The sequence below is a fragment of the Saccharopolyspora kobensis genome, from assembly GCF_900108315.1.
Classification (GTDB): Bacteria; Actinomycetota; Actinomycetes; order Mycobacteriales; family Pseudonocardiaceae; genus Saccharopolyspora; species Saccharopolyspora kobensis.
Genome location: NZ_FNVB01000002.1, coordinates 1,193,106 through 1,306,133, shown reverse-complemented (window position 1 = coordinate 1,306,133; position 113,028 = coordinate 1,193,106). Strand labels below are relative to the sequence as shown.

Sequence of the window (113,028 nt, the reverse complement as noted above, 5' to 3'; positions counted from 1 at the left end):
CGGAGAACGCCAGCACGACCGACCGGGCCAGGCTCCTGGTCGTCTTCGTCTCCAACACCGGCGACGCCCTCAAGGTCGACGACCCCCACCCGTGACCGGGCGGCCAGGGGGGAGCCGGAGGAGGAATCCGCACCCACACTGCGAAGCGCGCCCGCGTGCTGGGCGTCGGGGAACGGCTCGGCCTGTCCGCATGAGGCGAGAACGCCGCCGCACCAACGGATTCAGGTCTGCGTCGAGTCATCTCCGCCCCGGCCGGCGCTGCGGAGGCCTGACAGCGAGGAGGCGATCTCGCGGAACAGCTCCGCGGTGTCGCGGCTGCTCGCGGTCGGCGGGAGGGCATCAGCGAGGGTGAGGGTGGCGAATCCGTGGGCCAGCGACCAGGCGGCCAGGGCGAGGCGCTCGGCAGCGGCCTCGTCCTGGCCGCCCGGCAGTCCGGCGCGCAGTGCTCGTGCCGTGCCGGCTCTGGCCGCGAGCAGGTCCGGATCGTCGGGGTGGCACAGCTCCCGGCGCTGCATCACTTCGAAGTGCACGGGGTGGCGCACCGCGAAACCGACGTAGCGCACGCCCATCTCGCGCAGGTCGGGGGCAGCGGCCAGCAGCTGTTCGGTGAGCAGCCGCTGGCCTTCGGCGGCCAGGGCGGTGAACAGGCCCGCCTTGTCGCCGAAGTGGTGCCGCGGTGCGGCGTGGGAGACCTCGGCGCGGCGCGCCAGGTCGCGCAGGCTCAGCTGCGCCGCGCCGCGTTCGCCGATCATCTCCACGGCGGTGGACAGCAGCACCGCGCGCAGGTCGCCGTGGTGGTAGGGGCGGTTCACGAACCCAATCTTGCCATTGACAAGTCCACACGCCGACCTCAATCTTGTCAGTGACAAGATTGGGGGTGTGCGATGACCGGGGAGATCGCTGTCGCACGGCGGATGTGGTGGCTGCTGGAACCGATCCACGCGGTGCTCTACTACGCGCCCGCGGCCTTCGAGCACGCCGGAGGGCTCGGCTACGCAGTCCGGGAGCGGTGGCCGAGCTACTTCGCCTGGCGCGCCGCACCACTGGGTGCCGTTGATGCCGAGACGGTGGCAGAGGCCTTCTACAGCTTCAGCCCGCGCATGGTCGCCGAGCACGTCCCGGCCGCCTGGCAGATCGCGGCACCGCAGCAGGTCCTGTCCGCGCGGCTGGCCGCGATCGAGGACTTCTACCGGTCGATGCCCGGTGTCGCGGCGCTGGCCGAGGCCGCTGGTCTCGCGCGCCGGGCCGCGGAGTCCGCCCGGACGCGCGGTCGGGCGCTTGCGGCGGCCAACGCCGCGCAGCCCTGGCCCGATGAGCCGGTGCTCGTGCTGTGGCAGGCCGCGACGATCCTGCGGGAGCACCGCGGCGACGGCCACCTCACGGCGTTGCGCGAGCACGGCCTGGATCCGGTGGAGTCCCTGGTGTCCTTCGCCTCCGTGCAGGCCGCACCGCCCGAGGTCTTCGCGAGCCGGGGCTGGAGCGAGCAGCAGTGGGCCGCCGCGCGCGAACGCTTGCTCACCCGCGGTCTGCTGGAGGAATCGGGACGGGCCACCGGGCGGGGCCGCGAGGTCCGCGACGCCGTCGAGCGCCGCACCGACGAACTCGCCGCCGAGCCCTGGCGCGCGCTGGGGGAAGGAACCGGCGCGCTCGCACAGCTGGCCCGGCCGGCTCTGGAGTGGGCGGTGGGCTCCGGGGTGCTGCCGGTCCGCAGCACCCTCGGCATCGGGATGCGCTTCAGCGCGGCGTGATCAGCCCCAGGTGAGGAAGCGGTAGTGCAGTCCGGTGGAGGACTGCTGCCAGGGCCCGACCGAGTCCGGTTCGCGGTCGACCTCCGGGGCGTAGGTGTCGCCTTCGAAGCGCTCGCGGATCTCGGTGACCACGATGCGGTCGGCGATGGGCAGGGCCGCCCGGTAGACCGCCGCACCGCCCATCACCCACACGTCGCCGCTGGCCGCCGCCAGCGCCCGGGAGAGGTCGGTGAAGGTCTCCGCGCCGTCCTGCGGGGTGCGGGAGAGCACGAGGTTGCGCCTGCCCGGCAGCGGCCGGAACCGCGGCGGCAGCGATTCCCACGTGCGGCGGCCCATGAGCACCGTCGCCCCGGAGGTCACCGACCGGAAGTGCTTGAGGTCTTCGGGCAGGTGCCAGGGCATCGTGCCGTCGCGGCCGATGACCCCGTCGGCCGACTGCGCCCAGACGAGGCCGATCACACCGCCACCGGTGCCTTGATGCCGGGGTGCGGGTCGTAGCCCTCGATGGTGATGTGCTCGTAGGTGTAGTCGAACAGGCTCGGCGCCCGCTCGAGGCTCAGCACCGGGAACGGCCGCGCCTCGCGCGCCAGCTGGGTGCGGACCTGCTGCTCGTGGTTGTCGTAGATGTGGCAGTCGCCGCCGGTCCAGATGAAGTCGCCGACGCCCAGGCCCACCTGCTCGGCGATCATGTGCGTCAGCAGCGCGTAGCTGGCGATGTTGAACGGCACGCCGAGGAACAGATCGGCGCTGCGCTGGTAGAGCTGGCAGGACAGCTCGCCGTTTGCGACGTAGAACTGGAAGAACGCGTGGCACGGCGGCAGCGCCATGCGCGGGATGTCGGCGACGTTCCAGGCCGAGACGATGATCCGCCGGGAGTCGGGGTTCTCGCGCAGCGTGCGCAGCACCTGCTCGATCTGGTCGACGTGCCCGCCGTCAGGAGTCGGCCAGGAGCGCCACTGCGCGCCGTAGACCGGGCCCAGGTCACCGTCGGGCGCGGCCCACTCGTCCCAGATCGTCACCCCGTTGTCCTGCAGCCACTTGACGTTGGAGTCACCGCGCAGGAACCACAGCAGCTCGTAGGCCACCGAGCGGAAGTGGACCTTCTTGGTGGTGATCAGCGGGAAGCCGTCGGCCAGCCGGTAACGCAGCTGGTGGCCGAAGATCGACCGGGTGCCGGTGCCGGTGCGGTCGTCCTTGCGGGTTCCCGTGTCGAGCACGTGGCGGAGGAGGTCTTCGTACTGCGTGTCCGGCATGCCCACGAGCCTAGACGAGCGCGCCTGACCGCCCGGAGGGCCGTGGGTGGCCGGGGTTGTGCTGGTCACGCGGTTGCTCCGACCGACTCAACCATTCATGAATCATCTTCACATTCTGTGGTGGTTCCATTACCGTCGCCGTCCATGACCCTCCGGCGCTTGACCACCGCCCTGGCCGCGCTCGCCCTCACCCTGACCGCGACCACCACCGCCCACGCCGCCGACAACCCCCCTCCGCTGACCGACCTCGACGGAAATCCCCTCATCCCCCACGGCTTCAACAACGGGCACAGCTCCAAGGACTCCCCCGACGCGATGCCCTGGACCACCCCCGCCGACATCGCCGCCGAAGCCGACAAGATCGGCTCCAACTCGGTGCGCCTGCTCATCTACTGGTCCAAAGTGGAACCCGAACCCGGCCGCTACGACGAGGCCTACCTCGACCAGGTCACCGAACTCGTCGGCGCCTACGACCGCGCCGACATGCACGTCGTGCTCGACATGCACCAGGACATCTGGGGACCGGCGGTCACCGGCACCGGCCGCAACGGCGGCGCCCCCGCCTGGGCCTCCCACTTCGACGGCCTGCCCGCCAGCCTCCAGGACCCCTGGCCGCTGACCTACCTGCAGCCCGGCGTCATGCGCGCCTTCGACCACTTCTGGGGCACCACCGGAAAGCACCCCGAGCTCGCCGAGCACTTCACCGCCGCCTGGGCCCACGTCGCCCAGCGCTTCGCCGACGACGACCGTGTGCTGGGCTACGACCTGTTCAACGAACCGTGGGGCGGCAGCGTCCCGTGGCCGTTCTTCGAGAAGGACCTCCTCGGCCCGCTCTACCAGCGCACCATCGACGCCATCCGCGAGGTCGACCCGGACCACTGGATCTTCGTCGAACCCCAGGCCTTCGGCGTCAACCAGGCGCTCATCGCCTCCTCGCTGCCCGAGCTCACCGACCCGCGCCCCGGACGACCCCGCCTGGCCTACGCCCCGCACCTGTACCCGCTGCTGCTGGACTCCGGCCAGGCCTACACCGGCGTGACCCGGGCCATCACCCAGGAGACCATGCGCAAGTGGTTCGCCGACAACACCGCCACCGCACGCCGGCTGGGCATGCCGATGGTCATCGGCGAATTCGGCCTCGACGCCACCCGCGAAGGCTCGCTGGACTACGTCGACGACGTGCTCGCCATGGCCGAACAGGCCGGAGTCGGCTGGTGGTACTGGTCCAACGACCCCGGCGGCTGGGGCCCCTACAACCCCGACGGCAGCTGGGCGCCGCTGGCCGACCACCTGGCCGCGGGAACCCGCTGCGCGCTCAGCTGCGCGCCTCGCTGACCGCCTCGGCGGCGCTGTCGCGGCAGATGAACCGCTCCTGCAGACCGGTGATCACCAGCAACCGCAGCACCACCTCACCGGTGACCACCAGCAGTCCCACGCCGCGGTGCTCGGCACGCCGCTGCACGTGCAGCAGCAGCTCCACCGCGGCGCTGCTGGCGAAGGTCACCGCCGAGAGGTCCAGCACCACCGTCTGCAGCGCCGCCGCGGTCAACCGCTGCCGGAGCAGCTCCGCCAACCTGGGCACCGTGGCCACGTCGACCTCGCCACCGATGCGCACCACCACGATGCCCGGCGCGGGCCACTCCACCGCCAGCCGCAGCGCCGCCGCGCAACCGTGCCCGAGCGGCGGATCGCTGGGCGCCCGCGGCGCGACGATCGCGGGACCGCCGGTCCAGGCGACCTGACGCATACCGGATCTGGAGACGATCACGCTACCTCCCCCTGAATTCGCGTATCGACGGTCCGACTTCGGCCACGGGCCCAGAACTCGTCGCTGCGCTTCACGCAAGAGGTGCGCCGTGGCGGCTGCTCAACCGCAACCCCCACCGTAAGAGCCACCGGCCAGCCCAACAAGGCTCACCACGTTCGTGTGACAACGGGGGTCGGAGTCACCACCACCAGCGACGCACAACCCCCACTCAAGGACACTCACACCCCGGACGCGGCACCGCCGCCGACTGCGCAGCGTGACCGGCTCAGCCCAGCACGCTGTGCCGCTGAACGGGCTCGGAGACCACCTCGACCGGCTCGCTCGGCGCGGCGTGCCGCCCGCCCGAGACCGGCTCCCACAGCGTGGAGACCGTCAACGACAGCTCCCCGTCGACCACGTCCACCGACACCTGATCGCCCGCCGACACCGAAGCGCCCAGCACCATCGACGCCAGCCGGTTGTCCAGCTCGCGCGCGATCACCCGCCGCAGCGGCCGCGCCCCGAACTCCGGCTGGTACCCGCGCTCCACCAGCCAGTCCAGCCCGGCGTCGGAGACCACCAGCCGCACCCCCTTGGCCGCGAGCTGCTCGGCGGTGCGCTCCAGCAGCAGCGAGGCGATGCGCCGCAGCTGCGCGCTGCCCAGCGCCCGGAACACCACCACGTCGTCGATGCGGTTGATGAACTCCGGGCGGAAGAACGTCCGCAGCTCCTCCAGCACCACAAGCGCCGACTCCGAGGCATCCGCCCCGGCGTCGATGATCCGGTCCGCGCCGATGTTGGAGGTCATGATCACCACGACGTTGCGGAAGTCCACCAGGCGGCCCTGCGAATCGGTCAGCCGGCCAGCGTCGAGCACCTGCAGCAGCGTGTTGAACACATCGGGGTGCGCCTTCTCCACCTCGTCGAGCAGCACCACCGAGTAGGGCTGGCGCCGCACCCGGTCGGTCAGCTGCCCGGCCTCGCCGTAACCGACGTATCCCGGCGGCGCGCCCACCAGCCGCGAAACCGTGTGCTTCTCCTGGAACTCCCCCATGTCCAGCCGCAGCAACCGCTGCACGTCGCCGAACAGCGCCTGCGCCAGCGCCCGCGCCAGCTCCGTCTTGCCCACGCCGGTGGGCCCCAGGAACAGGAAGCTGCCGATCGGCCGGTCCGGGTCGGCCAGCCCGGCCCGCGCCCGGCGCACCGCCTCGGCCACCGAGGCCACCGCCGCGTCCTGGCCGACCACCCGCGAGCGCAGCTGCTCCTCCAGCCCCAGCAGCCGTTCCACGTCGGCGGCGCTGACGTCGGACACCGGGATGCCGGTGCGCGAGGCCACCACGTCGGCCACGTCGTCGGCCACCACCGTCGGCTCGAACACCGCCGACTCCCGCACCTCGCCGCCGCGCCGCAACCGCACCCGCGAGCACGCCTGGTCCAGCAGGTCCACCGCCTTGTCCGGCAGGAACCGGTCGGCGATGTAGCGCTGCGAGAGCTCCGCGGCCGCCGACAGCGCCGAGGCGTCGATGCGCACCCGGTGGTGCCGCTGGTAGCGCTCCCGCAGCCCTTCCAGCACCACGATCGTGTCGGCCACCGACGGCTCGTCGACCATGATCGGCGCGAACCGGCGCTCCAGCGCCGGGTCCTTCTCCACGTGCTTGCGGTACTCCTCGACGGTGGTGGCCCCGATCAGCCGCAGCTCACCGCGCGCCAGCGCCGGTTTGAGCATGGTGCCGGCGTCCATCGAGCCCTCACCGGCACCGGCGCCGACGATGCTGTGCAGCTCGTCGATGAACACCAGCACGCTGTCGCGGTTGGCGCGGATCTCGGCCATCACGTCCCGGAACCGCTGCTCGAACTCACCGCGGTACTTCGCCCCGGCCACCATCCCGGCCAGATCCAGCGAGATCACCCGCACGTCGGCCAGCGACCACGGCACCGCTCCCTCGACGATCCGCCGGGCCAGGCCCTCCACGATCGCCGTCTTGCCCACCCCCGGATCACCCACGAACACCGGGTTGTTCTTCGACCGGCGACCCAGCACCTCGATCGCCTGCTCGATCTCGGTGTCGCGGCCCACCACCGGATCCAGCCGGCCGGCCCGGGCCAGCTCGGTGAGGTCCAACCCGAACTCGTCCAGCCGCGGCGTCACGCTCAGCACCGACCCAGCCCCACCCCGATCACCCAACTCGATCGCCCGCGCCAACGCCCGGCCCGCCACCGAATCCGCGTCCGCGGCCAGCCCCAGCACCACGTGCCGCGCCCCGACCACATCAGCGCCCTCGCCCAGCGCCTGCTGGTATGCGCCCAGCAGCGCACGCCGCGCCGCCGGCGACAGCACCGGCCGACCGGCGCCCGACAACTCCTGCCCGCCCACCGCCGAGCGCACCGCGGCGGCCAGGTCCTCCACCCGGACTCCGGAGGACACCAGCAGCTCAGCGGTCGCCGGGACCTGCGTCACCGCCCACAGCAGGTGCGCGCTGTCCAGCTCGCGGCTGCCCCAGTCCACAGTGGCCCGGACCGCCTTCGACACCACCTCGTGCGCCTGCTCGTCGAGCAACGAGCCCAACGTGAACGAGCCCTCCGCGGCCGTCGCCCCGGCCGACCCGGCGAACACCTCGCTGAACAGCGAATCGAAGGCGGCAGAGGAATCTCCGACACTGCCGCGAACCACAGGGGCCACCTCCACACCCACACGCACCAGCCCCGCCCGCGCACCCCCGGCACCGGAGGGCGGCGGACCAGCACAACCCGATCACCGCAGCCGCGATGCAAGCACCAACATACTGAGCAGCCCGGCCACGCCGAGCACGACCACCCCGCTGCGCCGCGCCGGCGCGGGAGGGCTCAGCTCGCCCGCTTCTGCGCCTGCTCGATCGCCTCGGCCAACCGGGTCAGCTCCTTGCCGATGTGCGAGAGCCGTTCGGCCATCACGCTCGCGTGCCCCGAGAGCGGGCCGACGTGCCCGGCCGCCCGCAACCACTCGGTCACCCCGCCCACCCCGGCGGACATGCCTTCCACGGTCAGCGAGAACCCGCGCATGACCTTCTCGATCTCCGGCACGTTGTGCGGTACCGAGGGATCCCGCAGCCGCTCGCCCAGCGCCACCGTCGCCTCGCCCACCTGCCAGGCGACCTCGGCCGAGTAACCCTGCTCGCCGGATTCCTCACCCCGTCTCGTACCCGACCGCCGAGGTGGTGTGTGCCTGCCCGCCTGCGATGGCGTGCTCTCGGAATGTCCAGCGGAAGTCATAGCGACCCAATCAACCCGAAACCGATGCCCAACTCCACCCCGACGCGCCCGAAGCCCCCCGACCGGTGGCCGCTGACCACCCGATCCCCAAGGCCTCCGCGACGCAGGAGCAGGTGCAGCTGAGGTTATCGCGTCCGGGCCGGGGTTGGTGCGACCTGATCCGCAGGATTTGTTTCATTCCGCACTGAAGCTTGAGAAGTAATCAAATCCAGTGTTCTTCGCTGCGCACCAACCGTGCGCCGACCAGCGCAAGATCGTTCCGGGCCCTCCCGGGCCCGCTCGCGGCGCTGCCTCGGGGGCGTTCCTCCCGGGCGTCCTCCGGCGAGTCGGGCGTCGCGGCGACAGCGGTCGACCACGGCATCGGGCCCCTCCCCTGCGCTGGTCGCGGCGAGGCCTCGCGGAGTAAGTGATTTCACCCCGCACTGAACCAATAGATGAAAGTGATTCAAGTTGGCGGGGCTTCGCGACGACCGGCGCGGGAATCAGCCGAACTCGGCGAGGATGTCGTGGATCTCCTGGTCGGTGGTGGCCCGGAAATCGCGGTACCACTGCCCCACCGCGGCGAAGCCGACCGGCTGCAGCACGCACAGCACCACGTCGGCCTCCTCGCGCAGCACGGCCACCGCATCCGGCGAGCCCACCGGCACCGCGAGCACGATGCTGCGCGGCCCGGACTCGCGCAGCATCCGCACCGCGGCCCGCGCGGTGGCACCGGTGGCCAGGCCGTCGTCGACGAGCACCACGTCGCGGCCCGCCAGCGACAGCCGCTCACCGCGCTGGAACAGCTGCTCGCGGCGCCGGGCTTCGGCGCGTTCGCGCTCGCAGGCGTCCTGCAGCGTGCGTTCGTCGAGGTGGAAGGAGCGCACCAGGTGCCGGTCGTAGCTTGCCGGGCCCTCGGCGGTGACCGCCCCGACGGCCAGTTCCGGCTGGCTCGGCGCGCCGATCTTGCGGGCCACGCACACCCGCAGCGGCGCCTCCAGCGCCCGCGCGACCTCGGCGGCCACCGGCACTCCCCCGCGGGCCAGGCCGAGCACGACGGGGTCGTTGAGGTCCAGTCCGCTCATCCGCCGGGCCAGCACCCGGCCTGCGTGCCTGCGGTCGGTGTAACCGGTGGTGGTCCGGTTCGGGACAGCCATTCCAGGCGCCTCCCGTCCGCCCGCGCCCGGGGCGCGGCAGCAATCGGGCGAAATCCGCTCACCTCGATGATGCGCGCCGGGGAGGCCGGGCAAAACCCCGCCACGGCGGCGATCGCTTGTAGCAACCAATCGATTGCGATACTGTGGCAACTGACTGGTTGCTACTTAGTGGAGTTCCCATGGGTTTCCCCGACCGCATCGAACGGACCGTGCAGCTCGACCGGGCACCGGAGGAGGTGTGGGCGGCGCTGACCACCGCCGAAGGACTCAGCTCCTGGTTCGGCGACGAAGCCGACATCGAGCTGCGGCCGGGCGGCCGGGGACGCCTGATCTGGCACGGCAAGCCCGCCACCCACCTGCGCGTGGAGCGGGTCGAGGAACCCTCGGTGTTCGGGTTCACCTGGCACATCCCCGAGCTGCCCAGGGATGACCCGCGCCGCACCTACGTCGAGTTCACCCTCGAACCGGTCGGCGCCGGAACCCGGCTGACCGTGGTCGAGACCGGCTTCGCGCAGCTGCCCGAGGAGCACTACCGCGAGATCTACGACAGCCACACCGAGGGCTGGGCGCGCGAACTCGGCGAGCTGACCGAGCACCTCGATGCGGCCTGACGCCGAGGCGATCGCCGAACAGGTCTTCACCGCCCTGGCCGACCCCAGCAGGCGCGCCATCCTCGCCGAGCTGGCCTCGTCGGGACCGGCCACCGCGACGGACCTGGCCGGCCGGCTGCCGATCACCCGGCAGGCGATCGCCAAGCACCTCGCCCTGCTCGCCGAGGCCGGGCTGGTGGCCGCCGAGCACGGAGAGCGGCGCCGGGTCCGCTACCGGCTGCAGTCCGGCCCGATGCAGATCGCCCAGCAGTTCCTCGCCGCACTCGCCCGCGACTGGGACCGCTCGCTCAACGCGTTGAAGCACCACCTGGAACGGAGCCGAGGAGACGAAGATGAACGCTGAGCCCACCACCCCCGCGATGCCCGCCGTGGTCGACCGCGCCACCTGGCTGGCCGAAGTGGAGGCACTGCGGGTCCGGGAGAAGGCGCACACCCGCGCCGGCGACGCCATCGCCGCGGCCCGCCGCCGGCTGCCGATGGTCGAGGTCGACGCGGCCACCCCGCTGACCGGACCGGACGGGCCCACCACGCTGCTGGCCGCGTTCGAGGGCCGCGGGCAGCTGATCGCCTACTTCCACATGTGGCACGACGGGCGCAGCACCGCCGAGCAGTGCGAGGGCTGCACCTACTTCAACAGCCAGGTCCGGGAGCTGTCCTACTTCCACGCCCGCGACGTCACCTACGCGACGCTGTGCCAGGGCCCGTACGAGGACAGCGCCGCCTACCGCGATTTCATGGGCTGGGAGGTGCCCTGGTACTCGGCGCGGGAGTCCGTGGACGTGCTGCGCGCCGGGCGCACCGCCCCGTTCCTGCTGGTCTGCTACCTGCGCCGCGAGCAGCGGGTGTTCGAGACCTACTGGACCACCGGGCGAGGAGTGGAGATCATGGCGCCCTCCTACGGGTTGCTGGACATCACCGCGTACGGCAGGCAGGAGGCCTGGGAGGACTCGCCGCCGGGCTGGCCCGTCGACGACCGGGCGATGCGCACCGATGGCAGGCCCAGCGCCCAGTGGTCGCGGCTGCGCGCGGGCCAGTGCACCGGGTGCTGATCAGCTCCGGAACCCGGAGATCCGCAGGGCGCGCAGCCGGTTGAGGGCCGCCGCCAGGTCCAGCGGCCTCGGCACCGCGAAGTCGCCGACGTGGCGGTCGTCGACCGCGGCGATCCCGCGCTCGGCGACGTCGGCGGCGAAGGCCTCGAGCACTTCGGCCACCGTCCGGCTGCCGTCGAGGACACCGCGGCGCGCGCAGCTGACCAGCGCCAGGCCGATGCCGGTGACCTGCGCGGGATCGACCAGCTGCTCCACCCCGCGCAACTCCACAGTGGACTCCCCCAGGGTGAGGGCGTCCACGCCGCGGGCGCGCACCTTGGGCCGGTCGGTGGGGATGGAGCGCGGGTCGACCACGCGGTGGCGCACCGGCGGGAAGGTGTCGGCCTCGGAGCGGCGGCCGGTGGGCTGGGCGGCCAGTTGCCGGGCTCGGGCGGTGACGTCGCGGGCGTGGTAGTCCTCGAGCATCACCACCTGGTCGGCGACGTCCATGTAGTCCCCGGAACCGCCCATCACCAGCACCGTGGACACCGCGTGCGCGGCGCGCAGCGGGCGGATGAGGTCCACGAACGGCGTCAGCGGTTCGGCGTCCTTGGCCACCAGCGCCTGCATCCGGGCGTCCCGGATCATCAGGTTGGTGGCCGCGGTGTCCTCGTCGACCAGCAGCGCCTTGGCACCTGCCTCCACCGCTTCCACGATCGCCGCGGCCTGCGAGGTCGAACCGGAGGCGTTGTCGGTGGAGAAGTCGGCGGTGTCGGCGCCGGTGGGCAGGTGGCTGACGAACGGGCTGACGTCGACCCGGTGCACCCGCCTGCCGTCCTCGGCGCGGATCTTGACCGTCTCGGCGCGGCAGACCACCAGCTCCCGGCCGTCGCCGGGCACGTGGTCGTAGACGCCGAACTCCAGCGCGCGCAGCAGCGTCGACTTGCCGTGGAACCCGCCGCCGACGATCAGCGTGATGCCCTCGGGCACCCCCATCCCGCTCACCCGGCCGCGGTTGGGCAGCTCGACGCTCACCCGCATCGACTCCGGTGCGGAGAAGGGCACGCCGCCGGGCAGCGGGCGCTCGTCGACGCCGCTGCGCCGCGGCAGCATCGCACCGTCGGCGACGAAGGCGATGAGCCCGAGCCCGGGCAGCTGGCGACGCAGCGCGTCGGTGTCCTCCACCGATGCCACGAACTCCCGCACCCGTTCCTGGTCGGCCGTGGCCCAGCGCAGCGCGGTCTCGACGACCTCCGGCAGCTCGTCGCACAGCGCCCGCTCGGCCTGGCGCCCGTCGATGGTGCGGCCGCGGCCCGGCAGGTCGATGCCCAGCCGCAGCACCACCTCGCCGCGCTGGACCTGGCAGGCCGAGCGGTCCAGGACCTGCTGGCCGCCGGCGTCGACGCGCAACCTGCTGTCCCCGAGGTGGCGGTGCGCGACCCGCACGAGGTAACCGGCCAGAGCTCGGGCCCGCACCGGTGAGCACCACAGTTGCTCGGGGAAGCCGGCCACCTCGTCGGTGACGCGGACCTCGCAACGACTGGCTGGGGCGAAGGGGTCCGGTTGCACGCGCTGGACCTGCAGGGTGAACCCGGGGAAGTGCCACTGGCCGCGCAGCGACTTGTAGCGGCCGTAGCTGGCGCCGTGCATGGCGCGCAGTTCCTGCCGCAGCGCCTGCTCGTCGCCGCGCGGGCCGCCGGTGGGCTCGCGATCGTCCGGTCGCCGCCGGTATCCGTGCCGCCCTGCGCGGTCACCCGCTCGTTGTGCCATGCCCGAGACCTACCCGATGGAGCCGGGATTCTCCAATCGCGGAGATCTGCGTCACCGGCCCACCACTGTGGACTGGCGGTATCGGGCGTACCGGGCGAATCGGCGCGTCGGTGCCCGGCGGCGCCCGGGGTGCCGGGTTATTCTCCGATCGCCAGAAGATCCTCATTCCCCGCCGGGCAGTTGCCCCGGCTCCGCTCGGCGACGGATTCCGCGTCGGTGAGGAGGCGAGCTCAGTGCGACGTTCGTTCAACGACAACCACCGGCGCTCCCGGTCCGGTCGCCGTCCACGTAGGACGGCCGGGCTGCTGGCCGCGCTGGTCGCGGCGGCCACTGTGGTCACCGGTGCCGCCCATGCCGAGACCACCAGTCCCCGCAGCGCACCGCTGCTGGATCCCCAGGACCCCCACGGGGCCTGGGCCGGCTACAGCCTGCCGACCAACCGCAGCGGCCAGCCCCCGCAGGTGCCCGCCGGTGTGGTGTCCGGAATGGACGTCAGCGGCCACCAGGGCGATGTGGACTGGGCGCGGGCCTGGGCCGACGGGGCGCGCTTCGCCTACGTCAAGGCCACCGAGGGATCGGGGTTCCGCAACACCAGCTTCGCCCAGCAGTACGACGGGTCGCACGCGGTGGGCATGGTCCGCGGCGCCTACCACTTCGGGCTGCCCGACCGCTCCAGCGGCGCTCAGCAGGCGCACTTCTTCGTCGACAGCGGTGGCGGCTGGCACCGGGACGGCCGGACGCTGCCGGGGGCGCTGGACATCGAGTACAACCCCTACGGCGATGGCTGCTACGGGCTGGACCCGGCCGCGATGTCGCGGTGGATCGCCGATTTCTCCAACACCTACCACGCCCGCACCGGTCGCTTCCCGGCCATCTACACCACCACCGACTGGTGGAACCGCTGCACCGGCGCCAATCCCGACTTCGCGGCGAACAACCCGCTGTGGATCGCCCGCTACGCGCCGCAGATCGGTGAGCTGCCCGCGGGCTGGGATTACCAGAGCATCTGGCAGCACGGCGATCAGGGGCCGCTGCCGGGTGGGCAGGACAGCTTCAACGGCAACGCCAAGCAGTTGCGGCGCTTCGCGTCCTGATCGTCCCTCCCGACGGCGATGTGGGCCGCTCCCGGTGCTCTCCGGGGGCGGCCCACATCGTGTCCGGGTCACTTCTCCAGCAGGTCCGGCGGGATCGGCCGGTCGTTGGCGATCGCGTCGAACATCCGGGAGGCGCCGTCGGAGTCCCAGACGATGACCGAGCCGCCGTTGGCGTCGCGGCCGAAGCGGCCGAAGGGCACGCTGGTGGTCACCCCGTTGCCGCCGCTGATGTCGCCCAGCGCCAGCGCCAGCGACGCCAGGTGCCACAGGTGGTCGCTGTCGTCGACCAGGAAGGTCTTGCTCGCGCCCGAGGCCAGCGGGAACAGCCGGAACGGGTTGAACAGGGTGGTCGGGCTGGTGGCCTGCTTGACCAGGGCGCCCAGCAGCTTGCGCTGGTTCTCGGCGCGTTCGAGGTCACCGCCGGCCAGGGAGTAGCGGGCCCGGACGAAGCCCAGCGCGTTGGGCCCGTCCAGCGTCTGGCAGCCCTGCGGCAGGTCGACGTTGGCCATCTCGTCCTTCATCGGCTTGTCCAGGCACATCTCGACCCCGCCGACGGCGTCGACGAGGTCGGCGAACCCGCCGAAGCCGATCTCGGCGTAGTGGTCGATGTGCACGCCGGTGGCCTGCTCGACGGTCTGGGCCAGCAGCTGGGGGCCGCCGAAGGAGAAGGCCGAGTTGAGCTTGGTCTTGCCGTGCCCGGGGATGGGGACGTAGGAGTCGCGGGGCAGGCTGATCATGGCCGGCTGCCCGCCGCCGCTGGGGATGTGCACCAGCATCATGCTGTCGGTGCGGCGCCCGCCGGCGTCACCGGCGGAGAGCTCCTCGCGGCGGGCGTCGTCGAGGCCTTCGCGGCTGTCGGAACCGACCAGCAGCCAGTTGGTGCCCGAGGAGTCCGGGGCCGGGCCTTCGAAGTCCAGGGCCGCGGTGCGCTGCAGGGTGCTGTCGAAGTAGATCACCAGGCCGCCCAGCAGCACCAGCAGCACCAGCGCGGTGATGCCGATGCGCCGCCCCCAGCGCTTCTTGCGGCGCGGCCTGCGGGGCGGCGGCTGGTGGTCGTCCACCGGTGGGCGGTGGCCGCCCCGCGGCGGCGGGGGCGGCGGCGGGCGACGCCCGGGCGGGGGTGGCGGGCCGTCCGGGCCGCGGGCGCCGCGGTAGTAGTCGTAGCCGCCGCCTTGGGGCCTGCGGCCTCTCGGCTGTCGACCAGCCGACCAGTCGTCGCTCATGCTCACACCTGCGTGGGTTCGAATGCGGGTGCGTCCCGCACGCGTCGATCGTTGGCGTGCAGCATTCCAGACGACCGGCCCGGTGACAGCTCCTGCTATCGAACGGTGACCGGGTGCGTTCGTTTCGGCTGGTGGTGGGTGCGAGGCCCAGATCACACCCACCACCGGTGCCGCTGGTCAGCCGGTGACGGCCGCCCCGACGGCCTCGTCCCACAACCGGAGCGCTTCGTCGATCTGGTCGCCGGTGACGATCAGCGGCGGGATCATGCGCACCACGTTGCCGTGCGGGCCGCAGGTCAGCAGCAGCAGGCCGCGCTCGGCGGCGGCGGCGTGCGCGCGGGCCGCGGTCGCCGCATCCGGTGTGCCGTCGGCGGCGGTGAACTCGTTGGCCACCATCAGGCCGAGGCCGCGGACCTCGCCGATGAGCGGCTGGCCTGCGGCGATGGAGCGCAGCCCGTCGCGCAGCCGCTGGCCCTGCTCGGCGGCGTTGTCGACGAGCTTCTCGTCGCGCACCACGTCGAGGGTGGCGATCGCGGCGGCGGCGGCCACCGCGTTGCCGCCGTAGGTGCCGCCCTGCGAACCCGGCCAGGCCTGGCTCATCAGCGCATCCGGCGCGGCGATCGCCGAGATCGGGAATCCGCTGGCCAGGCCTTTGGCGGTGATCAGGATGTCGGGGCGGATGCCGGCGTGGTCGTGGCCCCAGAACCGGCCGGTGCGGCCGACGCCGGTCTGCACCTCGTCGACGATGAGCAGGATCCCGTGCCGGTCGGCGCGCTCGCGCAGGCCGGTGAGGAACTCCGGTGGTGCCGGCAGGTAGCCGCCCTCGCCGAGGACCGGTTCGACGATGATCGCCGCGGTGTCGCGCGGGGCGCTGGTGGTGACCAGGAGCTGGTCGAACTCGGCCAGGGCGTAGCGGACGGCCTCGTCTTCGCCGCAGCGGTGCCGGTAGGGCTCGGGGAACGGGGTGAACACCACGCCGGGCATCATCGGGCCGATCCCGGCGCGCACCTTGGTGCCGGAGGTGGTCAGCGCGCCGGCGCCCATGGTGCGGCCGTGGAAGCCGCCCTGCAGGGCCACGATGTTCTGCCTGCCGGTGGCCTGCCGCGCCAGCCGCACCGCGGCCTCGACGGCTTCGCTGCCGGAGTTGACGTAGAACAGCCGGTCCAGGCCTTCGGGCAGCACTTCGCCGAGCCGCTCGGTCAGCTCGAGCAGCGGCCGGTGCATGACTGTCGTGTACTGGCCGTGGATCAGGGTGGCGACCTGGCGCTGCGCGGCTTCGACCACGCGCGGGTGGCAGTGGCCGGTGCTGGTCACCCCGATGCCGGCGGTGAAGTCCAGGTACCGCCGGTCCTGCTCGTCGTAGAGGTAGATCCCTTCGCCGCGGGCGGCCAGGACCGGCGTGGCCTGCTTGAGTGCCGGCGAGAGCTCAGCCATGATCGACTCCAAGCGTTGTGAAAATGTAGGATTGTCGACAATCTCGCGTGTCATGCAACCATCACAGACCGTCGCTGTCCACCGTCCGAGCCGGAAGGGTTTCACCTGCCATGACCATTTCACTCCACCAGCACCCCCGAGAGGCCACCGTCGTCGACGCCGCACCCAAGCAGCTGTTCATCGGCGGCGCGTGGCGCCCGGCCACCGACGAGCGCAGCTACGAGGTAGAGGACCCCTCGACCGGCCGGGCGCTGTGCTCGGTGGCCGACGCCTCCCCCGCCGACGGCCTGGCCGCGCTGGCCGCCGCTTCCGAAGCCCAGGAGAGCTGGGCCAAGCACCCGCCCCGCGAACGCGGGGAGATCCTGCGCCGCGCCTACGAGCTGATCATGTCCCGGCACGAGGACCTGGCGCTGCTGATGACCCTGGAGATGGGCAAGCCGCTGACCGAGTCGCGCGGCGAGATCACCTACGCCGCGGAGTTCTTCCGCTGGTTCGCCGAGGAAGCGGTGCGCATCGGCGGCGACTACGCGGTGGCGCCCAACGGCTCCGGGCGGTTCCTGGTGATGCGCCTGCCGGTGGGCCCGGCACTGCTGATCACCCCGTGGAACTTCCCGATGGCGATGGGCACCCGCAAGATCGGCCCGGCCATCGCCGCGGGCTGCACCTCGGTGATCAAACCGGCCCACCAGACGCCGCTGTCGATGCTGGCGCTGGCCGGGATCCTGCAGGAGGCCGGACTGCCCGACGGGGTGCTCAACGTGGTCACCTCCCGCAGCGCGGGCCGGCTGATGGAGCCGATGATCCGCGACGGCCGGGCCCGCAAGCTGTCGTTCACCGGCTCCACCGCGGTGGGCCGCAAGCTCATCGAGCAGTCCGCCGAGCAGGTGCTGCGGGTGTCGATGGAGCTGGGCGGCAACGCGCCGTTCCTGGTCTTCCCCGACGCCGATCTCGACGCCGCGGTCGAGGGCGCGATGCTGGCCAAGATGCGCAACGGCGGTGAGGCGTGCACCGCGGCCAACCGGTTCTACGTGCACGCCGATGTCGCCGGTGAGTTCTCCCAGCGGCTGGCCGAGCGGATGTCCGGGCTGCGGGTCGGCCGCGGCGTCAGCGACGAGGTGCAGGTGGGGCCGCTGATCGACGACGCCCAGCTGGGCAAGGTGCGCGATCTGGTGGCCGATGCGGTGCAGCAGGGCGCCGAGGTCGTCACCGGCGGTTCGGCCGAGGACGGCGACGGCTACTTCTACCGGCCCACGGTGCTCTCCGGAGTGCCGCTTCAAGCGCGGATGAGCCGGGAGGAGATCTTCGGGCCGGTCGCGCCGATCACCACCTTCACCGACGAGCAGGCGGTCATCGCCCAGGCCAACGACACCGAGTACGGGCTGGTCAGCTACCTCTACACCCGTGATCTGCAGCGCGCCCTGCGGGTGTCGGAGGCGCTGGAGAGCGGCATGGTCGGCCTCAACCAGGGCATCGTGTCCAACCCGGCGGCACCTTTCGGCGGGGTCAAGCACTCCGGGCTGGGCCGGGAAGGCGGCAAGGTCGGCATCGAGGAGTTCCTGGAGACCAAGTACATCGCCGTCGGCGGCCTGTGACCCACAGACCTGCGGAGGCCCTCCACCCGCCGGTGGAGGGCCTCCCGACCGCGCTGGTGATCAGCCGGCCATGGAGCCGTTGAGGCGCTCCAGCGCATCGGTCATGTGGGCCTGCAGGCGGGCCAGCAGCAGTTCCTCGTCACCTGCCTCGATGGCGTCGACCAGGCCCTTGTGCTCGTCGACCAGCGCCTGGACGTCGGCGTGGTACTTGTCCTGCAGGGCCGTCAGGCACATCCGCTTCTCCACCAGCAGGGTTTGCGCCATGCGCTGCAGCCGGGCGCTGCCGGAGACTCGCACCAGGGTTTCGTGGAACTCCTGGTCGGCGTCGGCCAGCTCTATCGGGTCGCCCTTGCCCGCCGCGGCGACCATCCGGCTCTGCGCGGCGGTCAGCTCCGCCACCGCCTCCACCCGGTGGTGGCGCACGATCTGCTCGCACGCGGCGCGCTCGACGGCCAGCCGCGCCAGGTAGATGTCCTGGACGTCCTCGGTGTCGAGGTCCATCACGAACAACCCGCGGTGCGGCTCGCTGCGCAGCAGCCCTTCGGCGACCAGCCGCTGCATCGCCTCCCGCAGCGGTCCCCGGCTCACGCCCAGCCGGGCGGCCAGCTCGGCCTCACCGAGCTGACTGCCCGGCGGCAGCGATCCGTACATGATCGCCGCGCGCAGCTGGTCGGCCACGATCGCGGCGGTCGACTTGCGCTGCACCGGCTCTAACTCACCCGGCTGCTGGTTCTGCTCGTCGGTCCCGAGCACCTGACACCATCTCCTCAATCCGGGGAGCCACTGCGCTCCCCGCCTGTTCCACTGCGGAACAGCTCTCCCAATCCGTCGCGCGCCTGCTGCGCACCGGCCAGCCGCAACGCCTCCCAGGCGCTGACCTGGTTGGCCGTGAGCACTGGTTTGCCCAGCTGCTCCTCCAGCTCCTCCAGCCACGCCGCGGTGTGCAGCGCGGTGTCCGGCATCAGCAGCGCATCGGCCCGGTCGTCGTCGTTGGCCGCGGCGAAGGCCAGCACCTCCTCGCGTCCGAGGGTGCCGACCTCGGCGGCGGTGATGATGCCCCGGCTGGACAACCGCACCACCTCCAGCCCGTCGGCCTGCAGGAACGTCACGAACTCCGCGGCCACGTCGGCCGGGTAGGTCGCGGCCACCGCGACCCGCCGCAGCCCCAGCCGCGCCGCGGCGTGCACGAACGCGAAGGAGGTGCTGGAGGTCGGCAGGCCGGTGACGGCCTGCAACTTCTCCACCTGCTCCCGCGCACCCCGCCTGCCGAAGACGAAGCTGCCCGAGGTGCACGCCCAAATCACCGACTGCACGCCGTGCTCCAGCAGCTCGCGGGCACCGTCTGCCAGCACCTGCTCGGAACCGATGTCCAGCAGCGCGTCGACGCGGTGGGCGTCCTCGCGCATGAGGGTGTGCACCAGCGGCAGGCGCACGTCCTCGCCGAGCAGGCGTTGCAGGGTCGGGTAGTCGTCTTCGGCGCTGTAGCCGGGGTAGAGAATTCCTGCGGTGTGCGGCACCGGGTGCTCCATCCTCGATCGACGTCGGACTGCCACCGCCGCGAACCTTCAGGCGACCGGTCGATTGTTGACAATGTTATCGCACGGTCCGCGGCGGTCTGCGTTCGTAATCGGATCTTGTGCTTTTCGCAGCCGGGCCCGTTACGCGGCGGGCGCGTCCAGGGCCTGCAGCAACTGCTGCTGGGAAGCCACCGCCTGCAGCCCCATCGAGCGCAGCGCCGCCCAGAGCGTGACCTGGTTGGCGGTCAGCACCGGCTTGCCCAGTTCCTGCTCCAGCGGGCCGATGATGTCGTAGGTGGGCAGGTTGGTGCAGCTGACGAACATCGCATCGGCCTCCGGGCGGTCGGCCGAGCGCACGATGTCCACCACCTGCCGGTAGTCGACCTTCCAGATCTGGCCGAGCAGCCCCAGCCCGACGCTGGCCACCACCTCGATGCCGTACTCGTCGAGGAAGTCGCGCAGCCGGTCGGTCACCGCCGCCACGTACGGCGTGGCCACCGCGATCCGGTCGATGCCCAGCAGCTGCAGCGCCTGCACCAGCGCACCCGAGGCGGTCACCGCAGCCGGGGCACCGGCCTGCAGCATCACCTCGACCAGCCGGCGCTCACCGGTGGCGCCGTTGACGAAGCTGCCGGAGGTGCAGGCGTAGGCCACCACCTCCGGCTCGGGGACCAGCAGGTCGCGGGTGGCCCCGTGCACCGCCGCCTCGTCGGAGACCAGGTTGGCCTGCTCGACGGTGACCGGCACCGGCACGAACGCGGTGCGCGTGAGGTACAGCGACACCTCCGGCGGCGCCCACCGCCACAGCTCGCGGTCCAGCGCCAGGTCGAACGGGGCGATCACGCCCACGCCGCGCTGCGGCTGCGGGCCGGGCACCGCCCCGAGGAAGTCAGGCGGCATGGCGCGCTCCCGTCAACTCTCGTAGCGGTCGTAGCGCAGGGTTTCGCCGACGCTGCCCGAGCGCCAGACGTCGTGGCAGGCCTCGGCCATCCGGTCCAGTCCCTCGACGATGGTGGCGTAGACGTTGCCCGGCACCCAGCCGACATCACCGTTGAGCAGCAGGTTGTTGCGGCCGTAGAAGATCGCCAGGTCGATCACGCCGGGCAGCGCCTCGATGCCCTTCTCCTCCTTGAAGGCGCGGTCGAGCATGCCGCCGGGAAAGGAGAAGTACACGACGTCGCCGGGGATCGGGGTGACGGTGGGGTTCTCCTGGCCGGGTTCGTCCGCGGCGAAGCGCGGCACCATCGTGTAGATCTCGTTGCGGGCGTACTTGGCGTGGTGCACCGGCCCGACCTGCGGCAGCGCTTGCCACACCGCCTCGCAGGTCCGGGGCGCGTCCTTGTCCAGCAGCTCGGCCACACAGGACACACCGCGCTTTTCCAGCGTGATCGACAGGTACCTGGGCATCGGGATCTCCCGTTCGCAAGGAGTGGGGACGTTGACTCATCTCCTCCGGTCCCGCGTGCCCCGGGAGCCGGGCGGGAATCACCTCGTCCGTCGAGGGTACCCGTGGATTGTTGACAATCCTACGAGCGCTTCCTAGCGTGTCAATGCCTCCGGCCGAGTGTGTTTTCCCAGGCCTGCGGCGGGAAATTCGGCTCCGTCGCGCCACGCCCGCGACGCGGCGCAACCACCACCCGGACCCACCAGCCCCTTAAGGTCGGCCACATGATCAACCGCACTCCCACCGTCGTGCTGCTGCACGACGGCAACCCGCCCACGGAGCTGCAGCGCATCGAGGCCAGCGCCGAACTCCGCTACGCCCAGGCCCACGAGCTGCCCGCCGCGGTGGCAGGCGCGGACGTGCTGCTGGTCTGGGCCTTCCGCTCCGAGGCGATCGCCGACGCCTGGCCGCACGCCGAAGCCCTGCGGTGGGTGCACGCCTGCAGCGCCGGGGTGGACCGGCTGCTGTTCCCCGCCCTGCGCGATTCCGAGGTCGTGCTGACCAACTCCCGCGGCGTCTTCGACCGCCCCATGGCCGAATACGTCCTGGGCACCGTGCTCACCTTCGCCAAGGACATGCACACCACGCTGCGACTGCAGGACCGCAAGCAGTGGCAGCACCGCGTCACCGAACGCATCGCGGGCAAATCCGCGCTGGTCGTGGGCACCGGACCGATCGGCCGCGCCATCGCCGGGCAGCTCACCGCCGCGGGCCTGCGCGTCTCCGGCGCCGGCCGCACCGCACGCTCCGGCGATCCCGACTTCGGCGACGTGCACGCCTCCGCCGACCTCGCCCACGTCATCGGCGCCTTCGACTACGTGGTGCTGGCCGCGCCGCTGACCGAGCAGACCAAGGGCCTCATCGACGCCGACGTCCTCGCCCGCTGCCGCCCCACGGCCCGCCTGATCAACGTCGGCCGCGGCGAACTCGTCGTCGAACCCGACCTCATCGCCGCGCTGCGCGCCGGGCAGCTGGCCGGCGCCGCGCTCGACGTCTTCGACACCGAGCCGCTGCCCGCCGACTCACCGCTGTGGGAGATGCCGAACGTGCTGGTCTCCCCGCACATGTCCGGCGACACCGCCGGCTGGGTCGACGAACTCGTCGACCTGTTCCTCACCAACCTGCGCGCCTACACCGAAGGCGCGCCGCTGACCAACGTCGTGGACAAGCAGCGGGGATACATCAGCGGAACGGAGAACTGACTTGGCCGACACCCAGCCCGCCGACCTCACGGCTCCCGAACTGCTCGCCGCCTACGCAAGCGGCGAGCTGTCCCCGGTGGAGGCCACCGAGGCCGTCCTGCAGCGCATCACCGAAGCCGACCCGGCCGTCAACGCCTACTGCCTGGTCGACGGCGAACGCGCGCTGCAGCAGGCCCGCGCCTCCGAACAGCGCTGGCAGCGCGGCGAACCCGAGGGACGACTGGACGGCGTGCCGACCTCCATCAAGGACATCTTCCTCACCAAGGACTGGCCGACGCTGCGCGGCTCGCGCACCATCGACCCGCACCAGCGCTGGGACGCCGACGCCCCCACCGTGGCCCGCCTGCGGGAGCACAACGCGGTGTTCGTCGGCAAGACCACCACCCCGGAACTGGCGTGGAAGGGCGTCACCGACAGCCCGCTGACCGGCATCACCCGCAACCCGTGGGATCCCGCCCGCACCGCCGGCGGCTCCAGCGGCGGCGCGGCCGCGGCGGTCGCACTGGGCATGGCGCCGCTGGCCATCGGCACCGACGGCGGTGGCTCCGTGCGGATCCCCGCCTCCTTCTGCGGAATCGTCGCGCTCAAGGCCACCTACGGCCGCGTCCCCCACTACCCCGCCAGCCCCTACGGCACGCTCGCCCACGCCGGGCCGATGAGCACCACCGTCGCCGAGACCGCGCTGCTGCTCGACGTGCTCTCCGGGCCCGACGTCCGCGACTGGTCCGCGCTGGAACCACCCACCACGTCCTTTGTGGACGGCCTGGGTGCGGGGGTGCGCGGGCTGCGCATCGCGGTCAGCCTCGACCTCGGCTTCGGCACCGAGGTGCACCCGGAGATCGCCCGAGCCGTCACCGAAGCCGCGCGGACCTTCGAAGAGCTCGGCGCGTCCGTGGAGCAAACAGACCCGCCGGGCATCAGCGATCCCGTCACCGACTTCCACGTCCTGTGGTTCTCCGGCGCCGCCAAATCCGTCGAGCACCTCACCGCCGAACAGCGCGAACTGCTCGACCCCGGGCTGCACGAGATCTGCCGGCAGGGCCTGACCTACTCCGCTCAGGACTACCTGGAAGCCACCAACACCCGCATGATCCTCGGCCAGCGCATGGGGGCCTTCCACCAGACCTACGACCTCCTGCTGACCCCGACGGTGCCCATCCCCCCGTTCGAAGCGGGCCGCGAAGTGCCCGCGGGATGGGGCGAAGAGCGCTGGACCAGCTGGACGCCGCTGACCTACCCGTTCAACATGACCCAGCAACCGGCCGCCAGCATCCCCTGCGGCCACACCGCCGAAGGCCTGCCCATCGGCCTGCAGATCATCGGCCCCCGCCACGCCGACGCCACCGTCCTCCGAGCCGCCCACGCCTTCGAACAAGCCCGCCCCTGGACCCGCGTTCCGCGCTGAGAAAAGCACCCCGAATTGCCGTGAATTCAACAGGGCACTCACCGGGCACGACGAATGGCCACCATCCGGCCGGAACAGAAAGAATGCTTTTCCGGTTCCGCCCGGATGGTGGCGTGCTCCACAAATGATCCGCCTCGGCCAACGGCGGACTTCAACTCAGGCGCATTGCCTTAAGGCGCGCTGGGAATGACGGTTCGGCTTGCCGACCGCTCATTCCCGCGGACCCTCTCAGCCGGTTCCGCGGCACGGCGAGCTGCCGCAGAGCTGTTCTCGCGAGGACAGAGCGTGCCGACCGGCCACGATGCCGGTCGGCACGCTTCTCGGGGGGCTCGAGCCGATCCCCGGATCCGGGTCAGTTGCCGGCGATCGACGAAGCGTCGCCGCCCTGGCCCAGGCCACCGGTACCCGCGGAGGCGTTGCCGCCGTCGCCGCTGGACAGCGCGCTGATGCCACTGGCAGCGTTCACACCGAGGCCGCCGTTGCCGCCGATGCCGTTGCCGCCGTAGGCGTTGGAGGACGCGTGGTCGCCGTGGCCGCCGGCGAAGGCGGGCGAGCCGATGGCCAGCGCGGCGGCGCAAGCGGCGGTGACACCGATAAGACGAAGGGTAGTGCGCATTGCTTGAACTCCCATCCATGTTCTGATCGTCACCGTGTCGGCAGCTGTCCCGGTGTTCCGGGAACTTGGGGGGTGCGCCGACCGGCAAGCCCTACGTTGCATTAATGCAACGCGACCTGCTTTCGCTGGCACACCAAAGAGAATGACGACCACTCGCCCGAGCGATCGCGCGACTCGCCGGGACAGTTTCCGCAGGACAAGGTGAAACGCGCTCAAAATCCTTTCCCGCGCCCAGCCGGAAACCCAGCACAACAATGGAATATTTCATAATGGTTTAAGCGACGACCCGAACATGCTCAAGGCATCAGCAGCATCGAGGTGATTCCGAGAGCGGTGACCAAGATCGTCGAACAAGCACCCAGCGCGAAGGCCTTGGGACCGTTGCGCAGCAGCGCCTTGACCCGAACGCTGAAACCGAGCGCGAACAACGCCCCCGCCAGCAACAACGTCGTCAACTGCTTGGCCGCACCCAGGACCACCTCCGGCAGCACACCGCTGCTGCGCAGCGCCACCGCCAGCAGAAAACCCAGGACGAACAGCGGCATGATCGGCGGACGCCGACCACCACCAGCACTGCGACGCCGCTCCAGCAAGCTCACCACCGCCACCACCGGCGCCAGCAGCACCACCCGGCTGAGCTTGACCACCACCGCGATCGCCACCGCCGCCGCACCCGCCGGCGACGCCGCCGCGACCACCTGCGCCACCTCGTGCACGCTGCCCCCGGCGATCCTCCCCGCATCCTCCGCCGGCAGACCCCACGCCGAGAACAACACCGGCAAACCCAGCATCGACACCGTGCCGAACACCGTCACCATCGCCACGCTCGTGGCCACGTCCTCGTCATCGCGCTCCACCACGCCCTCCACCGCCGCCACCGCCGAGGCCCCGCAGATCGAAAAACCCGTCGCCACCAGCCACGACAAACCCCGCGACACACCCAGCAACCGGCCCAGCAACACCGTGCCCGCGAACGTCACCACCACGACCAGCAGCACCGCACCCACCGTGCCCGCACCCAACCCCAGCACCTGCCCCACCGACAACTGCAACCCCAGCAACACCACCCCGGCGCGCAACAACCTCCTCGCCGACCACGCCACCCCAGCACGCGCCGACACCGGAAAACCCGGCACGTTGCCCGCCACGACACCCAGCACCACCGCCACCGTCAACGCACTCACCGCAGGCACCAGACCCGCAACCGCCATCGACACCACGACCGCGGCCACCGTCACAGCCAGCCCCGGCCACAACACCGACAAACCCGCCCGCGCACCGCTCACCGTCTTCGCCACGACACCAGGTTCGCCGCCACCAGCGCCCCGCAGTAGCCACCATCCGCACAGGACGTCATAATCTCAAGGCATGGCCGAGCAGCACCACAACACCACCCACAGCGGAAACCACCCCGCACCCACCCACTCCGGCGGAATGACCCCACCCGACACCGAATCGCTGCGCCTGCTCGTCGGAGTCGCCGAACTCGGCAGCATCGGCGCCGCCGCAGCCGAACTCCACATCAGCCAACCCGCCGCCAGCAAACGACTCAGCCGCCTCGAACGCCAACTCGGCCTGCCCCTGCTCCAACGCACCCGCCAGGGCTGCACCCTCACCCCCGCCGGAACCATGGTCTGCGACTGGGCCCGCCAAGTCCTCGCCCACATCGACGGCCTCATGAGCGGCGTCCGCGCACTCCGCGCCCAGCAGAAATCCACCCTCCGCGTCGCCGCCAGCATGACCATCGCCGAATACCTCGTCCCCCGCTGGCTCGCCCGACTCCGCACCGCACTGCCCGACGTCCACCTCGAACTCGACGTCACCAACTCCGCCGCCGTCGCCGAAGCCGTCCGCCACGACAACGCCGACATCGGCTTCATCGAAACCCCGCAACCACCCGACGGCGTCTCCGTCCGCTACGTCACCCGCGACCACATGATCGTCGTCGCCCCACCCGGACACCCCTGGACCCGCCTGCGCCGACCGCTGACCCCCACCGAACTCGCCGCCACCCCGCTCATCGTGCGCGAACACGGCTCCGGCACCCGCGAAACCCTGCACCGCGCCCTCACCGACACCGGCACCGAACCCGTCACCCCCCTGCTCGAACTCCGCTCCACCACCGCAGTCCGCAACTCCGTCGTCGCAGGCGCAGGCCCCGCCGCCCTCAGCGTCCTGGCCGTGGCCACCGACCTCGCCGAACACCGCCTCGTCGAAATCCCCGTCGCCGACCTCGACCTGCGCCGCCCCCTGCACGCCGTCTGGCGAGCCGGACTCCGCCTCACCGGCTCCGCCGCCGCCCTGCTCGCCATCGCCACCCGCACCGACTGACGAGCACCACCCACTGGTAGACAGTGCCGGTGCGCAGGAACACCAACGCGACCGGGACCTGGCTCGTGATCGGACCGTCCTTCGAGGACATGCCCGACGACTATGCGTCGGACCCGCAGTTCTGCTTGCTGCCGGTCGACAGCCTTCTGGACCTGCCGGATCCGGCGGCGAGCCGGGTCCACCGCGCCCTCACCTCGCGCACCCGCACGACCGAGGAGCTCACCGTCCTCTTCCGCTCCGACCTGCTCGAAGCCACCCCAGCCGCGGAACAGGCCGAACTCGGCGACCAGTGGGACGCGCTGTGGCGGTCGGTCGCCGAGCCCCGAACGTCCGTCTGGGTGAAGGCCGACCACTGGAGCGAATCCGCGGTGATCAACGGCGGACCGGAACCCGGCAACCAGGTCGAAGCGTGGGACGGCGACCGGGAAACCCTGCGCGCGCACTGCGCCGACCGGCTCCGCCGCCTCTGACGGTCAGTACTGCCAGCCCTCGTCGAGTGCGGACATGACGTGCTTGATCCGGCTGTACTCCTCCAGCCCGTAGCGGCCGAAGTCGCGCGCCGAGGCCGAGTGCTTGAAACCGCTGTGCGGCATCTCCGCCACCAGCGGGTGGTGGGTGTTGATCCACACCGTGCCCGCCTGCAAGCTGCGCGACACCCGCATCGCCCGTGCGTGATCACGCGTCCACACGCTGGCCGCCAGCCCGTAGCGCACGCCGTTGGCCAGCTGGACCGCCTCCTGCTCGGTCTTGAAGCGCTGCACCGTCAGCACCGGGCCCAAGACCTCGTTCTGCACCAGCTCGTCGTCCTGCTCCACCCCGGCCACGACCGTCGCCTCGTGGAAGAACCCCCGCTCGCCCCGGCGGTGGCCCCCGGCCAGCACCTGGGCGTGATCCGGCAACCGGGCCAGGTGCGCCTGCACCAGCTCCAGCTGGCCGAGGCTGTTCAGCGGCCCGAACCCGGCATCGGGATCCTGCGGCGGCCCCGGCCGCATCACCCCGGCCCACCGCACCAACTCCGCCACCAGCTCCTCGTACACCCCCGAACCCACCAGCACCCGGCTCGCCGCCGTGCAGCTCTGCCCCGCGTTGCCGAACGCCGCCACCGCGATCCCCCGCGCCGCCCGCACCACATCGGCATCGTCGAACACCACCGCAGGCGCCTTACCACCCAGCTGCAGGTGCGCACGCTTGAGATCAGCGGCCGCCGACCCCGCCACCTCCATCCCCGACCGCACCGTGCCCGTGATCGAGAACATCCCCGGCACCTCGTGCGCCACCATCGCCCGACCGCTGTCCCGATCACCGCAGATCAAGTTCAGCACCCCCGCGGGCAACCGCTCACCCGCGATCTCCACCAGCAACGCCGAGCTCACCGGCGTCGTCTCCGCCGGCTTGAGCACCACCGTGTTCCCGGCCGCCAACGCCGGAGCCCACTTCGCCACCGCCAGCAGCAGCGGATGCGTCCACGACGTCACCTGCGCGCACACCCCGATCGGCTCGCGCCGCGTGAACGAAGTCAGCCCCGGCTCGTACTCACCACCCGTACCGTCCTCCTGCACCCGCGCCGCCCCCGCGTAGAAGCGGATCAGATCCACCGCCCGCGGCAACTCCTCATCGCGCACCACCGCCCACGGCTTGCCGGTGTTGCGGCACTCCGCCAGCACCAGCTCCTCCGCGCGCTCCTCCACCGCATCGGCCACCTCCAGCAGCACCTGCTGCCGCTGCCGCGGCGTGCTCTGCGACCACGACGCGAACGCCTCGGACGCCACCGACATCACCGCGTCCACATCCATCCACCGGGTCAGCGGACTGGTGCCGTACTGCTCGCCGGTGCTCGGGTCGACCAACGGCAGGGTCTCCCCCGCCAGCGTCCCCACCGGTTCGCCGCCGACGTAGTTGTGCAGTTCCAGCGCCGTGGTCAACAACAACCTCCATCGCTGGGCCGACCGCCCATGGCCGACCGGGTGGCACGTCCGCGGCCGACCCTAACCGCACCACCGCACCCGTGGGGAGCACAACACCGCGCGCTACCGCCGGTCCCGCAACGACCACTGAGCCGCGGTACCCACCGCCAGCAGCACCAGCACCGGCGCGAACGCCCACCGGTAGGCCTGCACCGCGGGCAGGAACGACACGAACTGCAGCACTCCGCCCACCAGCAGCTGGACCAGCACCGCCGCGCTGAAACCACCCATGTTGACCACACCCGAAGCGGTCCCGGACCGGTGCTCGGCGTTGGCCATCCGCGCCCCGTCGAAGGCCAGCATCGCCGCGCCACCACCGACACCGATGATCACCAGCGCCACCACCAGCAACGGCATCGGCAGCACACCCGGCCACGCCACCAGCAGCGCCCACACCGCCACCACCGCGCACGACAGCCCGAGGCTGAACCGGTCGCGGCGCACCGGATTGCCGGAGATGAACTGCCCCGAGAACCAGGAACCCGCGATGAAACCCACCACGCTGATCAGCAGCAGCGACCCGACCTCGGCCTGACCGTGGCCCTGCGACTCGGTCAGCCACGGCCCGCCCCACAACGTCGTCACCGCGACGAACTGCGCCATCAGCACGAAGTGCACCCAGAAGGAGTGCTTGGTGCCCCGCTGCGCGATGACGTGCCGCAAGGTGTGCGCGATCCGCTCCGGTGCCGGAGCCGGAACGGAGGCGACCGCGGCGTGGTCCGGCCGGTCGCGGATCGCCAGCGCCGCGACGACCGCGAGCCCCGCGGTCAGCACCGCGGCACCGGCGAACGTGGGCACCCAGCCGATGCTGTGCAGCGCCAGTCCCAGCGGCAGCGTGGACACGATCTGCCCCAGCCCACCGGCCAGACCGGTGATCGCCGCGACCTTGCCGAACTTGTGCGGCGGGAACCAGTGCGCGGCCAGCCGCAGCACGTTGGTGAACATGAACGCGTCGCCGAAGCCGATCAGCATCCGCCCGGCGATACCGCCGACGATCGACCCGCTCACCGCGAACACCGCCGATCCCGCGGCCAGCGCCACCATGCCGCCGGTGATCACCTTCCGCGGCCCGAGCCGGTCGGCCAGCAGCCCGGACGGCACCTGCAGCGCCAGGTAGATGCCCAGCTGGAGGGCCGAGAACAGCGACAGCATCGCCGGGCCGATGGCGAATCGCTGCAACGCCTCCGGCGCGGCGACGCCCAGGCTGGCTCGGTGGAACAGTGCGGCGCAGTAGCAGAGCGCGCCGATCCCCCACACCAGCCACGCCGTGCGCGATGAGGTGCTGTGTTCGGTCCGCGCACCTGCGGGGTGCGGGGCCGTGGCCGTGCCGGACAACTCGGAACTCCTCTCCCGGAAAAACTTGTATCCACCATAGATACAAGTTGGGTGGAAGTACGATGACCTCGTGTCGAGCGCAACACCACGCGAAACCGTGTCCTCCACCACTCCCGAGACGCCCGCCGCCGACCGCGCCTACCAGCACGTCAAGGCCGGACTCCTGGACGGCAGCTACCCGGACGGCGAACTGCTGTCCGAGGGCGAAGTGGCCGGCGCGCTGCAGATGTCCCGCACACCGGTGCGCGAGGCCTTCCTGCGCCTGCAGACCGAGGGATTCCTGCGGCTCTACCCGAAGCGCGGCGCACTGGTCGTGCCGGTCACCGCACCCGAAGCGCGCGCCGTGGTGGAAGCCCGCCTGGCCCTGGAGAGCTTCGCCATCGACAAGCTCGCCATGCAGGGCCCGGACGCCATGACCGCCGTCGGCGACGAACTGGCCGCGCACCCGGCCTGCGACACCGCCGAGCTCAGCGACGCGGGCATGCACGAGGCCGACCGGGCCTTCCACGCCACGCTGGTCGCCGCCGCGGGCAACTCCGTGGTCGCCGACCTCTACAACGCCCTGCGCGACAAGCAGATGCGCATCACCGCCACCGCCCGCACCCACACCGCCCGGCCCCGGATCACCCACCAGCACGCCCAGCTCGCGGCGGCACTGCGCGACGGCGACGCAGACCTGGCCAAAGCCCGGCTGCGCGAGCACCTGCTCGGCACCGTCCGCGCCTTCGGCATCGCCGGCGGCCCCTACCTCGATCCGGACTCCGAGCTCTGAAGCGGTTTTCGGCCGGGTGCGACAGCTGTGCGGGTCGGAGGCTTAATTTCACTCGACACTGAAGTAATCGAGGTTGCAAAAATTTTGCTCCCGGCCGCAGGTGTCGGCCGTACCGCCTAACCTCTGGCCGTGGCTCCGTCGCAGTACGTCCAGGCAGCCCCGCCACCCCGCCTGCGGGCGCTGATCAGCGACATCAGCGGGTACCGGGTGCACTCCGCGCCCGGCGTGCACCACGGCCTGCCCTCCGCCAGCCTGACGGTGATCATCACCCTGGCGGAGACCGTGGACGTCACCTTCGACAGCGGGCACCGGCTGTCCTGCACGACGCTCGTCGGCGGACTGCACAGCAAACCCGCCCAGATCGAGCACAGCGGGTTCCAGCACGGCATCCAGCTCGGCCTCACCCCGCTCGGGGCACGAGCCCTGCTGGGCGTGCCCGCCGGCGAACTCGCCGACACCGGCACCCACCTGGAAGACCTGCTCGGCCCGGCCGCCACCGAACTCACCGAACGACTGCGATCGGCGAGCACCTGGAGCCAGCGCTTCGAGCTGCTCTGCGACGCCCTCCACCGCCTCGCCGCCCCGGCGCACCCGCCCTCCCCCGAACTGGCCTGGGCCTGGCGCCGGATGACCGAGACCGACGGGCACATCCCCATCGCGGAGCTGGCGGGCGAAATCGGCTGGAGCCGCCAGCACCTCGGCGCCCGGTTCCGCCGCGAGTTCGGCCCCTCCCCCAAGCTCCTCGGCCGCGTGCTGCGCTTCCAGGCCGCCCGCCGCCGCCTCATCACCGGCAGGTCCGACGGCCTGGCCGGCCTCGCCGCCGACTGCGGCTACACCGACCAGGCCCACTTCAACCGCGACTGGCGGGAGTTCACCGGAACGACCCCCTCGCGGTGGATCGCCGAGGAACTTCCATTCGTCCAAGGCGCGCAGCACCTCGGCACCGCATCCTGATGCCATGACGACCGGAATCTGGCCCCTGATCCCCTACGCCGACAAGAAAGCGGGCATCCGCTTCCTGGTCGAGGCATTCGGCTTCGAGGAAACTTTGATCGTGCCCGGCGACAACGGCGAGATCACACACGCCGAACTCCGCTGGCCGCACGGCGGCGGCATCATGATCGGCACCTGCGACCCGGAAAGCCCGTTCGCCCAGCAGAAGGGCTCCGCGAGCAACTACGTCGTCACCGACGACATCGACGCGCTCTACGCACGCGCGCTGGCCGCAGGCGCCGAATCGGTCTACGAACCCCGGGACCAGGCCTACGGCTCACGCGACTTCGTGGTGCGAGACCCCGAAGGCAACCTCTGGAGCTTCGGCACCTACGGCGGAAGCTGAGAGGACGAACGAGGGCGCCCACTCGCGAGTGGGCGCCCTCATCAGGTTCAGCGATCAGCTGGGCTGCTCCGGCGGCGGAACCTGCCCGGCCCCGAGCGTCGGGCTCGGCACCTCCTTGCGGGCCACCGCCTCAGCTGCGCGCACCGCCTCGGCGACCTCCGGCGTGGTCGAGGTGTCGAACCAGGCCTTGACCGACTCCTCTTCCTCCTCCGGCACCTGGGTCGGCGGCTCCTCCTTCGGCGGCTCGTAGCGGAACACGCCGTCGTCGCCGGGCGCACCGAGCATCCGCGCGAAGCCCTCCAGGGACTTGCCGAACTCGCTGGGCACCACCCACACCTTGTTCGCATCGCCCTGCGCCATCTGCGGCAGCGTCTGCAGGTACTGGTAGGCCAGCAGCTCCGGAGTCGGCTTGCCGCGCTTGACCGCCGCGAAGACCTTCTCGATCGCCTTGGCCTGGCCCTGCGCCTGCAGGTACCGGCTGGCCCGCTCGCCCTGCGCCCGCAGGATGCTCGACTGCCGGTCCGCCTCCGCGGCCAGGATCGCCGCCTGCTTCTGACCCTCGGCCGCCAGGATCGCGGCCTGCTTCTGGCCCTCGGCCGTCTTGATCGACGACTCCCGGGCGCCCTCGGCGTTGAGGATCATCGCGCGCTTCTCCCGGTCGGCGCGCATCTGCTTCTCCATCGAGTCCTGGATGGACGGCGGCGGATCGATCGCCTTGAGCTCCACCCGCGCGACCCGGATGCCCCACCGGCCGGTCTCCTGGTCCAGCACCCCGCGCAGCTGCGTGTTGATCGCATCGCGCGAGGTCAGCGTCTCCTCCAGGCTCATCGCGCCGACCACGTTGCGCAGCGTCGTGGTGGTCAGCTGCTCCACCGCGACGATGTAGTTGGAGATCTCGTAGACCGCCGAACGCGAGTCGGTGACCTGGAAGTACACCACGGTGTCGATCGACACCGTCAGGTTGTCCTGGGTGATCACCGGCTGCGGCGGGAACGACACCACCTGCTCGCGCAGGTCGATCTTGGCCCGCACCCGGTCCAGGAACGGCACCAGGAACGTCAGCCCGGGCTCGGCCACCGACCGGAACTTGCCGAGGCGTTCGATCACGGCCGACTGCGCCTGCGGCACCACCATCACCGACTTCACCGCGATGATCAGCACCAGCAGCACGACGACCACCAGCACGATCAGTCCGCCAAACTCCACCCTCATCTCCTCACAGCTCGGCCGACACCACTGCCGTCGCGCCCGCGATCTCGATCACCGTCACGGTCTGACCCGCCTCGATGACCTGCGTCTCGTCCAACGCCCGCGCCGACCACACCGCACCGTCGATGCGCACCTGCCCACCATGGACATCCACAGTGGATTCCGCCACCGCTCGCTTGCCCACCAGAGCGTCCACATTGGTCTTGAGCTCCAGCGGGTTGCGCAACCGCCGCTTGAGCGCCGGACGCGCGATGAAGATCAACCCCAGCCCCAGGACCGCGAAGACCACCGCGTCCACCGGCAGCGGCGCTCCCAGCGCGGAAGAACCGGCCGCGGCCAGCGCCGCGGCGCCGAGCATGACCAGGACGAACTCACCGGAGAGGACCTCAGCGGCGATCAGCAGCACCCCGGCGATCAACCACAGCAGCGCGGGCGTCATACCTCCATGGTGTCAGACCGCCGAGCACCACGACGCCACATCGCAGCGGCGTGATCAACGTGTGACTTCTGTCCGGTTCACCGCCCCGGCGAATCCGCCGTCACGAAGTCGATCAGCTGCTCGACCGCCGCCAGCAGCGGCGCCTCCACATCGCGGAAGCCCGACACCGCGGCCAGCACCCGCCGCCACCCGTCGGCCGGCTCGCCCCAGCCCAGCTCCGCGCACACGCCCTGCTTCCAGTCGGTACCGCGCGGCACCCGCGGCCACGCCGCGATCCCCACCGCCTGCGGCTTGACCGCCTCCCAGATGTCCACGAACGGGTGACCGGTGATGAGCACGTGCGGATCGTCGATCCCCGCCACCAACCGCGACTCCTTGCTGCCAGTCACCAGGTGGTCGACCAGCACCCCCACCCGGTGCCCCGGGCCAGGCCCGAACTCGGCGAGCAGACCGGGCAGGTCGTCGACACCGTGCAGCGGCTCCACCACCACACCCTCGACCCGCAGGTCGTGCCCCCAGATCCGCTCCACCAGCTCAGCGTCGTGCAAGCCCTCCACCCAGATGCGGCTGCCCCGCGCGGTGCGCGCCCGCAGGCCCTCCACGCGCACCGAACCCGATGCCGACCGCCCGGGCCCGCCCGGCGCAGCGGCGCGCACCGGCACCAGCGTCACCGGCTTGCCCTCGTGCAGGAACGCCGCCGGGCGCAGCGGGAACAACCGCTGCTTGCCGTGCCGGTCCTCCAGCACCACGTTGTTCTTCTCCACCCGCAGCACCGCACCGCAGAACCCGCTGGCCGGGTCCTCCACCACCAGCCCGGGTTCGGCCGGGATCTCGGGCACCTTCTTCCGGCGCGGGCCCGCGAGGACGTCCCTGCCGTAGTCAACCGAACGCACGAGGCCTGACGTTAATCCGATCGAGCGGCCCGCGGGGAGCGGCGCGCCGCGCGGAGCAGATCACACTCCCCCGCCCCCCCGGCGCGCATTCCGCGACCGGGTCCGTACCCTTTCTCGACGTGCCTTGCCCAAGCGCCACGATGGTTGTCTGGACGTCCGCCTGGCTGCACGGTGCAGCCGCCTCGGACGACGTGCTCGACGCCCTGCAGACCTGGGCCGAATCGCAGGAAGTCCGCGCCGCCGACGAAGAGCTGGCCGCGCGACTGGACCTCCCCGGCCCGCACGACACCCCCGCCGGTCCCGCGCTGCTGCTGGCCGCGCTGCGCAAGGCGGGCGCCGCCAACGGCGAACTCGTCCTGCCGGTACCCGGCGACGCCCGCGGACTGGGCGGATCGAACCCGTTCGCCAAGCTGGCCATGCGCATCGGCGAAGCCGCCGTGCTGCCCGAGGCCGGCCTCGGCCTGGTCCCCGAACGCGTCGCCGAAGGCATCCTGCGCTGGACGGTCTTCGGCATCGGCGAGCTGCCCCCGGCCGAGCACCTGCCGATCGGCGAAGCCGAGCACGGCATGGCCTCGGCGATGCGCGAAGCCGCCACCGCGCTCATCGAGCTCGGCGTCGCCAAGCAGCGCCCCGGCGTGCGCGAGGAGATCGCCGCGACCGTCGCCGCCCGCCCGGCCCCCGACTGGCCCGCGGACATCCCCCAGCGCACCCTGCGAATCCTGCAGCGCGCCGCGGAGGTCGAAGCGATCCTGTGGGTGGCCACCGACGACTCCCCCGGCGGCGCCCTGTCGGCCTCGGCGATCCGAGCCCGCACCGACGCGCTGCGCCCGCTGTTCGACGCGGTCCGCGCGGCACGCCGCGCCTCGATCGCCGAAATGGTCCGAGTCCTCTCCGACCGCGCCACCCAGTCCTGACCGAACGACGAGAGCGCCTCCCGCCGGTTCAGCGGAAGGCGCTCTCGTCAGCTCGACGCGAGATCACACCAGGAACGAGAACAGCGGCGAGCCCGGGGACACCTGCTCGATCTGCAGCGGGGACTCCTTCATCCGGCGCAGCAGCCCGTCCAGCTCGTCGGCGCGGTCCAGCTCGATGCCCACCAGCGCCGGACCGGTCTCCCGGTTGTTCTTCTTGACGTACTCGAAGGCCACGATGTCCTGGCCGTCGTCGAGCACGTCGTCCAGGAAGTGCCGCAGCGCACCCGGCTCCTGCGGGAACGTGACCAGGAAGTAGTGCCGCAATCCCTCGTGCACCAGGGAGCGCTCCACGACCTCCCCGTAGCGGCTCAGGTCGTTGTTGCCGCCCGAGATCACGCACACCACCGGCCCCTGCACGGGGCGCTCCAGCGGAAGCCGGGCCGCCGCGCTGGCCAGCGCACCAGCGGGCTCGGCGATGATGCCCTCCGCCTGGTAGAGCTCGATCATCTCGGTGCACACCGCGCCTTCGGGCACCGCCACGATCTCGTCGACCAGCTCGCGCACCACCTGGAAGCCCAGCTCACCGACGCGCCCGACGGCCGCACCATCGACGAAGGTGTCCACTCCGGGCAGCGCCACCGGAGCACCGTGCTCCAGCGCCGCGCGCATGCTGGCGGCCCCGGCGGGCTCGGCCCCCACCACCCGGACCTCCGGGAAGTGCTCCTTGAGCCACAGCACCACGCCCGCCAGCAGCCCACCACCGCCGACCGGCACGATCACCGTGTCCACCGGGCCGTCGTGCTGCTCGGCGATCTCCAGGCCGACGGTGCCCTGCCCGGCGATGGTGCGCGGGTCGTCGAAGGGGTGCACGTAAACGGCACCGGTGCGCTCGCTGTCCTGCCGGGATGCCTCGCTGGCCTCGTCGAAGGAACTGCCGACGATCACCGGCTGCACCCACTCGCCGCCGATCTCGGCGATCCGGCGCCGCTTCTGCCGGGGCGTGTTCGCCGGGAGGTACACGCGGCCCTGGATCTGGAGCTCCCGGCAGGCGAAGGCCACGCCCTGCGCGTGGTTGCCCGCGCTCGCGCACACCACACCGCGCTCGCGCTCCTCGGAGTCCAGCGAGGAGATCAGGTTGTAGGCACCGCGGACCTTGTACGAGCGGCAGACCTGCATGTCCTCGCGCTTGAAGCGCACCGGGACGCCGAGCTCACCGCTCAGCCGGCCGCTGATCTCCAGCGGCGTGCGCCGGACCACCTGCCGCAAGCGGGTACCGGCTCGGAAGATCGCTGCGGGACTCAACTCTTCGGCCACCTAACGATACTAAAGCCGCAGGTCGATCCGAGTGCGCTCGGGTGCTGCCCCACCACGGAGCGCGCACACTGGACCGCGGGTTCCTAGGGGGCGGTCGCGATGGCCAGGACCAGATCCGTCGTGGTGGGCGTCGACGGCTCGCCGCCGTCGGTGCGAGCAGCGCTGTGGGCCGGAGCCGAAGCCGTGCGGACCGGCCTGACGCTGCACCTGCTGCAGGTCGACGGCGCACCGGCGGGTCACACCGTCGACGAGCTGACCGGGAAGTGCCGCCAAGCGATCCCCGAGCTCGTCGTCACCGGTGAGGTCACCGGCGGGCACCCGGCCCAGGAGCTGGCGCGTCGCAGCGCCGATGCGCAGCTCGTGGTCGTCGGATCGCACGGGCACGGTGCGTTCCGGGAAGTGCTGCTCGGATCGACCAGCACGTCCCTGGCCGCGCACGCCCGCTGTCCCGTCGTGGTGGTGCGCGGCGAGCCCCGCACCGCAGGGCCCGTGGTCGTCGGCGTCGACGACTCCCCCGGCAGCCGTGCCGCGCTGCAGCACGCCTTCGACCACGCAGCGCGCCTGCGCACCGAGCTCATCGCGGTGCAGGCCCTGCCGGACGCGCACTTCAGCGCCGACGTCCACCCGGCACCGGACCCGCGCGAGATCCGCACCCGCGCGGACCTGCACCTGGCCGAGCAGCTGGCCGGCTGGTGCGCCGAGTTCCCCGACGTCCCGGTGCACCGCGACGTGGCCAACCAGCACCCGGTCACCGCGCTGTGCCGCGCGGCGGAATCCGCCCAGCTGCTGGTCGTGGGACACCGGGGGCGCGGTGGTTTCGCCGGGCTGCTGCTCGGTTCGGTGGCCCACGGCGTCCTGCACCACGCGCCCTGCCCGGTCGCCGTGGTGCGCACCGCGCGCTGACCGGTCACTCCGGTGGCCGCCGCCAGACCGCCTCGTACCGCTCGGCTGCGTCGGCATCGCGCTGCCTGCGCACCGCGGTGCCGTGGCCGGGCGGGAAGCCGTAGTCGACCAGCCGCGAGTTGACGCTGTCCACCGAGTTGGTCAGCACGATGCGGGCCACGACGAGCAGGCCCAGCAGCAGTGCTCCGGCCGCGATCGGCCACGCCCCGCCGAGCACGCCCAGCGCCACGAACAGCAGCGCCCCCAGCGGCGCGATCTGGATCAGCCCGCGGATGAGCACCCGCAGCACCCAGGTCCGGCAGGTGGCGTCGTGCAGCACCCAATCGCGGTACCGCTCGGGCAGCCTGCCGCCGAACTGGTAGTACAACCACCGCGCAGGACCGGGACGCTTGACGGGCACCCGCCCAGCTTACGTCGCGGCCCACCGCGGCCGGTCGCCCGGGAATCGAACATCCACAGTGGAGCTCCGGAGGCGCGGGCGAGGGCTTCCGCGGGCCTGTTCGGCGTGGCACCATCGCGCGGTCGATCGATCCGACCGGAGGAAGGATCTGCCGCATGTTCAACGTCGATGGAGTCCGGGTGACCGGAGCCGGCACCGAGCTGCCCAGGATGATCCCGGTCGAGCAGCGGTTCGCGGCACCGGCCGTGGCCGACCTGGAGGGCACCATCCGCGCCCAGGTCGCCGAGCACGACCGCACCCACCCGGTCAGCGGCAAGCGCATCGCGGTCACCGCGGGCAGCCGCGGCATCGCCCGGATCGACCGCATCGTGGCCACCCTGGTCGACGCCCTGGCGGGCTGCGGCGCCAAGCCGTTCGTGGTGCCCGCGATGGGCAGCCACGGCGGCGGCACCGCGGAGGGCCAGCTGCAGGTGCTCGCCGAGTACGGCATCACCGAGGAGCGCATCGGTGCGCCGATCATCTCCGCCATGGACACCGTCGTGGTCACCGAGCTGCCCGACGGCACACCGGTGCACTTCGACGCCGAAGCCGCCCGAGCCGACGGGGTCGTCGTGCTCGGCCGGGTCAAACCGCACACCGACTTCCGCGGCACCCACGAGAGCGGCCTGGCCAAGATGATCGCCATCGGGCTGGGCAAGCACCGCGGCGCGACCACCCTGCACAGCCACGGCTTCGGGGCGTTCCACTCGCTCATCCCGGCGGTGGCCGAGGCGGTGCTGCGGGTGGTGCCGATCGAGTTCGGGCTCGCCGTGGTGGAGAACGCCTACGAGGACATCGCCCGGCTCGAACTCGTACCGCCCGGCGAGCTGCTGGAGCGCGAGGCCGAGCTGCTGGTGGAGGCCAAGCGGTTGATGCCGAAGCTGCTGATGTCCGACATCGACGTGCTCGTAGTCGACGAGATCGGCAAGGACATCAGCGGCGCCGGGATGGACCCCAACATCACCGGCCGCTCCCCCGTCAGCACCGACGGATTCCGCGCCGTGCCGATCAAGCGGGTGGTGGTGCTCGGGCTGACCGCGCACACCAACGGCAACGCCTGCGGACTCGGCATGGCCGACGTGACCACCCAGCGCTGCCTGGACCAGATCGAGTTCGGGTCGTTCTACACCAACTCGCTGACCTCCGGCGTGCCCGAAGGCGCCCGCATCCCGATGGCGCTGGCCACCGACCGCGACGCCATCGCGGCCGCGCTGCACATGTCCCGCGGCCCGCACGACCGCCCGGCGAAGGTGGTGCGCATCCGCAACACGCTGTCGATGCCGCACGTCGAGGTCTCCGAGGCGTACGCGCAGGAGGTCGCCGAGCATCCGGACCTGACGGCGGTCGGCGAAGCGCACGACTGGGCCTTCGACACCACCGGCACGCTGCCGCCCCTGGGCTGATCTCGCACTCCCGGCCGGTTTCCGGTTTGCTCGTGATGCTTAATTTCATTCAGCACTGAAGTGATAGACGGAAGCAAAATACGATTGCTCCCGGGCCGCCGCGACGTGGCGGCGGAACTAAAATCGGATGTTCTCCCCAGCGCGAAGGTGAGGGACGCCATGCAGCCTCCCCTGACCACCGAACGACTGATCGTGCGCGACTGGACCGACAGCGACGCCGACGTGCAGGCCGCGCTGGCCCTCTACGGCCGGTCCGAGGTGACCGAGTGGCTCACCCCGGTCATCGCCAGCGTCGCCGACCTCGCCGCGATGCGCGCCGTCGTGCACTCCTGGCTCGAGTCGCAGCCCAACCTGGTGCCGCCGACCGGCAGGTGGGCGATGCAGCGCCGCTCCGACGACGTGGTGGTCGGCGGGCTGGTGCTGCGGATGCTGCCGCCCTACGACCACGACCTGGAGCTGACCTGGCAGCTGCGCCCCGAGGCGTGGGGATCCGGCTACGCCACCGAGGCCGCGACCGCACTGCTGCGCTGGGCGTTCAGCTACGACATCGATGCGGTGTTCGCGCTGGCCCGGCCGGACAACACGCGGGCGATGTCCACCGCGCGGCGCATCGGCATGGAGTGGGTCGGCGAGACGACCAAGTACTACGACACCGCGCTGCAGGTCTACCGCATCCGGCAGGGCGACCTGCCGGACTGATTCCACAGTGGACCACCGCGGCGATCACCCTGCGTCGCGAAAGTCGCCGCTATCGGATGATCCGCCCCGAGGCCCGAAGAGTGCGATCCTGGAACGGGTTTTCGACCCTCGCAGCACCAGCACCCAGCCGGAGGGACCTTGCCGCCCCAGACCAGGACGACGTACCGCCAGCCCGCTCCCCCGCGCCGCCCGGCCCCGCCCCGGCCGAACACCGCAGTGCGCGTGGCGGTGACGATGCTGTCCGTGCTGGTGCTGGTGGTGACCGGTTACGGCTGGAGCAACTACCGGGACCTGCTCAACGGGCTGGCCACCAGCGACGTCACCGACGGCGCCGGTGCCGACGGGGCCATCGACATCCTGCTGGTCGGCATGGACAGCCGGACCGACGCGCACGGCAACCCGCTGCCCGCCGAGGTGCTGCGCGAACTGCACGCGGGCGAGAACGACGCGGCGCTGACCGACACCATCATCCTGCTGCACATCCCCAACGACGGGTCCAGCGCGACCGGGTTCTCCTTCCCGCGCGACTCCTACGTGCACGTGCCCGGCCACGGCAGGCACAAGATCAATTCCGCGTACTCGCGCGGCCGGGAGGCCGCGGTCACCGCGGAGACCAAGCGCGGCGCCACCGACCCGGCCCACCTGGCGCGCACCGGCGGCGACGCCGGGCGCAAGCTGCTGGTGCGCACCGTGGAACAGCTGACCGGGGTGTCCGTCGACCACTACGCCGAGGTCAACCTGCTCGGCTTCGCCCGCATCACCGAGGCGGTCGGCGGTGTTCCGGTGTGCCTGGTGGCGGCGACGAAGGACATCTACTCGGGGGCGAACTTCCGCGCCGGGCCGCAGACCATCTCCGGCCCGGACGCGCTGGCGTTCGTCCGGCAGCGGCACGGGCTGCCGCGCGGCGACCTCGACCGCGTGGTGCGCCAGCAGGCCTTCCTGTCCGGCCTGACGCAGTCGATGCTCTCCGGCGGGGTGCTGGCCAACCCGGCGCGGTTGCGGGACCTGATCGGGTCGGTGCAGGACTCGGTGGTGCTGGACCGCGACTGGGACGTGCTCGCCTTCGCCGAGCGGATGCGCGGGCTGGCCGGCGGCGCCGTCCGGTTCACCACCATCCCGATCGAGGACCCCGAGTACGACACGCCCGAGGACGGCCAGGCGGTCCTGGTCGACGCGCGCGCGGTCCGCGCGGCCGTCAACCGGACCATCGACCCCTCGGCTCCGCCGCCACCGAGCGAGGAGACCGGAGCGGCCACTGTGGACGTGCTCAACGCGACGCGGACCGCGGGCCTGGCGCAGCGGGTGCGCTCGGAGCTGTCCGACCGGGGCGTCGACGTCGGCAAGGTCGGCAACACCGGTTCCCGCGACACCTCCGTCGTCCGGTACGCGCCGGACGCCACCGCCACCGCCGCTCAGGTGGCTTCGCTGCTCGGCGGGCTGCCGACCGAGGAGAGCGGATCCCTGTCGCGCGGCCGCGTTCAGGTGCTCATCGGCAGCGACTACCGCGGCCCGGCCGCACCGGGCTTCGCACCGCCGCGGGCCGTCTCGCTCGACGGCCCGGCCCGGCAGCAGAGCAGCGCACCGGAGCCCGAAACGATCACCGCGGACGGCATCCCCTGCGTCAACTGAGCGCCCGGTTCCGCCGAGTCGCCGCCCGGCCGACGGGTTTTGAGGCTGATCGGTGGTGAGGCAGCCCCCTCGTCCGTCTCACCACCGACCGCCGGTGGCCAACCCCCCGCCGAGGGCTTCGTCCAGACCTCTGCGCCGGTGGTGCGTCGGCGGTCGTCTCGTGAACCGGCGGCTGAAAACTCAACAGCCCCAGCATCGTCGAGAGCCGGGTCTGGAACGGGTCCACCGCTGGTTGAGACTACGCCGAGGTCCAGACCGCCGCGAGCCACCGGCACGCCCGCGGTGGGCGGCCGCGCACGCAGGACCACCGTTCCGGGGCGGCGGTTTTCACCCGATGCGCGGAATCGAGTGGCACTGATCTCAGATGTCCGGATCACAGCTTCCGAACAAGACTCCTCGAAAGTCCGTGCGGTAGCGTTTTCGCATGTCCAACGCACCGATCTCCCCCGCGCACGCCTACGAAGAACTTCTGGCGGGCAACCGGAGGTTCGTCGAGAACAGCCCCCGCCACCCGAACCAGGACGCCGACCACCGCGCTTCGCTGGCGCCGGGACAGCGCCCCTTCGCCGTGCTGTTCGGCTGTTCCGACTCCCGGCTCGCCGCCGAGATCATCTTCGACCAGGGGCTCGGCGACCTGTTCGTGGTGCGCACCGCCGGTCAGGTCACCGGCCCCGAGGTGCTGGGCAGCATCGAGTACGGCGTGAGCGTGCTGGGCGCGCCGCTGGTGGTCGTGCTCGGCCACGACTCCTGCGGCGCGGTGACCGCCGCGCGGCAGACCGTCGTCGAGGGTTCCGCGCCGCCCGGGTTCCTGCGCGACATCGTCGAGCGGGTGACGCCGAGCGTGCTGTCGGCCCGCGCGGACGGCAAGGACGAGGTCGACGAGATCGTGGACGTGCACGTCCAGCGCACCACCGATCTGCTGCTGGAGCGCTCCACCGTGCTGTCCAAGGAGGTCGAGGCGGGCCGCTGCGCGATCGTCGGCCTGTGCTACCACCTCACCGACGGGACGGTCCGCGAGGTCGGCAGCCGCGGACCGGTTTCGCAGGAGGCGTAGCGCGCGGCCCGGAGCACTTCGAGCGGCTGGAACCGGCTGGTCACGTTAGCCTGCGGTGGCACGATCCGGGGTGAAGGGATCCAGCCGCGTGACCGTCCAGCCGCGTCGAGTGCTACTGGTCAGCGCGACCATCGGCGAGGGGCACAATGCGACCGGCCGGGCCGTGGCGGAAGCCGCCGGCCGGGTGTGGCCCGGGTGCGAGGTCGGCTGGCTGGACGCGCTGCGCGCGATGGGTCGCTGGGTTCCCGCCGCGTTCAACTGGATCTACGTCACCAACGTCGAGTCCACGCCGTGGCTGTACGACTTCTTCTACGCGTCACTGTGGCGCTACCGCTGGTTCGCCAACGCCTCCCGCCGGTTCGTCGGGGCGTGGAGCGGGCGGCGGCTGCGCCGGGCGATCGCCGAGGCCAGGCCGGACCTGATCGTCTCGACGTACCCGCTCGGCACCGCCGGTCTGGACTGGCTGCGGCGCCGCGGTGAGCTGGACGTCCCGGTGGCCGCGGTGGTCTCGGACTTCTCCCCGCACCCCTTCTGGGTCTATCCCGAGGCCGACCTGCACTACGTGATGAGCGAGGCGAGCCTGCGGGAGATGCGGCGGGCCGAGCCCGACGCGGTGGGCGCGGTGTGCGTACCGCCGGTGGTGTCGGCGTTCCGGCCCGGTGACCGGGCTGCCGCCCGGCGCGGCTTCGGCCTCCCGGAGTCGGGCTTCACGGTGCTGATCTCCTGCGGCTCGCTCGGGTTCGGCTCGGTGGAGCGCGCGGTGGAGGCCGCGCTGCGTGCCGAGGGCGTGGCGCGGGTCGTGGTGGTCTGCGGCCGCAACGACGCGTTGCGCGAGCGGTTCGCCGCTCACCACGAGGACCGGCTGGTCGCCCTGGGCTGGGTGGAGGACATGCCGGGTCTGGTGACCTGCGCGGACGTCGTGGTGAGCAACGCGGGCGGGGCCACTGCGCTGGAAGCGCTCGCCTGCGGGCGGGCGGTGATCATGTTCGAGCCGATCGCCGGGCACGGGCGGGCCAACGCCGAGCTGATGGCCGAGGCCGGGCTGGCCGAGCTGTGCCCGAGCGCCGCCGATCTGACCGCGACGCTGCGCCGCTGGACCGCGGAACCGGAGGAGCTCGCCCAGCGGGAGCAGCGGGCGTTCAAGCACTGCCAGGTCGCGGACTTCACCGACCAGGTGGCCGCGCTGGCGCAGCTCCCCCGCCACCACGGGCGCCGCGCTCTCCGGCCGCAGGACGCCTTCTTCGTCTACGCCACGACTCCGCTCGTCGCACAGCAGACCGGCGCGGTCCTGCGGTTCGAGGGGCCGCCGCGGAGCACCGCTGAATGGCGCGAGGAGATCAGCGGGCGGATCGAGCGGCACGCCGGCCGGTTGCCGATGCTCACGCGGCGCCTGGTGCTGCGGCGGGCCAGGCGACCGCAGTGGGTCCACGATGCGGCCATCGAGCCCGGCGATCACCTGCGCTGCCGCGAGGTCTGCGGGGAGCGGGCTGCGGCGCGGGTGCGCGAGGAGTTCTTCGGCGCCGCCGTGGCCACCGACCGGCCGCCGTGGGAGCTCCTGCTGCTGCACGAGACAGCTTCCGGCGAGGTGTCGGTGCTGGCGAAGCTGCATCACGCGCTCGGCGACGGTGTGGCGGTGACCAGCACGTTGCTGCGGTTGCTGACCGACGGCCCGCACCCCGTCTCGATGCCCGGCTCAGGGCCGAAGCGGCGTCCGGTTGAGGTCGCGCGAGGGCTGCTGAGCCTGGCGGGCGCGGGCCGGGCACCGGGCAGCGTCTGGGCAGGACGCAGCACGGCGAACCGCTCGTTCGCCGGATTGGAGCTCCCGGCCGCCGAGGTGCGCGCGTGCGCGCGGGAGTTGGGTGTGAGCAGCACAGCGCTGCTGCTCGGAGTGGTCGCCGAAGCGCTGCACCGGTCGCTGCCCGCTCCCGTGCCTGGTCAGCGCTTCCGGGTGATGGTGCCGCGCACCGCGCGAGGTGGTGCGGGTGCCGAGGCGCCTGGGAACCGCACGGCTTCGGTGGCGCTGGACCTGCCCGTCGGTCCGATGCCCGTCGCGCGGCGGCTCAGCGCGGTGTCGGCTGAGCTGGGCAAACCGGACCGCACCGGGCAGCCCGCTGCGTCCAGTGCCGTGCTGGCCGCGCTCGGTGCGCTGCCCGCGCCGCTGCACGCCTGGGTCGTTCGGCGGATCTACCAGCGCCGGTTCTTCGGCGCGGTGGTGTCGGTGCTGCCCGGGCGGCGCCGTCCCGCGCACGTGGGGTCGGCGCGGCTGGCCGGAGTGCTGCCGGTGCTCTCGCTGGCCGACGGGGTGGGCATCGCCGTGGGTGCGATCAGCTGGGCCGACCACGTCGGGTTCGGCGTCACCACGGACACCGGGCTGGCCCCGGACGCCGCAGTGCTGACCGCGCACCTGCGCGACGCCTTCGCCGACCTGCGGGCAGGTGATCGGCGGTGAGCTCCAACGGCACGGTGCTGGTGATCGCCGTTCCCGCGGCGGTCATCGGCGCGGCCAGCTTCGGCCTGGCCAGCGCCATCCAGCACCGCGTCACCAAGCAGGTGCCCAAGGTCCGCACTTTCAGCCCGCGCATGCTGTTCGACCTGGTCCGCAAGCCGATCTGGGTGCTGAGCATCCTCACCGTGATCATCGGGTTGTCGCTGCAGGTGGTGGCGCTGGCCTTCGGGCCGCTGGTGCTGGTGCAACCGCTGCTGGTGACCTCGGTGCTGTTCGGTGCCGCCTTCGCCGCGTGGATGGCGCACCGCAGGATGGACCTGGTGCTGGCGCTGGGCGGGCTGGCCTGCGTCGGCGGGCTCTCGGCGTTCCTGGTGCTGGCGAGGCCTTCCGGGCAGAGCAGCGAGTTCACCGGCGCGTCGATCCTGCCGCTGGCCCTGGCGCTCGGCCTGCTGGTGGTGGTGTCGCTGGCGGCGGCCCGGCTGATCCCCGGTGAGTCCGGGGTGATCGGCATGGCGGTGGCCACCGGCGTGCTCTACGGGGTGACCGCCGGGCTGATCAAGGTGGTGGCCGGGCAGTTCCGCACCGGTGGACCGGCCGAGCCGTTCCAGCACTGGACGCTCTACGCGGTGTGCGTGATCGGGCCGATGGGCTTCCTGCTCAGCCAGCAGACCTTCCAACGCGGCCGGTTGATGTCGCCCGCGCTGGCGGTGATCACCACGGTGGACCCGCTGGTGGCGGCGGCGATCGGGGTGAGCTGGCTGGGCGAGCGCATCGAGTCCTCCCCCGCCATCCTCGCCGGCGAGGTGATCGCGGTGGTGGTCATCGTGGTGGGCATCGTGATCCTGACCCGCCGCGGTGAGCAGCTGCGCCGAGCGCTCGACCGCGCGGACGGCGGTTCGGAGGCGACGTGGGGCTGACGCTGCGCGGACGGACCGCGCTGGTCACGGGCGCGTCATCCGGCATCGGCGCGGCCACCGCGGGCGAACTCGCCGCCAACGGGTGCGAGCTGGTGCTCGTCGGCCGGGACCGGCAGCGGCTCGCCGAGGTGGCCGAACGCTGCGGTGGGCGGGCGCTGGCCGCCGAGCTGACCGACGAGGCCGGACTCGACCTGGTGGTCACCGCGGCACGGCAGGTGGATCTGCTGGTGCACTGCGCGGGTGTCGGCTGGGCAGGCGACCTGGCGTCGATGCCCGCCGAACGGGTGGCGGAGCTGGCGGCGGTGAACCTGACCGCGCCGATGCTGCTGACCAGCGCGGTGCTGCCGGAGCTGCGGCGCAGGCGCGGCCACGTCGTCTTCGTCTCCTCGATCGCGGCTGTCGGCGTGCGCGGCGAGGAGGTCTACGCGGCGACGAAGGCCGGTGTGCGGGCGTTCGCGGAAAGCCTCCGCCTCGACGGCATCGGCGTGACCACGGTCTTCCCCGGTGCCGTGCGCACGCCGTTCTTCGCCGGTCGCCGCTACGACCGGCGCTTCCCGCGGATGCTCACCGCGCAGGAGGTCGCCTCAGCACTGGTCAGGGGCGTCCAGCGCGGCCGGGCGGAGGTGTTCGTGCCAGCCTGGCTCGCGGTTCCGGCCCGGTTGCAGGGCGCGGCGCCGGGCTTGTTCCGCGGCCTGGCCCGCCGGTTGGGCTGAGCACGGGCTTTCTGTTCTCGCGCCTGGTTCTGGTGCTCTTCTGTCTTCGAAGCGGCGAAGCCGCTTAGTGCGCCCTCGCCACCGGCACCGCCGCGCAAACCAACCACTGAAGCCCCGGCTAACCGCGCAGGGCCCGGATCGACTCGCGCAGCGAGCCCATGGTGGCCAGCACCGCGGTCGGCTCGTAGCCGCAGTGCGCCATGCAGTTGGCGCAGCGCGGGTCGTTGCCCCGCCCGTAGCGCGACCAGTCGGTCTCCTCCAGCAGTTCGCGGTAGGTCGCCGCGTAGCCGTCGTTCATCAGGTAGCACGGCCGCTGCCAGCCGTAGAGCGAGTAGGACGGGATGGCCCACGCCGTGCAGCGGAAGTCGACCTCGCCCGCCAGGAAGTCCAGGAACAGCGGCGAGTGGTTGAACCGCCACCGGTTGCGCCTGCCGTCGGCGAAGACCTTGCTGAACAGCTCGCGCGTCTCGGCCACGCCCATGAAGTGCTCCTGGTCGGGCGCCTTGTCGTAGGCGTAGGCCGGCGAGAGCATCATCTGGTCGACCTTCAGGTCGTCGTTGAGGTAGTCGAGCACCTCGATCACCGACTGCGGCGTGTCGGAGGTGAAGAACGTGGAGTTCGTGGTCACCCGGAATCCGCGCGCCTGGACGTCCTTGATGTTGTCCACCGCCTGCGCGAACACGCCCTTCTTGCACACCGAGGCGTCGTGGCGCTCCTCCAGGCCGTCGATGTGCACGGCCCACGCGAAGTACGGCGACGGGCGGAAGCGGTCGATCTTGCGGGGCAGCAGCAGCGCGTTGGTGCACAGGTAGACGAACTTCTTGCGCTTGATCAGCTCCTCGACGATGACCTCGATCTCCGGGTGCATCAGCGGTTCGCCGCCGGCGATGGAGACCACCGGCGCCCCGCACTCCTCCACCGCGGCGATGGCCTGCTCCACCGGCATCCGCTGCTTGAGCACGTTGGCCGGGTGCTGGATCTTGCCGCAGCCCGCGCACTTGAGGTTGCAGGCGAACAGCGGTTCCAGCTCCAGGGTCAGGGCGAACTTCGTGCGGCGGGCCAGCTTCTGCTTGACCAGGTAGGCGCCGACGCGGACGGCCTGGCGCACCGGAATACCCATTCAGGACACCTCCTCGGGTGTGTGGTGGTCCTGCGGCGCCGCGGCGCTGCTGCACCGCGACAGGCAGGAACCGACGGCGTGCAGCCGGGCGAGCGCGGCCAGCGCCCGGCGCGGGGTTCCCCACCGCAGCAGCGGTTCCTCCGCGGTGTCGAGCACGACCCGCACCACCGCGATCTCCCGTGCGGCTCGTGCGAGCACAGCGGACTCCATGTCGACCGCGAGCGCACCGGTGCGGGCCAGCTCGGCCCGCCGCGCGCCGCGCACGAGGTGCCGGGTGGTCAGGATCGGACCGCAGTGCACCGGGAATCCCGCGCGGCGCAGTTCCGCGGCCAGCGCCGGCGCGGCGCGGCAGCGCACCGAGCTCTCCGGTCCGCGGACTTCATCGGCCACGACCACGTCGCCGCTGCGAACGCCCTCGCCGATGCCGCCGCCGAGACCGGCGACGACGAGCAGGTCGAAGTCCTCCTCGGCGAGCGCGGTCGCGCTGCGGGCGCTGCGCCGCGGGCCGAATCCCGTGCGGCGAACGGCTTTGCGGCCGAGCGCGGCTCGCAGCGCTTGAGCTTCCAGGCCCAGCGGTGCGCAGATCAGCAGCCGTGCGCGCATCTCACTGCCCGGCCCGGTGGTACCTGCCGAGGGCGGTCAGCGGGAAGATCACCCGGTACAGGTGGTAGTTGATGTAGAAGTCGCCGGGGAAACCGGTGCCGGTGAACTGCGGCTCGTCCCAGCCGCCGTCCGCGCGCTGCGTGCGGGCCAGGTACTGCACGCCGCGCTGGACCGCGTCGGTCTCGTGCCGTCCCAGGGCCAGCAGCGCGATGAGCGCCCACCCGGTCTGCGAAGCCGTGGAGTCGCCGCGGCCGATCCACTCCGGGTCGTCGTAGGAGCGCATGTCCTCGCCCCAGCCACCGTCGGCGTTCTGGTGCTTCTCCAGCCACTTCGCCGCGCGCCGCAGAACCCGGTGCTCGGGCTTGAAGCCGGCGCGGACCAGCGCCGGGACCACCGCGCCGGTGCCGTAGACGTGGTTGGCGCCCCAGCGGCCGAACCAGGAGCCGTCCTTCTCCTGGTTGCGCAGCAGCCACTTCACGCCGCGCTGGACCACCTCGTCGTCGTGGCCCAGCGTCGCCAGCGCCTCCACGACGTGCGCCGTGACGTCGGCCGACGGCGGGTCGATCACTTCACCGAAGTCGCAGAACGGCAGTTTGCGGACGAGCTGCCGGGTGTTGTCGGCGTCGAAGGCGCCCCACCCGCCGTCGGCGGACTGCATGCCGCGCAGCCAGCGCACGCCGCGCTCGATCGCGCCCCGCACCGCGACCTGGTCCGGGTGGTCCATGCGGTTGAGCGCCAGCAGCACCTCGGCGGTGTCGTCGATGTCCGGGTAGCCGTCGTTGTCGAACTCGAACGCCCAGCCGCCGCCCGCGGGCAGGTCCGGGCGGCGGACCGACCAGTCGCCCTTGACCCGGATCTCCTCGGCCAGCAGGTAGTCCGTCGCCCGGCGCAGCGCCGGGTGCGCGCTGGGCACACCGGCGTCGTGCAGCGCCTGCATGCCGAGCACCGTGTCCCACACCGGGGACTGGCAGGCCTCCAGCCGCCGCACCACGCCGTCGGAGGTCTGCTCGCGGATCAGGAACCGCTCCAGACCGGCCAGGCCCTGCCGCAGCACCGGGTGGTCCATCGGATAGCCGAGCAGGTGCAGCGCCAGCAGCGAGTAGACCCACGGCGGCTGGATGCCGCCCCAGGACCCGTCGGCCTCCTGGCGCGCCACGATCCACTCCGCCGCGCGGTGCATCGCGTGCTTGCGCAACGTCCGCAGCGGGCGCTTCTGGTACCGGTGCAGGGCTCGGTCGAGCAGGGTGAACCCGTAGTTCCACGACCACTCGGCGCGAGCGGGCCCGGCGCGGCGGCCGGTGCGCAGCTCCCGGACCGTGATGCCCAGGTCCCGGCTCGGGCGCAGCGTGCACACCACCGTCAGCGGCACCACGGTCTGGCGCGCCCAGCACGCCCAGTCCGCCACGTTCAGCGGGAACCAGCTGGGCAGCAGCACGACCTCGGGCGGCATCGCGGGCAGCTCGTCCCAGGACCACTCGCCGAACAGCGCCAGCCAGATCCGGGTGAACACCCGGGTGGCCTCCAGCCCGCCCTGCTCCAGGATCCAGTCGCGCGCGGCGGTCATGTGCCCGGCGTCGACGTCGTCACCGGCCAGCTTGAGCGCGGTGTAGGCCTCCGCGGTGGTGGACAGGTCGCCCGGCCCGCCGTGGAAGTTGGCCCAGGTGCCGTCGGAGCGCTGCTGGGAGCGGATCCAGCGGGCCGCCTGCTCGGTCTCCACCGCGGTGCGGATGCCGAGGAACTGCCGCAGCAGCAGGTCCTCGACGTCCATGGTCACGTTGGTCTCCAGCTCGCCCTTCCACCAGCCGTCCGGGTGCTGCCGGGACAGCAGGTGGTCGCGGGCGGCGACCAGCGCGGTCCGCGGGTCGGGGACCACCAGCGCGCGGGTGGCCTGCTTCTGCAGCTGATCGGTCAAAGCTTCCTCCGTACGATGAACGTGGCGAGTTCGGTCAGGGCGTCGGTGACGTCCTGCGGGCCGCGCGGCAGGTGGTCGGCCGCGGCCGTCAGCCGGCGCTGGCACTCCCGGCGGGTCCAGTCCGCCGATCCGGCGCGGTGCACCATCTCGGCGGCTTCGCGCAGCTGCTGCTCGGTGAGCGGTTCCGGCCGCGCGTAGAGCTCGCGCAGCCGCTCGCCCGCAGTGGTGCCCGAGTTGAGCGCGTGCACCACGGGCACGGTCTTCTTGCGGGCGCGCAGGTCCGACAGCACCGGTTTGCCGGTGACCTCGGGATCGCCCCACAGCCCCAGCAGGTCGTCCACCAGCTGGAAGGCCATCCCGAGCTCGGTGCCGAAGGTGTGCAGGCCGAACACCACGTCCTGCGGCGCCCCGGCGATGAGCGCGCCGATCGAGGCGGCGCAGGCCAGCAGCGCGGCGGTCTTGTCGTGGGCCATGCGCAGGCACTCGTCGAGGGTCACGTCGTGGCGGTGCTCGAAGTCCAGGTCCGCGGCCTGCCCGGCGATCAGCACGCGGGTGGTGACCGACAGCGAGCGGGCCGCGGCCGCGGCGTGCGGTGAGGTCGAGCCCAGCAGCACCTCGGTGGCCAGCGACAGCAGCGCGTCGCCGGCCAGCAGCGCGGCGGGCCGGCCGAAGACCGTCCAGGCGGTTGCCCGGTGCCGGCGCGAGGTGTCGCCGTCCATCACGTCGTCGTGCAGCAGCGAGAAGTTGTGCACCAGCTCGACGGCCGCAGCGGCGGCGACGGCCTGGTCGGGTGCTCCCGGCGGGCGGGCGGACTGCGCCGACAGCAGCACCATCGCCGGTCGCAGCGCTTTGCCGCCACCGCCTTCCGGGGAACCGTCGGCGCCGCGCCAGCCGAAGTGGTATTCGCACACGCGGCGGGTGTCCGGGTCGAGCTGGGCGACCGCGCGGCGCAGCACCGGGTCGACGGATTCCCGCGCGGTGAGCAGTGCCGGTGGCAGGACGGTCGTCATGCGGTCACCTCCACACCGTGGTGCCGACGCTGGTCGGCGGTCACCACCTGGGCGGCCCGCGCACCGCTGCGCACCGCGCCTTCGGTGGTGTCGGGCCAGCCGGTGCCCGTCCAGGCACCGGCCAGCACCAGGCCCGGCACCGGGGTGCGCGCGTCCGGGCGGATCGCCGCGGTGCCGGGTGCCTGCCGGAAGGTGGCGCTGGGTTCGCGGGTGACGAAGAAGTCGAGCAGCCGTGCTCGCCGGGCGGCCGGAAACAGCTGTTGCAGGGCCGGGACGAACAGCGCGCGCAGGTCCTCGGTGCGCAGGTCGACGTACTCATCGGCAGCCGACAGGGAGATCGCCAGGTACTGGCCGTGCGGTGCGCCGGAGATCGCGCTGCGGTCGAAGACCCACTGCACCGGCGAATCCAGGACGGCGGCCATCGGGAGCCCGGTGATCTGCCGGTCGTAGTGCAGGTGGACGTTGACGATCGGGGCGGCCGAGAGCTGGGCCCACCGCTCGGCGCCGGGCACCGGCAGGTCCGCGAGCAGCCCGGCGGCCGCCTGGTGCGGTACCGCCAGGACCACCGCGTCCGCGGAGAACTCGCGGCTGTTGGCGCCTTCCTTGGCGAACACGTGAAAACCCGCTCCAGCACGCCGGATCGCCCGTGCCCGGCAGCGCACCCGGACTTCGGCGCCGGCCGCGAGCAGGGCCCGCTGGGCGCTGTCGCCGTGCAGCTGCGCCAGCGGGATTCGCGGGATCCCGATGTCGGCGCTGTCGCTGCGATCGAGCACGCCGGTACGGAAGACCTTGGCGGCCAACAACATCGATGCCTCGTCGGGAACCGCGTTGAGCGCCGCCACCCCGAGCAGGCCCCACAGCGCCGTCACCGCGCGCGGTGATTCTCCGTGCTGGCGCAGCCATTCGCCGAGGCTGACCTCGTCGAGTGCGGGATCGTCCGGGTCGAGCTTCCTGAGCGCCAGCGACGTCCGCGCCACCCGTGCGCGCTCGGTCGCGGTCAGCTGCCGGTATGCGAGCAGTGCGGGCAGCAGGTGTCCCGGCGCCGGGAGGTTCCAGCGGTGCAGCAGCGATGCGCGGCCTGCCGGGCTGAGCACCGGGACCTGGAACCGGCGCTGGATGCTGATCGCGTCCTGCGCGCCGAGCCGCCGCAGCAGGTCGAGGTAGGCGGTGTAGCAGCGCAGGAAGACGTGCTGGCCGGTGTCGACGACCAGGTCACCGCGCTGGAACGAGTAGGTGGCGCCGCCGAGCCGCGACCGGGTCTCCAGCAGTTCTACCGCAAAACCCGCTTCGGTTAGGTCCAGCGCGGCGGTCACCCCGGCCAGGCCACCGCCGATCACCACCACGCGCCCGCGGCTCACGGCGCCATCCCCGCCAGCGATCGGGCCGCGACGCCCGCCTTGCGCCAGCCCGACAGCGAGGTCCGATTGCTCAGGGCGGCGCCCGGGTCGGCGGCGATGCGGGCGAGCAGCTCGTGGTAGATCCCGGCCATCGACGCGCAGCACGCACGGCTGCGCCGGTCGAGCATGGGCAGCAGGCGCAGCCCGTCGTCGTACCACTGCTCGGCACGCGCGGCCTGGAAGCGGATCAGCGATGCCCACCGCTGCTCGTCCTCGGTCAGCCCGTCGCCCGGTTCCAGCCGGATTCCGAAGCGCACCAGGTCCTCGTCCGGCAGGTAGACGCGCCCGTCGAGGTGGTCCTCGCGGACGTCGCGCAGGATGTTGGTCAGCTGCAGGGCGACGCCGAGAGCGTCGGCGCGGCGTTCGCCGGTGACGTGGTCGAGGACGCCGAACACGCTCAGCGACAGGCGCCCGATCGAGCCTGCCACGCACCGGCAGTAGTGCACCAGTTCGTCGAACGTCCGGTAGCGCGCACCGCGCACATCGGCCTCGCAGCCGTCGATGAGTTCGTCGAAGGGCCCGAGCGGCACCTGGAGGCGTTCGGCCGCGTCGGCGAGCGCGACCAGCACCGGATCCACTGAATCGGTGCTGGTCGCGTGGACGTCCTCGCGCGCCAGCGCGAGCAGCCGCAGCTTCTCGTCGCTGGGCAGCTGGCCGTCGCCGATGTCGTCGACGCGGCGGGCGAAGGCGTAGACCGCCGACAGCGCCCGCCGCTTCGGGCCGGGCAGCAGGCGGATCCCGTAGGAGAAGTTCCGCGCCTGCTCCCGCGTGATCCGCTCGCACTCCAGATAGGCGTCATGGACTCGCGTCGATCCGGTCACCGCGCCCCTCCCAACACGTACAACCGCCCCCATTCGACGAACGTGCGCGCCCGGCTCGGCCGGACGTCGCACCCCAGCGGGTCGTGGTCGGCCCCGGCGAAGGCCGCCGCGGTCGCCCGGCCACCGGCCAGGTACCCGGCGACCGCGACGCGGGCCGTGCCGGACAGGCAGCCGACCAGGGGCGCACCGTCATCGAGCATCCGCCGCGCGCGGTCCACCTCGAACTTGATCAGGCCGCGCAGCCGGGTCGGGGCGCGCACCGCGACCAGGTCCGGTTCCTGGCAGCCGAACCGCCGCAGGTCGTCGGTCGGCAGGTACACCCGGTCCTGGCGGTAGTCCTCGGCGATGTCCTGGCAGTGCTCCAGGATCTGCAGCGCGCTGCAGATCCGGTCGGACAGCGCCACCAGCGGCGGCTCGGCCCGGCCGAAGACGTGCAGCACCGCTTCGCCGACCGGGTTGGCCGACAACGCGCAGTAGTCGAGCAGGTCGTCGAAGGTCCGGTAGCGGCGCACCTGCTGGTCCTGGCGGTTGGCCTCGATCAACTTGACCAGCACGTCGTGCGGGATGGCACACTCGGCAACCGTGGTGGTCAGGGCGCGCAGGATCGGGATGCGGGCCGCGTCCTGGTAGGCGCGGCGGAGATCGACCTCCAGGAAGTCCAGCAGCGCGTCGCGGTTGCCCGGCGCCTCGTCCCCGGCGAAGTCGACGAGCCGGAAGAACCCGTAGAGCGCGTGCAGGTGCCGTCGCAGGCCGTGCGGCAGGATCCGGGACGCGACCGGGAAGTTCTCCGAGCGCATCCGCGCGAGCACCGCCGCACTGCGCGGAAAATCACCCGAACGTGCGACGCTGTTCGGGTGGCCGGATTCCTCCCCGGACATCGTGCCGTCAGGCAACGACAGGACCATCGACTCTCCTCCTATCCCCTGGTCAGGAGGCGCAACCGGAATCGTATGAGCAGCGCAGCGGCAGCGCAGTGCGAGCCGCCCAGCGCCGTTTTCCCTGCGTCGAGCCCGTGTTCGAACTCGAACCCCTACTCGTAGATCCACATTGGACAAATGATCTGACTGTCCACAACAGACTGTATCGAGGAGCGCGAAATCCGGTCGGCGGCCCGCTGGTCCCCGCCGCGCGCGGCGCGCGGCATTCGGGTGGCGGGCATTGACATCCGGGCGACGGACACCAGAACGTGGTCGGCACGGCCCTCGCGACCGGCCTCGGCCGAACAGGTCCGCACCGACCACCGCCCGCAACAACTCCAGCCGTGCGCTCGTTCCAGGTCCTGCAGGCACCTCGACGGGGAGGAGTGCCGGATGCACCGGGGATTGCCCACCACTCGCGGTCCGATCGCCGACGCGCTGCTGCAGGCCGGCCTGCTCCTGGACTTCGCGGTGCGCACCGCGGGAGCGGCCTTCCGGTGCGCGCGCCGGGCACGGTTCAACTTCGCCGAATTCCTCCGGCAGGCCGTGTTCCTGGCCTCGGTCACCACCCTTCCCGCGCTGCTGGTGACGATTCCGCTGGGCGTCGTCGTGGCCCTCAACGTCGGCTCGCTGGCCGGTCAGCTGGGCGCGCAGGGCTACGGCGGTGCGGTGGTGGCCTTCGTGATCGTCGGCCAGGCCGCGCCGCTGATCTGCGCGCTGATGATCTCCGGTGTCGGCGGCTCGGCGATGTGCGCGGACCTGGGCGCGCGCAAGATCCGCGACGAGGTGGACGCCCTGGAGGTGATGGGGCTGCCGGTGGTGGAACGGCTGGTGGTGCCCAGGGTGGTGGCCGCGATGGTGGTCAACGCGCTGCTGGCGTGCATCGTGCTGCTGGTCGGCATCACCACGACGTTCCTGTTCCAGGTCCTGGTGCTCGGCGACGCGCCGGGGGCGTTCCTGCGCACCCTGACGCAGTTCTCCCGGGTGCCGGACTTCGTCGTGGCGCTGCTGAAGGCCGCGGTGTTCGCGGTGCTGGCCGCGCTGGTGTCCTGCTTCAAGGGGCTGACCGCCAGGGGCGGGCCGGGTGGGGTGGCCAACGCCGTCAACGAGGCCGTGGTGATCTCCTTCATCCTGGTCTTCGTCGCCAACGCGGTCATCACCGAGCTCTACCCGCTGCTGGTGCCCGCGAAGGGCGAGTACTGATGGCGGCCCCGCGGCGCAGGTCCGCGGTCGACCTGCTGGTCACCGCGGGCCTGCACTTCACCTGCTACCTCAAGGCGATCGCGGCCGTCCCGCACGTGCTGGCCCGCTACCGGCGCGACGTCGCCCGGCTGGTCGGCGAGATCAGCCTCGGCTCGGCCTCGCTGCTGGCGGGCGGCGGCACGATCGGCGTGGTGTTCGCGATGTCGTTCGTCTCCAGCACCCAGGTCGGTCTGGAGGGCTACCGGGGGCTTGACCTGCTCGGGCTCTCGCCGATGACCGGGCTGGCCGCCGCCGTGGTCAACACCCGCGAGATCGCGCCCCTGGTGGCCAGCATCGCGCTCGCCGCCAAGGTCGGCACCGGGTTCACCGCGCAGCTGGGCGCGATGCGCATCTCCGAGGAGATCGACGCGCTGGAGGCGATGTCGGTGCGCTCGCTGCCGTACCTGGTCAGCACCCGGATGATGGCGGCGTTCCTGTCGGTCATCCCGCTTTACCTGGTGGGGCTGTTCGCCTCCTACCTGGCCACCGGGATCGCGGTGGTGCAGCTGGGCGGCGTCTCCGAAGGCACCTACGACTACTACTTCCGGCTCGTGCTCACCGCCGAGGACGTGTTCTTCTCGCTGGTCAAGGCCGTGGCGTTCGCGATCGTGGTGACGCTGGTGCACTGCGCCCACGGCTACTACGCCCGCGGCGGCCCGGAAGGCGTCGGAAAGGCCGCCGGTCGTGCGCTGCGCACCAGCATCGTGACGATCACCGTCGCCGACGTCCTGCTGAGCATCGCCTTCTGGGGCGTGCGGCCGACGTTGCCCGCACTGGGGATATGACATGACCGAGCATGCGCGCCGAACGCTCGCCGCCCGAGGGGCGGCGGGACTGGTCCTGCTGTTCCTGGTGGCGGTGCTGGTGGTTCTCGGCGGTGCGGGCGCGCTGCGCGCGAAACCGGAAGTCACGACGGTGCTTCCGGCCGCCGCCGGGTTGGTGCGGCCGGAAACTCCCGTCCAGTACCGCGGAGTGCGCGTCGGCCGGCTGGCGGCCGTCGAGCCCGGGCTCTCCGGCTCCCGGCTGACGTTGCGGATGGAGCCCGGCAGCTTCGCCGACATCCCCGGCGACGTCCGGGTCCGGCTGATGCCGCGCACCGTGTTCGGCGACCAGTACCTCGACCTGCTCGCTCCGGAAGTCTCCGACGGCACGGCGCTGGCTCCCGGTGCGCAGCTCGCCGCCGACGACTCGCGGCCGACCATGCAGCTCTACCACTCCTACAGCCGCCTCTACGAGCTGGTCGATTCGCTGCGGCCGGCGCAGCTGCAGGTCTCGCTCGCCGCACTCGCCGAGGCGCTGCGCGGGCGGGGCGAGCGGCTGGGCGAGCTGCTCGACGACGCCTCCCAGCTGGCCGCCGACCCTCCGCTGACCGGCGAAGACCTCACCGATCTCGCCGCGCTCGCCGACGACATCGCCGCAGCGGCACCGGATGCGGTGCGCGCGCTGGACGACGCCGTCGCGCTGTCGGGCACCATCGTGCGGCGCGAGCAGGACATCGGCGATCTGCTCGGGGCCGGGCTGGCGTTCACCGATCAGTCGCGGCGGTTCGTCGATGCGAACTCGCAGCGGATCATCCGCCTCGTGCGCTCCACCGACCCGGTCGCCGGCGCGCTGGGGCGCCATCCGGGCGCGGTGCGCGAGAGCGTGGACGGCCTGAACGCCTTCCTCGACGGTGCGAACCGCTCGCTGTCCACCGGCTTCTTCAAGATCCGCATGTCCGCGACGCTGCACCGGCCCTACCCCTACGGCCCCGAGGACTGCCCCCGCTATCCCGGGATGTCCGGGCCGAACTGCGGCGATGCGCGCGGCCCGATCGGCCCGGTGGGCGGTCCCCAGGAGCGCGACGCGCTGCACCGGCTCGCACCGCTGCTGCCCGGCCAGCCGCCCGCCACCGATTCGCTGGGCCTGCTGCTGGGCCCGCTGGTGCGTGGAACGGAGGTAGTCACGCCGTGAGCCCCGCATTCCGGTTCGCCGCCTTCGTCGTCGTGTCGCTGTTCTGCGGTGTCGTCGTGGTCAACACGCTGACGAATCCGCTGACCGGCCGGACGGTGCCCTACCGCGCGGTGTTCACCGACGCGGCGGGCCTGCAGCCGGGTAGCGACGTCACCGTCGCCGGGGTGCGGGTCGGGACGGTGACCGCGGTCGCCGCGCGGAACGGGTTCGCCGAACTGGACTTCGAAGTCCGCGCCGAGCAACCCGTTCCGGCCACCGGGCTCGTCGTGGTCCGCTACGCCGACCTCACCGGTGCCCGCTCGCTGGCGCTGACCCCGGGCCAGGGCGGTCCGCCGCTGCCGCCGGGCGCGACGATCCCGGTGGAGCGCACCCGCCCAGCGCTGGACCTGACCGTGCTGCTCAACGGGTTCAAACCGCTCTTCGAGGCGCTGGAACCCGCGCAGGTCAACCAGTTGGCGCGCGAGATCGTCGCGGTCTTCCAGGGCGAGGGCGGCACCGTGACCGCGCTGCTGACGCGGATCGTGTCGCTGACCGGCACGCTGGCCGCCCGCGACGAGGTTCTCGGCGAGGTGATCGACAACCTCGACGCCGTGCTGGCGACGGTGCGGCAGCGGCGCGACGACCTGCGCGTGCTCGTCGACGGGCTCGGGCGCCTGGCCGCGGAGACCGCGGCCGCCCGGGAGTCGATCACCGCGGCCATCGACAGCGGTGCGGAGGCCGCGGGCTCGCTGGCGCGGTTGCTCGACGGTCTCGGGCCGCAGCTGTCCCACGACGTGCGCTCGGTGCAGGAGATCACCGCGATGCTGGTGCGCAACCAGGCGCGGATCGACGGTGCGGTGCAGGAGATGCCCGCCTTCCTGAACACCCTCGACCGCACGACCGGCTACGGGTCGTGGGTCAACGTCTACCTCTGCAACCTGAGCATCGCCGTCGACGACGTCCAGGTGGATCTCGGGGCGGGCCCGCACACGGAGGTGTGCCGATGAGGAAAGTCCTGATCAACGGGGCGATCGGTGCGATCGTGGTGCTGCTGGTGCTGGCCGCGTCGGTGGCCGCGCCCCGGGTGCTGTTCGCGCTGCGCACCGACGAGTATCACGCCGAGTTCGGCAACGCCGCCGGGCTCACCGAGGGCACCCAGGTCATGCTGGCCGGAGTGCCATCGGGCCGGGTGACCGGCGTGGCGCTGGCCGGGGACCGGGTGCGCGTCTCCTTCCGGCTGGACAGCGAGCACGCCCTCGGTGGCAGCACCACCGCCTCGATCAAGCTCCGCACGGTGCTCGGAACCCGGTACCTGGGCGTGGAATCCGCCGGGCCGGGACAGCTCTCCCCCGGCGCGACGATCCCGCTGAACCGGACCTCGGTGCCCTACAGCCTCGACGAGCTCCAGTCCGACGCGACGTCCACCGCCGAAGGCCTCGACCTGCCGCAGCTGCGGCGCATGATCGGAACCCTGCAAGAGGTGACGCCGCAGGATCCCGAGCTGCTCGGCGACGCGCTCAACGGCGTGGCCACGGCTTCGGCGCTCATCGGCGAGCGCGGTGCGCAACTGCAGGAGCTGCTGCGCGGCACGCGAACCCTGACCACGACGCTCATCGAGCAGCAGGACACCCTGGTGGCGCTGCTGGGTGATGCGCAACTGGTCGTCGACACGCTCCAGCAGCGCCGGACCGCGGTCCGCAGGCTGATCACCGACGTGCACACCGTCGTCGACCACCTGCACCGGCTGGTCGTGGACAACCGCGAGGTCCTGGATCCGCTGCTGGCCGACCTGCACGCGCTCACCGACTCCCTGGCCCGCAACGACCAGGCCATCGGCGAGAGCCTGCGGCGGCTCGGGCCGGCCGGCCGGTACCTGTCCAACGCCACCGGGAACGGGCCGTGGGCCGATGTCTCGGCACCGCTGGGGCCGGTGCCGGACAACGTCCTCTGCGCGGCCGGGCTGTTCGAGGGGTGCCGATGAGCCGGAAGCCGCTGATCGTCTGCTGCGTGCTGGCCGTCCTGGTCACCGGCGCCTGGTTCACCCTGCTGGCGCCGCGCCCGCAGCTGCGCGTAGCCGCCGATTTCACCTTCGCCGACGGCATCTTCCCCGGCAGCCGGGTGGCGATCCTCGGCGTGGCGGTGGGCCGGGTGGAATCCGTCGAGCCGCAGGGCGCGACGGTGCGGGTGCGGATGAGCATGCCTGCCGACACCGCGCTGCCCGCCGACGCGCGCGCCCACATCATGAGCCCGGCGATCATCAGCGACCGCTACGTCGAGCTGGGACCGGCGCACACCGGCGGCCCGCGGCTGGCCGATGGCGCGCTGATCCCGGCGCACCGCACCCGTTCCCCCATCCGGTTCGACCAGCTGGCCGCGTCGCTGGACTCGCTGCTGGCCGCCTTCGGCCCCTCGGGAGGCGACCCCGGCGTCCTCGACGGACTGCTGCGCAGCAGCGCGGCCGCGCTCGACGGCCGCGGCCCGCAGATCCGCGATGCGATCACCGAGCTGTCGCGGGCCAGCGAAGTGCTGGCCGCGGGCAGCGGCGACCTCGGCGCGGTGGTCGACGACCTCGACCAGCTGGTCCAGCTGCTCCTGCAGCACCGCGACGCGGTCGACTCGCTGGCCGCCTCCACCGCCCAGGCCGCTGCGGATTTCCAGTCGCAGCAAGGGGAAATCGGCGACGCGCTCGCGAAGCTGTCCGACGTGCTGCTCGCCGTCGACGAGCTCGTGCGCGGCCACGGCGAGCAGCTCCACGGCGATCTGGAGCAGCTGAGCCGGTTCGCGGGCACCCTGGCGGGCCGGCAGCGCGAGCTGGCCGAAACGCTGGACACGATGCCGCTGGCGATGGACAACTTCACCCGCGCCATCACGCCGGACCAGCGGTTGCGGCTGCGGCTGAACCTCTCCACCAACCTCGGCCAGTTCGACACCACCGCCCGCCTGTGCCGCGAGCTGCCGCTGCCGCTGTGCACCGGGGCGGGCATCACCAACCCGGTGCCGTTCCCGCCCGATCTGGAACCGCTGCGCGCGGTGCTGGGAGGCGGCCGGTGAAACGCCTCGCGCTCGCCTCGGTGCTGCTGACCACCTCCTGCGGGCTCAGCCTGCAGAACGCGCCCATCGGAACCGGTGGTTCGGGATACCAGGTCACCGCGGTGTTCAGCGACGTCGGCCGGCTGCCGATGGGCGGGGCGGTGCGGCTGGGCCAGGCCGTGGTGGGCAGCGTGTCGGACATCAGCACCGAGAACTTCCGCGCGCTCGTCGAGCTCGACATCGAACCCGGGGTGCGGCTGCCGGCCGGAACGACCGCGCGCCTCGAACTCGCCTCACCGCTGGGCGAGGAGTTCGTCGTCCTGCAACCACCACCCGCACCGGGCGGGCCCGAGCTCACCGACGGCTCGGTGATCCCGCTCGAACAGACCTCCCGCGGCCCGGACGTGGAGAACGCGCTCGCCGCCGCCAGCACCCTGCTCAACGGCGCAGGCCTCGACCAGGCGAAGACCGTTGTCACCGAGCTCAACACCGCGCTCAGCGGCCGCGAGCAGCAGGTCCGGGACCTGCTCGGAGACCTGGAGCGAACCCTGGCGTCCCTGGACGAGCGCCGAGGAGAACTCACCCGGCTCATCGACTCGGTGCACGCGACCTCGCAGCACCTCGCCGACGACCGGGCTACGCTGGAGGCCGCCCTGACCCGGGTGCGGCCCGCGATCGACGTGCTGCTGGCCGAACGCGAGCGCTTCACAAACCTGCTGGACAGCACCGCCGCGCTGAGCGCCGCCACCGCATCGCTGGTGGAGCAGACCGACGAGTCGCTGATCACGCAGGTCGAGAAGTTCCGGCCGGTGCTGGCCGACCTGCGCTCGCTCGACGGCGGGCTGGCGACCGCTGCGGACTCGCTGCGCCGCTTCTTCGCGCTGATCCAGCAGGCCGCTCCCGGCGACTACGTGCTGTTCAACGGGACGCTCGACGTGCCGGGAACCGTGGTGCAGCTGCTCGCGCCCGGCGCACCGATGCCGCCGCCCGCCGCGGGCGGTGTCGACTCGATCCTGCGCGGAGGTACCCGATGAACCGCCGCCTCGTACTGGCCCAGCTCGCACTGTTCCTGGTGATCAGCATCGCGTGCACCTACTACGTGATCACCAACGTGGCCGGGCCCGGAGCGCTGCGCGACCCGGTCCGCGTGACCGTGCGCCTGCCCGACGCGGCGTCGATCACGCCGAGCTCGCAGGTCACCTACCGGGGCGTGGTCGTCGGCACCGTTTCCGAGGTCCGCATCGACCCCGGTGGAGGCGCGGTGTCGGTGCGGCTCGCGCTGCACCCCGGCACGCGCGTCCCGGCCGACAGCGACGCGGTGATCAGCATGGCCACACCGCTGGCGGTGCAGACCGTGGACCTGCAACCCGCAAGCGACTCCGGGCCGTACCTACGCGACGGCAGCGTCATCGAAGCCGAGCGCACGCGACGCCCGATCCCGCTGGACACCCTGCTGGTGCACTTCACCGAGCTCACCGAGCAACTGCGCCCGGAGGACGTCGCCGCGGTCACCGAAGCGCTGTCCACCGGTTTGGCGGGCAAGGGCCCCGAGCTGACCCGCATCCTGGACAACTCCGCGATCCTGCTGGAAACCGCGCGCGAACACCGGCCGCAGCTCGACCGCCTGGTCACCGGCAGCCGCGAGCTGGCCGGTTCCGGCGACCGGATCCGCGAGCTGGCGGCCGGTCTGCGCTCGCTGACCGCGCAGATCCGGGCGCACCAGCCGCAGCTCGACCGGGTCCTGGACACCGCGCCCGGCGCCACCCGGCGCCTGGCGGAGCTGTTCGCGCGCAACGACCCGGCCACGACCGCGCTGCTGGGCAACCTGGTCACCACAGGTCAGATCGTCGCGGTCCGCGCCCCGGCCCTGGACCAGCTGCTCATCTCGCTGCCGGAAGCGCTGTCCGGGCTCGGCTCGGTGGTGCACGGCGACACCGCCGACCTCTACCTGATCGGCACCCAGGGCCCGATCTGCGCCACCGCGACCGAACGCCGCTCCCCCACCGCGGTCCAACCCCGCGAAGCCGACCTGGACCGGCACTGCCCGGCCGATCGACCCGGCCTCGGCCAGCGCGGCGCGGCGAACGCCCCGCGCCCGGCGATGACCACCTACGACCCGGCCACCGGCCAGACCCCGGCAGGCTTCCGGCTCGGCACCGCGGGCGGCCAGGCAGCCGTCCTCGGCCCGCGGTCCTGGTATTCCGTCCCGCTGCAAGGAGTTCGCTGATGACCGACACCTCCGGAGGACCGAGGCGGATCCGCCGCCCGAAGGTCCTGCTCGCCATCGCGCTGCTCGTCGCCGTCCTCGCGGTGCTGGGCACCTTCGGGATCCAGCTGCACCAGGCGCGGGCCGTCGAAGACGCCCGCCGCACCGCGCTGGAGGCGGCGCGCACCTACGCCGCGGATCTGTCCACTTACGACTTCACCAGCCTGAACCGCAACTTCGCCGCCATCACCGCGAACTCGCACGGTCAGTTCGCCGAGCAGTACCGGGAGATCAGCGCCAGCCTGACCGAGCTGATCAGGCAGAACCGCGCGGTGTCCAAGGGCTCGGTGCTCTCCGCCGGAATCGCCGAAGCCGATCTGCAGCGAGCCGTGGTGACGCTGTTCGTCGACCAGGAGATCACCAACGTGAACAACCCTCAGCCCCGGATCGACCGGAACCGGATGCAGATGACGCTCCTGCGCGTCGAGGAGCGCTGGCTCATCGAGGACATCAAGCTGCTCTAGGCGCGCCCGGCCCCGACCTGCTCCTCGGCGGCCAGCACGAAGTCGCACCCGTCGATCCGCCCGGCCCGGACCATGATCCGGTCCACGGCGGGCCGCATCCCCGCCGCGGAAGCGACGACGGTGACGTACCGCCCGGGCAGGTCGTGCACCTCGTACTCGCCCGCTCCGCTGGTCACCAGATGTGCCAGCTGCACGCCGTTGGCATCCGTCACGGTGACGATCGCCCCGGCAACCCCGCGCCCGTCGACGCCGCGAACGGTTCCCGCGAGCGTGCGGTGGTGGCGGGGCTTCGGCGCCTCCAGCACCGGGTCCACGACGACATCGCTGTCGTCCTCGTGCTCGTAGGTGCCCGCAGTGGTCACCACCTCGGGATCCGAAGCCCGCTTCCGCTTGGCCCGCACCTGGTTGAACGCCACCAGCGCCGCGCCCACCGCGAACCACGCGCACAACCCCGCGACGGCGGGCAGCGCCCCGGCCCCGTCGAAGTACAGGATCCCGCGCATGGAGTCGACCGCCTGCCCGAGCGGCAGGAACCGGTGCAGCGACTGGAAGAACTCCGGAACCAGCTCCTTCGGGATGGCCCCGCTGCTGGAGGGCATGCTCAGCAGCACGAACAAGCCCATCGCCACGCCGGGGATGAACTGCTTGACGTAGGGCACCAGCCCGAAGGTCGGCCAGGCGACCGCCTGCGTGAGCAGGAAGCCGATGAGGATCAGGGCCGGCTCGGCGTGGATGACGTCCATGGACAGCGCGGCGAAGTAGCAGACCACCGACCCGAAAGCGCCCACCCCGACGAGCGCGAGGAGCTTCTGCCGGGTGCTCAGCGCGGCCCGCAGCAGCATCATCACGGTGATGTAGGGCGGGATGTTCAGAGCAAGCAGGCAGTAGAACAGGCCGGTGCCCATCACATCGCCCGGCGCCGATGGCGCCAGGTCGGTCAGCACCAGGTGATGACCGGCGGCGGAGGCGACCGGGGTGAACATCTGCTGCAGCACCATCTGCAGCGCCGATCCGTTGGCCTTGGCGTAGAACAGCTCGCCGTGCGCCGGGTCGTAGGCGGCGACGGCGTCGCGCTGCGTGATCGCCTCTCGCGCCGCTTGCGCATCGGGCACGGCCGAGACGTCGACACCACCCGGCATCTTCTGCTCGAAGGCCGATCCGAGCTGCTGCGCGGCCTGGTCGCCGACCACCGCGACCGGCATGTCGTGCGGGGCCGGGGCGTGGAAGGGCAGGAGGTAGCAGACCATGAACCCGACGATGAAGAACATCGGGAACCACAGCGCCGATGCCAGGGTGCGCACCAGCGAGCTCGGCTGTGCCTCGGTCAAGGGAACTCCTCGCGAGCAGGTCGGGGGTGCGGCGCTGCACTCGGTTCGAATCGCCCGGCGCGATCGGCGCCGCGGGCGAGAACTGCCCCGTTGACGGTTAGCAAGACTAACTTATTTCGCGATTCCGTGCAAAGATGCGGGTGCGCGCGGTCGGCCGGACGAGGGCCGCGGCCCCGGTTGAGAGGATCCCCGATGCCCGACCCCGGTGAAGTCCGCCGCCACATCGCCACCCGCCTGAGCCGGTTCCACACCACCCACATCCCGCTGCACGACCGCCGGGCCGCGGCGGTGACCATCGCGCTGGCCAGCGAGGACGGCGAGCTCGGCGTCTGGGTGACGCGGCGGGCCGCGACGCTGCGCGCGCACGCGGGCCAGTTCGCGCTGCCCGGCGGACGCCTGGACCCGGGCGAGGACGCACCGCGCGCTGCGCTGCGCGAACTGCGCGAAGAGCTCGGCGTGTCCGCGGCCGAGCACGACGTGCTCGGCAGGCTGGACGACTACGCGACCCGCTCCGGCTACGTGATCACGCCGATCGTGGTGTGGATCGGCGAGGCGCCGCCGCTGGCGCCCAACCCCGCCGAGGTGGCCGGGGTCGACCTGGTGCCGCTGACCGACCTGGACGTCGCGCCGCGTTTCGTGCGGATCGCCGAATCGGACCGCCCGGTCATCCAGCTGCCGATCCTGGACACGCTCGTCCACGCGCCGACCGCGGCCGTGCTGCACCAGTTCCGCGAGGTCGTGCTGCACGACCGGCACACCCGGGTCGCCGACCTGGAGCAGCCGGTCTTCGCCTGGCGCTGACCGGCGTAGCCTGGGAGCCGGAGAGGACCATTCCATGCGGCGCGGACTGCTGCGCGGACTGTCCGGCGCAGCGCTGATCGTGCTCGCGGTGCTCGGCGGAGTCGCGTGCGAGCCACCGCGTGCCGAACCCGCTGCGCCGGTGCTGGCGGTCAAGATCGACAACGTGGCGGACGCGCGCCCACCGGTCGGTATCGGCGCGGCGAACCTGATCTACGTGGAGCCGGTCGAAGGCGGCTACAGCCGCTTGCTGGCGATCTTCACCGATGACCTGCCGCCCCGGATCGGCCCGGTGCGCAGCGCGCGGGAGACCGACGCCGAGCTGCTCCCCCAGTTCGGCCACCCGACCCTGGCCTACTCCGGCGCGGCGCCCGAACTGCTTCCCCGGATCGCCGCGGCCCCGCTGACCGATGCCTCCGACGCCAACGAACCCGCCGCCTATTCCCGCGACAGGACGCGCCCGGTTCCGCACAACCTGTTCCTCGACCCCGCCAAGCTGCCGCCCGGCGCCGACTGGCCGCCCCGGAACCGGCTGGTCGCCGGTCCGGTCCCGGCGGGCGGCACCCCGACCGACCACTACGAGGTCCACTTCCCGTCCGCCACGGTGGAGTTCTCCTGGTCGCAACCGGACCGGCGCTGGCAGGTCTCGATGGACGGCGAGCCCTACGCGGCGGCCGACACCGGTCGCCTCAGCCCGCCGACCGTGGTGATCCAGCAGGTGCGCGAACGCCAATCCGACATCCGCGACGCGGCGGGCAACCCCTCGCCGATCGCCGAGACCGTCGGAACCGGATCGGTGGTGGTCCTGCGCGACGGCCGCGCCTTCGACGGCACCTGGTCCCGCCCGGCCCCGGACGCCGCAGCCACCTACACCGGCCCCTCCGGCGAGCCCCTGCCGGTCGGACCCGGCCAGGTCTGGGTCGTGCTCGCGCCGTGAAGCTGTTCCTGTGCGGCGATGTGATGCCCGGTCGCGGGGTCGACCAGATCCTGCCGCACCCGGGCGATCCCGCACTGCGCGAGCGCTACCTGCGGGACGCGCGCAGCTACGTCGCCTCCGCCGAGGAGCGCAACGGCACGATCCGCTGCCCGGTCGGCTACTCCTGGCCCTGGGGCAAGGCGCTGCGGATCATCGAGGAGTCCGCGCCCGACGTGCGCGTGATCAACCTGGAGTCCAGCATCACCCGCAGCGACCACTTCGCCGCCGACAAGGGCTTGCACTACCGGATGAACCCGGCCAACGTGAACTGCTTGCGGGTGGCCCGCCCGGACGTGTGCAACCTGGCGAACAACCACGTGCTGGACTTCGGCCGCCAGGGGCTGGCCGACACGCTCGACTCGCTGTCCCGCGCCGGACTCCGCTGGGCGGGCGCCGGGCGCGATGCCGCCGAAGCGCACCGCCCGGCGCTGGTCGGCACTCCGCACGGGCGGGTGGCGGTCTTCGGCTGCGGCGCCGCATCGAGCGGCATCCCCGGTGGCTGGGCGGCGACCTCGCAGCGCTCGGGCGTCAACTTCCTGCCGGATCTCTCCGATCGGCGGGCGGCCCGGCTGACCGCCGAGATCCGCGAGCAGACCAGGCCCGGGGACCTCGTGGTCGTCTCGCTGCACTGGGGCACCAACTGGCAGTACCCGGTGACCGCGGAGCAGATCGGCTTCGCGCACCGGCTGATCGACGGCGGGGTGCACGTGGTGCACGGGCACTCCTCGCACCACCCCCGGCCGATCGAGGTCTACCGCGGGCGGCTGGTGCTCTACGGCTGCGGCGATCTCATCGACGACTACGAGGGGATCCCCGGCTACGAGCACTACCGGGACGACCTCCGCCTGCTGTTCTTCGCCTCGCTGACGCCGACCGGCGAACTGGTCGAGCTGCGCATGGTGCCGATGCAGGCCAGGCGGATGCGCCTGCACCCGGCGTCGGACGCCGACGCCGAGTGGCTGCACGCCACGCTCACCCGGATCAGCGCCGAGTTCGGAACCGAAGTGGCGTTGTCGGACGGAACGCTGCGTGCTCGCCGGCGGAGCTGAAGCGGCAACCCGAACGCGGGCGCGGCGCACCGCTGAGGTACGGTCGTTGATCGTCCATAAAGGACGACAGATCCGAAGGAGCCCTCCCGGCATGGCCCGCACCGACGTCGCCACGGCGCAGCGCAGGCGCCAGCTCATCCGGATGGACCAGGGCGCTGCCCGGCAGCACCCGCCGCGGCGCCGTCGCGGCTACACCGTCCGGTTCGACATCGGCGGCGTCGCCGGGCACCTGACCACCAACGCCTACCCGGACGGGAAGCTCGGCGAGGTCTGGGTGAGCATCGACCAGCAGGGCAGCCCGCTCAGCGGCTTCCTGGACAGCCTGTCCGCCGCTGTCTCGCTGGGCCTGCAGCACGGCGTGCCGCTGGAGTCCTACGTGGCGAAGTACGCGGGCGCGCAGTTCGACCCGCGCGGCCCGGTGTCCGACCCGGACATCGGCTACGCCCACTCGCTGCCGGACTACGTCTTCCGCCGCCTCGCCCTCGACTACCTCGACGCCCAGACCTGCGCCCAACTCGGCATCCGCAGCGAGGCCTGACAGCGGCCGTCGGCGAAGCGATCCGGACCGCCTGCTCCCGGCAGCCGCTGGAATCCGCCCGCACGTCCGCGAAGTCCTCCGGGTGGAGCAAGCAGACCGAGTCCGGACGCACCTGCGAACCCCTACCTCAGCAGGCAGGACGGTCCTCGACTTCCGCCGAACGGAGCGCGGCGATCGCGCGGTTGGCGGGTGTTCTCGGCTAAGGTGATCTTTCTCAGCGTCGTGGGAGGGATCGCCGATGCCCAGGTTCAGCTGGCACACCTGCTCCGTGCCCGTGGGTCTGCCGGTGCGGCAGGTGTACGGGTTCCTGTTCGTGCCCGACGGCCGGGTGCTGCTGCGGGTCGACGGCACCAAGCACACGCTGCCCGGTGGCCGCCCCGAGCCCGGCGAGGTCGAGTACTGCGACATCCTGCGGCGGGAGACCATGGAAGAGGTCACCGTCGACATCGGCGAGCCGCACTACCTGGGCTACCAGTGCGTGGACGACGGGATCGCGCCGTACGCGCAGGTGCGGATGGCCGCGGTGATCAGCCTGGTGCACCCGGCCGCGCCGGACCCGGACAGCGGCCGCACCTACCGGCGGTTGCTGGTGCACCCCGGCAAGGTCGGCGACCTGCTCTCCTGGGGCGAGACCGGGTACCTGCAGGCGACCGCCGCCGCGGAGGCCGCCGTCACCGTCTTCGGCCTCCCCTCCGACGGCCTGCCCGAGGCCGGCGACCTCTGACCGCCCGGGCTCAGCCGGGCTCCGGCGCGCGGCGGCGGAACTCCCAGTCCCCGGTCTGCATGAACTCCCGCCGCAGCACCGCATCGACGAGGGCGTCGCAGACGTAGTTCATCCACCAGAACTCCATGCCCGGTCGCCGAGATCTCCTGCCCGCGACCAGGTGGCGGGCGAGTGAGCAGGTGACGATCCAGTCGTCCACCTCGGGTTCCGGCACGACGAACGTGGAGCCGCTGCGCAGCCGGTCCCGGACCCGGTGTGCCGCGGCGCTGTCCCGGAGCGCGTTCTCGTGCCGAGCGCGGAACGCCTCGGCTTCCGAAGGATCCCGGTAGGCGTCCGGGAACATCCGGCGCAGCACGTCGGATTCCGTGGTCACCCGGCCGAACAAACCGGAACGCCGCTTCTCCAGCTCGCCCCGGTCGAGGAACGCGATGAGCCGGTCAGCGCGATGCGCCAGCACGGTCGCCACGTTGTCGGCCATGCGCACCGCGATCCCGCCGTTGGTCGGGAGTGCGGCGAAGAAGTCGTGGTCGGGCAGCTCCGTCACAGCGGCCGCACCGCCCCGTGCAGTCCGTGCCGCTGGAGGGCGACCACCAGGTCCTCGGCCTGGGCCTGGTCGGGGAAGCGGCCCACCTGCGCCACTCCTTCCGCCTCGATCTCCTGGGCGAGCCTGCCCGCCTCGGGGATCTCCAGCGCGCACAGCTCGCGCAGGACGAATGCGGCCAGCAGAGCCGACTGGCTGTCGTCGTTGTGCACGACGACCTCCCAATGCTCGTTCACCTGGTGATCTTCCCACGTCCCGTGCGGCCCCCGGCTCGAGTGCCGGCCGGCGGGAAACCGGGTTCGCGTCCTTGACCTGGCTCAACGCGCAAGCCTATTGTTCGCAGAAAGCACACGTGTTCACTATGCGCACAAGCGAGGAGTGGTCGGGGTGGCACGCATCCTGCAGCTCGACGAAGCGATCGCGGAGCTCGTCCACGACGGGGACGCCATCGCCTTGGAGGGCTTCACCCACCTGATCCCGGTCGCCGCCGGGCACGAGATCATCCGGCAGGGCCGCAAGGACCTCACGCTGATCCGGATGACGCCCGACATCGTCTACGACCAGCTCATCGGCGCCGGCTGCGCGCGCAAGCTGGTCTTCTCCTGGGGCGGCAACCCCGGCGTCGGCTCGCTGCACCGGTTCCGCGACGCCATCCAGAACTCCTGGCCGGTCCCGCTGGAGATCGAGGAGCACAGCCACGCCGGGATGGCCAACCGCTACGCCGCGGGCGCCTCCGGGCTGCCGTTCGCGGTGCTGCGCGGCTACCGCGGCACCGACCTGCCCGCGCAGACCGACACGATCAAGCCGATCGAGTGCCCGTTCACCGGTGAGCAGCTGACCGCCGTGCCCGCGCTCAACCCGGACGTCGGCATCATCCACGCGCAGCAGGCCGATCGGGCGGGCAACGTGCAGATGTGGGGCATCACCGGCGTGCAGAAGGAAACCGTGCTCGCCGCGAAGCGCTCGCTGGTGACCGTCGAGGAGATCGTCGACGAGCTGACCCCGCGGCCCGGCGCGGTGGTGCTGCCGCAGTGGGTCGTCACCGCCGTCGCCGAGGTCCCGGGTGGCGCCCACCCGTCCTACGCGCAGGGTTATTACGAGCGCGACAACGCCTACTACCAGCAGTGGGATCCGATCGGCCGGGACCGGGAGAAGTTCGCCGACTGGCTGGAGACCGAGGTCAAGCGGGAGAGGAGCGCGCGATGACGACCGAGTTCACCGCGGACGAGATGATGACCGTCGGCGCCGCCCGGTCGCTGCGCGACGGTGCGGCCTGCTTCGTCGGCATCGGCCTGCCCAGCACCGCCGCCAACCTGGCGCGGCGCACGCACGCCCCGGGCCTGGTGCTGATCTACGAATCGGGCACGCTGGGCGCCAAGCCCGACCGGCTGCCGCTGTCCATCGGCGACGGCGTGCTCGCCGACACCGCCGACTCGGTGATCAGCGTGCCGGAGATCTTCAACTACTGGCTGCAGCCCGGCCGCATCGACATCGGCTTCCTCGGTGGCGCGCAGGTCGACCGTTTCGGCAACATCAACACCACCGTCATCGGCGGCGACTACGCCGACCCGAAGGTCCGGCTGCCCGGCGCCGGTGGCGCTCCGGAGATCGCCGCGTCCTGCCGGGAGGTGCTCATCGTGATGCGGATGAGCCCGCGCAGCTTCGTCGACCGGCTCGACTTCGTCACCTCCGTCGGCTACGGCACCGGCAAGGGCGACCGGGAGGCGCTCGGGCTGCGCGGCCGGGGACCGGTCAAGGTGATCACCGACCTGGGCGTGCTCGAACCCGACCCGGACACCTGCGAGCTCACCCTCACCCAGCTCAGCCCCGGCGCGACCGTCGAGCAGGCCAGGGCCGCCGCCGGGTGGCCGCTGAAGGCCGTCGACGCGCCCACCGAGCTGGCGCCGCCGACCGAGACCGAGCTGGCGGTCCTGCGGGAGCTGAAGGCCACCATCGAATGAGCAGAGCACGAGAAGCCGCCCGACACCCGCGGTGTCAACCGGAGACCCGCTCAACGGCACCTCGGCGGATCGCGGCGCGACCCAGCCACGAGAACCCACCACCACGCGAGATCGCTCCCAACCGCGACCACCACTGCGAATCCCGGAGAGGCGGGGCAGCATGACCACTCACCAATCCCGGTCGCCGGCCGGGCTGATCCTGCCGGACTACCAGCGCGACGAGCTGTCCCACCCGGCGCTGGACACCCCCGAGTACCGCTCGTCGGCGCTGCGCCACCCCAAGCAGCCGCTGCAGTACCTGCCGCACTACCTCACCGAGATCACCGGCCCGCTGCTGGGCCAGGACCGCTGCGGAGAGCACGACCACGACCTGACCGCCCAGCACGACGGCGAGCCGCTGGGCGAGCGGATCATCGTCAGCGGCCGGGTGCTGGACTCCGGCGGCAAGCCGGTGCCCAACACGCTGGTGGAGATCTGGCAGGCGAACTCCGCGGGCCGCTACCTGCACCAGGGCGACCGGCACCCGGCGCCGCTGGACCCGAACTTCTCCGGCACCGGCCGGTGCATGACCGACGCCGAGGGCAACTACCGGTTCGTCACCATCAAGCCCGGCGCCTACCCGTGGCGCAACCACGACAACGCCTGGCGCCCGGCGCACATCCACTTCTCGCTGTTCGGGCAGGCGTTCACCCAGCGCCTGATCACCCAGATGTACTTCCCCGGCGACCCGCTGTTCCACCAGGACCCGATCTTCAACTCGGTGCGCGACGAGCGGGCCCGCGAGCGGATGATCTCCCGCTTCGACCTGGACACGACGGTGCCGGAGTGGGCGCTGAGCTACAAGTGGGACATCGTGCTGCGCGGCTCGCAGGCCACCGTGTTCGAGGACGAGGAAGAGGAGGACGACGACTGATGGGTGCTTCCACTCCCCCCGCCACCACACCGTCGCAGACCGTCGGCCCGTTCTACGCCCTGCCCGGCGGGATCCTGTGGGCCGAGGGCCCGGAGGTCGTCGCCGACGGCACGCCCGGCTCGTTCCTGCTGCGCGGTCGGCTCCTCGACGGCGCGGGAGACCCGATCCCGGACGGCGTGGTCGAGATCTGGCAGGCCGATGCGCGGGGCCGTTTCGACCACCCGGACGATCCGCGCCCGGAGTCCTCGTCCTGGCAGGGCTTCGGCCGCTGCCCGACCGACGCCGACGGCGAGTTCTGGTTCCGCACCGTCAAGCCCGGCCCGCTGCCCGCACCGGGCGGGGCGACCGAGGCGCCGCACATCAACGTGACCGTGCTGGCCCGCGGCATGCTGAACCGGGTGGTGACCCGCGTCTACTTCCCGGACGAGGAGCAGGCCAACGCCGCCGACCCGGTGCTGTCTACAGTGGATCCAGCACGCCGGGGCACGCTGCTGGCGACCCCGGACGACCAGGGCTACCGCTTCGACATCCGGATCCAGGGCGATGACGAAACCGTATTCTTCGCGATCTGACGGCCTGTTCGGCCCGATGTTCGGCACCCCGGCGGTCGCCGAGCGGACCTCCGCAGCGGCGTGGCTGCAGGCGATGCTGGACTTCGAGTCGGCGCTGGCCACCGCGCAGGCCGAGGCCGGGGTGATACCGCTCCCGGCGGCGGAGGAGATCGCCCGGCACTGCCGGGTGGAGCTGTTCGACGTCGACTCGGTCGCCGAGCGCGCGGTGTCCTCGGCGACGCCGGTGATCGCGCTGGTGCGGGACCTGACCGCCCTGCTCGACGACGACGCCAAACCGCACGTGCACCGGGGAGCCACCAGCCAGGACGTGATCGACACGGCCGCGATGCTGGTCGCACGGGACGTCCTGGAGCTGATCCTCGATGATCTGCGCGCGGCCGCGGACGAGTGCGCGCGCCTGGCCGAGCAGCATCGCGACACGGTGATGATCGCCCGCTCGCTGCTGCAGCAGGCGCTGCCCACGACGTTCGGCTGCCGCTGCGCGACCTGGCTGGTCTCGCTCGACGAGGCGGTCACCGCGCTGGAGCGGGTTCGCGGGCGGCTGGCCGTGCAGTTCGGCGGAGCCGCGGGCACGCTCTCCGCGCTCGACACCGGCGGCGTCCGGGTGCTCGCACTGCTCGCCACCGAGCTGGGACTCGCCGAGCCGGTGGTGCCGTGGCACACCGACCGCACCCGCATCGCCGAGCTGGCCGGGGCGCTGGGGACGGCAGCCGGGGCGCTCGGCAAGATCGCCCAGGACGTCGAGCTGCACGCGCAGACCGAGGTCGGCGAGCTCGCCGACGGCCAGGCCGGTGGCTCATCGGCCATGCCGCACAAGCAGAACCCGGTGTCGGCGGTGCTGGTGACCGCCGCGACCCGGCGCGTGCCGGGCCTGGTCGCGACGCTGCTGTCGGCGATGCCCCAGGAGTACGAGCGCGCCGCCGGGGCCTGGCAGTCCGAGTGGGAACCGCTGACCGAGCTGCTGCGGCTGGTCGCCGCCGCATCGGCGCAGACCCGGCGGCTGCTCACCGGATTGCGGGTGCACCCCGAGAAGATGGCCGCCAACCTCGACCTGACCCGCGGACTGGTGATGGCCGAGAGCGCGGCGGGCCGCTTGATGGAATCGCTCGGCCGCACCGGAGCTCAGGAGCTGGTCGCCGGGTTGTGCCGCCGCGCGGTGCGGGAAGGCACGTCGCTGCGCGCCGAACTGCTGGCCGACCAGCGGGTGCGGGCCGTGCTGTCCGAGGACGAGGTCGTCGCGGCCACCGAACCGGCCGGCTACCTCGGCTCCGCGCCCGCCTTCATCGACCGCGCACTGACCGCACACGCCGAATTGGAGAAGCGGTGAACGTCAACTACGAACTGACCGGGCCGGACGGCGCCCCGGTGGTGGTGCTGTCCAACTCGCTGGGCACCGACCTGACCCTGTGGGACGCGCAGGTCCCAGCGCTGGCGCAGGAGTTCCAGGTGCTGCGCTACGACCAGCGCGGCCACGGCGCGAGCCCGGGCAAGCCCGGCCCGTACAGCCTCAAGCAGCTCGGCGGGGACGTGCTCGCGCTGCTGGACGTCCTGGGCATCCGCAAGGCGCACTTCGCCGGGGTGTCGCTGGGCGGCATGACCGGCATGTGGCTGGCCGAGCACGCACCCGAGCGCGTCGACCGGCTGGCGCTGATCTGCACCTCCGCCGAGCTCGGCCCGGCATCGATGTGGCGCGAGCGCGCCGCGCTGGTGCGGGAGAAGGGCACCGCGGCGATGGTCGAACCGTCGCTGCCGAAGTGGTTCACCCCCGCGCTGGCCGGCCGGGAGGACGTCGTCGCGAAGTTCGGCGGCATGCTCGCCGCGGCCGACGCCGAGGGCTACGCGGGGTGCTGCGAGGCCATCGCCGACATGGACCTGCTGGACGGGCTCGGCCGGATCAGCGCCCCGACGCTGGTGATCGCCGGTGCCGAGGACCCGGCCACTCCCCCGGCGCACGCCGAGCAGATCGCCGCCGCCGTCGCGGGCGCTCGCCTGGAGGTGCTCTCGCCCGCCGCGCACCTGGCCAACGCCGAGCAGCCCGAATCGGTCAACCGGCTGCTGCTGGAGCACTTCACGAGGAGCCTCTGATGTCCGATGACGGAACCCGCCGCGAGCAGGGCATGGGCGTGCGCCGGGAGGTCCTCGGCGACGAGCACGTGGACCGCGCCAACGCCAGGACCACGCCCTTCACCGAGGGCTTCCAGGACTTCATCACCCGCTACGCCTGGGGTGAGCTGTGGAGCGGCGACGGGGTGGACCGGCGGACCCGCAGCATGCTGACGCTGGCGATCCTGGCCGCGGTGGGCTGCGAGGACGAGTTCGCCATGCACGTCAAGGCAGCACGCCGCAACGGCGTGCCGCCCGAGCACATCCGCGAGGTCCTGATGCACGTCGCGGTCTACGCCGGGGTACCCCGCGCCAACAGCGCCTTCGCGATCGCCAATACGATCCTGGGCGACGAGCAGTCCGACTGAGCCAGGAGATCCGCCATGGAGTCCGCGTCCGAGCCGACCAGCGGTTACGTGCAGTCGCTGGCGCGCGGGCTCATGGTGATCCGCGCCTTCGACGAGTCCAAGCCCGAGATGACGCTGTCCGAGGTCGCCCGCGCGACGGACCTGTCGCGCGCGGCGGCCCGGCGCTTCCTGCACACCCTGGTGCACCTGGGTTACGTGTGGACCGACGGCCGGGTGTTCGCGCTGACGCCGCGCGTGCTGGAGCTCGGTTTCGCGTACCTGTCCAGCATTTCGCTGCCGGAGATCGCCCAGCCCTACCTGGAGCGGCTGGTCGCCGAGGTGCACGAGTCGGCGTCGGTGTCGGTGCTGGACGGCCCGGACATCGTCTACGTGGCGCGGGTGCCCACCTCGCGGATCATGACGGTGTCGATCAACATCGGCACCCGCTTCCCCGCCTACGCCACCTCGATGGGCCGGGTCCTGCTGGCCGACCTGCCGCCCGCCGGCCTGGACGCCTACCTGTCCGAAGTGGACCTGGCGCCGCTGGGCCCGCACACCATCACCACGCCCGCGCAGTTCCGGGAGGAGCTGGCCCGCATCCGCGAGCAGGGCTGGGCGCTGGTGGACCAGGAGCTGGAGGCGGGGCTGAGGTCGATCGCCGCACCGATCCGGGACCGGTCGGGCAAGGTGGTGGCGGCGGTGAACATCTCCTCGCACGCCTCCCGCACCAGCCCGGAGGACGTCCGCCGCGATTTCCTGTCCCCGCTGCGCGACACGGCGGCGCGCATCGCCGCCGACCTCGCGGTGGCCCCGGCCTCCCGCGCGATCTCCCGCTGAGCTCAGCCCGTCTTCCTCGCTTCGAAACACCGGAGGCGTTCAGCGCGCCGCGTGCACCGCTGCGCAGAACGAGCTCGTCGGACAGGTCCTCAGCCGAGATCTTGCAGCCAGGCGCTGCGGTAGAAGCTCCGGATGTGGCGTTCCACCTGCTCTTCGGCCGCGGCGGCATCGCGCGCGAGCAGCGCCTGGTGGATGAGCCGGTGGTCGTGGCGCAGGCCGTCGGCGATCGGGAACCACTCGTCGCCGAGCTCGTCGAAGGCCGCCAGCAGCGGGCGGCGCAGCGACTCGCGGATGGCGATCGTCATGTCCGCGACCAGCCGGTTGCCGCCGGCTTCGGCGATGGCGACGTGGAAGCGGGTGTCCAGGTCGTTGAACCGCTCCCGGTCGCAGTCCGGTGAGTCCATCTCGTCCAGCAGGGCGCGCAGTTCGCCGAGCTCGGTCTCGGTGGCGCGCTGCGCGGCGTTGCGGGCGCTCTCCCGCTCCAGCATGATCCGCGCCCGCACCACGTCGGCCATCGGGAAGTTCGCCAGCGCCACGTGGAACCGGAGCAGCCTGGTCAGGGCCTGACTGGGCAGCGCGGCGATCGTGGTGCCGGAGTCCGGGCCGGTGCCCACCGCCATCCGCAGCACGCCCTGGGCTTCCAGCGCGCGGAACGCCTCGCGCACCGCCGCGCGGCTCACCCCGAGCATCTGCGCCAGGTCGCGCTCCGGCGGCAGGCGGTCGCCGACGCCGAGCTGGCCGCTGACGATCTGCTCCTCGATGCGGTCGATGACCAGCTCGTAGGTGCGCGACCGAGCGACCGGCCGCCAGCCCGCGCGATCGTCCGTCTCCGAATCGGCCACCGATCCCCCTTTACAAACCCCACCAGCGATCTTTATGGTACCGCCAGCTCTTGGTCTGACCATAGAAAGGTCAACGGCACAGAGAGGTGTCGCCTCGTGTACCAACCGCTCATCGCCCCGATCGCGGACAGCCTCGGACTGTCCGCGCTGCTCGCCGCCGTACCGCTGCTCGTCGTGTTCGTGCTGCTCGGAGTCCTGCGCGTCAAGGCGCACTGGGCCGGGCTGGCCGGGCTCGCCGCAGCCCTGCTGATCGCCGTCACCGCCTACGGGATGCCGGCCGATCTCGCACTGCTCTCCGCAGGTCAGGGCGCCGCTTTCGGCGTGCTGCCGATCCTGTGGATCGTCATCACCGCGATCTGGCTCTACCAGCTGACCGTGCGCAGCGGCCGATTCGAGGATCTGCGGGCGACCTTCGCGCTGCTCTCCCCCGACCCGCGCATCCAGGCCGTGGTGATCGCCTTCTGCTTCGGCGGCCTGCTCGAAGCCCTCGCCGGGTTCGGCGCTCCGGTCGCGATCACCGGCATGATGCTCGTCGCCATCGGGTTCCCGCCGCTGCGCGCCGCCGTGACGGTGCTGCTGGCCAACACCGCTCCGGTCGCCTTCGGCGCGCTGAGCACGCCGATCATCACCGCGGGCGAGCTCACCGGGATCCCCTACGAGCACATCGGCGCCGTGGTCGGGCGGCAGACCCCGCTGCTGGCGGTGCTCGTCCCGGTCCTGCTGGTGCTCGTGGTGGACGGGCGGCGCGGCGTGCGGCAGACCTGGCCCGCCGCGCTGGTCACCGGTGCGGCGTTCGCGGCCGCGCAGTTCGTGTGCGCCAACTACATCTCGGTGCCGCTGACCGACATCGTCTCGGCCCTGGTCGGCGCGGTGGCGCTGGTCGTGCTGCTGCGGTTCTGGCAGCCCGCGGGTGGCGACGAGGCCCGCACGCGGCTCATCGGAACCGCCGAGGCCGGCCAGACCACCCGGCTGAGCGCCGCCCGGATCACCCTCGCCCTGTTCCCGTACCTGCTGGTGATCGCGGTGTTCTCGGTGGTCAAGCTGTGGGAGCCCGCAGGCGATGCGCTGGCCGCCACCGATGTCGAGATCCCGTGGCCGGGGCTGCACGACTCGCTGCTGACCGCTTCCGGCGAACCGGCGAGCAGCGCGGTGTTCACGCTGAGCTGGTTGTCCACTCCTGGCAGCCTGCTGCTCCTGTGCGGGTTCGGAGTGGCGCTGGCCTACCGGATCAAGCTGCTGGAAGCGCTCACCGAGCTCGGCCGCACCGTGGTCTCGATGCGCTGGTCGGGGCTGACCATCATCAGTGTCCTGGCGCTGGCCTACGTGATGAACCAGTCCGGGCAGACCACCACCATCGGCACCGCCATCGCCGGGATCGGCTCCGCGTTCGCGTTCTTCTCCCCCGTGCTCGGCTGGATCGGCGTCGCGGTCACCGGCTCGGACACCAGCGCCAACGCGCTGTTCGCGAGCCTGCAGCAGGTCGCCGCCGAGCGCATCGGCGTGGACCCGGCGCTGCTGGTCGCGGCCAACACCTCCGGCGGGGTGATGGGGAAGATGGTCAGCCCGCAGAACCTGGCCATCGTGGCCACCGCGGTCGGCATGGCCGGTGCGGAGGCCAAGATCCTGCGCGAAGTTCTCAAGTGGAGCATCGGGCTGCTGCTGGTCCTGTGCGCACTCGTCTTCCTGCAGGCAGGAGTCTTGTCGTGGATGCTTCCACGGTGAACGGATCAGAACGGGGTGATGTGGCATGAGGGTGGCGCTGTTCGCGACCTGCCTCGGGGACACGATGTTCCCGGCGGCGCCGAAGGCGACCGTGCAGGTCCTGGAGCGGCTCGGCTGCGAGGTGGAGTTCCCCGCGGCGCAGACCTGCTGCGGTCAGATGCACACCAACACCGGGTACCGCGAGCAGGCCAAGTCCTCGGTGCGGACCTTCGTGGAGGCCTTCGCCGACTACGACGCCGTGGTCGCACCGTCCGGGTCGTGCGTGGCCTCGGTGCGCCACCAGCACGCGATGGTGGCCGAAGGTGACCGCAAGCTCGGTCGCGCGGTCGCGCAGGTCGCGCCGCAGGTGCACGAGCTGTCGGAGTTCCTGGTGGACGTGCTCGGCGTGACCGATGTCGGCGCGTACTTCCCGCACCGGGTCACCTACCCCCCGACCTGCCACTCCGCCCGGCTGCTGCGAGTCGGCGACCGGCCGCTGCGGCTGCTGCGCGCGGTGCGCTCGCTGGAACTCGTCGAACTGCCAGCCGCCGAGCAGTGCTGCGGTTTCGGCGGCACCTTCGCCCTGAAGAACCCGGACGTGTCGGTGGCGATGGGCGCCGACAAGGCGCGGCACGTCCGGGAGACCGACGCCGAAGTGCTCTGCGCCGGGGACAACTCGTGCCTGATGCACATCGGGGGCCTGCTGTCGCGGCAGCGCTCCGGAATCCGGGTCATGCACCTGGCCGAGATCCTGGCCAGCGCGGAAGGAGCCGACCGGTGACCGACACCTACCTGGGCATGCCCGCGTTCCCGCAGGCGGCCAAGCAGGAGCTGGCCAACTCGCAGCTGCGGCACAACCTGGCCAACGCCACCTCGACGATCCGGCACAAGCGCGCCGAGGTGGTCGACGAGCTCGACGACTGGGCGCAGCTGCGCGAGGCGGGCGCGGCGATCAAGAGCCACACGCTGTCCAACCTGGACACCTACCTGGAGCGCTTCGAGGAGGCGGTCACCGCCGCCGGCGGCACCGTGCACTGGGCGCGCGATGCCGCGGAGGCCAACCGCATCGTGGTGGACCTGGTGCGCGCCACCGGGGAGCGCGAGGTGGTCAAGGTCAAGTCGATGGCCACCCAGGAGATCGACCTCAACGAGGCGCTGCAGGACGCCGGGATCGACGCCTGGGAGACCGACCTGGCGGAGCTGATCGTCCAGCTCGGGCACGACACGCCCAGCCACATCCTGGTGCCCGCGATCCACCGCAACCGCGCGGAGATCCGCGAGATCTTCCAGCAGGAGATGGGCAAGGTCGGCACGCCCGCGCCCGCCGACCTCACCGACGAACCCGCGCGGCTGGCCGAAGCGGCGCGCCGCCACCTGCGGGAGAAGTTCCTGCGCGCCAAGGTCGCCGTCTCCGGCGCGAACTTCGCGGTCGCCGAGACCGGCTCGCTGGTCGTGGTGGAGTCGGAGGGCAACGGCCGGATGTGCCTGACGCTGCCGGAAACGCTGATCAGCGTCGTCGGCATCGAGAAGCTGGTGCCGCGCTGGCAGGACCTGGAGGTCTTCCTGCAGCTGCTGCCGCGGTCGAGCACCGGCGAGCGGATGAACCCCTACACCTCGACCTGGACCGGCGTCACACCCGGCGACGGGCCGCAGTCCTTCCACGTGGTGCTGCTGGACAACGGCCGCACGAACGCCCTCGCCGACGAGATCGGCAGGCAGGCGCTGCGCTGCATCCGCTGCTCGGCCTGCCTGAACGTGTGCCCGGTCTACGAGCGCACCGGCGGGCACGCCTACGGTTCGGTCTACCCCGGGCCGATCGGGGCGGTGCTGACGCCGCAGCTGCGCGGAACCACGTCCGAAGTGGACAAGGCGCTGCCCTACGCCTCCTCGCTGTGCGGGGCCTGCTACGACGTCTGCCCGGTGGCGATCAACATCCCGGATCTGCTGGTGCACCTGCGGACCCGGGTGGTCGAGGAGCACCGCGGCTGGCGGGGCAAGCCGATGGACGCGCTGATGAGCATGGCCTCCTGGGTGCTCGGTGACTCCAGGAGGCTGGCCGCCGCGCAGAAGGTGGCGTCGTTGAGCCGGCGGGTGATCGGCCGCAAGGGCACCATCGGCCGGCTGCCCCCGCCGCTGTCCCGGTGGACCGATGCGCGCGACGCACCGGCACCGGCCGAAGAGACGTTCCGGACCTGGTGGGAGCGCAACCGAGGGGGCGATTCGCGATGAGCGCGAGCATTTCAGCACGTGAGGCGATCCTGGGCCGGGTGCGCTCGGCCGTCGCGGGCGCCGAGCGGACGTCGTGGGAGGACGTCGCGCGGCACTACCGGCAGCAGCGGCCGGCGGAGGATCTCGTGGGCCTGTTCTGCGAGCGGGTCGCCGACTACCGGGCCACTGTGGAGCGAGTCGCGCCCGGCGGCCTGACCGCCGCGATCGTGGCCGCCGCGCGCGCCGCGGAGGCCCGGCGGGTGCTCGCCCCAGCTGGGGTACCACACTCGTGGTACGAGGCGTTGACCAGCGAGTTCGAGCACGTGGACGACGGAACGGGCATCGACACGGCCGGTTTGGAGCGCGTCGACGCGGTGATCACCACGGCCGTGGTGGGCATCGCCTCCACCGGCACGATCGTGCTCGACCACGGGCCCGGGCAGGGCCATCGCGCGGTCACCCTGGTGCCGGACGTGCACATCTGCGTGGTCGCCGAATCGCAGGTGGCCGACGACGTCCCGGAGGGATTGCGGCGGCTCGACCCGGCGCGGCCGATGACGTTCATCAGCGGCCCGTCCGCCACCAGCGACATCGAGCTCAACCGCGTCGAAGGCGTGCACGGCCCGCGGACCCTCCACGTCCTGGTCACACCGGACGAGCCGTGACCGCCCAGCGACCACGTGGCACTCCCCAACCGCGGTGCAGGCACACTGGATCACCAGGACGTGTGATCGGGTGAGGAGTCGACGTGGAGGCCCAGGCGCCGTTGGAGCCGCAGCCGGAGGTCGTCGCGCGAGCGGCGGCGTTGCGCGATCAGCTGGCGTCGCATCGCGACGAGGGCGAGCGGCTGCGGCGGCTGCCCGATGCGACGGTCGCCGCGCTGGAGGCGGCCGGGCTGTTCCGCGCGTGGGTTCCGCGCCGCTTCGGCGGGACGGAGCTCGGCCTGCGCACGATGGTGGACGCCACCGCCGAGATCACCAAGGGCGATGCCTCGGCGGGCTGGCTGGTGATGATCCTCGGCTGCGGCGACTGGCTGACCGGGCTGTTCCCGGACAAGGCCCAGCAGGAGGTCTTCGGCCCGGACCCGGACACCAAGATCTGCCAGGTGCTCACGCCGAAGGCAGCCGCCCGCCGGGTAGACGGCGGCTGGCGGGTCAGCGGCCGGTGGGCACCGGCGTCCGGCTGCCTGCACTCGGAGTGGGCGATGCTCGGCATGTCGTTGCCCGCGGACGGCGGCGCCGCGTTCGCCCTGGTGCCGATGCGCGAGCTCCGCGTCGAGGACACCTGGTTCACCCTCGGCATGCGCGGAACGGGCAGCAACATGCTCGTCGGCGAGGACGTGTTCGTCCCGGACCACCGGGTGATGCACCGCAGCCCCGCCACGCGCGGTGAGTTCCCCACCACCGAGAACGACTCGCCGCGCTACCGCACCGCGCTGGTGCCCACGCTGGCCACCTTCCTGATCGCGCCGGCGCTCGGGCTGGCCGAGCACGCCCTGGAGCACGTGCTCGCACAGGCCGGCCGGAAGGGCATCGCGTTCACCAGCTACGCGCACCAGCTCGACTCGACCGGTTTCCAGCTGGCGGTGGCCGAAGCGGCCACCAAGATCGACGTGGCGCGGCTGATCATGCACCGGTCGGCCGCCACCGTCGACGGGCACGCACTCGCCGGCACGCACCCCGACCTGCTGGAGCGCACCCGGCTGCGCCAGCACTCCAGCCACGCGCTGCAGCAGTGCCGGGAAGCCGTCGACGTGCTGGTGAACGCCTACGGAGCAGGCGCGATGTCGGAGCGGGACCCGCTGCACGCCATCGTGCGCGACCTCCAGACGGCCGCCCGGCACGCGCTCGCCCACCCGGCGTCCAACGCCGAGATCTTCGGCCGCGCGCTGCTCGGCGTCGATCCGGGCATCACCGAGATGATCTGAGCTCTCCCGGGTGGGCCACACGATCAAGTGACACCGGGAACCGCGTTCCGGGTGCACCGGTCGTAGTGGTGTCGATCACTCTGGAGGGAGTTGCGCGTTGCCAGACATCAGGGTTCGGCTGCGGGGCGGTCCGCAGGACGGGAACGAGGTCAGCGTGCCCGCGGACGGTTCGGGGAAACCGGTCCCGCGGCTCACGCTGCCCGCGCGCACCCGCAACGCGCAGGCCGTGCCGCCGCAGCTGGTCTACGAGCGCGGGCGCCGCGGCCCCGACGGCACCTGGACGTTCGACTACGTCGGCGCCGAGACCTGAGCCGGCCGCCCGGCGAGGAGCACGCCGTCGCGGGGCAGCCAGTAGCGGGTCAGCACGCGGAGCATGACCGCGATCTCCACCGACCTGATGCCCTCGATCGCGGCCAGGTCGCCGGTCAGCAGGTCGGCGAGCTCGTCCTCGTCGCGGAACGCGCCGTTGTAGATCATCGACGCGGTACCGGCCACTGTGGACACGAAGCGCGCCGAGGGGTGCCTGCCGAGCGTCGCGGCGATGCCGGTGATCGAGCGCAGCTCGGTGGTCAGCGAGATCACCGCCTCCAGCGGGAAGCCGAGCACGGCCGGTTCGATCTCCACCCGGGGCACGACGGCACCGCGCTCCAGCAGCGCCTGGATCATCCGGTACGCGGTGGACTGGCTCAGCTCCAGGCGTCGTGCGATGTCCGCCGCGCTGACCCGCCCGTCCTGCTGCAAGGCGCGCGCCACGCGTCGTTCTTCCGGACCGAGGCCGGGCATTCCGGCAACGTCGCGCGGCGCGGGGTTCTCCGCGCGCAGGCGCGCCTCCTGCTCCGAGGTGAGCCGGTCGAGCAGCCAGGTCGCCGCTGAGGCGTACGAGCGAAGGGCGATCTCGGTGTGGGTCGCCACCACACCGGGGATCCCGCCGACGCGTTCGGTGATCAGGTCCGCGCCGTCGGCCCGCGCACCCGGCTGCAGGATGCCGTAGACGTCGGAGCGACCCGAGGTGATCGCGGCGAACTGGGTTTCCGGGAGCGCCGCGAGGTCGCGGGCGACCTGACCGGCGGTGCCGGGTCGTGCGGAGATCCACACGTGCTGCGGGTGCGCGTCGGAGAACACCGACCAGTTCAGCTGGCCGATCACCTTCAGCAGCCGCTCGTCGACCAGCCTGGTCAACCGCCGGCTCACCGTGCTGGTGGACATCTCCAGCACGTCGGCCAGCAGCCGCACTCCGGCGCGCGGGGCGCGTTGCAGCGCCGCGACCAGATCCAGATCGGCAGCGTCCAGCGACTCGGGCATGACCGAGATCGTACGGCTCCCCCGCACGCCGCCGGACAGCGCCGATCGCCGTCCACCCGACTCCAGCACCACCATCAAGGCGACCGAACTTTCCTCATCACCACTCCATGATGAATGAACATCCCATATGCAAAACATTCTTGACTGAATGTGCCGCCCACCCGTAGCGTTCCGCGCATCCTGCCGCTGGACCGGCGGTCCCGGCACCCGTTCCCAGGAGGTCGCACCTTGCGTGGCGCTGCGCAGACACCACCGCGGTCCACCCGCGCGCTGATCCGGGTGCTGGCCGGGATCGAACGCGCGGGCAACGTGCTGCCGCACCCGTTCTGGCTGTTCGGCATCCTCAGCGCGGTCCTCGCGGTGCTCAGCTGGGGACTGCACGCGCTCGGCGCGACCGCGATCAACCCGTCCGACGGCGGCACCGTCGCGGTCCGCGACCTCATCTCCGCCGACGGCATCCGCACCGCGGTCTCCGGCGTGGTGGAGAACTTCGTGACCTTCCCGCCGCTGGGCACCGCGCTGGTCACCATGATCGGTGTCGCGGTGGCCGACAAGGCCGGGCTGCTGACCACGATGCTGCGCGCGGCGGTGATCCGCGTGCCCCGCCGCTGGGTCACCTTCGCGCTGGCGTTCACCGGGATGATCGCGCACGTCGCCTCCGACGCCGCCTACATCGTGCTGATCCCGCTCGGGGCGATCGTGTTCCGGGCGGTCGGCCGCAGCCCGGTGCTGGGCATCGTGGTCGCTCTGGTGGCGATCTCCGCGGGAACCGACGCCAGCCCGCTGATCACCCCGACCGACGTGATCCTCTCCGGGCTGAACACCGCCGCGGCCGGAACTCTCGACCCGGCATACGTGGTCAGCCCGGTGGCCAACTACTTCTTCTCCGCCGTCTCCTCGGTGGTGCTCTCCGCGGTGATCACGCTGGTCGTCGAAGGATTCCTGGCCAAGCGGGTGGAGGCCGGTGCCGACGACGAGGTCGAGCTGGACGAGTCGGCCCTGGAACTCACCCCGGACCAGCGGCGCGGCCTGCGCAACGCCGGAATCGCCGCGCTCGGCTACCTCGCGGTGCTGGTCCTGGTGACCATCCCGGGCGGATCGCCGCTGCGCGGCGAGGACGGGTCGTTGCTGGATTCGCCGCTGCTGTCGGGGATCGCGATCGTGCTGGCGCTGCTGTTCACGATCGCCGGCGCGGCCTACGGCATCGCCGTCGGCGCGATCCGGCGCAGCCGCGACCTGCCCGACCTGATGACGCAGGGGCTGCGCGACATCGCCCCGATCCTGGTGCTGTTCTTCGCCGTCTCGCAGTTCCTCGCCTTCTTCAAGTGGACCAGGATCGGCGAGGTCACCGCCATCCACGGCGCGGCGCTGCTGAAGTCCCTCGGGGCGCACAGCCTGCTGATCTTCCTCGGCATCCTCGTGCTGGTCAGCCTGATCAACCTGGTGGTCACCAGCGGGTCGGCCCAGTGGGCGCTGGTGGCTCCGGTGTTCGTGCCGATGCTGATGCTGCTGGACATCCCGCCGGAGACCACCCAGGCGCTGTACCGCATCGCGGACTCCTGCACCAACGTGATCACGCCGATGAGCCCGTACTTCGTGATGGCGCTCGGTTTCATCCAGCGGTACCGGCGCGACGCGGGCATCGGCACGCTCGCGGCGATGACCATCCCGCTCGCGCTGACGATGCTGCTGGTCTGGACGTTGCTGTTCTTCGCCTGGTGGGCCTTGGGAATCCCGCTCGGCCCGGGTGCCCCGGTCCGCTGACCACTACCGAAAGGACGCTCTTGAACTCCTTGGTGCTGCGCAACGCCCTGCTGCTCGACGTCGAATCCGGCACGTACCGGGAAGGCGATCTGGTGTGCGCGGATGGCCGGATCGCGGAGACCGGCCCCCGGGCCGCGGCCCCCGCCGGTGCCACCGAAGTGGACCTGCGCGGCGGCTACGTCCTGCCCGGTCTGATCGACGCGCACGTGCACGTCGCGGGCATCACCGCCGACACCACCGCGCTGCGCGGCTGGTCGCCGAGCTACATCGCCGCCGGTGCGGTGCGCAACATGGGCGCGATGCTCGACCGCGGGTTCACCACGGTCCGCGACGTCGGCGGGGCGGACTACGGCTTCGCCGCCGCACAGGAGGACGGCCTCATCCGCGGTCCGCGGCTGATCTTCGGCGGCAAGGCGCTGAGCCAGACCGGCGGACACGGCGACAAGCGGACCGCCGGGGTGCGGGTCTACGACGACCACCCGTTCTGCGGCGGCTCCAGCCGGGTCGCCGACGGGGTGGACGGGGTGCGGCTGGCGGCGCGCGACGAGCTGCGGCGCGGGGCGCACCACATCAAGGTGATGGCCTCCGGCGGGGTCGCCTCCCCCACCGACCACATCGACTCCACCCAGTACTCGATGGACGAACTGCGCGCGATCGTCGACGAGGCGCGAGCCGCGGGCCGCTACGTGACCGTGCACGCGTATCCCCCGGCGGCGATCAACCGCGCGCTGGAGGCCGGGGCGCGCTGCGTCGAGCACGGGAACCTGCTGGACGACCGCAGCGTGCAGCTGCTCGTCGAGCGGGAGGCGTTCCTGGTCCCGACGCTGGTCACCTACTGGGCGCTGCAGCGCGAAGGCATGGAGCACGGCCTGCCGCGCGGCAGCTGGGAGAAGGTCGCTCAGGTACTGGAGGGCGGGCTCGGAGCTCTCGAACGGGCGGTCCGCGGTGGTGTCGCCGTCGTCTTCGGCACCGATCTGCTCGGTGGCATGCAGCGGTTCCAGAGCGAGGAGTTCCGCATCCGCGCGGAGGTGCAGTCGCCGCTGGAGATCATCCGCTCCGCGACGTCGGTGGCCGCCGAGCTGGTGCGGATGCCCGGCGAGATCGGCACGCTGCGTCCCGGCGCCCGCGCCGATCTGATCGTCGTGGACACCGATCCGCTGGCCGATGTCACCGCGCTCGCCGGACCGCTGCGCATGGTCGTGCAGTCGGGCCGGATCGAGGTGGGCTGAGCCTCACCCGGCGTCGCGCCACATCGGGTACATGGTGGGCCCGTCGTGCGGCAGGAGCATCGGCGGGCCGATGTCGCGGAAGCCCAGGCGCAGGTACAGGTTCCGGCTGCGGGCGCTGCTGGCCTCCAGGTAGGACGGCACGTCCCACCGCTGCAGGGCACGCCGCAGCTCGCGGCTGCCGATGCCGGTGGCCTGCACCGACGGGTCGACCGCGATCATCGCCAGGTACTGGTGCGGTTCGGCCGGGTGGTGGGCGGCGGTGAGCTCGCCGAACTCGCGGAAGCGCACCATGCGCGGGCCGGCGATTTCGGCCAGGCGCCGGCCGCCCGCCTCGTCGAGCAGCTCCGGCGGCCCGTCCCGGCCGGAGAGCCAGATCTGCACCGCCAGCCCGTCGGCACCGGCGATCACCTCGCCGTGCTGTTCGGCGCGCCGCAGGACCATGCCGAACCACTCGCGGTACACCCGGTGGCGGTGCTCCTGCTCCGGCAGCAGCCAGCGGGCGAACTCGTCGTCGGCGAAGGCGCGCATCAGGGTGCGCACGCGTAAGTCGTCGTCATCGGACACCGGCAGTCTCCTTCCCCGGTTGCACCGTCGCCGCGCGCGCTCCCAGGCCGATGCGCGCGTAGGCCCACGGCCGGACCCGCTTCAGGGTCGCGCCCCAGAGCGCGCCGAGCACGAACACCACCAGGAAGCCCAGCGGAAGCGCCCACGCCGCCGGGTCGCCCTCCTCCACGCCGAGCACCGTGCCGAACGAGAGCACGGTCAGCAGCAGGACCACGCCCAGCACCACCGCGGCGACCGCGGGCGCGATCACGGTCCGCCACCGGCTGTGCCCGTGGTCCCGGTTGGCCAGGAAGTAGCCGAGCACCGCCACCGAGGTCAGCATCACCAGCGACAGCACGCCGAGCGCTCCGGCCGAGGCGCCCCAGAAGAACAGGTAGGTGATCGGGTCGATCCCGCTCACCGCCACCAGCGCCACCACGACGATCGAGATCGCGGTGGTGGTCACCGAGCCCGCCGCCGGTGCCGCGGTGCGCGAGCTCGTGGTGCCCCACCAGCTCAGGCCGACGCCTTCGCGGCCCAGCGCGAAGAAGTAGCGGGAGCAGACGTGGTGGAACGACAGCATCGCGGCGAACAGGCTGGTGACGTACAGCGCCGATCCGGTGGTGACCAGCACTCCCGGCAGCCGTTCGCCGGCGAGCACGAAGAGCAGCTCCGTGGAGTGCATCTCGGCCTGCGAGACGATGGCGTCGGGCCCGGTGGCCACGGTCATCGCCCACGTCGACAGCGAGTACAGGCCGCCGATGACCACCAGCGAGATGTAGGTGGCGTAGATGACCGTGCGCGGGTTCTTGGCCTCCTCGGCCAGCACGGTGGAGTTCTCGAACCCGATGAAGCCGGTGAAGGCGATCACCAGGATGACCCCGGCCGCGCTGGTCATCAGCTGCGAGGGGTTGAGCGTGTCGAGCACGACGCCGTGCGCCGAAGGCGCGGAGACGAACGCCGCGTCGTAGGTCAGGATGATCGCCACCTCGGCCAGCAGCAGCACGCCCAGCACCCGGCCGTTGACGTCGATGCGCAGCACGCCCAGCACCGCGACCGCGGCCAGGCCGACGCCGGCGAACACCCACCACGGCGCGGTGATCCCGCTGATCTGCCGCAGGAAGTCGGCGGCTCCGACGCCGAGGCCGCCCGCCAGGCTGACCAGGATCAGCAGGTAGGAAACCAGCGCGACGGCGCCCGCCCCGGTGCCGGTCACCCGGCCCAGGCCCTTGGCGATGTAGGCGTAGAAGGCGCCCGCGTTCTCCACGTGCCGCGACATCGTGACGTAGCCGATGGCGAACAGTCCGAGCACCAGGGCGATCGCCAGGTAGCCCAGCGGGATCCCGGTCACGCCGGACACCGCGAAGCCGCTGACTGCACCACCGCCGACGACCGTTTCCGGTGCCGCGGCGGCGACGGTGAAGAAGACGATCGACATCACGCCCAGGCGAGCTCGGGCCAGTGCAGCGGACACTTTGGACGGTGGCAACAGCTCGCTCCTTCGCAGTGCTTCAGTGTCTGGGTGTTATCGCCGACTGGCCGCGCGCGGCGGCGACCTCGGCGATCAGGTTCCGCAGCGGCCCGGGGATGCGCTTCTGCCAGGACTTCATCCGGAAGTCGCCCTGCCGCGCGACGTTCTTGGCCAACCGCACGTTGCGGATCACCCCGGTCTCCCGCGCGAGCAGCGCGAAGGTGATCTCCGCGATGCGCTCCGGGACCGTGATCATGCCGTTGCCGGTGGCCGTCTCGGCACTGGTGAACAGCAGCTCCAGCACGGATTCCGGGCTGGCCACGCCTGCGTCGGCGAACCGCCACGCCGAGGCCGCCCCGCCGCGCCACCCGGCCGACACCGGCACCTCGCGCAGCACGTCGATGATGACCAGCCGGGCGCGGACCTTCTCGGTGGCGGCCTGGCCGAGGTAGTCCAGCCAGGTGCGCAGGTCGTGGCCGGGTTCCTCGCGGATCTCCCGCAGCACCGCCCAGGACAGGAAGTCCGGGCAGCGCCCCCGGCCGCTGGGCCGGACGCTCGGGGTGACCGCGATCTCCTCCTCCAGGATCAGCTCGGCCAGCAGGCCCGCGGCGCAGCCCAGGGACACCAGCGCGCTGTCCACCCTGGGTGTTATCCGCTGTCCACCGGTGTGCGCGGCGAGGAAGAACCGATCCGCCACCCGCAGCGGGATGCGGGTGGCATCCAGCTCGGAAACCGTCACCGGCCACCCCCGGCCGAAGTGCCGATCAACACCCAGTCGCTCCCATCCGAGCCGTAGCCGCCCCCGAACCGGTCACCCGCCGCGTTCGGAAAGTGCCCGAGACAGCGCACAGAGTAACGTACGCGAAGGTTTGTTCAAGCTCGCTTCCGGCGTGCACCGTTGCGACAGCCGGGTGATCCCGGAACCGCGCCCGGCGGGGTTGACTTCGACTTAACACGAAGTTCGACGATGACGTCGTTCGTTCGAGGCACACCCGGAGGGGGCTGCGAGCATGACGGTGACCTGGGAGACCATGCGCTCCTTCGCCAGCGACGGATCGGTGACCAGACAACGGCTCTCGCCGGGCTTGGCCCGGCGGATCCTGCGCTACGCGCGGCCGTACCTGCGCGACATCATCCCGTTCCTGGTGCTGGTGATGCTCGCCGCGGTGCTCGGGATCGTCAACCCGCTGCTGTTCAAGGCCATCATCGACGACGGCATCGTGCCGCAGAACATGGCGCTGATCGTCTGGTTGGCGGTTGCGGTGGCCGGGGTCGCGCTGCTCGACGCCGCGTTCTCGCTGCTGCAGCGCTGGTACTCCGCGCGGCTCGGCGAGGGCCTGATCTACGACCTGCGCTCGGAGGTCTTCGACCACGTGCAGCGGATGCCGGTCGCGTTCTTCGTGCGGGCCCAGACCGGGGCGCTGGTCAGCAGGCTCAACAACGACGTCATCGGTGCGCAGCGGGCGCTGACCAGCACGCTGTCCTCAGTGGTGTCCAACGTGCTGAGCCTGGTGCTGGTGCTGGCCACCATGTTCACGCTGTCCTGGCAGATCACCCTGATCGCGCTGGCGCTGCTGCCGCTGTTCCTGCTGCCGGTGCGCTGGATCGGGCGGCGGCTGCAGCGGATCACCCGGGAGCAGATGAAGGTCGACGCCGAGATGAGCTCGCTGATGACCGAGCGCTTCGGCGTGGCCGGGGCGATGCTGGCCAAGCTGTACGGCCGCGCCGACGAGGAGGCCGCGCAGTTCGCCGCGCGGGCCGCCCGGGTGCGCGACATGGGCGTGGTCTCGGCGATGTACAGCCGGATCTTCTTCGTCGCCCTGACGCTGCTGGCCGCGCTGGCCACCGCGGTGGTCTACGGGCTGGGCGGCGGGCTGGTGCTGACCGGCGCGCTCCAGCTCGGCACCCTGGTCGCGCTGGCCACGCTGCTCACCCGGCTCTACGGGCCGCTGACCGCGCTGTCCAACGTGCACGTGGACATCATGACGGCGCTGGTCAGCTTCGACCGCGTCTTCGAGGTGCTGGACCTGCGCCCGATGATCGAGGAGAAGCCCGGTGCCGCCGAGCTGCCCGCGGACGCGGCCGACGTCGAGTTCGACCGGGTGTCGTTCCGCTACCCGGCATCCAGCGAGGTCTCGCTGGCCTCGCTGGAATCGGTGGCCCGGCAGGACAACTCGCCCGCGCAGCAGGTGCTGCACGACATCTCCTTCCGCGCCGCACCGGGGCAGACGATCGCGCTGGTCGGCCACTCCGGCGCGGGCAAGACGACGATCACCAACCTGGCCGGCCGGCTCTACGACGTCGACGGCGGTGCGGTGCGCATCGGCGGCACCGACGTCCGCGACGTCACGCTGGCCTCGCTGTACCGCTCCGTCGGCGTGGTCACGCAGGACCCGCACATGTTCCACGACACCATCCGCGCCAACCTGACCTTCGCCCGCCCCGACGCGACGGACGAGGAGATCGTCGAGGCGCTGCGCACCGCGCAGCTGGGCCACCTCGTCTCGGGGCTGCCGGAAGGGCTCGACACCGTGGTCGGCGACCGCGGCTACCGGCTCTCCGGTGGGGAGAAGCAGCGGCTGGCGATCGCCCGGCTGCTGCTCAAGGCGCCGCCGATCGTGGTGCTGGACGAGGCGACCGCGCACCTGGACTCGGAGTCGGAGGCAGCGGTCCAGGAAGCGCTGCGCACCGCGCTGTCCGGGCGGACCGCCCTGGTCATCGCGCACCGGCTGTCGACGATCCGCGAGGCCGACCGCATCCTGGTCATCTCCGGCGGCCGCATCGCCGAGGACGGCACCCACGCCGACCTGCTGGCCCGGGACGGCCTCTACGCCGAGCTCTACCGGACCCAGTTCGCCCAGCAGAACACCGAAGAGGAAGCCGCCTGATCAGCTCAGCGGACTCCGGGCTCGTCCTGCGTGACGGTGCGGAGCAGCGGAACCTCAGCGCCCCGCTCCGGTCACTCCGGCCGGGGCGGGGTGGTGGTGATGGTGCCCTCCGGGTCGAGGTGGGCCAGCACCGCCGCGCAGAGCTCGTCGAGCTGGCGCACCTGGTCATCGGTGAGACCGTCGAAGACGAGATCGCGGACCTTCGCCACGTGTCCCGGCGCGGTCGCCACCACCTTCTCGTGACCGGCGTCGGTGAGCTCGGCGACGTTGCCGCGGCCGTCGCCGCTGGCGCGCTGCCTGCGCACCCAGCCCCGCTGCTCCAGCCGGGCCACCACGTGCGAGACCCGCGAGGGCGAGGCGTTGGCCCGGGCCGCCAGGTCGCTCATCCGCAGCGCGCGGTCGGGGTGTTCGGAGAGCATGGCCAGCACCCAGTAGCCGAAGTGGGTCAGCCCGGCGTCCCGCTGCAGCTGCGCGTCGAGCTTGGCGGGGACGACCGTCATCAGCGCGGCGAACTTCCGCCAAGCGCACTGCTGTTCATCGCTGAGCCATCTGGGTTCGGTCACCGGGTCAGCATATCTTGAGCTTTCAGCCATCAGACCTGCTCAGGCCGCCCGTGCGCATCATCGCAACCGGTCGGCGGTGCGCGTGTTGATCACCCGGTCCGCGGGCACGCCGCACTCCTCGGCGCGGGCGCAGCCGTAGGCCAGCCAGTCCAGCTGCCCGGGCGCGTGCGCGTCGGAGTCGATGCTGAACAGGCAGCCGATGTCGCGGGCGAGGCGGATCAGCTCGCGGGGCGGGTCCAGCCGGTCCGGCCGCGAGTTGATCTCCACGGCGACGCCGTGGTAGCGGCAGGTCTGGAACACCGCGGTGGCGTCGAAGGCCGACTGCGGGCGCTTCTTGCCCGCGCCGATCAGCCGGCCGGTGCAGTGCCCGAGCACGGCCACGTGCGGGTTCGACACCGCCGCGCACATCCGGCGGGTCATCTCGGCGGCGGGCATCCGCAGTTCGGAGTGCACGCTGGCCACCACGACGTCGAGTCGGGCCAGCAGCTCCTCCTCCTGGTCGAGCGAACCGTCGGAGAGGATGTCGACCTCGATGCCGGTCAGGATGCGGAACGGCGCCAGCCGCTGGTTGAGCTCGGCGACGACGTCCAGCTGCTCGCGGAGCCGGTCCGCCGACAGACCGCGCGCCACCTTCAGCCGCGGCGAGTGGTCGGTCAGCGCGATCCACTCGTGCCCGAGGTCGCGGGCGGCGGTGGCCATCTCCGCGATCGGGCTGCCGCCGTCGGACCAGTCCGAGTGCGTGTGGCAGTCGCCGCGCAGCGCCGCCCGCAGCTGCGCACCGCGCTCCGGCACGTCCACTTCGGACCGGAGTTTGGCGAGGTACGCCGGTGTCCGGCCGCGGTGCGCCTCCTCGATCACCGCCGCGGTCGTCCGGCCGATTCCCTCCAGGGCCGTCAGCCGCCCCGCGGCGACCCGTTCCTCGAGGTCCGGCAGCTGGTCGACGACCGCGGCGGCCCGCCGGAACGCCCGGACCCGGTAGGTCGGCGCACCGGCCCGTTCCAGCCAGAAGGCGATCTCGCGCAATGCCCGTGCCGCATCCACGTGGTCATTCGTAGTCGCTGCGCGGCCGCCCCGCCAGGCGATTCCGGCCCGGGTCTTGGCCCGTGCCCGGGACGGGGCGTTAGATGACCACGGGAACGTCAAGGACCGAGAGGTGAGGTGGAGAGTGCAGCAGTACGAACTCGCGGTGCTGCCCGGCGACGGGATCGGCAACGAGGTCATGCCCGAGGCGTTGCGGGTGCTCGACGTGGTCGGCGCGAAGTACGGGGTGCGATTCGGCTACCGGCACTTCGACTGGAGCTGCGAGACGTACAAGAGCACCGGCTCGATGATGCCCGCCGACGGGCTGGCCAGGCTGCGCGACCACGACGCGATCCTGCTCGGCGCGGTCGGCTGGCCCGGCGTGCCCGACCACATCTCGCTGTGGGGGCTGCTGCTGCCGATCCGGCGGGAGTTCGACCAGTACGTCAACCTGCGGCCGGTGCGGCTGCTGCCGGGCGTGACGCCGCCGGTGCGCGACAAGAAGCCGGGCGACATCGACTTCTGGGTGGTGCGGGAGAACACCGAGGGCGAGTACTCGCAGCTGGGCGGCAGGCAGGGCGAGGGCACCCCGACCGAGATGGTGCTGCAGACCGCGGCGTTCACCCGGCGCGGCACCGACCGGATCATGCGCTACGCCTTCGAGCTGGCGCGGCAGCTGGGCAAACCGCACGTGACCTCGGCGACCAAGTCCAACGGGATCTACCACTCGATGCCGTACTGGGACGAGCGGTTCGCCGCGATCGCCGCGGAGTACCCGGAGGTGACCGTCGACCAGGACCACATCGACATCCTGTGCGCCCGGTTCGTGATGTCCCCGGAGCGCTTCGACGTGGTGGTGGCCAGCAACCTCTTCGGCGACATCCTCTCCGACCTGGGCCCGGGCGTGACCGGCACGATCGGGGTGGCCCCGTCGGGCAACATCAACCCGGAGCGCACCTACCCGTCGACGTTCGAACCGGTGCACGGTTCGGCGCCGGACATCGCCGGGCGGGGCATCGCCAACCCGATCGGCCAGATCTGGTCGGCGGCGATGATGCTGGACCACCTCGGGCTGGCGGAGGCCGGTGCCGACGTGGTCGGCGCGATCGAGCGCGTCCTCGCCGACTCCTCGGCCCCGCGCACGCCGGATCTCGGCGGGAAGGCGACCACCGAGGAGCTGGGCAAGGCCATCGCCAGGGCGGTCGAGGGCTGATCCGGGCGGGGCGCGGTTCCGCCGCGCCCCGTCAGCCGCCGATCCGCGCCGCGACGGCCAGCAGGAGGTCCTCCTGCCCGGGCCGCCCGACGAGCTGGAGGCCCACCGGGAGCCCGCCGAGCGCGCCCGCCGGGACCGACACCGCCGGCACTCCGGCGACGTTCCACGGGCTGGTCAGCCCGAGCAGCGCGGTGAACACCCGCGTTCCGGTACCGCCGATGGTGATCTCGCGCCGGCCGACCTCGGTGGCGGTCACGCAGGTGGTCGGCAGGGCCAGCAGATCGACGCGGGACAGCAGCTCACCGACCTCGCGGCGCCACCGGTCGCGGGCGGCCAGCGCCCGCACGTGCTGCCAGCCCGCGATCCGCGCCGAGGCGCGCAACCGGTCCCGGACGTCGTCGGTGTAGAGCTCCGGGTGCTCGGCGAGGCGCTCCGCGTGGTTGGCGTAGGCCTCGCTGGCCTGGATGCCCTGGTAGGCGCCGCGCGCCAGCTCCGGATCGCGGATCTCGGCCTCCCGCACGGTCAGCCCGTCCAGCGCGGCGCGGGCGATCCGGGTGACCTCCGGGTCCGCCGGGTGCAGCAGGTCCGGGTCGAGCCAGCCGATGGTCGCGGTCTCGCCGCGTTCCCGGCTCGGCGCGTCGCGCAGTCCGGCCAGCACCCGGTAGGCGGCGCGGCAGTCCTGCGGGCTGCGGGCCAGCACTCCGACGTGGTCCAGGGATTGCGCCAGCGGGAACACCCCGTCGACCGGGATCGCGCCGAAGGCCGGTTTGAACCCCACCACCCCGCACAGCGCGGCCGGGATGCGCACCGATCCGCCGGTGTCGGTGCCCAGCGCCAGCGGCACCATCCCGGCGGCGACCGCGGCACCGCTGCCGCCACTGGAGCCACCGGTGATGCGGGTGGTGTCGTGCGGGTTGCGGGACGGGCCGCCGTGCGCGCTGTCCCCGGTCGGCCCGAAGGCGAACTCGTGCGTGGTGGTCTTGCCGACCAGCACCGCGCCGCCCGCACGCAGCCGGCGCACGCATTCGGCGTCCGATGTGGACACGTGGTCGGCGAAGTGCGCCGAGCCCATCGTGGTGGGCAGCCCGGCGACCTCGATGATGTCCTTGACCGCCACCGGGATGCCGTGCAGCGGTCCGCGGTCCAGGCCTTCGGCCAGTTCGGCGTCGGCCTTCTCCGCGGCCTTCACCGCGCCGTCGCGGTCGACCGCGGTGAAGGCGTTGAGCTCGCCGTCGAGCTCCGCGATGGCGCGCAGCGCGGCCCTGGTGAGCTCGACCGCGCTGGTCTCGCCCGCGCGCAGCCGTCCGGCGAGTTCGGTGGTGGTCAGCTCGGCGAAGAACCCCTGGGTCAACGGTCGCGCACCCCTCTCCCGGTGAGCGCCGCGGCGCGGCGACGGAGATCATCCTGCGGCCGGCTCGACGGGTCCGTCAACGCCTCGGCTTCCCACTGGTCCCGGAATGGTCCCGGTTCCGCGACCAGTTCCCGGTGCGGGCCGCGCTGCACGATCCGCCCGGCGTCGAGCACCAAGATCTCGTCGAACTCGGCGAGCCGGGCCAGGCGGTGCGTCACGACGACGGTGCTCCGCCCGGTCCTGGCGCGCAGGACGCGGGTCAGGATCTCGTCGGCCAGTTCCGGTTCCAGCGCCTCGGTCGGCTCGTCGAGCAGCAGCACGTCCGGCTCGGCCAGCAGCGCCCGCGCCAGCAGGAGGCGTTGTCGCTGGCCACCGGAGAGCGGTTGCCCGGACTCGCCGACGAAGGTGCCGAAACCCGCCGGCTGCCGGCGGATCCAGTCGAGCAGCCCGGCCTGCTCCGCTGCGCGCTCCAGCTCGGACTCGGTGGCATCCGGTGCCGCCAGCAGCAGGTTGTCCCGGATGGTGGTGCTGAAGACGTGCGCGTCCTGGGTCACCGCACGGGTTTCGGGTCGTTCGAGGTGGCCCGCCGTCGGCGGCACGAGCCCGGCCAGGACGCCGAGCAGCGTGCTCTTGCCGGCCCCGCTGGCACCGACGACCGCCACCGCTCGGCCGGGTTCGACGGTCAGATCCGCGCTGTCCAGCGCAGGCCGGTCGTAGTGCACCGAAACACCGCGCAGAGCAAGGGTTTCCGAGTTCGCCGGCGGCGGTGAGGCGGGAGGTGCGGCGAGCAGCTCCGTGATCCGCCGCAGCGCCGGGACGTGTTCGGCCCAGCGGCGCGCGGCATCGGCCAGCGGGAGGACGGTTTCGAACGCCGCCAGCGCCAGGAAACCCACCACCGCCGCGCTCGTCTGCGGCTGCCCGGCGAGCAGCGCGGTCCAGGTCACGGCCACCGCCGTCATGCCCTGCACCACGACACCACCCGCCAGCAGCGCAGCCCCGCTGCGGGCCGATTCACCGTCACGTCGCCGCATCCGAGCTGCGTGCTGCTCGGCGCGCGACACCGCCGCGGGCACGGCGCCGAAAGCGGCGAGTTCGCGAGCGCCGTCCACGAGATCGGCGGCGGCGATGGACAGGTCGGCCCGATCGGCGGCGCTGCGGTCGCGTCGGTGGGCCAGCACGGCGAACGCGGGCAGCACCACCGCCGCGACCAGCAGGCCACCGGCCAGCACCGGCCCGGCGTCCGGTACCACGGCGGTGCAGGCCAGGACCGATCCGGTGCCGACGACCAGTGCGACCAAGGCCGGGAACAGGCAGCGCAGCAGCAGCTCCTGGACGCTGTCGACGTCGGACACCAAGCGGGACAGGGCATCTCCGTCGCGCAGCGCCGCTCGCCCCAGCCTGGCCCGGAACACCTCGGGACGCAGCCGCGCGACTGCCCGCAGCGCGGCGTCGTGCCCGGCCAGGCGCTCCAGGTAGCGGAACGCGCCGCGCGCCAGCGCGCACGCGCGGACCCCGACGATGGCCAGGCTCAACGCCGACAGCGCGGGTTGCTCAGCGGCGCGGGTGATCAGCCAGGCCGCCAGCGCCATCAGCCCCACGGCGCACAGCTCGGCAGCTACCCCCGCGGTCACCGCCGCCAGCAGTCGCGGCCAGCGGCACAGCACCAGCACCCGGCGCAACGGGGTCGGCGCAGATCCGTTCATGCCGCCACCTCCAGCGATCCGCCGCGCAGGCGGATCACCCGGTCCACGGCCGCCAGCAGCGCTGGTCGGTGCGCCACCACGATCGCCGTCTTCTCGCGCAGCACTTCTCCGGCCGAGGCCGCCAGCGCCGCTTCGGCGTGCAGGTCCAGCCGCGCCGTGGGTTCGTCGAGCAGGACGATCGGCGCGTTCTTGAGGTAGGCGCGGGCGATCGCCACGCGTTGCCGCTGGCCTGCGGAGAGTTCGGCACCGCGATCGCCCAGCAGGGCCCGGTAGCCGTCCGGGTGCTGCTCGATGAACTCCGCCGCGTGCGCCGCGCGGGCGGCCGCCCGGACCTCCGGCATCGCGGCATCGGGCGCGCCGAGGCGGATGTTGTCGGCGATCGTCCCGGCGAACAGGTGCGGGTGCTGCGGCACCCACGCCAGACGGCGGCGCCAGTCGGCCACGTCGAGTTCGCGCAGGTCGACACCGTCCACCAGCACCCGCCCGGAGGTCGGCCGGACGAATCCGAGCAGCACGTGCAGGACCGTGGACTTCCCGGCGCCGCTGGGCCCGACCAGCGCCACCCGCTCCCCCGGGCTGATCACGAGCGACAGCCGGTCCAGCACCGGGTCCTCGTGACCGGGGAAGTGCACGCTGACCTGCTCGAAGCGGATCTCACCCGCAGTGGCCCCGCGCCGCGTCCCACCCTGTTCGGCGGTCGGGGCGTCCAGGACGTCGAAGAGCTGCTCCGCCGCTGCCGCGCCCTCCTCCGCAGCGTGGAACCGGGTGCCGAGCGCCCGCAGCGGCAGCAGCGCTTCCGGTGTCAGCAGCAGCACCACCAGCGCCGTGGTCAGGTCCATCCCGCCGGAGAGCAACCGCAGTCCGACCGGCACCGCGACCAGCGCGACCGCCAGCGACGACACCAGCTCCAGCGCGAAACCGGACAGGAAGGCCACCCGAAGCGCCCGCATCGTCGCCGAGCGGTGCTCGTCGGCCATCCGCCCGATCACCGCGGCCTGGTGCTCAGCGCGCCCGAACACCCGCAGCGTGCTCAACCCGGCCAGCACGTCCCGGAAGTGCCCGCCGAGCCGCTGCAGGTGCGCCCACTGGTTCGCCGTCACGTCCCGGGTCCGCAGTCCGATCAGGGCACCGAACAGCGGGATCAGCGGAATCGTCAACGCCACGATCAACGCCGACGACCAGTCGGCCAGCCCCAGCCGCACCAGCACGACCGGTGGCACGAGCACCGCGACCGCCAGCTGCGGCAGCACTCCGGTGATCACCGGTTCCAGCGCGTCGATCCCCTTCGTGATCAACGTGCTGAACGCCCCGCTCGACCGTTGCGCCGCGGCCCGGGCGAAGAGCGAGCTCCGCAGATCGGCTTTGAGATCCGCCGCGGCTCGGTGCACGAGGGCGTTGCTGCACCACGTCGCAGCCGCGCGCAGCACGACGGCTCCGGCGAGCCACGGCAGGTGACCGGCGTCGAGCTGCGCGATGGCGCGCGCGAGCAGGTCCGCCTGCGCGATGATCGCCCCGGCTTGCAGCAGCGCCAGCGCCGCCACCGCGATCCGGGTTCGGCGGGGCACCAGGGCCAGGAGTCGTTTGTTCACAGGTACAACGGCCTCTCCACCCGGGCCCGGAACGTCCACCACATCAAGGCCTGGGCGCCGAGCAGGAACGGCATGAGCACGAGCACGGCGGGCAGCAGCAGGCCGAGCGTGCCCGGGTCGGCGGCGTTCTCCTGCAGCGGAAGGCGGAAACCGACCGCCAGGCACAGCAGCACCAGCGCGCTCGACGTGAGCGCCAGCCCCGGCCGCTCCCCGCAGCGCCCGAACAGCGCACTCGCCCGCCGGTGCGGCGGTCCGGACAGCCGGAGGCGGGCGAAGGCCAGGCCGTGCACGGCGAACAGCGTCGCGACCGCGACCGCGGTCAGCAGCGCCCCGGGGCCGGTGACCACCTCGTGGATCCGGCCCGCGAGCAACCCGGCGAACATCCATCCCCAGCTCAGCGCCACTCCCCAGCTGCCGCCGGTGATCGCCGCATCGCAGCCCGCGCACCACGCGCGGCCGTCGGACCGGCTCCGCGACCACAGCCCCATGTCGCGCACGATCCAGCCGACCAGCAGCAGCACCACGGCGGGGAACAAGCCGGTGAGCAGTTCGCCTTCGAGCACCGGGAAGGCGCCGACCAGGATTCCCGCGGTGGCCACCAACCACACCTCGTTGCCGAGGAAGAACGGCGCGATGGCGGTGACCACCAGCCTGCGCTGCCGCGCGTCGCGCCCCAGCACCGGCAGCAGCATGCCCACCCCGATGTCCGCACCGCCCAGCAGGAAGTACCCGAGGGCGAACACGCCCAGCACCGCAACAGCCAGCAGTTCCACGATTCGCTCCTCAGAACGTGGCGGACATCGGACGGGGTTCTTCGGGAATCCGGCCCAGCGCGACCGCGTCCGGGCCGCGAACCGCCTGGCGCAGCAGCAGGAACCAGTTGAGCACCAGCAGCAGTCCGAACAGGATGGTGAAGACCAGCAGGGAAGTGCGCATCGCCGCGGCCGGGACGTCGGAGACCGCGTCCTCGACGCGCAGGACACCGTCGATGACCCACGGCTGGCGGCCCATCTCGCGGAACACCCAGCCCGAGATCATCGCCAGGAAGGGCAGCGGGATCGCCGCCACCAGCACCAGGTGCCACAACCGGAACCGCCGCACGACCGGTCTGAAGAACGCGAGCAGCACGCTCGGCACCAGCAGGTAGAGCAGCAGCGCGAAGGCCAGGAGCATCACGATGCCGCCCGTCCTGGTCCACGACTCCGGCGGCACGTAGTCACCCGGGCCGAAACGCGCGACCTGCTCGGCCTGCAGCTCGGCGATCCGCGTGCTGTTCTGGTCGAACACCGCGAGCTTCATCGGCTGCAGGTGGCCGAACTGCATCCCGCCGGCGGTCACCGCGACGAACAGCGCGGGCAGCGCGGTGAACAGGCCGATGCGCAGCGACTTGGTGAACAGCTCCACCTCAGCGGTCCGGCGGAACAGGTGCAGCGCGCTGATGCCCGCCATGAAAACTCCTGCGGTGACGAGGGATCCGCCCAGGATGTGCCAGAACGCGTTCGTCGCGGCCGGATTGCTCAGCACCGCCCAGGCGTCGGTCAGCCGCAGCTCCGCACCGTCCCGCGCGTGGCCCACCGGGTTCTGCAGGAATCCGTTGGTCACCAGGATCCAGTACGCCGAGGCGTACGCGGTGAGCGCGACGACCCAGATCAGCCCGAGGTGCACCCAGCGGTTCAGCCGTCCCCAGCCGAAGATCCACAGCCCCAGGAAGGTCGACTCGACGAAGAACGCGACCAGCGCCTCCATCGCCAGCGATGCGCCGATGACGTTGCCCGCCAGGTGCATCAGCCCGCTCCAGGCCATGCCGAACTGGAACTCCATGACCAGCCCGGTGACGATGCCCACCGCGTAGTTGATCACGTAGAGCTGGCCCCAGAACCGGGTCATCCGCTCGTGCACCGGGTTGCGCGACAGCGTCGCCCGGGTCTGGACGCACGCCACGAGCGTCGCCAGCCCGATGGTCAGCGCGACGAACAGGAAGTGGCCGCCGGCGGTCAGGGCGAACTGCAGCCGCGCCAGGTCGAGGGTCTCCGGATCCATGCCCGTCAGCCTGCCGCCGCGGCGGGCGCCGGACGTCGGGCCGCGGAGGACACTTCGGATACCGCGCCGGTTGTCCCCTAGGGGCGCTCCCCTACACCCGCAGTTGTGCCCGGGTCACGCCAGCCAGCCCGGGGTGATCAGCGCCGATTCGTAGGCCAGCACGACCAGTTGCGCCCGGTCGCGCACCCCGAGCTTGCTCATGATCCGGCTGACGTGGGTCTTGGCCGTGGCGGGGCTGAGCACCAGGCGCTCGGCGATCCCGTCGTTGGACAGCCCGCGCGCAACCAGCACCAGCACCTCCCGCTCGCGATCGGTCAGCGAGCTCAGCCGCGGGCTGGGCGCGGGCCGGTCGCTGCGCGCGGCGAACTCCGCGATCAGCCGCCGGGTGATGGCCGGTGCCAGCAGCGCGTCGCCGCGGGCCACCACGCGAACCGCGTGGATCAGCTCGGTCGGCTCGGTGTCCTTGACCAGGAATCCGCTCGCCCCGGCCCGCAACGCACCGTAGACGTGGTCGTCCACGTCGAAGGTGGTCAGGATGAGCACCTTCACCGCCGCCAGGCGCGGGTCGGCGCAGATCCGCCGGGTCGCCTCCAGCCCGTCGAGCCGCGGCATCCGGATGTCCATCAGCACCACGTCGGGGAGCAGTTCGGCGGCGCGGCGCACCGCCTCGGCACCGTCGGCGGCCTCGCCGGTCACCTCGACGTCGGCCTCGCCCTCCAGGATGGACCGGAAACCCGCGCGCACCAGCGTCTGGTCGTCGGCCAGCAGCACCCGGATCACCGCGCGGCCCGCCACGGCAGGACGGCCCGCACCCGGAAGCCGCCGTCCGGCGCGGAACCGGCGGTGAACTCCCCGCCCAGCGCCCGGACGCGCTCCTCCATGCCGCGAATCCCGTTGCCCCGCGCCACCTCCGGCACCGCGCTCCCGTCGTCGTCGATCTGCACCCGGACATCCTCGCCGGAGTACCCGATGCGCACGAAAGCCGCGCGCGCGTCGGCGTGTCTGGTCACGTTGGTCAGCGCCTCCTGCACGATCCGGTACCCGGCGAGGTCCACTTCCGGCGGCAGCGGGCGGGCTTCGCCGTCGATCTCGACGCGCACCGCCAGTCCGGTGGCGCGGGCCTGCGCGGCCAGGTCGTCCACCCTGGCCAGTCCCGGCGCCGCACCGGCCTCGTCGACCTGGCGCAGCACGCCGAGCGTGGCGCGCAGTTCGCGCAGCGCTTCCTTGCTGGCCTGCTTGATCGAGGTCAGGGCCGGGGCGGGATCGGTGTCGCTGCGGTGCAGCGCGGCACCGGCCTGCACGTTGATCAACGAGAGGTGGTGGCCGAGCGCGTCGTGCAGCTCCCGCGCGATGCGCAGCCGCTCCTCGCCGGCCCGCGAGCGCGCTTCCTCCTCCTTCTCCCGCTCCACCGCGCGCATCCGCTGCTCCGCCTCGTTCAGGTAGGCGCGCCGGTTGTGGACCAGGCCGCCGATCGCGACCGCCGCGACCAGCCACCCGGCGAACAGGTACAGCGAGGTGTCGTCGAGGTGCCGCTGCCCGCTGCCGACCTCGCCGTAGCCGACGAACAGCATCGCCACCACCGCCAAGAGCACCGCCACGGCTGTGCGCCCTTCAGCGGCGACCGTGCACAACGCGACCGCGAACGCCAGCAGCAGCGGGCCGTCGGCCGTGCTGAGCGGGTAGTAGACGACGCAGCCCACGAGCGTGGCCAGCGCGACGGGAATCGGAAAGCGCCGCCGCAGCGCCAGCGCGGCGCAGGTGCCGAGGATCATCAGCACGTCGAAGGGCCGCAGGCCGCCCCGGTCGACGGCGAAGTTCAGCAGCGCGGAGAGCAGCACCGCGGCCGCGATCAGCACCGCCAGCGCCAGATCGACCGCGGCGGCGGGCAACCTCCGCAGAACCGTCATGCCCGGAAGGATAGGCGCAGACCGGATCTGGTCAGCCGAGCGCGCGCCGTTCCCAGCACGACCAGGATCGCCGCCACCGGCACGTGGAGCCGCACCACCTCGCCTCGACAGGGACGGCCCCGCCGAAGAACAGCCCGCCGAACGCGCCGGGCAGAGTGAAATCAGAGGTGATCGCCCGCCGCGTGAGGGCGAGCGGGAGAACTGCCGGACGCTGAGCCCGTCATGGGATCGCTTCGCCGTTCTCGTCGGATTCTTCCGCCGTCGGCCTCACACCACGCGGTCGAGCATGTGGAAGAATTCCGTCCGCTCCACATTCCTCCTGCCGTCGTCGTGGAAACGCTGGATGTGCGAGCTCTCGTTGTGGTGCTTGCTTCGCGCTTCTTCGCTGGCCCAGTGCTCCACGAGAACGAACAGCCCAGGTTCATCCCGGGAGACGAACAGGTCGTATCGAATGCTCCCCTCCTCCTGACGCGAGAGTTCGACCAATTCGGCCAGATCGCGACGCAGTTCGCCGTCCTTCCCCTCCTTGGCGCGCAATCCGGCGACAATGAAGAGTTCACCCATTTCCCATCCCTCCCCCGCCTTCCAGAGGGCGAAAATTCCTTCGCCGCGGCGAGTGTAGCTTTTCGCCCCTGCCGACTACCAGCGAAATCCCACACGCCGCACTTCAGAACGATCTGGCCACGGAGGCCGCAGCCGACGCGCAACCGGGATCGCAGAACATGTGGTGATAAATTCCCGGGCAGAAATCGCCGCACGCACTCTTCCTGCAAATTCTTCAGCACTCGTTATGCGCACCACCGCGCAGTGGAGGACACTCGCCGGTGAGCACCCACACTCCTCGAAACGGAAAGAACGATCCACTGGGAGGCAGCGGTGACCAGCGAACAGATTCGCGATCCGGAGACCGACGCCCTGCTGACGCCGAAGAACGCAGCGGTGGTCATCATCGATTACCAACCGGTCCAGGTCAATTCGATCAATTCCATGGACCGGCAGCTCCTCGTCAACAACATCGTCGGGCTGGCCAAGATCGCGCGCACCTACGAACTGCCGATCGTGCACTCGACGGTCAACGTCGAGACCGGCCTGAACAAGCCACCGATCCCGCAACTCCGGAAGGTCCTCGACGATCTCCCCACCTACGACCGCACCTCGATCAACGCCTGGGAGGACCGGGAGTTCGTCGACGCGGTCAAGTCCACCGGCCGCGAGAAGCTGGTGATGACGGCGCTGTGGACGGAGGCGTGCTTGACCTTCCCCACGCTCGACGCGTTGCGCGAGGGCTACGAGGTCTACCCGGTCGTGGACGCTGTCGGCGGCACATCGGTGTCCGCCCACGAAGCCGCGCTGCGGCGGGTCGAGCAGGCCGGGGCGCGACCCATCACCTGGGTGCAACTGCTGTGCGAGCTCCAGCGCGACTGGGCCCGGAAGGAAACCGCCGAAGAGTTCATGAGCCTGTTCATCGAGACCGGAGGCACCGCCGGCCTGCAGTTCGCCTACGACCGCGGTTGAACCGCAACGCATCGCACACCGCCGTGGCCGAGGCCCCGGCGAGCGGTTCTCGCCGGACCCTCGAGCCACGCTTTCAACCGCTGCTTCAGCTCTTGCTCGGGTAGTCGGTGTAGCCGACCGAGTCCCTGCCGTAGAACGTATCCGGGTCGGGGGTGTTGAACGGTCCGCCGTCGGCCAACCTGGCGGGGAGATCCGGGTTGGCGAGGAACAGCACCCCGTAGCTGAGCAGGTCCGCGGTGCCGTCCTCCAGGAGTTCGAGCTCCTCGACACCGGTGGGGCGCCCCGGCGTGTTCGGGTTGAGCACGAACGTCCCGTCGAACGCGCTGCGAAGGAGCTTGGTCAGCGCCCGGTCCGCGGTTTCGGCGATGTGCAGGTAGGCCAGTCCGAAGGGGTTGATCGCCTCGACCAGCGCGCCGTAGGTGTTTTCGAGGTCGTCCTCGCTGATGTCGTTGAACGGGTTCCCGGGCGAGATCCGCAGCGCGGTGCGCTGGCCGCCGACGGCATCGGCCACCGCTCGGACCGTCTCGACCACGAGGCGGCGGCGGCCTGCCAAGGAACCACCCCAGGCGTCGGTGCGGCGGTTGCTGCTGGGCGCGAGGAACTGGTGCAGCAGGTATCCGTTCGCACCGTGCAACTCCACCCCGTCGAACCCGGCCTCGATCGCGTTGCGCGCCGCGTTGGCGAAGTCATCGATCGTGTCGAGGATCTCGGCCTCTGAGAGCTCCTTGGGCGTGACGCAGTCCTGCGGGCCGCTCGGCGTGAACACCCGGGTCTGCGCTGCGACCACGGACGCGCCGACCGGGATCAGCCCGTCCGGGAGGAGGCTCGGGTGTCCGATGCGTCCGGTGTGCATCAGCTGGGCGAAGATCCGGCCGCCCGCGGCGTGCACCCGGTCGGTCACCTTGCGCCACGCGGCCACCTGCTCCTGGGTGTGCAGCCCCGGGGTGAACGGGTATCCCTGACCGACGACCGACGGCTGAACGCCTTCGGTGATGATCAAGCCGGCCGACGCGCGCTGGGCGTAGTACTCGGCCATGAGCTCGGTGGGCGTGCCGTCGGTCGCACCAGCGCGCGTGCGGGTCATGGGCGCCATGACGATCCGGTTGCGGAGCGTCACATCACCGAGCTGAAACGGGCTGAACGCAGTTGTCATCTGTTCCTCTCCATTCTCGGAAAAACCAGGGATGGCCGGTCACTCGGATCACCGCACGTCGCGGAGCGGCCTTTCCCGATCACGCTTGAGGCTGTTGGGCGCCCGCTGCGATTTCTGCCGCCTCACCGGCCGGTTTCGCCGATCGCATCGACGCAGCCGCATCCGCATCGCGGACGCGCAGCGCGATCAGCAGGCCGAGCACGGCGACCACGAGTGCAACGACGAACGTGTCGCGGAAAGCGCTGAGCATCGCGTCCTGCCGGACGGCCTCGGTCACCGCCGGTGCCAGCCCGCCGAGCCGCTGCTCGGTCCGGAGGGTCAGGATGCTGGCGACGAGCGCGACTCCCACGGCCGCGGCGACTTGACGCGTGGTCGCGAACACCGACGACGCGCGGGTCATCGCCGCCGGATCCACCTGCGCGAAGGTCGCCGCCTGCAACGCGATCACCGTCAATGCCATGCCGACGCCCATGGTGAGCATCGGCACCCGCACACCCCACAAGCTGCTGTCCATCCCGACCGGGAGCAGCGCCGCAACGGACGCGGCGATCGCGATGAAGCCGGTGGTCAGCATCAAGCGCGGACCGAGACGTTGGTACAGCCATCCGGCGAACGGCATCGTCGCCGTCATCCCCAGCGCCTGGAACATGGTGACCAATCCCGACCCGGTGGCGTCCAGTCCCAGCAACGACTGCAGCAGCAGCGGGGTCAGGAACAGCGTGCCCATCAGCGCGCCCGACGCGGGCAGCATCAGCAGGTTGCCGGTGCGGAACAGCCGGATGCGCAGCAGCCGGAGGTCGATCATCGGCTCCGAGATGCGCAACTCAGCGATCACGAACAAGGCCGCGAGCAAGACGCCCCCGATCAGCGGCAGGAACACCGACGCACTGCGCCACTCGCCGACGGCGCCCTGGTCGAGTCCCACCAGCAGCAGCGCGAGCGCTCCACCACCGGCCAGGAATCCGACGACGTCGAAGCGTCCGGGGTGCTCGGTTCGCTCCTCGCGGATCACCGCCGCGGTGAAGACGATCCCGGCCACGCCGATCGGCACCTTCATCAGGAAGATCCAACGCCAATCGACGTTGTCGACCAACCACCCGCCCAGCACCGGGCCGAGAGCCGGCGCGATGCCGGTGGGGATCGACAGGATCGCCGATGCCTGCGCGCGTTCCTCCGGCGGGAACGCCCGGAAGAGCATGGCGGTGCCGACCGGGGTGAGGAGCCCACCTCCCACGCCCTGCACGATCCTGGCCGCCACCAGCTCGGTCAGCGAACCAGCGACTCCGGCCCACAGCGAGGCCGCGGTGAACACCGCCAAGGCGAACAAGAACGTCCGCTTGGAGCCGAAGCGGTCGGCCACCCAGCCCGATGCCGGGATGAACACGGCCATGCTCACCAGGTAACCGGTGACGAGCCACTGGAGGCTTTCGGTACCGGCTCCGAACTGCCGCCCCAACGCGGGCAGGGCCGTGTTCAGCACGGTCATGTCCAGGACTTCCATGAACAACCCGAACACGAAGGCGATCGCGACCAGCCACTTGTACGGCACACCGCGCAACATCCAGGACTCCATCCACATCGCGGCCAGACCTGCCCGCCGGCCACGTCTCGGCCGGTGGCGGCGAACAACAGCCAGCGCACCCCACCTCGGGGCCACTTGCTTCAGTCAGTGAAGCACTTTACTTCAGCAAGTGAAACATTCTGTGAGTGAAGTAATTTTCCCGGGATCCGAACACCCGGCGGACGTGACCTCTGATCGGTGAGAACAGGCTGATGGCCCCGCGACCGGAGTCAGCGGGGTCGACGGCACGCGGCGTCAGTCGCCGGAGGAATCCCGCGCCTCGCGCAGCAGCTCCGCCAGGAGGTCCCGCTGCCCGGCATCCAGCTCGGAGGCGATCGGGAAGCCCTCTCCGAGCCGCGCCAGCAGGCGCTCCCGCAGCTTCGCCCCCTTCGCGGTGAGCACGAGCCGCTTCGCCCGGCGGTCGGCCGGGTCGGACTGCCGCTCGAGCAGGTCCGACGCCTCGAGCACGTCCGCGATGGCAGTCACGTGGGAGGGTTCGCAATGCAGGGCGCCCGCGAGCTCGCCCATCCGCTGGGGCCGCTCCAGTCGCAACAGCGTGTGCGCCTGCGGGAGGCTCAGGCCGACGTCGACGGACGCCGAGTCGAGGTGCTCGCGCAGCCTGGCCAAGACCCCGAGCAGGAGCATCATCAGCTCGCGCTCGTCCCCGGCCGACCTCGCACCCCGCCCCATCAACGCCTCCTGAACACGCTTCGCCATCAATCTACCTCGATGACCACGCGCGCCGAACTCAGGCGCGCGGACGCCGGTCGGCACTTCCGCACGTGATTCTCGGCCCCGACCGCAAGCATCGCATCGTGATCGGTCGCCGACGGTCCGCGATCGGCCCGGCGCGGGATTCGAATCGGGCGAGCCCCCTTTTCCCGCCGCACTCCGGAGACCGGCGCGACCACGGGCGGCACTCCCGTCGCACAAACCTCGGCGCACTACTCAAACATCAATGCGCATGCATATAACTTCTATGCGGGCGCATGATTCTGAACGGAAACCACCGGCGCATCAAGGACAAAGTCCGTCTTGTACAACACAGATCATCAGGGATTACCTGCCGGAGCGCGGAGGTTGAGCCGACTACGAGATCAGCATGCGGGTCTCGTCCCACCGGGCGCACGACGTGGACCAGCTACCCACGCCGAAAGCCCGACAAGCAAGATCTCAATGATCTGACACAACGAGGTGCACTACTGATGCGCAAGATCAATCGTGTGCTGGCCGCCGGAGCGCTGACGCTCCCGCTCGCGCTCGGCATCGCCGGAGTGGCTTCCGCCGAGGGACAGGACGCCAGCATCCGCGTCGAGAGCCAGGCCTCGGCCCAGGTTCAGGGCCGCGGCTCGGCCGAGGCGAGCAGCCAGGCCTCCGCACAGGTCCACGGGCGCGGATCGACCACCGCCAGCAGCCAGGCCTCCGCCCAGGTTCAGGGCCGCGGCTCGGCCAACGCCAGCAGCAGCGCTTCGGTGCGGGTGGAGGACCGCGACGGTCGCTGGAACCACCGCGACGGTCGCTGGAACCACCGGTGGAACAACGGCCGCTGGGTCTTCCACCACGTCCAGGGCCACCACCACGAGGGCCAGGCCGAGCTGTGCTTCCTGGACCACGGTCCGATCGGCCACGGCCTGCACATCGTTCGATGAGCACGGTCCGTTGACCACCGAGGGTTAGCACGTGGTGGGTTCTCGGCCGACACCGAGAACCCACCACATCCCTCCAGGTCCACCCCGGCTGCAGCCGAGCCGGATGCGCGTTCGCCAGACGGGGTTCCTCCTCCGCGAACCACCGAGGCCGCACGACGCAGCCGGCGGTTGACGATCAGCACGATTTTCGAGCAGCACGAGGTGTTCTCCCATGTTCCGGATCAACCGACTTCTCCTGACGGGAGTCCTGTCACTGCCGTTCGCACTCGGTATCGCAGGACTGCTGTCCGATCGGTTCCAGCAGCGGAAGCCGAGGGCGAAAGCCAGGCACCGGCGCGACCGAACGGCCACGCTCCGGCGAGCCGAGGGCGGCGGGAAGCCGCACGTCTTCCTGATCAAGTCGACCGACGGGACCGCCCGCGGCGGCACCGCGAACGCCGACCCGGCCCCGAGATTCAGGGCCGTGTGATCCGGCGCTGTTCCAGCGGGCTGCCAGAACCGGCCCGGCAGAGCGGAAAGCCGTTGTGCGGACAGCGATCTCGACGTCGGGGCTCGCACGCGTCGATCCGGAACGAACCCGGTTCTCCCACGTTCCACCGAGCCGTCCCGGCCACGCGTTCAAAAAGCCTTCCCCAGAACCCGGTGCGCTCCGCCGGGCCCAGCATGAAAGAGATTCCCATGTCCTTGTTCGAACCCGTCCGCGTTGGCCGGTTGGAGCTGCCCAACCGCATGGTGATGGCAGCGATGACCCGCAGCCGCGCCGATCAGGAGGGCGTCCCCTCGCCCAGCACGGCCACCTACTACGCCCAGCGCGCCTCGGCCGGCTTGATCATCACCGAGGGCACGCAGCCCTCGGTGCAGGGCCAGGGCTACCCGGGGACTCCGGGCATCTACACCGATGCCCAGGTCGCGGGATGGCGCGCGGTCACCGACGCCGTGCACGCGGCGGGTGGACGCATCTTCAACCAGATCCAGCACTCCGGGCGGGTGGGGCACCCGAGCGTGCACGGCCTGCCCCCGGTCGGGCCCTCCGCCGTCCGCGCGAACGGGCAGATCTTCACGCCGTCGGGAGCTCAGGACCTCGTCGAGCCGCGGGAGCTGACCATTTCCGGGATCCGAGCCATCGTGGAAGAGTTCGGCAACGCCGCACGCCGGGCGGTCGAGGCCGGGTTCGACGGCGTGGAGCTGCACAGCGCGATGGGCTACCTGCTGCACCAGTTCCTCGCGCCCAACAGCAACCAGCGCTCGGACGCCTACGGCGGCTCCATCCAGGGCCGCATCCGCTTCGTCGTCGAAGTCGCCGAAGCCGTGGCCGACGCGATCGGCTCCGACCGGGTGGGACTGCGCATCTCCCCCGCCAAGCCGATCAACGACATCGCCGACACCGACGCGACGGAGCTCTACCCGGCGCTGCTGGCCGCCCTGGCGCCGCTGGACCTCGCGCACGTGCACCTGGTGGCCGCCGAGGACGAGGACATCAACGCCAAGATCCGCGCCGCCTGGCCCGGCATCCTCGTGGTCAACCCCCTCAACCCCTTCCCCGAGCCACCGGCCGACGCCGGCCGGGCGAACGCCGAGCAGTGGCTGCGAAGGGGCGCCGACCTGATCTCCTTCGGTCGCGGTTTCCTCGCCAACCCGGACCTGGTCGAGCGCTTCCGCATCAACGGCCCGCTCAACCCGATCAACCCCGAAGGTCTCTACGGCGGCGGTGACACCGGCTACACCGACTACCCCGCCCTCGGCTGATATCGGCGTGGCGGATCCACGCCGGAGCGCGGGGGCGGACACGATGCGCGACTCCGTCCGTCCCCGCGCTTCACGTCGTGTCGTCCCGAGTTGGATTCGGCACGGCAGTGCCTGGCGGTGTTCAGCGCGGAGAACCGCTCGGTAACGGCAGCTCGGATCCCGCTCTGGGACTCAGACCTCGACCGGGCCGCCCAGCAGCCGGGAGAACACCTCGTACAGGTACTCCAGCTCCTCGCCCGAGAGCCGGTCGGCGAACGCGCGCTCGACCGCAGCCGCGTTCGTGCGGGCGGCATTGCGCACGAGCTTCTTCCCCTCCTCGGTGAGATCGACGTCCACCGCCCGGGAGTCGCCCTCCGCGCCGATCCGCACGACGAGTCCCCTGACCTCGAGCCTGTCGACGAGACGACTGAGCGCGCTCTGGCTCAAGATGACCCGGTCGGTGAGCTCCCGGAAGCCGATCCCGGCCGCGGGAACGTTGATCAGGGCGTCGAACTCGTTCAGCGAAAGACCGTGCTTGTTCGCCAGGTCGGCTTCGATCTCCTTCAGCACGGCGGCGTGGACTTCCATCATCGATCGCCACACCGCGACCTTGTGACGCCTCGACGCCTTCGCACCAGCCACCCGACCCACGATCACCCACCTTACCTCGGTGAACCGGCACCCATCCGCCGACACACCGACCGCTCCGGCAGCAGGGCGCGTTCGCAGACGCGCACCACCAGTCGTCAGGAACACCAGTCGATCTACCGGAATTTTCCATGCCCGCGCATCGAACAGGCCGCCTGCCCGCGACGATCTCGTCGACGGCCGGACCACTCGCGACGCCGACTGCTCCGGTCGCACCCCCGCACAGCAGAGCCGGGCGGAATCTGATCCTGGTTCCCCCGAGATGGGTCCAGACGGCATCGCCTCGGCCACGCGCTGCTCCGGTCAGCGCGGGCTGTCCAGGAGTTCCACCGGTTCGGCGATCACGTCCACGAGCGCTCCGCTGCGGGTCACGGTGATCTGCAGCGGCCGACCGATGGCCTCGGCGAACATGAGCCGCTGCAGCCCCTGGGCGTCGCGCACCGGGTTGCCGCCCGCGGTGAGCAAGAGGTCGCCGCGGTGCAGCCCGGCTCGCGCGGCCGGGCTGTGCGCGACCACGTCCACGACGCGCAGCCCGGTCTGCTGGCCGGTGCGTTCGACCAGTTCGTAGGGCAGCGGCGCCGGGGTGGTCACCAGGCCGAGGTAGGCGCGCCGGACCCGGCCGTGGCGGACCAGCGAATCGATGATGCGGCGGGTGGTGGCGTTGATCGGGATCGCCAGCCCGAGGCCCACCCCGGCGACCGCGGTGCTGATCCCCACCACGACGCCGCGCGAATCGGCCAGCGCCCCGCCGGAGTTGCCGGGGTTGAGCGCGGCGTCGGTCTGGATGACGTCCTCGATGATGCGGGCGGCCTGACCGCTGCGCGCGGGAAGCGATCTCCCGAGCCCGCTGACCACGCCCGCGGTGACCGAACCGGCCAGGCCGAGCGGGTTGCCGACCGCGACCACGAGCTGGCCGACCACCAGCCGGTCGCTGTCGCCCAGCACCACCGGCGGTGGCGTGCCGCCCACCGCGCGGACCACCGCCAGATCCGACAGCGGATCGGCGCCGATCACGGAGAACGGCGCGTCGGACCCGTCGGCGAAGCGCGCGGTGCCGCCATCGGCCCTGCCGAGGACGTGCGCGTTGGTGAGCAGGAAGCCGTCCTCGGTGAACACCACCGCCGAGCCGGTTCCCTCGCCCCGCTCATCTGCCGAGTGCAAGCTCGCCACGCTGGGCGTGATCGTGCGGGCCACCTGGGCCACGGTGCGCGAGTAGCCGTCCAGCGCGTCGAACGGGTCTTGCGGCGTCCCGGACATCACGACCTCCCACCGGAGTGCGTGCCTGCGCAACGCCGCGGAGAGCCGCTGGATTCCCGCTCTCGCGCCCGTTCGC

112 protein-coding genes (1 of these 112 cut by a window edge) are annotated in these 113,028 nt (G+C 71.8%); 59 read left to right on the top strand and 53 right to left on the bottom strand.

Going from position 1 to position 113,028, the window contains the following annotated elements:
- Positions 1-95: the final stretch of a cupin domain-containing protein gene (locus tag C4T78_RS05865; protein ID WP_093353281.1), read on the top strand. Its footprint begins 349 nt before the window's first position; 95 of the gene's 444 nt are visible here — the last part of the coding sequence; the start codon falls outside the window, past its left edge; its stop codon occupies positions 93-95.
- Positions 96-221: 126 nt separating this feature from the next.
- On the opposite strand, the gene C4T78_RS05860 is transcribed toward C4T78_RS05865, so the two are convergent.
- Positions 222-812 carry a TetR/AcrR family transcriptional regulator gene (locus tag C4T78_RS05860; RefSeq protein WP_235863567.1) on the bottom strand — a complete coding sequence of 197 codons (591 nt, stop codon included), beginning with the start codon at positions 810-812 and terminating at the stop codon, positions 222-224.
- A gap of 72 nt (positions 813-884) precedes the next feature.
- Here C4T78_RS05860 and C4T78_RS05855 point away from each other — a divergent pair, with 72 nt between their 5' ends.
- Positions 885-1,748, top strand: a complete 864-nt coding sequence (locus tag C4T78_RS05855) for an SCO6745 family protein (RefSeq protein WP_093353279.1) — start codon at positions 885-887, stop codon at positions 1,746-1,748.
- On the opposite strand, the gene C4T78_RS05850 is transcribed toward C4T78_RS05855, so the two are convergent.
- Both C4T78_RS05850 and C4T78_RS05845 read right to left on the bottom strand, forming a co-directional pair.
- On the bottom strand, positions 1,749-2,207 hold the full coding sequence (locus tag C4T78_RS05850; RefSeq protein WP_093353277.1) for a dihydrofolate reductase: 459 nt from the start codon (positions 2,205-2,207) through the stop codon (positions 1,749-1,751).
- On the bottom strand, positions 2,204-3,001 hold the full coding sequence (locus C4T78_RS05845; protein WP_093353275.1) for a thymidylate synthase: 798 nt from the start codon (positions 2,999-3,001) through the stop codon (positions 2,204-2,206). The genes C4T78_RS05850 and C4T78_RS05845 overlap by 4 nt, the downstream gene beginning before the upstream one ends.
- Positions 3,002-3,145: 144 nt before the next feature.
- Between C4T78_RS05845 and C4T78_RS05840 the strand changes: the two genes are divergently transcribed.
- The gene (locus C4T78_RS05840) at positions 3,146-4,336 is read left to right on the top strand and encodes a glycoside hydrolase family 5 protein (protein WP_093353272.1); all 1,191 of its coding nucleotides are present in this window, start codon (positions 3,146-3,148) and stop codon (positions 4,334-4,336) included.
- On the opposite strand, the gene C4T78_RS05835 is transcribed toward C4T78_RS05840, so the two are convergent.
- The 4 genes from C4T78_RS05835 to C4T78_RS05820 all read right to left on the bottom strand — a co-directional run bounded on the left by C4T78_RS05835 (position 4,317) and on the right by C4T78_RS05820 (position 9,133).
- Positions 4,317-4,769, bottom strand: a complete 453-nt coding sequence (locus C4T78_RS05835) for an STAS domain-containing protein (RefSeq protein ID WP_093353270.1) — start codon at positions 4,767-4,769, stop codon at positions 4,317-4,319. The genes C4T78_RS05840 and C4T78_RS05835 overlap by 20 nt on opposite strands.
- 265 nt (positions 4,770-5,034) lie before the next feature.
- The gene (locus C4T78_RS05830) at positions 5,035-7,419 is read right to left on the bottom strand and encodes an ATP-dependent Clp protease ATP-binding subunit (protein ID WP_235863566.1); all 2,385 of its coding nucleotides are present in this window, start codon (positions 7,417-7,419) and stop codon (positions 5,035-5,037) included.
- Between the two features lie 173 nt (positions 7,420-7,592).
- The gene (locus C4T78_RS05825) at positions 7,593-7,997 is read right to left on the bottom strand and encodes a hypothetical protein (protein ID WP_093146062.1); all 405 of its coding nucleotides are present in this window, start codon (positions 7,995-7,997) and stop codon (positions 7,593-7,595) included.
- A 482-nt stretch (positions 7,998-8,479) separates the two neighbouring features.
- On the bottom strand, positions 8,480-9,133 hold the full coding sequence (locus tag C4T78_RS05820; protein WP_093353265.1) for a phosphoribosyltransferase: 654 nt from the start codon (positions 9,131-9,133) through the stop codon (positions 8,480-8,482).
- Positions 9,134-9,312: 179 nt separating this feature from the next.
- On the opposite strand from C4T78_RS05820, the gene C4T78_RS05815 reads away from it, so the two are divergent.
- The 3 genes from C4T78_RS05815 to C4T78_RS05805 are packed head-to-tail and all read left to right on the top strand — an operon-like array spanning position 9,313 to position 10,793.
- Entirely contained in the window at positions 9,313-9,744 is a 432-nt protein-coding gene (locus C4T78_RS05815) for an SRPBCC domain-containing protein (RefSeq protein WP_093353263.1), read from the top strand.
- Complete coding sequence (locus C4T78_RS05810) at positions 9,734-10,087, top strand: ArsR/SmtB family transcription factor (protein ID WP_093353260.1); 354 nt, start codon at positions 9,734-9,736, stop codon at positions 10,085-10,087. Before C4T78_RS05815 ends, C4T78_RS05810 begins: the two co-directional genes overlap by 11 nt.
- The gene (locus C4T78_RS05805; RefSeq protein ID WP_093353258.1) at positions 10,077-10,793 is read left to right on the top strand and encodes a DUF899 family protein; all 717 of its coding nucleotides are present in this window, start codon (positions 10,077-10,079) and stop codon (positions 10,791-10,793) included. Before C4T78_RS05810 ends, C4T78_RS05805 begins: the two co-directional genes overlap by 11 nt.
- Here C4T78_RS05805 and C4T78_RS05800 read toward each other — a convergent pair whose 3' ends face one another.
- On the bottom strand, positions 10,794-12,542 hold the full coding sequence (locus C4T78_RS05800; protein WP_093353256.1) for an ABC-ATPase domain-containing protein: 1,749 nt from the start codon (positions 12,540-12,542) through the stop codon (positions 10,794-10,796). It abuts the gene before it with no gap.
- Between the two features lie 233 nt (positions 12,543-12,775).
- Here C4T78_RS05800 and C4T78_RS05795 point away from each other — a divergent pair, with 233 nt between their 5' ends.
- Entirely contained in the window at positions 12,776-13,636 is an 861-nt protein-coding gene (locus tag C4T78_RS05795; protein WP_235863564.1) for a lysozyme, read from the top strand.
- Between the two features lie 68 nt (positions 13,637-13,704).
- Here C4T78_RS05795 and C4T78_RS05790 read toward each other — a convergent pair whose 3' ends face one another.
- Complete coding sequence (locus C4T78_RS05790) at positions 13,705-14,859, bottom strand: LCP family protein (protein ID WP_093353255.1); 1,155 nt, start codon at positions 14,857-14,859, stop codon at positions 13,705-13,707.
- Between the two features lie 177 nt (positions 14,860-15,036).
- Positions 15,037-16,293: an aspartate aminotransferase family protein gene (locus C4T78_RS05785; protein ID WP_093353252.1), complete on the bottom strand. Its 1,257-nt coding sequence runs from the start codon at positions 16,291-16,293 to the stop codon at positions 15,037-15,039.
- Between the two features lie 110 nt (positions 16,294-16,403).
- Between C4T78_RS05785 and C4T78_RS05780 the strand changes: the two genes are divergently transcribed.
- The gene (locus C4T78_RS05780; RefSeq protein ID WP_093353250.1) at positions 16,404-17,885 is read left to right on the top strand and encodes an NAD-dependent succinate-semialdehyde dehydrogenase; all 1,482 of its coding nucleotides are present in this window, start codon (positions 16,404-16,406) and stop codon (positions 17,883-17,885) included.
- A 60-nt stretch (positions 17,886-17,945) separates the two neighbouring features.
- Here C4T78_RS05780 and C4T78_RS05775 read toward each other — a convergent pair whose 3' ends face one another.
- From C4T78_RS05775 to C4T78_RS05760, 4 genes are all read right to left on the bottom strand, one after another.
- Positions 17,946-18,638, bottom strand: coding sequence for a GntR family transcriptional regulator (locus C4T78_RS05775; protein WP_093353247.1), 693 nt, complete (start codon positions 18,636-18,638; stop codon positions 17,946-17,948).
- A 14-nt stretch (positions 18,639-18,652) separates the two neighbouring features.
- Entirely contained in the window at positions 18,653-19,402 is a 750-nt protein-coding gene (locus tag C4T78_RS05770; protein ID WP_456238786.1) for a maleate cis-trans isomerase family protein, read from the bottom strand.
- A 141-nt stretch (positions 19,403-19,543) separates the two neighbouring features.
- Positions 19,544-20,302, bottom strand: coding sequence for a maleate cis-trans isomerase family protein (locus C4T78_RS05765; protein WP_093353242.1), 759 nt, complete (start codon positions 20,300-20,302; stop codon positions 19,544-19,546).
- A gap of 12 nt (positions 20,303-20,314) precedes the next feature.
- Positions 20,315-20,809, bottom strand: coding sequence for a DUF3830 family protein (locus C4T78_RS05760; protein WP_093353239.1), 495 nt, complete (start codon positions 20,807-20,809; stop codon positions 20,315-20,317).
- A gap of 261 nt (positions 20,810-21,070) precedes the next feature.
- On the opposite strand from C4T78_RS05760, the gene C4T78_RS05755 reads away from it, so the two are divergent.
- On the top strand, positions 21,071-22,048 hold the full coding sequence (locus C4T78_RS05755) for a D-2-hydroxyacid dehydrogenase (RefSeq protein ID WP_177247618.1): 978 nt from the start codon (positions 21,071-21,073) through the stop codon (positions 22,046-22,048).
- Between the two features lies 1 nt (position 22,049).
- Positions 22,050-23,453 (top strand): amidase, encoded by a 1,404-nt coding sequence (locus C4T78_RS05750; protein ID WP_093353237.1) that lies wholly within the window; start codon positions 22,050-22,052, stop codon positions 23,451-23,453.
- A gap of 352 nt (positions 23,454-23,805) precedes the next feature.
- Here the strand turns inward: C4T78_RS05750 and C4T78_RS05745 are convergent, their stop codons facing one another.
- Together C4T78_RS05745 and C4T78_RS05740 are read right to left on the bottom strand one after the other, a co-directional pair.
- The gene (locus tag C4T78_RS05745) at positions 23,806-24,069 is read right to left on the bottom strand and encodes a hypothetical protein (protein ID WP_093353234.1); all 264 of its coding nucleotides are present in this window, start codon (positions 24,067-24,069) and stop codon (positions 23,806-23,808) included.
- Between the two features lie 296 nt (positions 24,070-24,365).
- Positions 24,366-25,367 (bottom strand): YeiH family protein, encoded by a 1,002-nt coding sequence (locus C4T78_RS05740; protein ID WP_268876666.1) that lies wholly within the window; start codon positions 25,365-25,367, stop codon positions 24,366-24,368.
- 136 nt (positions 25,368-25,503) lie between these two features.
- On the opposite strand from C4T78_RS05740, the gene C4T78_RS05735 reads away from it, so the two are divergent.
- Positions 25,504-26,400, top strand: coding sequence for a LysR family transcriptional regulator (locus tag C4T78_RS05735; protein WP_093353773.1), 897 nt, complete (start codon positions 25,504-25,506; stop codon positions 26,398-26,400).
- Positions 26,401-26,429: 29 nt separating this feature from the next.
- Positions 26,430-26,870, top strand: a complete 441-nt coding sequence (locus C4T78_RS05730) for a hypothetical protein (RefSeq protein WP_143185877.1) — start codon at positions 26,430-26,432, stop codon at positions 26,868-26,870.
- 3 nt (positions 26,871-26,873) lie between these two features.
- Here C4T78_RS05730 and C4T78_RS05725 read toward each other — a convergent pair whose 3' ends face one another.
- On the bottom strand, positions 26,874-28,322 hold the full coding sequence (locus tag C4T78_RS05725) for a gamma-aminobutyraldehyde dehydrogenase (protein WP_093353229.1): 1,449 nt from the start codon (positions 28,320-28,322) through the stop codon (positions 26,874-26,876).
- Between the two features lie 105 nt (positions 28,323-28,427).
- Complete coding sequence (locus C4T78_RS05720) at positions 28,428-29,699, bottom strand: MFS transporter (protein WP_218161594.1); 1,272 nt, start codon at positions 29,697-29,699, stop codon at positions 28,428-28,430.
- A 70-nt stretch (positions 29,700-29,769) separates the two neighbouring features.
- Between C4T78_RS05720 and C4T78_RS05715 the strand changes: the two genes are divergently transcribed.
- The 3 genes from C4T78_RS05715 to C4T78_RS05705 all read left to right on the top strand — a co-directional run bounded on the left by C4T78_RS05715 (position 29,770) and on the right by C4T78_RS05705 (position 31,810).
- Positions 29,770-30,471 (top strand): GntR family transcriptional regulator, encoded by a 702-nt coding sequence (locus C4T78_RS05715; protein WP_177247617.1) that lies wholly within the window; start codon positions 29,770-29,772, stop codon positions 30,469-30,471.
- 129 nt (positions 30,472-30,600) lie between these two features.
- Positions 30,601-31,425 (top strand): AraC family transcriptional regulator, encoded by an 825-nt coding sequence (locus C4T78_RS05710; protein ID WP_093353224.1) that lies wholly within the window; start codon positions 30,601-30,603, stop codon positions 31,423-31,425.
- Between the two features lie 4 nt (positions 31,426-31,429).
- Positions 31,430-31,810, top strand: a complete 381-nt coding sequence (locus C4T78_RS05705) for a VOC family protein (RefSeq protein ID WP_093353221.1) — start codon at positions 31,430-31,432, stop codon at positions 31,808-31,810.
- Between the two features lie 54 nt (positions 31,811-31,864).
- Here C4T78_RS05705 and C4T78_RS05700 read toward each other — a convergent pair whose 3' ends face one another.
- The 3 genes from C4T78_RS05700 to C4T78_RS05690 all read right to left on the bottom strand — a co-directional run bounded on the left by C4T78_RS05700 (position 31,865) and on the right by C4T78_RS05690 (position 34,351).
- Positions 31,865-32,944, bottom strand: a complete 1,080-nt coding sequence (locus C4T78_RS05700) for an SPFH domain-containing protein (RefSeq protein ID WP_374703865.1) — start codon at positions 32,942-32,944, stop codon at positions 31,865-31,867.
- Positions 32,945-33,026: 82 nt separating this feature from the next.
- Positions 33,027-33,458 carry an NfeD family protein gene (locus C4T78_RS05695; protein ID WP_093353217.1) on the bottom strand — a complete coding sequence of 144 codons (432 nt, stop codon included), beginning with the start codon at positions 33,456-33,458 and terminating at the stop codon, positions 33,027-33,029.
- A 77-nt stretch (positions 33,459-33,535) separates the two neighbouring features.
- The gene (locus C4T78_RS05690) at positions 33,536-34,351 is read right to left on the bottom strand and encodes a DUF3097 domain-containing protein (protein WP_093353215.1); all 816 of its coding nucleotides are present in this window, start codon (positions 34,349-34,351) and stop codon (positions 33,536-33,538) included.
- 140 nt (positions 34,352-34,491) lie between these two features.
- Here C4T78_RS05690 and C4T78_RS05685 point away from each other — a divergent pair, with 140 nt between their 5' ends.
- Complete coding sequence (locus C4T78_RS05685; RefSeq protein ID WP_177247634.1) at positions 34,492-35,265, top strand: Rv1486c family protein; 774 nt, start codon at positions 34,492-34,494, stop codon at positions 35,263-35,265.
- Positions 35,266-35,328: 63 nt separating this feature from the next.
- Here the strand turns inward: C4T78_RS05685 and ilvA are convergent, their stop codons facing one another.
- Positions 35,329-36,579 (bottom strand): threonine ammonia-lyase IlvA, encoded by a 1,251-nt coding sequence (ilvA, locus tag C4T78_RS05680; protein WP_093353210.1) that lies wholly within the window; start codon positions 36,577-36,579, stop codon positions 35,329-35,331.
- Positions 36,580-36,678: 99 nt separating this feature from the next.
- On the opposite strand from ilvA, the gene C4T78_RS05675 reads away from it, so the two are divergent.
- Complete coding sequence (locus C4T78_RS05675; RefSeq protein WP_093353207.1) at positions 36,679-37,482, top strand: universal stress protein; 804 nt, start codon at positions 36,679-36,681, stop codon at positions 37,480-37,482.
- Positions 37,483-37,486: 4 nt separating this feature from the next.
- On the opposite strand, the gene C4T78_RS05670 is transcribed toward C4T78_RS05675, so the two are convergent.
- Positions 37,487-37,882: a DUF5313 family protein gene (locus tag C4T78_RS05670; RefSeq protein ID WP_093353205.1), complete on the bottom strand. Its 396-nt coding sequence runs from the start codon at positions 37,880-37,882 to the stop codon at positions 37,487-37,489.
- A gap of 155 nt (positions 37,883-38,037) precedes the next feature.
- Here C4T78_RS05670 and C4T78_RS05665 point away from each other — a divergent pair, with 155 nt between their 5' ends.
- The 7 genes from C4T78_RS05665 (at position 38,038) to C4T78_RS05635 (ending at position 46,782) form a co-directional block, all read left to right on the top strand.
- The gene (locus tag C4T78_RS05665; RefSeq protein ID WP_093353203.1) at positions 38,038-39,324 is read left to right on the top strand and encodes a nickel pincer cofactor-dependent isomerase, group 22; all 1,287 of its coding nucleotides are present in this window, start codon (positions 38,038-38,040) and stop codon (positions 39,322-39,324) included.
- A 159-nt stretch (positions 39,325-39,483) separates the two neighbouring features.
- Positions 39,484-40,023 carry a GNAT family N-acetyltransferase gene (locus C4T78_RS05660; RefSeq protein WP_093353200.1) on the top strand — a complete coding sequence of 180 codons (540 nt, stop codon included), beginning with the start codon at positions 39,484-39,486 and terminating at the stop codon, positions 40,021-40,023.
- A gap of 222 nt (positions 40,024-40,245) precedes the next feature.
- Entirely contained in the window at positions 40,246-41,652 is a 1,407-nt protein-coding gene (locus C4T78_RS05655) for an LCP family protein (protein WP_235863563.1), read from the top strand.
- A gap of 424 nt (positions 41,653-42,076) precedes the next feature.
- Entirely contained in the window at positions 42,077-42,706 is a 630-nt protein-coding gene (locus tag C4T78_RS05650; RefSeq protein WP_093353198.1) for a carbonic anhydrase, read from the top strand.
- 88 nt (positions 42,707-42,794) lie between these two features.
- Complete coding sequence (locus tag C4T78_RS05645) at positions 42,795-45,155, top strand: wax ester/triacylglycerol synthase domain-containing protein (RefSeq protein WP_093353195.1); 2,361 nt, start codon at positions 42,795-42,797, stop codon at positions 45,153-45,155.
- Positions 45,152-46,069, top strand: coding sequence for a DMT family transporter (locus tag C4T78_RS05640; RefSeq protein ID WP_093353193.1), 918 nt, complete (start codon positions 45,152-45,154; stop codon positions 46,067-46,069). Before C4T78_RS05645 ends, C4T78_RS05640 begins: the two co-directional genes overlap by 4 nt.
- Positions 46,066-46,782: an SDR family NAD(P)-dependent oxidoreductase gene (locus C4T78_RS05635; RefSeq protein WP_093353765.1), complete on the top strand. Its 717-nt coding sequence runs from the start codon at positions 46,066-46,068 to the stop codon at positions 46,780-46,782. Before C4T78_RS05640 ends, C4T78_RS05635 begins: the two co-directional genes overlap by 4 nt.
- A gap of 118 nt (positions 46,783-46,900) precedes the next feature.
- Here the strand turns inward: C4T78_RS05635 and hpnH are convergent, their stop codons facing one another.
- The 7 genes from hpnH to hpnC are packed head-to-tail and all read right to left on the bottom strand — an operon-like array spanning position 46,901 to position 54,550.
- Positions 46,901-47,902, bottom strand: a complete 1,002-nt coding sequence (gene hpnH / locus C4T78_RS05630; protein ID WP_093353190.1) for an adenosyl-hopene transferase HpnH — start codon at positions 47,900-47,902, stop codon at positions 46,901-46,903.
- Positions 47,903-48,505, bottom strand: coding sequence for a phosphorylase family protein (locus C4T78_RS05625; protein ID WP_093353188.1), 603 nt, complete (start codon positions 48,503-48,505; stop codon positions 47,903-47,905).
- Position 48,506: 1 nt separating this feature from the next.
- Positions 48,507-50,417 (bottom strand): squalene--hopene cyclase, encoded by a 1,911-nt coding sequence (gene shc / locus C4T78_RS05620; RefSeq protein ID WP_374703859.1) that lies wholly within the window; start codon positions 50,415-50,417, stop codon positions 48,507-48,509.
- Positions 50,414-51,427 (bottom strand): polyprenyl synthetase family protein, encoded by a 1,014-nt coding sequence (locus C4T78_RS05615; protein WP_093353185.1) that lies wholly within the window; start codon positions 51,425-51,427, stop codon positions 50,414-50,416. The genes shc and C4T78_RS05615 overlap by 4 nt, the downstream gene beginning before the upstream one ends.
- Positions 51,424-52,785, bottom strand: coding sequence for a hydroxysqualene dehydroxylase HpnE (gene hpnE, locus C4T78_RS05610; protein ID WP_235863562.1), 1,362 nt, complete (start codon positions 52,783-52,785; stop codon positions 51,424-51,426). The genes C4T78_RS05615 and hpnE overlap by 4 nt, the downstream gene beginning before the upstream one ends.
- On the bottom strand, positions 52,782-53,678 hold the full coding sequence (hpnD, locus tag C4T78_RS05605; RefSeq protein WP_093353183.1) for a presqualene diphosphate synthase HpnD: 897 nt from the start codon (positions 53,676-53,678) through the stop codon (positions 52,782-52,784). The genes hpnE and hpnD overlap by 4 nt, the downstream gene beginning before the upstream one ends.
- Positions 53,642-54,550, bottom strand: coding sequence for a squalene synthase HpnC (hpnC, locus tag C4T78_RS05600; RefSeq protein WP_093353181.1), 909 nt, complete (start codon positions 54,548-54,550; stop codon positions 53,642-53,644). Before hpnC ends, hpnD begins: the two co-directional genes overlap by 37 nt.
- Before the next feature lie 405 nt (positions 54,551-54,955).
- On the opposite strand from hpnC, the gene C4T78_RS05590 reads away from it, so the two are divergent.
- The 9 genes from C4T78_RS05590 to C4T78_RS05550 are packed head-to-tail and all read left to right on the top strand — an operon-like array spanning position 54,956 to position 63,496.
- Positions 54,956-55,765: an ABC transporter permease gene (locus tag C4T78_RS05590; RefSeq protein WP_093353176.1), complete on the top strand. Its 810-nt coding sequence runs from the start codon at positions 54,956-54,958 to the stop codon at positions 55,763-55,765.
- Positions 55,765-56,589, top strand: coding sequence for an ABC transporter permease (locus C4T78_RS05585; RefSeq protein ID WP_093353173.1), 825 nt, complete (start codon positions 55,765-55,767; stop codon positions 56,587-56,589). The genes C4T78_RS05590 and C4T78_RS05585 overlap by 1 nt, the downstream gene beginning before the upstream one ends.
- A gap of 1 nt (position 56,590) precedes the next feature.
- Positions 56,591-57,757, top strand: coding sequence for an MCE family protein (locus C4T78_RS05580; protein ID WP_093353171.1), 1,167 nt, complete (start codon positions 56,591-56,593; stop codon positions 57,755-57,757).
- Positions 57,754-58,743, top strand: coding sequence for an MCE family protein (locus tag C4T78_RS05575; protein WP_093353168.1), 990 nt, complete (start codon positions 57,754-57,756; stop codon positions 58,741-58,743). Before C4T78_RS05580 ends, C4T78_RS05575 begins: the two co-directional genes overlap by 4 nt.
- Complete coding sequence (locus C4T78_RS05570) at positions 58,740-59,717, top strand: MCE family protein (protein WP_093353166.1); 978 nt, start codon at positions 58,740-58,742, stop codon at positions 59,715-59,717. The genes C4T78_RS05575 and C4T78_RS05570 overlap by 4 nt, the downstream gene beginning before the upstream one ends.
- Positions 59,714-60,787 (top strand): MCE family protein, encoded by a 1,074-nt coding sequence (locus tag C4T78_RS05565; protein ID WP_093353758.1) that lies wholly within the window; start codon positions 59,714-59,716, stop codon positions 60,785-60,787. The genes C4T78_RS05570 and C4T78_RS05565 overlap by 4 nt, the downstream gene beginning before the upstream one ends.
- Positions 60,784-61,800, top strand: a complete 1,017-nt coding sequence (locus C4T78_RS05560) for an MCE family protein (protein ID WP_093353163.1) — start codon at positions 60,784-60,786, stop codon at positions 61,798-61,800. Before C4T78_RS05565 ends, C4T78_RS05560 begins: the two co-directional genes overlap by 4 nt.
- Positions 61,797-62,993 (top strand): MlaD family protein, encoded by a 1,197-nt coding sequence (locus tag C4T78_RS05555; protein WP_093353161.1) that lies wholly within the window; start codon positions 61,797-61,799, stop codon positions 62,991-62,993. The genes C4T78_RS05560 and C4T78_RS05555 overlap by 4 nt, the downstream gene beginning before the upstream one ends.
- Complete coding sequence (locus C4T78_RS05550) at positions 62,993-63,496, top strand: Rv1363c family protein (RefSeq protein WP_093353158.1); 504 nt, start codon at positions 62,993-62,995, stop codon at positions 63,494-63,496. Before C4T78_RS05555 ends, C4T78_RS05550 begins: the two co-directional genes overlap by 1 nt.
- Here the strand turns inward: C4T78_RS05550 and C4T78_RS05545 are convergent.
- Positions 63,493-64,824, bottom strand: coding sequence for a carboxypeptidase regulatory-like domain-containing protein (locus C4T78_RS05545; RefSeq protein ID WP_235863560.1), 1,332 nt, complete (start codon positions 64,822-64,824; stop codon positions 63,493-63,495). The two genes, C4T78_RS05550 and C4T78_RS05545, sit on opposite strands and share 4 nt — an antisense overlap.
- 192 nt (positions 64,825-65,016) lie before the next feature.
- Between C4T78_RS05545 and C4T78_RS05540 the strand changes: the two genes are divergently transcribed.
- The 5 genes from C4T78_RS05540 to C4T78_RS05520 all read left to right on the top strand — a co-directional run bounded on the left by C4T78_RS05540 (position 65,017) and on the right by C4T78_RS05520 (position 68,909).
- Complete coding sequence (locus C4T78_RS05540) at positions 65,017-65,625, top strand: NUDIX hydrolase (protein WP_093353156.1); 609 nt, start codon at positions 65,017-65,019, stop codon at positions 65,623-65,625.
- Between the two features lie 34 nt (positions 65,626-65,659).
- Positions 65,660-66,559 carry a DUF3048 domain-containing protein gene (locus C4T78_RS05535; protein WP_093353153.1) on the top strand — a complete coding sequence of 300 codons (900 nt, stop codon included), beginning with the start codon at positions 65,660-65,662 and terminating at the stop codon, positions 66,557-66,559.
- Positions 66,556-67,647 carry a CapA family protein gene (locus C4T78_RS05530; protein ID WP_258958323.1) on the top strand — a complete coding sequence of 364 codons (1,092 nt, stop codon included), beginning with the start codon at positions 66,556-66,558 and terminating at the stop codon, positions 67,645-67,647. The genes C4T78_RS05535 and C4T78_RS05530 overlap by 4 nt, the downstream gene beginning before the upstream one ends.
- Before the next feature lie 91 nt (positions 67,648-67,738).
- Positions 67,739-68,185: a TSCPD domain-containing protein gene (locus tag C4T78_RS05525; RefSeq protein ID WP_093353148.1), complete on the top strand. Its 447-nt coding sequence runs from the start codon at positions 67,739-67,741 to the stop codon at positions 68,183-68,185.
- 238 nt (positions 68,186-68,423) lie between these two features.
- Positions 68,424-68,909, top strand: coding sequence for an NUDIX domain-containing protein (locus C4T78_RS05520; protein WP_093353145.1), 486 nt, complete (start codon positions 68,424-68,426; stop codon positions 68,907-68,909).
- A gap of 10 nt (positions 68,910-68,919) precedes the next feature.
- On the opposite strand, the gene C4T78_RS05515 is transcribed toward C4T78_RS05520, so the two are convergent.
- Together C4T78_RS05515 and C4T78_RS05510 are read right to left on the bottom strand one after the other, a co-directional pair.
- On the bottom strand, positions 68,920-69,453 hold the full coding sequence (locus tag C4T78_RS05515) for a DUF2017 family protein (protein WP_093353142.1): 534 nt from the start codon (positions 69,451-69,453) through the stop codon (positions 68,920-68,922).
- Entirely contained in the window at positions 69,450-69,686 is a 237-nt protein-coding gene (locus C4T78_RS05510) for an ATP-dependent Clp protease adaptor ClpS (protein WP_093353140.1), read from the bottom strand. The genes C4T78_RS05515 and C4T78_RS05510 overlap by 4 nt, the downstream gene beginning before the upstream one ends.
- A gap of 151 nt (positions 69,687-69,837) precedes the next feature.
- Here C4T78_RS05510 and C4T78_RS05505 point away from each other — a divergent pair, with 151 nt between their 5' ends.
- From C4T78_RS05505 to C4T78_RS05470, 8 genes are all read left to right on the top strand, one after another.
- On the top strand, positions 69,838-70,656 hold the full coding sequence (locus C4T78_RS05505; protein WP_093146119.1) for a CoA transferase subunit A: 819 nt from the start codon (positions 69,838-69,840) through the stop codon (positions 70,654-70,656).
- The gene (locus C4T78_RS05500) at positions 70,653-71,411 is read left to right on the top strand and encodes a CoA-transferase subunit beta (protein ID WP_093353137.1); all 759 of its coding nucleotides are present in this window, start codon (positions 70,653-70,655) and stop codon (positions 71,409-71,411) included. The genes C4T78_RS05505 and C4T78_RS05500 overlap by 4 nt, the downstream gene beginning before the upstream one ends.
- 160 nt (positions 71,412-71,571) lie before the next feature.
- On the top strand, positions 71,572-72,324 hold the full coding sequence (pcaH, locus tag C4T78_RS05495) for a protocatechuate 3,4-dioxygenase subunit beta (protein WP_093353134.1): 753 nt from the start codon (positions 71,572-71,574) through the stop codon (positions 72,322-72,324).
- Positions 72,324-72,896, top strand: a complete 573-nt coding sequence (pcaG, locus tag C4T78_RS05490; RefSeq protein WP_093353131.1) for a protocatechuate 3,4-dioxygenase subunit alpha — start codon at positions 72,324-72,326, stop codon at positions 72,894-72,896. Before pcaH ends, pcaG begins: the two co-directional genes overlap by 1 nt.
- Positions 72,868-74,223 carry a 3-carboxy-cis,cis-muconate cycloisomerase gene (gene pcaB, locus C4T78_RS05485; protein WP_235863559.1) on the top strand — a complete coding sequence of 452 codons (1,356 nt, stop codon included), beginning with the start codon at positions 72,868-72,870 and terminating at the stop codon, positions 74,221-74,223. Before pcaG ends, pcaB begins: the two co-directional genes overlap by 29 nt.
- The gene (gene pcaD, locus C4T78_RS05480; RefSeq protein WP_093353129.1) at positions 74,220-74,981 is read left to right on the top strand and encodes a 3-oxoadipate enol-lactonase; all 762 of its coding nucleotides are present in this window, start codon (positions 74,220-74,222) and stop codon (positions 74,979-74,981) included. The genes pcaB and pcaD overlap by 4 nt, the downstream gene beginning before the upstream one ends.
- Positions 74,981-75,367: a 4-carboxymuconolactone decarboxylase gene (gene pcaC / locus C4T78_RS05475; protein WP_093353126.1), complete on the top strand. Its 387-nt coding sequence runs from the start codon at positions 74,981-74,983 to the stop codon at positions 75,365-75,367. The genes pcaD and pcaC overlap by 1 nt, the downstream gene beginning before the upstream one ends.
- 15 nt (positions 75,368-75,382) lie before the next feature.
- The gene (locus C4T78_RS05470; protein WP_093353123.1) at positions 75,383-76,183 is read left to right on the top strand and encodes an IclR family transcriptional regulator; all 801 of its coding nucleotides are present in this window, start codon (positions 75,383-75,385) and stop codon (positions 76,181-76,183) included.
- Between the two features lie 89 nt (positions 76,184-76,272).
- Here the strand turns inward: C4T78_RS05470 and C4T78_RS05465 are convergent, their stop codons facing one another.
- Positions 76,273-77,025 carry a FadR/GntR family transcriptional regulator gene (locus tag C4T78_RS05465; protein ID WP_235863558.1) on the bottom strand — a complete coding sequence of 251 codons (753 nt, stop codon included), beginning with the start codon at positions 77,023-77,025 and terminating at the stop codon, positions 76,273-76,275.
- A gap of 96 nt (positions 77,026-77,121) precedes the next feature.
- Between C4T78_RS05465 and C4T78_RS05460 the strand changes: the two genes are divergently transcribed.
- From C4T78_RS05460 to C4T78_RS05435, 6 genes are all read left to right on the top strand, one after another.
- The gene (locus tag C4T78_RS05460) at positions 77,122-78,747 is read left to right on the top strand and encodes an L-lactate permease (protein WP_093353119.1); all 1,626 of its coding nucleotides are present in this window, start codon (positions 77,122-77,124) and stop codon (positions 78,745-78,747) included.
- Between the two features lie 25 nt (positions 78,748-78,772).
- Positions 78,773-79,507, top strand: a complete 735-nt coding sequence (locus C4T78_RS05455; protein WP_103908083.1) for a (Fe-S)-binding protein — start codon at positions 78,773-78,775, stop codon at positions 79,505-79,507.
- A gap of 17 nt (positions 79,508-79,524) precedes the next feature.
- Positions 79,525-80,955: a LutB/LldF family L-lactate oxidation iron-sulfur protein gene (locus C4T78_RS05450; protein ID WP_093353749.1), complete on the top strand. Its 1,431-nt coding sequence runs from the start codon at positions 79,525-79,527 to the stop codon at positions 80,953-80,955.
- Complete coding sequence (locus C4T78_RS05445; RefSeq protein WP_093353113.1) at positions 80,952-81,599, top strand: LutC/YkgG family protein; 648 nt, start codon at positions 80,952-80,954, stop codon at positions 81,597-81,599. The genes C4T78_RS05450 and C4T78_RS05445 overlap by 4 nt, the downstream gene beginning before the upstream one ends.
- A gap of 83 nt (positions 81,600-81,682) precedes the next feature.
- On the top strand, positions 81,683-82,861 hold the full coding sequence (locus tag C4T78_RS05440; RefSeq protein ID WP_235863557.1) for an acyl-CoA dehydrogenase family protein: 1,179 nt from the start codon (positions 81,683-81,685) through the stop codon (positions 82,859-82,861).
- A gap of 97 nt (positions 82,862-82,958) precedes the next feature.
- Positions 82,959-83,171: a DUF8847 domain-containing protein gene (locus C4T78_RS05435; protein ID WP_093146130.1), complete on the top strand. Its 213-nt coding sequence runs from the start codon at positions 82,959-82,961 to the stop codon at positions 83,169-83,171.
- Here C4T78_RS05435 and C4T78_RS05430 read toward each other — a convergent pair.
- Positions 83,150-84,163, bottom strand: coding sequence for an Lrp/AsnC family transcriptional regulator (locus C4T78_RS05430; RefSeq protein WP_177247616.1), 1,014 nt, complete (start codon positions 84,161-84,163; stop codon positions 83,150-83,152). The genes C4T78_RS05435 and C4T78_RS05430 overlap by 22 nt on opposite strands.
- Before the next feature lie 228 nt (positions 84,164-84,391).
- Between C4T78_RS05430 and C4T78_RS05425 the strand changes: the two genes are divergently transcribed.
- On the top strand, positions 84,392-85,927 hold the full coding sequence (locus C4T78_RS05425) for an AbgT family transporter (protein WP_093353110.1): 1,536 nt from the start codon (positions 84,392-84,394) through the stop codon (positions 85,925-85,927).
- A gap of 20 nt (positions 85,928-85,947) precedes the next feature.
- A complete protein-coding gene (locus C4T78_RS05420) occupies positions 85,948-87,156 on the top strand; it encodes a metal-dependent hydrolase family protein (RefSeq protein ID WP_093353107.1) in 1,209 nt (402 codons plus the stop codon).
- A gap of 3 nt (positions 87,157-87,159) precedes the next feature.
- On the opposite strand, the gene C4T78_RS05415 is transcribed toward C4T78_RS05420, so the two are convergent.
- The 3 genes from C4T78_RS05415 to C4T78_RS05405 are packed head-to-tail and all read right to left on the bottom strand — an operon-like array spanning position 87,160 to position 89,909.
- Entirely contained in the window at positions 87,160-87,720 is a 561-nt protein-coding gene (locus C4T78_RS05415; protein ID WP_093353104.1) for a GNAT family N-acetyltransferase, read from the bottom strand.
- Positions 87,710-89,188 carry an APC family permease gene (locus tag C4T78_RS05410; RefSeq protein ID WP_093353101.1) on the bottom strand — a complete coding sequence of 493 codons (1,479 nt, stop codon included), beginning with the start codon at positions 89,186-89,188 and terminating at the stop codon, positions 87,710-87,712. The genes C4T78_RS05415 and C4T78_RS05410 overlap by 11 nt, the downstream gene beginning before the upstream one ends.
- Positions 89,189-89,210: 22 nt before the next feature.
- Positions 89,211-89,909, bottom strand: a complete 699-nt coding sequence (locus tag C4T78_RS05405) for a GPP34 family phosphoprotein (RefSeq protein ID WP_235863556.1) — start codon at positions 89,907-89,909, stop codon at positions 89,211-89,213.
- 271 nt (positions 89,910-90,180) lie between these two features.
- Here C4T78_RS05405 and C4T78_RS05400 point away from each other — a divergent pair, with 271 nt between their 5' ends.
- Positions 90,181-92,058 carry an ABC transporter ATP-binding protein gene (locus C4T78_RS05400; RefSeq protein WP_093353098.1) on the top strand — a complete coding sequence of 626 codons (1,878 nt, stop codon included), beginning with the start codon at positions 90,181-90,183 and terminating at the stop codon, positions 92,056-92,058.
- A gap of 71 nt (positions 92,059-92,129) precedes the next feature.
- Here C4T78_RS05400 and C4T78_RS05395 read toward each other — a convergent pair whose 3' ends face one another.
- Both C4T78_RS05395 and C4T78_RS05390 read right to left on the bottom strand, forming a co-directional pair.
- Complete coding sequence (locus C4T78_RS05395; RefSeq protein ID WP_093353095.1) at positions 92,130-92,621, bottom strand: MarR family winged helix-turn-helix transcriptional regulator; 492 nt, start codon at positions 92,619-92,621, stop codon at positions 92,130-92,132.
- A gap of 57 nt (positions 92,622-92,678) precedes the next feature.
- Entirely contained in the window at positions 92,679-93,662 is a 984-nt protein-coding gene (locus C4T78_RS05390) for a PHP domain-containing protein (protein ID WP_093353092.1), read from the bottom strand.
- A gap of 112 nt (positions 93,663-93,774) precedes the next feature.
- Between C4T78_RS05390 and C4T78_RS05385 the strand changes: the two genes are divergently transcribed.
- A complete protein-coding gene (locus C4T78_RS05385) occupies positions 93,775-94,854 on the top strand; it encodes a tartrate dehydrogenase (RefSeq protein WP_268876664.1) in 1,080 nt (359 codons plus the stop codon).
- Between the two features lie 31 nt (positions 94,855-94,885).
- Here the strand turns inward: C4T78_RS05385 and C4T78_RS05380 are convergent, their stop codons facing one another.
- From C4T78_RS05380 to C4T78_RS05350, 8 genes are all read right to left on the bottom strand, one after another.
- A complete protein-coding gene (locus tag C4T78_RS05380) occupies positions 94,886-96,205 on the bottom strand; it encodes an amidase (RefSeq protein ID WP_093353087.1) in 1,320 nt (439 codons plus the stop codon).
- Positions 96,202-97,908 carry a thiol reductant ABC exporter subunit CydC gene (gene cydC / locus C4T78_RS05375; protein WP_093353084.1) on the bottom strand — a complete coding sequence of 569 codons (1,707 nt, stop codon included), beginning with the start codon at positions 97,906-97,908 and terminating at the stop codon, positions 96,202-96,204. Before cydC ends, C4T78_RS05380 begins: the two co-directional genes overlap by 4 nt.
- A complete protein-coding gene (cydD, locus tag C4T78_RS05370; protein ID WP_235863555.1) occupies positions 97,905-99,497 on the bottom strand; it encodes a thiol reductant ABC exporter subunit CydD in 1,593 nt (530 codons plus the stop codon). Before cydD ends, cydC begins: the two co-directional genes overlap by 4 nt.
- Positions 99,494-100,270, bottom strand: a complete 777-nt coding sequence (locus C4T78_RS36765; RefSeq protein WP_218161593.1) for a cytochrome d ubiquinol oxidase subunit II — start codon at positions 100,268-100,270, stop codon at positions 99,494-99,496. Before C4T78_RS36765 ends, cydD begins: the two co-directional genes overlap by 4 nt.
- A gap of 10 nt (positions 100,271-100,280) precedes the next feature.
- Positions 100,281-101,537: a cytochrome ubiquinol oxidase subunit I gene (locus C4T78_RS05365; protein ID WP_093353078.1), complete on the bottom strand. Its 1,257-nt coding sequence runs from the start codon at positions 101,535-101,537 to the stop codon at positions 100,281-100,283.
- A 114-nt stretch (positions 101,538-101,651) separates the two neighbouring features.
- The gene (locus C4T78_RS05360; RefSeq protein ID WP_093353744.1) at positions 101,652-102,317 is read right to left on the bottom strand and encodes a response regulator; all 666 of its coding nucleotides are present in this window, start codon (positions 102,315-102,317) and stop codon (positions 101,652-101,654) included.
- Positions 102,314-103,444 (bottom strand): sensor histidine kinase, encoded by a 1,131-nt coding sequence (locus C4T78_RS05355; RefSeq protein ID WP_093353075.1) that lies wholly within the window; start codon positions 103,442-103,444, stop codon positions 102,314-102,316. The genes C4T78_RS05360 and C4T78_RS05355 overlap by 4 nt, the downstream gene beginning before the upstream one ends.
- A gap of 267 nt (positions 103,445-103,711) precedes the next feature.
- Complete coding sequence (locus tag C4T78_RS05350) at positions 103,712-104,008, bottom strand: putative quinol monooxygenase (RefSeq protein ID WP_093353072.1); 297 nt, start codon at positions 104,006-104,008, stop codon at positions 103,712-103,714.
- A 312-nt stretch (positions 104,009-104,320) separates the two neighbouring features.
- On the opposite strand from C4T78_RS05350, the gene C4T78_RS05345 reads away from it, so the two are divergent.
- On the top strand, positions 104,321-104,959 hold the full coding sequence (locus tag C4T78_RS05345) for a hydrolase (RefSeq protein WP_093353069.1): 639 nt from the start codon (positions 104,321-104,323) through the stop codon (positions 104,957-104,959).
- Between the two features lie 85 nt (positions 104,960-105,044).
- Here the strand turns inward: C4T78_RS05345 and C4T78_RS05340 are convergent, their stop codons facing one another.
- The 3 genes from C4T78_RS05340 to C4T78_RS05330 all read right to left on the bottom strand — a co-directional run bounded on the left by C4T78_RS05340 (position 105,045) and on the right by C4T78_RS05330 (position 108,390).
- Positions 105,045-106,112, bottom strand: coding sequence for an alkene reductase (locus tag C4T78_RS05340; RefSeq protein WP_093353066.1), 1,068 nt, complete (start codon positions 106,110-106,112; stop codon positions 105,045-105,047).
- A gap of 79 nt (positions 106,113-106,191) precedes the next feature.
- The gene (locus C4T78_RS05335) at positions 106,192-107,673 is read right to left on the bottom strand and encodes a DHA2 family efflux MFS transporter permease subunit (protein WP_093353742.1); all 1,482 of its coding nucleotides are present in this window, start codon (positions 107,671-107,673) and stop codon (positions 106,192-106,194) included.
- A 255-nt stretch (positions 107,674-107,928) separates the two neighbouring features.
- A complete protein-coding gene (locus tag C4T78_RS05330) occupies positions 107,929-108,390 on the bottom strand; it encodes a MarR family winged helix-turn-helix transcriptional regulator (RefSeq protein ID WP_093353063.1) in 462 nt (153 codons plus the stop codon).
- 488 nt (positions 108,391-108,878) lie between these two features.
- Between C4T78_RS05330 and C4T78_RS05325 the strand changes: the two genes are divergently transcribed.
- Positions 108,879-109,322, top strand: a complete 444-nt coding sequence (locus C4T78_RS05325; protein WP_093353060.1) for a hypothetical protein — start codon at positions 108,879-108,881, stop codon at positions 109,320-109,322.
- Positions 109,323-110,000: 678 nt separating this feature from the next.
- Complete coding sequence (locus C4T78_RS05315; RefSeq protein ID WP_093353054.1) at positions 110,001-111,068, top strand: alkene reductase; 1,068 nt, start codon at positions 110,001-110,003, stop codon at positions 111,066-111,068.
- 171 nt (positions 111,069-111,239) lie between these two features.
- Here C4T78_RS05315 and C4T78_RS05310 read toward each other — a convergent pair whose 3' ends face one another.
- Complete coding sequence (locus C4T78_RS05310; protein ID WP_181138255.1) at positions 111,240-111,911, bottom strand: MarR family winged helix-turn-helix transcriptional regulator; 672 nt, start codon at positions 111,909-111,911, stop codon at positions 111,240-111,242.
- Between the two features lie 87 nt (positions 111,912-111,998).
- Positions 111,999-112,952: a S1C family serine protease gene (locus C4T78_RS05305; RefSeq protein WP_093353048.1), complete on the bottom strand. Its 954-nt coding sequence runs from the start codon at positions 112,950-112,952 to the stop codon at positions 111,999-112,001.
- Positions 112,953-113,028 lie beyond the last annotated feature (76 nt).

Excerpts from the sequence above, each read along its gene's own strand:
- C4T78_RS05855 (WP_093353279.1), top strand. The coding sequence starts at position 885 with ATGACCGGGGAGATCGCTGTCGCACGGCGGATGTGGTGGCTGCTGGAA.
- C4T78_RS05845 (WP_093353275.1), bottom strand. The coding sequence starts at position 3,001 with ATGCCGGACACGCAGTACGAAGACCTCCTCCGCCACGTGCTCGACACG.
- C4T78_RS05840 (WP_093353272.1), top strand. The coding sequence starts at position 3,146 with ATGACCCTCCGGCGCTTGACCACCGCCCTGGCCGCGCTCGCCCTCACC.
- C4T78_RS05825 (WP_093146062.1), bottom strand. The coding sequence starts at position 7,997 with ATGACTTCCGCTGGACATTCCGAGAGCACGCCATCGCAGGCGGGCAGG.
- C4T78_RS05820 (WP_093353265.1), bottom strand. The coding sequence starts at position 9,133 with ATGGCTGTCCCGAACCGGACCACCACCGGTTACACCGACCGCAGGCAC.
- C4T78_RS05815 (WP_093353263.1), top strand. The coding sequence starts at position 9,313 with ATGGGTTTCCCCGACCGCATCGAACGGACCGTGCAGCTCGACCGGGCA.
- C4T78_RS05810 (WP_093353260.1), top strand. The coding sequence starts at position 9,734 with ATGCGGCCTGACGCCGAGGCGATCGCCGAACAGGTCTTCACCGCCCTG.
- C4T78_RS05805 (WP_093353258.1), top strand. The coding sequence starts at position 10,077 with ATGAACGCTGAGCCCACCACCCCCGCGATGCCCGCCGTGGTCGACCGC.
- C4T78_RS05800 (WP_093353256.1), bottom strand. The coding sequence starts at position 12,542 with ATGGCACAACGAGCGGGTGACCGCGCAGGGCGGCACGGATACCGGCGG.
- C4T78_RS05790 (WP_093353255.1), bottom strand. The coding sequence starts at position 14,859 with ATGAGCGACGACTGGTCGGCTGGTCGACAGCCGAGAGGCCGCAGGCCC.
- C4T78_RS05785 (WP_093353252.1), bottom strand. The coding sequence starts at position 16,293 with ATGGCTGAGCTCTCGCCGGCACTCAAGCAGGCCACGCCGGTCCTGGCC.
- C4T78_RS05780 (WP_093353250.1), top strand. The coding sequence starts at position 16,404 with ATGACCATTTCACTCCACCAGCACCCCCGAGAGGCCACCGTCGTCGAC.
- C4T78_RS05765 (WP_093353242.1), bottom strand. The coding sequence starts at position 20,302 with ATGCCGCCTGACTTCCTCGGGGCGGTGCCCGGCCCGCAGCCGCAGCGC.
- C4T78_RS05760 (WP_093353239.1), bottom strand. The coding sequence starts at position 20,809 with ATGCCCAGGTACCTGTCGATCACGCTGGAAAAGCGCGGTGTGTCCTGT.
- C4T78_RS05755 (WP_177247618.1), top strand. The coding sequence starts at position 21,071 with ATGATCAACCGCACTCCCACCGTCGTGCTGCTGCACGACGGCAACCCG.
- C4T78_RS05745 (WP_093353234.1), bottom strand. The coding sequence starts at position 24,069 with ATGCGCACTACCCTTCGTCTTATCGGTGTCACCGCCGCTTGCGCCGCC.
- C4T78_RS05735 (WP_093353773.1), top strand. The coding sequence starts at position 25,504 with ATGACCCCACCCGACACCGAATCGCTGCGCCTGCTCGTCGGAGTCGCC.
- C4T78_RS05705 (WP_093353221.1), top strand. The coding sequence starts at position 31,430 with ATGACGACCGGAATCTGGCCCCTGATCCCCTACGCCGACAAGAAAGCG.
- C4T78_RS05700 (WP_374703865.1), bottom strand. The coding sequence starts at position 32,944 with ATGGTGGTGCCGCAGGCGCAGTCGGCCGTGATCGAACGCCTCGGCAAG.
- C4T78_RS05695 (WP_093353217.1), bottom strand. The coding sequence starts at position 33,458 with ATGACGCCCGCGCTGCTGTGGTTGATCGCCGGGGTGCTGCTGATCGCC.
- C4T78_RS05685 (WP_177247634.1), top strand. The coding sequence starts at position 34,492 with ATGGTTGTCTGGACGTCCGCCTGGCTGCACGGTGCAGCCGCCTCGGAC.
- C4T78_RS05675 (WP_093353207.1), top strand. The coding sequence starts at position 36,679 with ATGGCCAGGACCAGATCCGTCGTGGTGGGCGTCGACGGCTCGCCGCCG.
- C4T78_RS05665 (WP_093353203.1), top strand. The coding sequence starts at position 38,038 with ATGTTCAACGTCGATGGAGTCCGGGTGACCGGAGCCGGCACCGAGCTG.
- C4T78_RS05660 (WP_093353200.1), top strand. The coding sequence starts at position 39,484 with ATGCAGCCTCCCCTGACCACCGAACGACTGATCGTGCGCGACTGGACC.
- C4T78_RS05650 (WP_093353198.1), top strand. The coding sequence starts at position 42,077 with ATGTCCAACGCACCGATCTCCCCCGCGCACGCCTACGAAGAACTTCTG.
- hpnH (WP_093353190.1), bottom strand. The coding sequence starts at position 47,902 with ATGGGTATTCCGGTGCGCCAGGCCGTCCGCGTCGGCGCCTACCTGGTC.
- C4T78_RS05625 (WP_093353188.1), bottom strand. The coding sequence starts at position 48,505 with ATGCGCGCACGGCTGCTGATCTGCGCACCGCTGGGCCTGGAAGCTCAA.
- C4T78_RS05615 (WP_093353185.1), bottom strand. The coding sequence starts at position 51,427 with ATGACGACCGTCCTGCCACCGGCACTGCTCACCGCGCGGGAATCCGTC.
- hpnD (WP_093353183.1), bottom strand. The coding sequence starts at position 53,678 with ATGGGGGCGGTTGTACGTGTTGGGAGGGGCGCGGTGACCGGATCGACG.
- hpnC (WP_093353181.1), bottom strand. The coding sequence starts at position 54,550 with ATGGTCCTGTCGTTGCCTGACGGCACGATGTCCGGGGAGGAATCCGGC.
- C4T78_RS05590 (WP_093353176.1), top strand. The coding sequence starts at position 54,956 with ATGCACCGGGGATTGCCCACCACTCGCGGTCCGATCGCCGACGCGCTG.
- C4T78_RS05585 (WP_093353173.1), top strand. The coding sequence starts at position 55,765 with ATGGCGGCCCCGCGGCGCAGGTCCGCGGTCGACCTGCTGGTCACCGCG.
- C4T78_RS05580 (WP_093353171.1), top strand. The coding sequence starts at position 56,591 with ATGACCGAGCATGCGCGCCGAACGCTCGCCGCCCGAGGGGCGGCGGGA.
- C4T78_RS05570 (WP_093353166.1), top strand. The coding sequence starts at position 58,740 with ATGAGGAAAGTCCTGATCAACGGGGCGATCGGTGCGATCGTGGTGCTG.
- C4T78_RS05565 (WP_093353758.1), top strand. The coding sequence starts at position 59,714 with ATGAGCCGGAAGCCGCTGATCGTCTGCTGCGTGCTGGCCGTCCTGGTC.
- C4T78_RS05555 (WP_093353161.1), top strand. The coding sequence starts at position 61,797 with ATGAACCGCCGCCTCGTACTGGCCCAGCTCGCACTGTTCCTGGTGATC.
- C4T78_RS05550 (WP_093353158.1), top strand. The coding sequence starts at position 62,993 with ATGACCGACACCTCCGGAGGACCGAGGCGGATCCGCCGCCCGAAGGTC.
- C4T78_RS05540 (WP_093353156.1), top strand. The coding sequence starts at position 65,017 with ATGCCCGACCCCGGTGAAGTCCGCCGCCACATCGCCACCCGCCTGAGC.
- C4T78_RS05535 (WP_093353153.1), top strand. The coding sequence starts at position 65,660 with ATGCGGCGCGGACTGCTGCGCGGACTGTCCGGCGCAGCGCTGATCGTG.
- C4T78_RS05525 (WP_093353148.1), top strand. The coding sequence starts at position 67,739 with ATGGCCCGCACCGACGTCGCCACGGCGCAGCGCAGGCGCCAGCTCATC.
- C4T78_RS05520 (WP_093353145.1), top strand. The coding sequence starts at position 68,424 with ATGCCCAGGTTCAGCTGGCACACCTGCTCCGTGCCCGTGGGTCTGCCG.
- C4T78_RS05500 (WP_093353137.1), top strand. The coding sequence starts at position 70,653 with ATGACGACCGAGTTCACCGCGGACGAGATGATGACCGTCGGCGCCGCC.
- pcaH (WP_093353134.1), top strand. The coding sequence starts at position 71,572 with ATGACCACTCACCAATCCCGGTCGCCGGCCGGGCTGATCCTGCCGGAC.
- pcaG (WP_093353131.1), top strand. The coding sequence starts at position 72,324 with ATGGGTGCTTCCACTCCCCCCGCCACCACACCGTCGCAGACCGTCGGC.
- pcaB (WP_235863559.1), top strand. The coding sequence starts at position 72,868 with ATGACGAAACCGTATTCTTCGCGATCTGACGGCCTGTTCGGCCCGATG.
- pcaC (WP_093353126.1), top strand. The coding sequence starts at position 74,981 with ATGTCCGATGACGGAACCCGCCGCGAGCAGGGCATGGGCGTGCGCCGG.
- C4T78_RS05470 (WP_093353123.1), top strand. The coding sequence starts at position 75,383 with ATGGAGTCCGCGTCCGAGCCGACCAGCGGTTACGTGCAGTCGCTGGCG.
- C4T78_RS05455 (WP_103908083.1), top strand. The coding sequence starts at position 78,773 with ATGAGGGTGGCGCTGTTCGCGACCTGCCTCGGGGACACGATGTTCCCG.
- C4T78_RS05450 (WP_093353749.1), top strand. The coding sequence starts at position 79,525 with ATGCCCGCGTTCCCGCAGGCGGCCAAGCAGGAGCTGGCCAACTCGCAG.
- C4T78_RS05445 (WP_093353113.1), top strand. The coding sequence starts at position 80,952 with ATGAGCGCGAGCATTTCAGCACGTGAGGCGATCCTGGGCCGGGTGCGC.
- C4T78_RS05430 (WP_177247616.1), bottom strand. The coding sequence starts at position 84,163 with ATGCCCGAGTCGCTGGACGCTGCCGATCTGGATCTGGTCGCGGCGCTG.
- C4T78_RS05400 (WP_093353098.1), top strand. The coding sequence starts at position 90,181 with ATGACGGTGACCTGGGAGACCATGCGCTCCTTCGCCAGCGACGGATCG.
- cydC (WP_093353084.1), bottom strand. The coding sequence starts at position 97,908 with ATGAACGGATCTGCGCCGACCCCGTTGCGCCGGGTGCTGGTGCTGTGC.
- C4T78_RS05365 (WP_093353078.1), bottom strand. The coding sequence starts at position 101,537 with ATGGATCCGGAGACCCTCGACCTGGCGCGGCTGCAGTTCGCCCTGACC.
- C4T78_RS05355 (WP_093353075.1), bottom strand. The coding sequence starts at position 103,444 with ATGACGGTTCTGCGGAGGTTGCCCGCCGCCGCGGTCGATCTGGCGCTG.
- C4T78_RS05350 (WP_093353072.1), bottom strand. The coding sequence starts at position 104,008 with ATGGGTGAACTCTTCATTGTCGCCGGATTGCGCGCCAAGGAGGGGAAG.
- C4T78_RS05340 (WP_093353066.1), bottom strand. The coding sequence starts at position 106,112 with ATGACAACTGCGTTCAGCCCGTTTCAGCTCGGTGATGTGACGCTCCGC.
- C4T78_RS05335 (WP_093353742.1), bottom strand. The coding sequence starts at position 107,673 with ATGTTGCGCGGTGTGCCGTACAAGTGGCTGGTCGCGATCGCCTTCGTG.
- C4T78_RS05330 (WP_093353063.1), bottom strand. The coding sequence starts at position 108,390 with ATGGCGAAGCGTGTTCAGGAGGCGTTGATGGGGCGGGGTGCGAGGTCG.
- C4T78_RS05325 (WP_093353060.1), top strand. The coding sequence starts at position 108,879 with ATGCGCAAGATCAATCGTGTGCTGGCCGCCGGAGCGCTGACGCTCCCG.
- C4T78_RS05315 (WP_093353054.1), top strand. The coding sequence starts at position 110,001 with ATGTCCTTGTTCGAACCCGTCCGCGTTGGCCGGTTGGAGCTGCCCAAC.
- C4T78_RS05305 (WP_093353048.1), bottom strand. The coding sequence starts at position 112,952 with ATGTCCGGGACGCCGCAAGACCCGTTCGACGCGCTGGACGGCTACTCG.